General features: G+C 62.1%; 89 protein-coding genes, 8 tRNA genes and 1 other RNA gene (2 of these 98 only partly in view). 35 read left to right on the forward strand and 63 right to left on the reverse strand.

From position 1 onward, the window contains the following. The 6 genes in view from hisS to ndk are tightly spaced (at most 54 nt apart) and all read right to left on the reverse strand, a layout consistent with a single transcriptional unit that may run on beyond the window. Positions 1 to 640, reverse strand: partial view of a histidine--tRNA ligase gene (hisS, locus tag RMET_RS10540; RefSeq protein ID WP_011516818.1) — the start only. 704 nt of this gene lie to the left of the window's left edge; the window shows 640 of its 1344 coding nt (coding positions 1-640); the start codon lies at positions 638 to 640; its stop codon lies off the left edge, out of view. Between the two features lie 54 nt (positions 641 to 694). Beyond that, positions 695 to 1987: a flavodoxin-dependent (E)-4-hydroxy-3-methylbut-2-enyl-diphosphate synthase gene (ispG, locus tag RMET_RS10545; protein WP_011516819.1), complete on the reverse strand. Its 1293-nt coding sequence runs from the start codon at positions 1985 to 1987 to the stop codon at positions 695 to 697. A 48-nt stretch (positions 1988 to 2035) separates the two neighbouring features. After that, positions 2036 to 3091, reverse strand: a complete 1056-nt coding sequence (locus tag RMET_RS10550; protein WP_011516820.1) for a RodZ domain-containing protein — start codon at positions 3089 to 3091, stop codon at positions 2036 to 2038. Further along, positions 3084 to 3860 carry a type IV pilus biogenesis/stability protein PilW gene (pilW, locus tag RMET_RS10555; RefSeq protein ID WP_011516821.1) on the reverse strand — a complete coding sequence of 259 codons (777 nt, stop codon included), beginning with the start codon at positions 3858 to 3860 and terminating at the stop codon, positions 3084 to 3086. The genes RMET_RS10550 and pilW overlap by 8 nt, the downstream gene beginning before the upstream one ends. Next, a complete protein-coding gene (rlmN, locus tag RMET_RS10560) occupies positions 3857 to 5011 on the reverse strand; it encodes a 23S rRNA (adenine(2503)-C(2))-methyltransferase RlmN (protein WP_011516822.1) in 1155 nt (384 codons plus the stop codon). Before rlmN ends, pilW begins: the two co-directional genes overlap by 4 nt. Before the next feature lie 49 nt (positions 5012 to 5060). After that, positions 5061 to 5486: a nucleoside-diphosphate kinase gene (ndk, locus tag RMET_RS10565; protein WP_011516823.1), complete on the reverse strand. Its 426-nt coding sequence runs from the start codon at positions 5484 to 5486 to the stop codon at positions 5061 to 5063. 340 nt (positions 5487 to 5826) lie between these two features. On the opposite strand from ndk, the gene RMET_RS10570 reads away from it, so the two are divergent. Next, positions 5827 to 6534, forward strand: coding sequence for a Bax inhibitor-1/YccA family protein (locus tag RMET_RS10570; RefSeq protein ID WP_011516824.1), 708 nt, complete (start codon positions 5827 to 5829; stop codon positions 6532 to 6534). Positions 6535 to 6599: 65 nt separating this feature from the next. Here RMET_RS10570 and rlmD read toward each other — a convergent pair whose 3' ends face one another. Then, entirely contained in the window at positions 6600 to 8075 is a 1476-nt protein-coding gene (gene rlmD, locus RMET_RS10575) for a 23S rRNA (uracil(1939)-C(5))-methyltransferase RlmD (protein WP_011516825.1), read from the reverse strand. Positions 8076 to 8090: 15 nt separating this feature from the next. Between rlmD and RMET_RS10580 the strand changes: the two genes are divergently transcribed. After that, on the forward strand, positions 8091 to 8945 hold the full coding sequence (locus RMET_RS10580; protein ID WP_011516826.1) for an endonuclease/exonuclease/phosphatase family protein: 855 nt from the start codon (positions 8091 to 8093) through the stop codon (positions 8943 to 8945). A gap of 1 nt (position 8946) precedes the next feature. Here the strand turns inward: RMET_RS10580 and RMET_RS10585 are convergent, their stop codons facing one another. The 5 genes from RMET_RS10585 to surE all read right to left on the reverse strand — a co-directional run bounded on the left by RMET_RS10585 (position 8947) and on the right by surE (position 13592). Beyond that, entirely contained in the window at positions 8947 to 9783 is an 837-nt protein-coding gene (locus RMET_RS10585) for a 3'-5' exonuclease (RefSeq protein ID WP_011516827.1), read from the reverse strand. Beyond that, the gene (rpoS, locus tag RMET_RS10590) at positions 9780 to 10940 is read right to left on the reverse strand and encodes an RNA polymerase sigma factor RpoS (RefSeq protein ID WP_011516828.1); all 1161 of its coding nucleotides are present in this window, start codon (positions 10938 to 10940) and stop codon (positions 9780 to 9782) included. The genes RMET_RS10585 and rpoS overlap by 4 nt, the downstream gene beginning before the upstream one ends. A 6-nt stretch (positions 10941 to 10946) precedes the next feature. Next, positions 10947 to 11834: a peptidoglycan DD-metalloendopeptidase family protein gene (locus RMET_RS10595; RefSeq protein WP_011516829.1), complete on the reverse strand. Its 888-nt coding sequence runs from the start codon at positions 11832 to 11834 to the stop codon at positions 10947 to 10949. Positions 11835 to 11842: 8 nt separating this feature from the next. Continuing rightward, the gene (locus tag RMET_RS10600) at positions 11843 to 12751 is read right to left on the reverse strand and encodes a protein-L-isoaspartate(D-aspartate) O-methyltransferase (protein ID WP_011516830.1); all 909 of its coding nucleotides are present in this window, start codon (positions 12749 to 12751) and stop codon (positions 11843 to 11845) included. An 88-nt stretch (positions 12752 to 12839) separates the two neighbouring features. Further along, on the reverse strand, positions 12840 to 13592 hold the full coding sequence (gene surE, locus RMET_RS10605; protein ID WP_011516831.1) for a 5'/3'-nucleotidase SurE: 753 nt from the start codon (positions 13590 to 13592) through the stop codon (positions 12840 to 12842). Positions 13593 to 13770: 178 nt separating this feature from the next. Here surE and RMET_RS10610 point away from each other — a divergent pair, with 178 nt between their 5' ends. Further along, the gene (locus tag RMET_RS10610; RefSeq protein ID WP_029309763.1) at positions 13771 to 14745 is read left to right on the forward strand and encodes an NADPH:quinone oxidoreductase family protein; all 975 of its coding nucleotides are present in this window, start codon (positions 13771 to 13773) and stop codon (positions 14743 to 14745) included. Between the two features lie 68 nt (positions 14746 to 14813). Here the strand turns inward: RMET_RS10610 and RMET_RS10615 are convergent, their stop codons facing one another. The 11 genes from RMET_RS10615 to RMET_RS10665 form a co-directional block, all read right to left on the reverse strand. After that, complete coding sequence (locus RMET_RS10615) at positions 14814 to 15605, reverse strand: ABC transporter permease (RefSeq protein WP_011516833.1); 792 nt, start codon at positions 15603 to 15605, stop codon at positions 14814 to 14816. Positions 15606 to 15632: 27 nt separating this feature from the next. After that, on the reverse strand, positions 15633 to 16445 hold the full coding sequence (locus tag RMET_RS10620) for an ABC transporter ATP-binding protein (protein ID WP_011516834.1): 813 nt from the start codon (positions 16443 to 16445) through the stop codon (positions 15633 to 15635). Positions 16446 to 16547: 102 nt separating this feature from the next. Next, on the reverse strand, positions 16548 to 17591 hold the full coding sequence (locus RMET_RS10625; protein ID WP_011516835.1) for an ABC transporter substrate-binding protein: 1044 nt from the start codon (positions 17589 to 17591) through the stop codon (positions 16548 to 16550). Between the two features lie 171 nt (positions 17592 to 17762). Beyond that, positions 17763 to 18743: a Bug family tripartite tricarboxylate transporter substrate binding protein gene (locus RMET_RS10630; protein WP_011516836.1), complete on the reverse strand. Its 981-nt coding sequence runs from the start codon at positions 18741 to 18743 to the stop codon at positions 17763 to 17765. 58 nt (positions 18744 to 18801) lie between these two features. Then, on the reverse strand, positions 18802 to 19770 hold the full coding sequence (locus tag RMET_RS10635; protein WP_029309764.1) for a hydroxymethylglutaryl-CoA lyase: 969 nt from the start codon (positions 19768 to 19770) through the stop codon (positions 18802 to 18804). Positions 19771 to 19778: 8 nt separating this feature from the next. Beyond that, complete coding sequence (locus RMET_RS10640) at positions 19779 to 20975, reverse strand: CaiB/BaiF CoA transferase family protein (RefSeq protein ID WP_011516838.1); 1197 nt, start codon at positions 20973 to 20975, stop codon at positions 19779 to 19781. A 165-nt stretch (positions 20976 to 21140) separates the two neighbouring features. Further along, positions 21141 to 22046, reverse strand: a complete 906-nt coding sequence (locus RMET_RS10645; RefSeq protein WP_011516839.1) for a LysR family transcriptional regulator — start codon at positions 22044 to 22046, stop codon at positions 21141 to 21143. 6 nt (positions 22047 to 22052) lie between these two features. Then, positions 22053 to 22667 (reverse strand): recombination mediator RecR, encoded by a 615-nt coding sequence (gene recR / locus RMET_RS10650; protein ID WP_008647479.1) that lies wholly within the window; start codon positions 22665 to 22667, stop codon positions 22053 to 22055. Between the two features lie 28 nt (positions 22668 to 22695). After that, positions 22696 to 23022, reverse strand: a complete 327-nt coding sequence (locus RMET_RS10655) for a YbaB/EbfC family nucleoid-associated protein (protein WP_008647477.1) — start codon at positions 23020 to 23022, stop codon at positions 22696 to 22698. A gap of 80 nt (positions 23023 to 23102) precedes the next feature. Further along, entirely contained in the window at positions 23103 to 25490 is a 2388-nt protein-coding gene (locus RMET_RS10660) for a DNA polymerase III subunit gamma/tau (RefSeq protein ID WP_011516840.1), read from the reverse strand. Positions 25491 to 25586: 96 nt separating this feature from the next. Continuing rightward, positions 25587 to 28085, reverse strand: a complete 2499-nt coding sequence (locus RMET_RS10665; RefSeq protein ID WP_011516841.1) for an adenosylcobalamin-dependent ribonucleoside-diphosphate reductase — start codon at positions 28083 to 28085, stop codon at positions 25587 to 25589. A 164-nt stretch (positions 28086 to 28249) separates the two neighbouring features. Between RMET_RS10665 and ffs the strand changes: the two genes are divergently transcribed. Further along, positions 28250 to 28348: signal recognition particle sRNA small type (gene ffs, locus RMET_RS31800), an RNA gene on the forward strand. A gap of 127 nt (positions 28349 to 28475) precedes the next feature. On the opposite strand, the gene RMET_RS10670 is transcribed toward ffs, so the two are convergent. The 3 genes from RMET_RS10670 to RMET_RS10680 all read right to left on the reverse strand — a co-directional run bounded on the left by RMET_RS10670 (position 28476) and on the right by RMET_RS10680 (position 35303). Beyond that, complete coding sequence (locus RMET_RS10670; RefSeq protein WP_011516842.1) at positions 28476 to 32039, reverse strand: UvrD-helicase domain-containing protein; 3564 nt, start codon at positions 32037 to 32039, stop codon at positions 28476 to 28478. Next, positions 32036 to 34966 carry a PD-(D/E)XK nuclease family protein gene (locus RMET_RS10675; protein WP_011516843.1) on the reverse strand — a complete coding sequence of 977 codons (2931 nt, stop codon included), beginning with the start codon at positions 34964 to 34966 and terminating at the stop codon, positions 32036 to 32038. The genes RMET_RS10670 and RMET_RS10675 overlap by 4 nt, the downstream gene beginning before the upstream one ends. 61 nt (positions 34967 to 35027) lie before the next feature. Next, positions 35028 to 35303 carry a hypothetical protein gene (locus tag RMET_RS10680; protein WP_011516844.1) on the reverse strand — a complete coding sequence of 92 codons (276 nt, stop codon included), beginning with the start codon at positions 35301 to 35303 and terminating at the stop codon, positions 35028 to 35030. Between the two features lie 462 nt (positions 35304 to 35765). Between RMET_RS10680 and trxA the strand changes: the two genes are divergently transcribed. The 6 genes from trxA to RMET_RS10710 all read left to right on the forward strand — a co-directional run bounded on the left by trxA (position 35766) and on the right by RMET_RS10710 (position 42301). Further along, a complete protein-coding gene (trxA, locus tag RMET_RS10685) occupies positions 35766 to 36092 on the forward strand; it encodes a thioredoxin TrxA (RefSeq protein ID WP_008647939.1) in 327 nt (108 codons plus the stop codon). 181 nt (positions 36093 to 36273) lie between these two features. Then, positions 36274 to 37536 (forward strand): transcription termination factor Rho, encoded by a 1263-nt coding sequence (rho, locus tag RMET_RS10690; RefSeq protein ID WP_008647942.1) that lies wholly within the window; start codon positions 36274 to 36276, stop codon positions 37534 to 37536. An 82-nt stretch (positions 37537 to 37618) separates the two neighbouring features. Next, positions 37619 to 38509 (forward strand): M90 family metallopeptidase, encoded by an 891-nt coding sequence (locus RMET_RS10695; RefSeq protein WP_011516845.1) that lies wholly within the window; start codon positions 37619 to 37621, stop codon positions 38507 to 38509. Positions 38510 to 38676: 167 nt separating this feature from the next. Beyond that, positions 38677 to 38937: a type B 50S ribosomal protein L31 gene (locus RMET_RS10700; protein ID WP_008647952.1), complete on the forward strand. Its 261-nt coding sequence runs from the start codon at positions 38677 to 38679 to the stop codon at positions 38935 to 38937. A gap of 154 nt (positions 38938 to 39091) precedes the next feature. Then, a complete protein-coding gene (locus tag RMET_RS10705; protein WP_029307545.1) occupies positions 39092 to 40876 on the forward strand; it encodes an ArnT family glycosyltransferase in 1785 nt (594 codons plus the stop codon). 75 nt (positions 40877 to 40951) lie between these two features. Next, positions 40952 to 42301 carry an MATE family efflux transporter gene (locus RMET_RS10710; protein ID WP_011516847.1) on the forward strand — a complete coding sequence of 450 codons (1350 nt, stop codon included), beginning with the start codon at positions 40952 to 40954 and terminating at the stop codon, positions 42299 to 42301. A gap of 202 nt (positions 42302 to 42503) precedes the next feature. On the opposite strand, the gene RMET_RS10715 is transcribed toward RMET_RS10710, so the two are convergent. From RMET_RS10715 to gltX, 7 genes are all read right to left on the reverse strand, one after another. Next, positions 42504 to 42580: transfer RNA gene (locus tag RMET_RS10715), tRNA-Asp, on the reverse strand. Between the two features lie 66 nt (positions 42581 to 42646). After that, positions 42647 to 42722: transfer RNA gene (locus RMET_RS10720), tRNA-Glu, on the reverse strand. Between the two features lie 109 nt (positions 42723 to 42831). Beyond that, positions 42832 to 42907 (reverse strand) — tRNA-Ala (locus RMET_RS10725). Positions 42908 to 43057: 150 nt separating this feature from the next. Then, a tRNA-Asp gene (locus tag RMET_RS10730) sits at positions 43058 to 43134 on the reverse strand. Between the two features lie 66 nt (positions 43135 to 43200). Continuing rightward, a tRNA-Glu gene (locus RMET_RS10735) sits at positions 43201 to 43276 on the reverse strand. A gap of 7 nt (positions 43277 to 43283) precedes the next feature. Continuing rightward, positions 43284 to 43359 (reverse strand) — tRNA-Ala (locus RMET_RS10740). A 208-nt stretch (positions 43360 to 43567) separates the two neighbouring features. Beyond that, positions 43568 to 44965 carry a glutamate--tRNA ligase gene (gltX, locus tag RMET_RS10745; RefSeq protein ID WP_011516848.1) on the reverse strand — a complete coding sequence of 466 codons (1398 nt, stop codon included), beginning with the start codon at positions 44963 to 44965 and terminating at the stop codon, positions 43568 to 43570. Positions 44966 to 45160: 195 nt separating this feature from the next. On the opposite strand from gltX, the gene RMET_RS10750 reads away from it, so the two are divergent. Then, positions 45161 to 46111 carry a patatin-like phospholipase family protein gene (locus RMET_RS10750; RefSeq protein WP_011516849.1) on the forward strand — a complete coding sequence of 317 codons (951 nt, stop codon included), beginning with the start codon at positions 45161 to 45163 and terminating at the stop codon, positions 46109 to 46111. Positions 46112 to 46244: 133 nt separating this feature from the next. Here the strand turns inward: RMET_RS10750 and RMET_RS10755 are convergent, their stop codons facing one another. The 5 genes from RMET_RS10755 to RMET_RS10775 form a co-directional block, all read right to left on the reverse strand. Continuing rightward, on the reverse strand, positions 46245 to 46925 hold the full coding sequence (locus RMET_RS10755) for a C40 family peptidase (RefSeq protein ID WP_008641698.1): 681 nt from the start codon (positions 46923 to 46925) through the stop codon (positions 46245 to 46247). A gap of 357 nt (positions 46926 to 47282) precedes the next feature. Beyond that, positions 47283 to 48932, reverse strand: coding sequence for an ABC transporter ATP-binding protein (locus RMET_RS10760; RefSeq protein ID WP_011516850.1), 1650 nt, complete (start codon positions 48930 to 48932; stop codon positions 47283 to 47285). Beyond that, positions 48929 to 50059 carry an ABC transporter permease gene (locus tag RMET_RS10765; protein WP_011516851.1) on the reverse strand — a complete coding sequence of 377 codons (1131 nt, stop codon included), beginning with the start codon at positions 50057 to 50059 and terminating at the stop codon, positions 48929 to 48931. The genes RMET_RS10760 and RMET_RS10765 overlap by 4 nt, the downstream gene beginning before the upstream one ends. Continuing rightward, positions 50056 to 51105: a microcin C ABC transporter permease YejB gene (locus tag RMET_RS10770; protein WP_011516852.1), complete on the reverse strand. Its 1050-nt coding sequence runs from the start codon at positions 51103 to 51105 to the stop codon at positions 50056 to 50058. The genes RMET_RS10765 and RMET_RS10770 overlap by 4 nt, the downstream gene beginning before the upstream one ends. Positions 51106 to 51123: 18 nt before the next feature. Then, positions 51124 to 53010, reverse strand: coding sequence for an extracellular solute-binding protein (locus RMET_RS10775; protein WP_029310044.1), 1887 nt, complete (start codon positions 53008 to 53010; stop codon positions 51124 to 51126). Positions 53011 to 53219: 209 nt separating this feature from the next. Between RMET_RS10775 and fabI the strand changes: the two genes are divergently transcribed. Beyond that, a complete protein-coding gene (fabI, locus tag RMET_RS10780) occupies positions 53220 to 54002 on the forward strand; it encodes an enoyl-ACP reductase FabI (RefSeq protein WP_008641690.1) in 783 nt (260 codons plus the stop codon). Positions 54003 to 54063: 61 nt separating this feature from the next. On the opposite strand, the gene RMET_RS10785 is transcribed toward fabI, so the two are convergent. Next, positions 54064 to 54954: a LysR family transcriptional regulator gene (locus RMET_RS10785; protein ID WP_029310045.1), complete on the reverse strand. Its 891-nt coding sequence runs from the start codon at positions 54952 to 54954 to the stop codon at positions 54064 to 54066. 104 nt (positions 54955 to 55058) lie between these two features. Between RMET_RS10785 and RMET_RS10790 the strand changes: the two genes are divergently transcribed. From RMET_RS10790 to RMET_RS10820, 7 genes are all read left to right on the forward strand, one after another. Then, the gene (locus RMET_RS10790; protein ID WP_011516855.1) at positions 55059 to 57032 is read left to right on the forward strand and encodes an alkyl/aryl-sulfatase; all 1974 of its coding nucleotides are present in this window, start codon (positions 55059 to 55061) and stop codon (positions 57030 to 57032) included. Positions 57033 to 57171: 139 nt separating this feature from the next. Next, positions 57172 to 59061, forward strand: coding sequence for a flagellin N-terminal helical domain-containing protein (locus RMET_RS10795; protein WP_011516856.1), 1890 nt, complete (start codon positions 57172 to 57174; stop codon positions 59059 to 59061). A gap of 571 nt (positions 59062 to 59632) precedes the next feature. Next, a complete protein-coding gene (locus RMET_RS10800) occupies positions 59633 to 61378 on the forward strand; it encodes a peptidoglycan D,D-transpeptidase FtsI family protein (RefSeq protein ID WP_011516857.1) in 1746 nt (581 codons plus the stop codon). 127 nt (positions 61379 to 61505) lie between these two features. After that, the gene (locus RMET_RS10805; protein ID WP_011516858.1) at positions 61506 to 63827 is read left to right on the forward strand and encodes a penicillin-binding protein 1A; all 2322 of its coding nucleotides are present in this window, start codon (positions 61506 to 61508) and stop codon (positions 63825 to 63827) included. 66 nt (positions 63828 to 63893) lie between these two features. Then, positions 63894 to 64535, forward strand: a complete 642-nt coding sequence (locus tag RMET_RS10810) for a response regulator transcription factor (protein WP_011516859.1) — start codon at positions 63894 to 63896, stop codon at positions 64533 to 64535. 15 nt (positions 64536 to 64550) lie between these two features. Then, a complete protein-coding gene (locus tag RMET_RS10815; RefSeq protein ID WP_011516860.1) occupies positions 64551 to 66998 on the forward strand; it encodes an ATP-binding protein in 2448 nt (815 codons plus the stop codon). A 293-nt stretch (positions 66999 to 67291) separates the two neighbouring features. Next, positions 67292 to 69478, forward strand: coding sequence for a c-type cytochrome (locus RMET_RS10820; protein ID WP_011516862.1), 2187 nt, complete (start codon positions 67292 to 67294; stop codon positions 69476 to 69478). A gap of 708 nt (positions 69479 to 70186) precedes the next feature. On the opposite strand, the gene RMET_RS10825 is transcribed toward RMET_RS10820, so the two are convergent. Then, positions 70187 to 70534, reverse strand: a complete 348-nt coding sequence (locus RMET_RS10825; RefSeq protein ID WP_035821966.1) for a helix-turn-helix domain-containing protein — start codon at positions 70532 to 70534, stop codon at positions 70187 to 70189. A gap of 210 nt (positions 70535 to 70744) precedes the next feature. On the opposite strand from RMET_RS10825, the gene RMET_RS32230 reads away from it, so the two are divergent. The 4 genes from RMET_RS32230 (at position 70745) to RMET_RS10840 (ending at position 73280) form a co-directional block, all read left to right on the forward strand. After that, positions 70745 to 71074 carry a hypothetical protein gene (locus RMET_RS32230; RefSeq protein WP_011516865.1) on the forward strand — a complete coding sequence of 110 codons (330 nt, stop codon included), beginning with the start codon at positions 70745 to 70747 and terminating at the stop codon, positions 71072 to 71074. 44 nt (positions 71075 to 71118) lie between these two features. Further along, positions 71119 to 71688 (forward strand): hypothetical protein, encoded by a 570-nt coding sequence (locus RMET_RS10830; RefSeq protein ID WP_011516866.1) that lies wholly within the window; start codon positions 71119 to 71121, stop codon positions 71686 to 71688. Positions 71689 to 72083: 395 nt separating this feature from the next. Further along, complete coding sequence (locus RMET_RS10835; RefSeq protein WP_152560248.1) at positions 72084 to 72428, forward strand: helix-turn-helix domain-containing protein; 345 nt, start codon at positions 72084 to 72086, stop codon at positions 72426 to 72428. Positions 72429 to 72659: 231 nt separating this feature from the next. Beyond that, entirely contained in the window at positions 72660 to 73280 is a 621-nt protein-coding gene (locus tag RMET_RS10840; RefSeq protein ID WP_029310049.1) for a hypothetical protein, read from the forward strand. Positions 73281 to 73330: 50 nt separating this feature from the next. Here RMET_RS10840 and RMET_RS10845 read toward each other — a convergent pair whose 3' ends face one another. Beyond that, the gene (locus RMET_RS10845) at positions 73331 to 74782 is read right to left on the reverse strand and encodes an argonaute/piwi family protein (RefSeq protein ID WP_011516870.1); all 1452 of its coding nucleotides are present in this window, start codon (positions 74780 to 74782) and stop codon (positions 73331 to 73333) included. Further along, positions 74779 to 76098, reverse strand: coding sequence for a DUF4365 domain-containing protein (locus tag RMET_RS10850; RefSeq protein WP_011516871.1), 1320 nt, complete (start codon positions 76096 to 76098; stop codon positions 74779 to 74781). Before RMET_RS10850 ends, RMET_RS10845 begins: the two co-directional genes overlap by 4 nt. 621 nt (positions 76099 to 76719) lie before the next feature. Between RMET_RS10850 and RMET_RS10855 the strand changes: the two genes are divergently transcribed. The 5 genes from RMET_RS10855 (at position 76720) to qatD (ending at position 83711) form a co-directional block, all read left to right on the forward strand. Further along, positions 76720 to 78852, forward strand: a complete 2133-nt coding sequence (locus RMET_RS10855; RefSeq protein WP_011516872.1) for a helix-turn-helix domain-containing protein — start codon at positions 76720 to 76722, stop codon at positions 78850 to 78852. Positions 78853 to 78968: 116 nt separating this feature from the next. Beyond that, positions 78969 to 80837, forward strand: a complete 1869-nt coding sequence (locus RMET_RS10860; protein WP_011516873.1) for a KAP family P-loop NTPase fold protein — start codon at positions 78969 to 78971, stop codon at positions 80835 to 80837. Then, positions 80837 to 81709 (forward strand): Qat anti-phage system associated protein QatB, encoded by an 873-nt coding sequence (qatB, locus tag RMET_RS10865; RefSeq protein WP_011516874.1) that lies wholly within the window; start codon positions 80837 to 80839, stop codon positions 81707 to 81709. The genes RMET_RS10860 and qatB overlap by 1 nt, the downstream gene beginning before the upstream one ends. Further along, positions 81706 to 82965, forward strand: a complete 1260-nt coding sequence (gene qatC / locus RMET_RS10870) for a Qat anti-phage system QueC-like protein QatC (RefSeq protein WP_011516875.1) — start codon at positions 81706 to 81708, stop codon at positions 82963 to 82965. Before qatB ends, qatC begins: the two co-directional genes overlap by 4 nt. Further along, entirely contained in the window at positions 82962 to 83711 is a 750-nt protein-coding gene (gene qatD / locus RMET_RS10875; protein WP_011516876.1) for a Qat anti-phage system TatD family nuclease QatD, read from the forward strand. The genes qatC and qatD overlap by 4 nt, the downstream gene beginning before the upstream one ends. A 701-nt stretch (positions 83712 to 84412) precedes the next feature. On the opposite strand, the gene RMET_RS10880 is transcribed toward qatD, so the two are convergent. From RMET_RS10880 to RMET_RS10905, 6 genes are all read right to left on the reverse strand, one after another. Further along, positions 84413 to 85060 (reverse strand): hypothetical protein, encoded by a 648-nt coding sequence (locus tag RMET_RS10880; RefSeq protein ID WP_011516878.1) that lies wholly within the window; start codon positions 85058 to 85060, stop codon positions 84413 to 84415. Positions 85061 to 85349: 289 nt separating this feature from the next. Beyond that, the gene (locus tag RMET_RS10885) at positions 85350 to 86018 is read right to left on the reverse strand and encodes a hypothetical protein (protein WP_011516879.1); all 669 of its coding nucleotides are present in this window, start codon (positions 86016 to 86018) and stop codon (positions 85350 to 85352) included. Further along, on the reverse strand, positions 86018 to 89398 hold the full coding sequence (locus RMET_RS10890; RefSeq protein WP_029310051.1) for a hypothetical protein: 3381 nt from the start codon (positions 89396 to 89398) through the stop codon (positions 86018 to 86020). The genes RMET_RS10885 and RMET_RS10890 overlap by 1 nt, the downstream gene beginning before the upstream one ends. A 3-nt stretch (positions 89399 to 89401) precedes the next feature. Further along, the gene (locus tag RMET_RS10895) at positions 89402 to 90796 is read right to left on the reverse strand and encodes a tyrosine-type recombinase/integrase (RefSeq protein ID WP_011516881.1); all 1395 of its coding nucleotides are present in this window, start codon (positions 90794 to 90796) and stop codon (positions 89402 to 89404) included. 154 nt (positions 90797 to 90950) lie between these two features. Next, positions 90951 to 91024: transfer RNA gene (locus RMET_RS10900), tRNA-Arg, on the reverse strand. Between the two features lie 181 nt (positions 91025 to 91205). Further along, positions 91206 to 92456, reverse strand: a complete 1251-nt coding sequence (locus RMET_RS10905) for a GGDEF domain-containing protein (RefSeq protein ID WP_011516882.1) — start codon at positions 92454 to 92456, stop codon at positions 91206 to 91208. Between the two features lie 445 nt (positions 92457 to 92901). On the opposite strand from RMET_RS10905, the gene RMET_RS10910 reads away from it, so the two are divergent. The 5 genes from RMET_RS10910 (at position 92902) to RMET_RS10925 (ending at position 95721) form a co-directional block, all read left to right on the forward strand. Next, positions 92902 to 92978, forward strand: a tRNA-Pro gene (locus RMET_RS10910). Between the two features lie 202 nt (positions 92979 to 93180). Then, the gene (locus RMET_RS33960; protein ID WP_011516884.1) at positions 93181 to 93333 is read left to right on the forward strand and encodes a hypothetical protein; all 153 of its coding nucleotides are present in this window, start codon (positions 93181 to 93183) and stop codon (positions 93331 to 93333) included. Between the two features lie 429 nt (positions 93334 to 93762). Further along, positions 93763 to 93984, forward strand: coding sequence for a translation initiation factor IF-1 (gene infA, locus RMET_RS10915; RefSeq protein WP_008641674.1), 222 nt, complete (start codon positions 93763 to 93765; stop codon positions 93982 to 93984). A 162-nt stretch (positions 93985 to 94146) separates the two neighbouring features. Further along, the gene (locus tag RMET_RS10920; protein ID WP_011516885.1) at positions 94147 to 94623 is read left to right on the forward strand and encodes a SixA phosphatase family protein; all 477 of its coding nucleotides are present in this window, start codon (positions 94147 to 94149) and stop codon (positions 94621 to 94623) included. A gap of 246 nt (positions 94624 to 94869) precedes the next feature. Next, positions 94870 to 95721 (forward strand): GNAT family N-acetyltransferase, encoded by an 852-nt coding sequence (locus tag RMET_RS10925; protein WP_011516886.1) that lies wholly within the window; start codon positions 94870 to 94872, stop codon positions 95719 to 95721. A gap of 122 nt (positions 95722 to 95843) precedes the next feature. Here the strand turns inward: RMET_RS10925 and ppx are convergent, their stop codons facing one another. Next, positions 95844 to 97376, reverse strand: coding sequence for an exopolyphosphatase (gene ppx / locus RMET_RS10930; RefSeq protein WP_011516887.1), 1533 nt, complete (start codon positions 97374 to 97376; stop codon positions 95844 to 95846). A 110-nt stretch (positions 97377 to 97486) separates the two neighbouring features. Here ppx and ppk1 point away from each other — a divergent pair, with 110 nt between their 5' ends. After that, the gene (gene ppk1, locus RMET_RS10935) at positions 97487 to 99607 is read left to right on the forward strand and encodes a polyphosphate kinase 1 (protein ID WP_080710372.1); all 2121 of its coding nucleotides are present in this window, start codon (positions 97487 to 97489) and stop codon (positions 99605 to 99607) included. 88 nt (positions 99608 to 99695) lie between these two features. On the opposite strand, the gene phoR is transcribed toward ppk1, so the two are convergent. The 11 genes from phoR to RMET_RS10990 form a co-directional block, all read right to left on the reverse strand. Continuing rightward, a complete protein-coding gene (phoR, locus tag RMET_RS10940) occupies positions 99696 to 101048 on the reverse strand; it encodes a phosphate regulon sensor histidine kinase PhoR (protein WP_011516889.1) in 1353 nt (450 codons plus the stop codon). A 123-nt stretch (positions 101049 to 101171) separates the two neighbouring features. Next, positions 101172 to 101879, reverse strand: coding sequence for a phosphate regulon transcriptional regulator PhoB (gene phoB, locus RMET_RS10945; protein WP_008641662.1), 708 nt, complete (start codon positions 101877 to 101879; stop codon positions 101172 to 101174). A 36-nt stretch (positions 101880 to 101915) separates the two neighbouring features. Continuing rightward, complete coding sequence (gene phoU / locus RMET_RS10950) at positions 101916 to 102620, reverse strand: phosphate signaling complex protein PhoU (RefSeq protein ID WP_008641661.1); 705 nt, start codon at positions 102618 to 102620, stop codon at positions 101916 to 101918. A 70-nt stretch (positions 102621 to 102690) separates the two neighbouring features. Beyond that, positions 102691 to 103479, reverse strand: coding sequence for a phosphate ABC transporter ATP-binding protein PstB (pstB, locus tag RMET_RS10955; protein WP_008641660.1), 789 nt, complete (start codon positions 103477 to 103479; stop codon positions 102691 to 102693). A 21-nt stretch (positions 103480 to 103500) separates the two neighbouring features. After that, on the reverse strand, positions 103501 to 104403 hold the full coding sequence (gene pstA, locus RMET_RS10960) for a phosphate ABC transporter permease PstA (protein ID WP_011516890.1): 903 nt from the start codon (positions 104401 to 104403) through the stop codon (positions 103501 to 103503). Continuing rightward, the gene (gene pstC, locus RMET_RS10965; protein WP_011516891.1) at positions 104400 to 105365 is read right to left on the reverse strand and encodes a phosphate ABC transporter permease PstC; all 966 of its coding nucleotides are present in this window, start codon (positions 105363 to 105365) and stop codon (positions 104400 to 104402) included. The genes pstA and pstC overlap by 4 nt, the downstream gene beginning before the upstream one ends. Before the next feature lie 113 nt (positions 105366 to 105478). Next, a complete protein-coding gene (gene pstS / locus RMET_RS10970) occupies positions 105479 to 106510 on the reverse strand; it encodes a phosphate ABC transporter substrate-binding protein PstS (protein WP_011516892.1) in 1032 nt (343 codons plus the stop codon). 303 nt (positions 106511 to 106813) lie between these two features. After that, complete coding sequence (glmM, locus tag RMET_RS10975; protein ID WP_011516893.1) at positions 106814 to 108157, reverse strand: phosphoglucosamine mutase; 1344 nt, start codon at positions 108155 to 108157, stop codon at positions 106814 to 106816. 5 nt (positions 108158 to 108162) lie between these two features. After that, positions 108163 to 109032 (reverse strand): dihydropteroate synthase, encoded by an 870-nt coding sequence (folP, locus tag RMET_RS10980; protein WP_011516894.1) that lies wholly within the window; start codon positions 109030 to 109032, stop codon positions 108163 to 108165. A 112-nt stretch (positions 109033 to 109144) separates the two neighbouring features. Next, positions 109145 to 111046 carry an ATP-dependent zinc metalloprotease FtsH gene (ftsH, locus tag RMET_RS10985; protein WP_008641654.1) on the reverse strand — a complete coding sequence of 634 codons (1902 nt, stop codon included), beginning with the start codon at positions 111044 to 111046 and terminating at the stop codon, positions 109145 to 109147. A 201-nt stretch (positions 111047 to 111247) separates the two neighbouring features. Continuing rightward, entirely contained in the window at positions 111248 to 111913 is a 666-nt protein-coding gene (locus RMET_RS10990; protein WP_011516896.1) for an RlmE family RNA methyltransferase, read from the reverse strand. A gap of 156 nt (positions 111914 to 112069) precedes the next feature. Between RMET_RS10990 and RMET_RS10995 the strand changes: the two genes are divergently transcribed. Further along, complete coding sequence (locus RMET_RS10995) at positions 112070 to 112579, forward strand: YhbY family RNA-binding protein (RefSeq protein ID WP_011516897.1); 510 nt, start codon at positions 112070 to 112072, stop codon at positions 112577 to 112579. A gap of 65 nt (positions 112580 to 112644) precedes the next feature. Here the strand turns inward: RMET_RS10995 and RMET_RS11000 are convergent, their stop codons facing one another. From RMET_RS11000 to carB, 3 genes are all read right to left on the reverse strand, one after another. Next, positions 112645 to 113136, reverse strand: a complete 492-nt coding sequence (locus RMET_RS11000; RefSeq protein WP_011516898.1) for a DUF4149 domain-containing protein — start codon at positions 113134 to 113136, stop codon at positions 112645 to 112647. Between the two features lie 15 nt (positions 113137 to 113151). Continuing rightward, the gene (gene greA / locus RMET_RS11005) at positions 113152 to 113628 is read right to left on the reverse strand and encodes a transcription elongation factor GreA (protein ID WP_029310052.1); all 477 of its coding nucleotides are present in this window, start codon (positions 113626 to 113628) and stop codon (positions 113152 to 113154) included. 237 nt (positions 113629 to 113865) lie between these two features. After that, a protein-coding gene (carB, locus tag RMET_RS11010; protein WP_011516900.1) for a carbamoyl-phosphate synthase large subunit crosses the window boundary here: on the reverse strand, positions 113866 to 115343 show its 3' end. 1771 nt of this gene lie beyond the right edge of the window; 1478 of the gene's 3249 nt are visible here — the last part of the coding sequence; the start codon falls outside the window, past its right edge; the stop codon is at positions 113866 to 113868.

Raw genomic sequence — 115343 nt, forward strand, 5'->3', positions numbered from 1 at the left:
CCCGCAGCGGGTTCGTGTACAGACGACGCTTGCTGTCCTCATCGAGGATGTCCTGGAAGCCTTCCAGGTACTTGATGAGCTGCTCGCGATGCGCGGCGCGCTCATGCGCCTGGCCCAGCGAGTTCAGTTCGAGACGGACGTTGGTCAGCCCGAGGTCGTCCCACAGGCGCTGGCACATCAGGATGATTTCCGCGTCGACGTCCGGGCCGGCAAAGCCGAGCGCTTCCGCGCCGAGCTGGTGGAACTGACGATAGCGACCACGCTGCGGGCGTTCGTGACGGAACATCGGGCCGATGTACCAGAGGCGCTTGGGGCCGTCATACAGCAGGTTATGCTCGATCGTCGAACGCACGGCCGCAGCAGTGCCCTCCGGACGCAGCGTCAGATTCTCGCCGTTCAGGGAATCGGTGAAGGAGTACATCTCCTTCTCGACGATGTCGGTGACCTCGCCGATACCGCGCACGAACAGCTGGGTATGCTCGACGATCGGCGTGCGGATCTGCTGGTAGCCATAGGCGCGCAACATGCTGCGCGCCGCGCTTTCGAACATATCCCACAGCGGGGCGTCAGTGGGCAGCATGTCGTTCATGCCCTTCACGCCCTGCAGTGCCTTGACGGCCTTCGTCTTGTCTTCGCTCATGTCTGATTTGTTGTTACGGTGATGCCCGATCCTTGCGCGATGGCGCCGAATCGATCAGGCCACCGCTTCTTGTGAAGCCTGTTTCGCGTCCGGACCGTAGTGCGAACGTACATACTCGTCGACGATCGCCTGGAACTCCTGCGCGATGTTCTCGCCGCGCAGGGTCTTCACCTTGACGCCGTCCACGAACACCGGCGCCGCAGGCGATTCGCCCGAACCCGGCAGCGAAATACCGATGTTGGCGTGCTTGCTTTCGCCAGGGCCGTTGACGATGCAGCCCATCACTGCCACATCCATTTCTTCCACGCCCGGGTAGGCCGTCTTCCAGACCGGCATCTGCTCGCGCAGATACGACTGGATGCTTGCTGCCAGCTCCTGGAACGTTGTGCTGGTGGTGCGACCGCATCCCGGGCACGCGATCACCATCGGCGTGAAGTTGCGCAGCCCCATCGTCTGCAGGATTTCCTGGCCGACGTAGACTTCCTTCTCGCGCGGCGCGCCGGGTTCCGGCGTCAGCGAGATCCGGATCGTGTCGCCGATACCTTCCTGCAGCAGCACCGATAGCGCAGCCGTCGACGCAACGATACCCTTGCTGCCCATGCCGGCTTCAGTCAGACCCAGATGCAGCGCATAGTCGCAGCGGCGCGCCAGCTCGCGGTATACCGCGACCAGTTCCTGCACCTGCGATACCTTGCACGACAGAATGATCTGATTGGCCGGCAAACCGATCTCTTCAGCCTTCTGGGCCGACTCGATCGCCGACGTAATCAGCGCCTCTACCATCACGCTTTGCGCGGGCCACGGCTCGGCGCGCTGGGCGTTTTCGTCCATGATGCGTGCCAGCAAATCCTGATCCAGGCTGCCCCAGTTCACGCCGATACGCACCGGTTTGTTGTAGCGGCACGCCATCTCGATCATCTCGGCGAACTGCTTGTCGCGCTTGGCACCCTTGCCGACATTGCCGGGGTTGATCCGGTACTTCGAGAGCGCCTGCGCGCACTCGGGGTAGTCATGCAGCAGCGTATGGCCGTTGTAGTGGAAGTCGCCCACCAGCGGCACATCCACGCCCATACGGTCGAGTTGTTCGCGAATCGCCGGCACGGCCGCGGCGGCTTCCGGCGTATTCACCGTGATACGGACAATCTCCGAACCGGCGCGTGCCAGTTCCTTGATCTGGATTGCGGTGCCGATGGCATCCACCGTATCGGTGTTGGTCATCGACTGCACGCGCACTGGCGCGCCGCCGCCGATCGTCACGATGTTGTCGCCCCACACAACACTGGCCTGGCGCGAAACGCGACGCGGCAGCGGGCCCGGGATCACGGGCTGGAAAGCGTTCTGGTTCATTGCATTACCACCTTTTCTTGCATGGCTGGCCGCGCCACCCGCAGCGCATTACTGCAGGGTCAGGCGGGCCACATTATTCCGGTTGGACGCCTGGAAGTTCACTGCTGCACCATTGTGCGTCAGCGACTCAACGCCCTTCACATTCCCGAGAATGATCTTGTAGGGCCCACCCGCGCCACCACCCGACACGGTATCGCCAGCCTTGGCGGTACCGCCAAGAATGACCTTGCCGGTGCGGTCTCGTACTTCATACCAGCTATCGGCCGAGAAACGGATCTGCACAGCACCCGCACTGTCGCCCTGCGCAGCGGGAACCGTGGCAGGCGGCGTAGCGGCTGGCGTCTTTGCCGCCTCGGCGGGAGCCTCTCCACCCGTGACCATCGGCAAACCCGCCGACATGGTAGCCGGGGCCGGCGTGACGGCCACGGACTGCGCGGCCGATGCCGACGCAGTCTCGGACGGTGCTGGCGAGTCGTTGCCGGTCATCACCGGCGGCAACGCTGCGCTCACCGTGCCATCGTTATTGCTCTGCTCCTGGGCCCGCTCCTCGGCAACAGCCGGTTTGGGCGCCTCGGCCGCGGCCTTGCTGCGGGCCTCGACCCACGCCTTGGCATGATCAAAGCCGAAATATCCGCCAACGCCGATCAAGGCCAGCACGCAAACCAGCCAGACCCAGCGCCCACCGGCACCACCGCCAGTACCCTTCGAACCGAAGCGCTTGCGATCGTCGAAAGCCTGATTGAGTGCGCCCTCATGACGCTGCGTAATCCCGGTAACCGGCGTGGCCTGAGCCTGCGCGTGATAGCGCCCCAGCAACCCGTCGATATTCACCTGGAGCGTCCGCGCGTAAGCACGCATCACACCCTTCGCGAACGTCACATCGGGCAGGCTCGATACATTGCCCGACTCAATGGCGACGAGCTTCGACGCTGCCACCTTCAGTCGTGCACTGACATCTTCCAGAGAAAGCCGCTGCGCCTCGCGAGCGTCTTTCAATTTCGCCCCGATCTCGCGGGCAACAGCCTCGCGGTCGGAGTCTGTCGCGCCACCGCCGACGTGACCCGTCGTCGCGGCCTGGCTGTCGGCGCGCTCTTGTTCACTCATCCCAAGCTCCTCTCTCGTATGCGGTCAACTCGCGCGAGTCGGGGAACCGGCTGCGCAGTTGTGCCGTGAGTGCGTTCTGTGTTTCGGTATCGCCCTGTCGGCGGGCGATGCGCGCACCCAGCCAGAGGGATTGCGCGCTGGCAAAGCGGCTGCTGTTGACGCGGCCAACGTAGTCCTTGGCCTGCGGCATCTCCCCGCGTTGGAAACTGAGCTGCGCGAGGTTCGTCAGCAACGCCGGATCATTGCGGTCGTAGCCATAGGCCGTCTGGAGACTCTTCTGCGCCGAAATCAGGTCGCCATTGCGCATCTCGCAGGCGCCCAAGTTCGTCAGCGGCTTGACGGGGCCATTCATGGACGGCGCCTGCACCGCGCGCTGCAGCATGGCCTTCGCCTCTGCGTAGCGGTTGTTCTGGCACAGGAACCAGCCGTAGTTGTTCAACACGTCCGGGTCGCTGTCACGCATGCTCAGCGCGGTGCGGAAACTGTCTTCGGCCAGGGCGGTCTCGTTCATGCCCATGTAGACCAGCGCCCGAACGTGATAGGCGTCGACCAGCGTCGGATCGATATTGATGGCCTGCTTGACCTCGTCAAGCGCCACCGAATACTGGCGCGCCTCGAGGTACTGCGTGGCCAGGCGCAGCCTGATACTGGCGCGCTTGTCGGCCGGAGTCTGATCGGAAGCGGTCTTGATGTCCTGGGCGGGTGCAGGCGGCAACGAACAGGCGGACAGCATCAGCCCGAACAGGGCAGCAACGATCAGACGGGTCATGCAGGACGGGCCTCCCGGGGGGCGCCGGCGTCAGCCACCGGCACCAGTGGCGTGATCTTGCCGAACTTGCCGCGCTCGGCCAGACGGGTACGATCCATGACTTCGCCAGCAAGCTGGCCACACGCGGCGTCGATGTCGTCGCCACGTGTTTTGCGGATCGTCGTGACAATCCCCGCATCCATCAGTACCTGGGCGAAGCGGCGAATCTGCTCGTTGTTCGAGCGCTTCAGCCCCGATTCCGGGAACGGGTTGAACGGAATCAGGTTGAACTTGCAAGGCACGTCGGCCACAAGCTTCAGCAGTTCACGCGCATGTTCGACGCCATCGTTGACGCCATCGAGCATGCAGTATTCGAAAGTAATGAAGTCGCGCGGAGCGAATTCCAGGTAGCGGCGACAAGCCGCCATCAGCTCCGCCAGCGGGTACTTGCGGTTGAGCGGCACGAGCACGTCGCGCAGCGCATCGTTCGAGGCGTGCAGCGAAACCGCCAGCGCCACGGGCAAGTCCTTCGACAGACGGTCCATCATCGGCACTACGCCGGACGTGGACAACGTCACGCGCCGACGCGACAGGCCGTACGCATTATCATCGAGCATCAGCCGCATGGCCGGCACGACCGCGTCATAGTTGAGCAGCGGCTCGCCCATGCCCATCATCACCACATTGGAGATGACACGCTCGTCCTTGGGGCCGCGACCCAGCTGGGCACGCATCGCGAACTCGGCCATCCAGAGCTGGCCGATAATCTCGCCGGTGGAGAGATTGCGCGAAAAACCTTGCTTGCCGGTCGAACAGAATCGGCAATTGACGGCGCACCCCGCCTGCGACGACACACACAGCGTGCCGCGCGTGTCCTCGGGGATATACACCGTCTCCACCGCGTTGCCGGCCCCCACATCGAGCAGCCATTTGCGCGTGCCATCGGACGACGTATGGTCCGAAATGGCAGCGGGCGAGCGAATCTCGGCACGCGTCGCGAGCTTTTCGCGCAGCGATTTGGCGAGATCCGTCATGGCGTCGAAGTGGCTGGCTCCAAACTGGTGGATCCAGCGCTGCAACTGCCGCGCACGGAATGGCTTCTCGCCGAGCTCGCCGCAATAGGCAGTGAGCGCGTCCGCGTCGAGATCGAGCAGGTTGACGAGATTATTCATGACGGCAGTTCCAACTTGACTACAGGTTCAGTCGTGATGTCAGAGACAATCAGCGGCTGTAAACGTTCATGCCCGGGAAGAAGAAAGCCACTTCCACGGCAGCCGTTTCCGGAGCGTCCGAACCGTGCACGGCGTTAGCGTCGATGCTGTCGGCAAAATCGGCGCGGATCGTGCCCTTTTCAGCCTTCTTCGGGTCGGTGGCACCCATCAGGTCGCGGTTCTTGGCGATAGCGCTTTCGCCTTCCAGAGCCTGGATCATGACCGGGCCCGAAACCATGAAGTCCACCAGGTCCTTGAAGAACGGGCGCGCCTTGTGAACAGCGTAGAACTGCTCGGCTTCACCGCGCGACAGGTGAACCATCTTGGCTGCAACGACTTTCAGGCCAGCGGCCTCGAAACGGGCGTAGATCTGGCCGATAACGTTCTTGGCCACGGCATCCGGCTTGATAATCGACAGGGTGCGTTCGATCGCCATGAAAAACTCCGAAAAATGAAGGGGTTACAAATGGATTAAACGTGCAATTCTAGCACGACCGCATGACGGTTTCGAACATGCCTGCCAATGCATTTCCGGGCGCGCCCAACGCCGCAGACCGTCAAGCAAAAAGATATCTATAGGTAACTTATTGCCCAGGAATCACGGGAACGGAAGCGCGCGGACCCCGTCAAATGTTTGCGTTTTCGGAAAACAACTATTGAACGGGGATATTGTCCATACAAAGCCCCCTTGCAAATCCGCGGGCGCGATGCCACATTGGCGCTGTGCTGGCCGGGTTGCCCCGGCGCCTCACTGATATCTGATGACAGGAGTCACCATGAACAACAAGCTGAATACCTATGGGTTCGGCAATAGTGCTGCGAGCGTCACTGATGTAGCCGTCCGCAACCGGGTCCTTCGTAATACTTACTGGCTGCTGGCCATTTCGATGATTCCAACCGTGATCGGCGCCTGGATCGGCGTGGTCACTGGTTTCACCGCGATGATCGCTGGCAGCCCGATGATGTCGGCCGTGCTGTTCCTCGCGGTCGCCTTCGGCTTCATGTTCGCCATCGAGAAGACCAAGAACAGCGGCATGGGCGTGGTCCTGCTGCTGGCCTTCACCTTCTTCATGGGTCTGATGCTGGCACGCATCCTCAGCTTCACGCTGTCGTTCTCGAACGGCCCCGCGCTGATCATGTACGCCTTTGGCGGTACCGCAGCGGTTTTCGGCGTGATGGCCACCATTGCCAGCGTGAGCAAGCGTGATTTCTCCGGCTTGGCCAAGTTCCTGTTCGTCGGCGTGATCCTGCTGATCCTGGCCAGCCTGGCCAACATCTGGCTGCAACTGCCGGCGCTGATGATCACGCTGTCGGTGATCGCCATCGGCATCTTCTCGGCGTTCATCCTGGTGGACGTGCAGCGCGTGGTGAATGGCGGCGAAACCAACTACGTGACCGCCACGCTCGCGATCTACCTGGACGTGTACAACGTGTTCGTGAACCTGCTGGCCCTGCTCGGCATCGCAGGCGGCAGCCGCGACTGACCTGCATCTGCCAACGAAAAAAAGCCGCCCTCGGGCGGTTTTTTTCATGGGTGCGCCATGTGGATTCAGTCGCGCTCGAACACCGCGATCGACTCCACGTGCGACGTATGCGGGAACATATTGACCACGCCCGCGCCGGCCAGGCGGTAGCCGGCCTCGTGCACCAGCAAGCCCGCGTCACGCGCCAGCGTCGCCGGACTGCACGACACATAGACGATACGCTTCGGCAGCACGTCGCTACCGGCCTGACTCAGTTCAGCAAGCGCCTTGCAGACAGCCAGCGCACCCTCGCGCGGCGGGTCTACCAGCCAGCGGTCGAAGCGGCCCAGCGCTGCGATGTCCTCGGCGGTCACCTCGAACAGATTGCGGCAGGCGAAGGACGTCTTGGCTGCCAGCCCGTTGTACTCGGCATTGGCCAGCGCACGCGTGGTCAGCACCTCGCTTCCCTCGATCCCCATGACAGATGCACCCTGCGTCGCCAGCGGCAGCGTGAAATTGCCGATGCCGCAGAACAGGTCGAGCAGGCGGTCAGTCGGCTTCGCATCCAGCAGACGTAGCGCGCGACCAATCAGCACGCGATTGATCTGGTGATTGACCTGCGTGAAGTCGGTCGGCTTGAACGGCATCCGGATGCCGAACTCGGGCAGTGTATAGGCCAGCTCCTGCTCGGCCGGATAAAACGGATAGACCGTGTCCGGCCCCTTCGGCTGGAGCCAGAACTGCACCTGATGCTGATCGGCGAAGGCCCGCAGCAAGTCCTTGTCGGCGTCGTTGAGCGGCTCCAGGACGCGCAACACAAGTGCGGTCACCTCCGCACCAACGGCCAGTTCGATCTGCGGCATCCGATCATGGATCGACAGGCCGCCCACCAATTCGCGCAGCGGCACCAGCATTGCCGACACATGCGGCGGCAGGATCTCGCAGTGCGTCATGTCCGCCACATAGCTGCTCTTGCGCTCGTGGAAGCCCACCAGTACTCCACCCTTCTTGACAACGTGCCGCACCGTCAGACGGGCGCGGTAGCGATAGCCCCAATCCGGGCCCGCGATCGGGCGGAACACGACGTCGGGCTTCACCTTCGACAGGTGCCAGAGATTGTCTTCGAGCACACGCTGCTTGATTGCCAGTTGCGCGCGCGAGTCCAGGTGCTGCATCGAGCAGCCGCCGCACACGCCAAAATGCTGGCAACCCGGCTTCACCCGCATGACGGAGGCCTGCTTCACCTCGACGAGATGGGCCTGTTCGTAGCTAGGCTTGCGGCGATAGCTGCGATACGCAACCGTCTCGCCGGGCAGCGCGCCCTCGACGAAAATCACCTTGCCTGGCGTGCCGTCCTCGTTCTCCAGACGGCCGACGCCACGCGCCTCCATGTCGAGGCTGTCGATCTTGACGACGGGATCATTGGAAGCGGCGGAAGCGGCAGATGCCGCTTCCGGGTGGCTTGTCGGATTGGGCTGGGAAGACACGGCTTGAGACACCAGTGGGACCTGTCGTATTGTTTTGCAGAAGCGCGATTGTAGTCCAGTCGCGGCGCCCGACATCGAAGGGGGCAGGCTATGGAACTGATTTCGTGGAATATCCAGTGGGGCCGCGGGGCCGACGGCAAGGTCGATCTCGCCCGCATCGTCGACACCCTGCGTGGAATGGCCGATGCCGACGTGCTCTGCCTGCAGGAAATCACGCGCGGCTTCAGCGACCTTGCCGGCCACCCCGGCCCCGATCAGGTGGCCGAACTCTCCGCCCTGCTGCCGGACTACCAGGTAATCTTCGCCCCCGGCGTCGACCGCACCCACCGTGACGGCAGCCCGCGCCAATTCGGTAACGTAATCGCCACTCGCCTGCCAGTGCGCGAGATCTTCCGCCATGCCTTGCCCTGGCCCGCCGATCCCGATGTCGCGTCGATGCCCCGCGTGGCACTGGAAGTCACGGTGCAGGCCGGCAGTCGACTGCTGCGCATCATCTGCACGCACCTGGAGTATTACTCGACATCGCAGCGCGCGGCGCAGACCGAAGCGTTACGCGACTGGCATGTGCAGGCTTGCGACCACGCGCGCCACCCGGGTCGATCGGAAAACCGGCCGGGCCCGTTCACACCGGAACCCCGGCCGAGCGAGGCGATCCTGTGCGGCGACTTCAACAGCCGGCCGGAAGATGGGGCCTATCTGCGCATGGTCGAAACCTTTGGCGGCGTCACGCCGGATTGGCACGACGCATGGATCCACATGCATCCTGGACAACCGCACGCGCCCACCTGCGCGCTGTTCGACAAGGAACAATGGCCGGAGCCACCCTTCGCCTGTGACTTCGTATTCGTGACGGACGATCTGCTCGGGAATGTGCGCCGGTGCGAGGTCAACGACCGCACCGATGCATCGGACCATCAACCGATCCACCTGACGACGGATCTGTAGGTCAGTCGTCGTCCTCGCTCTCCGGGCTCATCGGCTGGAGTCGGAACGCCCGCAGGTATTCCATCCACTGTTCCCCGTGAAGCTCTGCCAGCGTCTCCTGGGTCAGTGCCACCTCCATATCGAACTCGCGCGGCGTCAGGCCACCGCGCATGAGTTGAAAGCGGCAGTACATCAGGTACGTGTTGACGACATCGGTCTCGCAGTAGTCGCGGATCTCTTTCAGCTTCCCCGCCTGATAGGCTTCCCAGACCTTGCTGCCGTCCATCCCCATCTTCCCGGGGAATCCACACAGCTTCGCCAGATCGTCGAGTGGCGCGCTCGCGCGCGGCTGGTACATCGCCAGCAGGTCCATCAGGTCGAGGTGCCGCATGTGATAGCGGCTAATGTAGTTGTTCCACTTGAAGTCGCGGCTATCGTCGTCGCGGCCCTCGCCCATTTCCCAATAGCGCGGCGCAGAGACGCCGTGAACCAGGCCACGGTAGTGCAGCACGGGCAGATCGAAGCCGCCACCATTCCAGGACACGAGTTGCGGGCTATAGCGCGCAATCAATTCGTAGAACTTCTGGATCAGCGTTGCCTCGCCATCCTCGAGCGTGCCCAGCGAGCCGACATGAAACACCGCCGATCCGTCGCGTTGCGTCCGGCGCAGCACGCACGAAATGGCGGCCACGCGTTGCAGGTAGTGCGGCAGGAAGTCGGAACCGGTCTTCTCCCGGCGGGCGGCAAACGCATGCTCGGCGACTTCGGCGTCGCTCATCGATGCGGGATGGTCATGCAAACGGCGCAGGCCGTCGACATCGGGAATTGTCTCGATGTCGAATACCAGCACAGGGGTCATAGAACGGCGTCCTTGCGTACACCTTGCGAAGCGAAATGCCGTTTGAGCTTGACCAGCGCTTCCTGCTGGATCTGACGCACGCGCTCGCGCGTGAGACCCATTTCCTCGGCCAGCTCCTCGAGCGTGGCCGGCTCGATGTGATTGAGGCCGAAACGGCGCTCCACCACATAGCGATGCTTCTCCGACAGGCGCGCCAGCCAGAGTTTCATCAGGTTTTCCAGCTCGCGGTGGGCCACTTCCTGATCGGGTGCGGCGTTATGCTCGTCGGAAAGGAAATCGAGCAGGCTGGAGCCCGGGTCGAGGTCGAACGGCGTGTCGAGCGAGGTGGTATGTTCATTGAGTGCCAGCACGTCCTGCACCTCGTCCGGCGTCTTGCCGAGCAGGTGAGCGATGTCCTCGAGGCTGGCGTCGCGGCCATCGGTGCCACCTTTTTCAAGATGGCGCTTGGCGCGCAGTACCTGGTTGAGTTCGCGAATCACGTGCACAGGCAAGCGCACGGTGCGTGCCTGGTTCATGATCGCGCGCTCGATGCTCTGGCGAATCCACCAGGTCGCATACGTCGAAAAGCGGAATCCGCGCGAAGGATCGAATTTCTCGATCGCGTGCATCAGGCCCAGGTTGCCTTCCTCGATCAAGTCAAGCAGCGGCACGCCCCGATTCAGATAGCCCTTGGCGATGCTGACCACGAGACGCAGATTGCGCTCGATCATCACCTGACGCGCGGAAAAGTCACCGCCCTTGGCCAGCGTGGAGAAATGGAGTTCCTCCGGCGCGGAGAGCAGCGGCTTGATGCTGATGCGATTGAGATAATGCTGGACCGTGTCGGCGGCGAGTTCCGTGTGCAACACGGTACGGAAGTCATCGGGCTCGGCAGTGGTCTCACTGCTGCCCTCTTCCTCATCCTCTTCGGATTCTTCCTCGTCGCCGTCATCGTGATCGGCGTCGTCCGCATTCAAGTCCGTGTTGCGCAGGCCGACGCGCGAAACTGGCGCGATCGGTTCGTCGGCGACGGGTACCAGTTCGGCGGCCGGATCGTCGCCGAACATTTCCGTGTCGATCCCGCCGTCAGGTCTTGCCACTCCAGCCTTTCCTTCCGGCTGCTTGGGACGACGGGTCCTGCTGACAACTCCGGATGAGACAGTTTTCTGGCGTGGCATGAAACCTCACTGTGGCGGCAGATACCGCATCGGATCGACCGGTTTCCCGTTTTTGCGGACCTCGAAGTGCAGCTTGACCCTGTCAGAATCACTGTTACCCATTTCGGCAATCTTTTGGCCCTTGCGGACCGTAGATTGCTCTGTGACCAGCACCTTGTCGTTGTGCCCGTAGGCCGTCAAGTACGTGTCATTGTGTTTGATGATGACAAGATTCCCGTAGCCGCGCAAGGGGCCAACGTGAATCACTCGCCCCTCATCGGCGGCCAGGACTGCATCGCCCTTTTTACCCGCAATATCAATGCCTTTGTTGCTCTTCTCGTCAAATTTACCGATCAATTGGCCGCTGGCCGGCCAAGCCAGGCGAATATCGGACGCCGGCGCGGAAGCCGATGCCGAAGGCGTTGCTGCCGGGGCTGCCGCGGCCGATGCAGGCGCCGCCGCTACAGCGGCTGGCGTGCTGGTCGTCGCGCCGACAGGCGCGCCTACCGGACGGGATGAATCGATCGGCTGGGACTGGACGACACCCGACGCCACCGGGGCGGTTGCCACGCCAGGCGCGGCGTTCACGTCGGCACCCGGCGGCACCACGCGCAACAGTTGGCCAACCTCTATCTGGTTCGCATTGGCCATATTGTTCCAGCTCGCCACATCCCGATACGACTGGCCATTTTCGAGCGCGATACGGTAAAGCGTATCGCCTCGCTTGACCCGATAGTATCCGGGCGGCGCCGGCTCGGTGGAGGCTGCCTGCTGGGCGCCGGCCGTGGAGGTGCGATCCACCACAGGGGCGGGCATGGGGGAGTTGGCGCAGGCGGCCAGGACGGCCGCGATCGCCACGACGCTTAAACGTTGTCCGACTCGCGCGAAAGAATCCGATTTCACGATGTTGTGCATAGTTCGACTCAGATGGTGCCCGATTTTAAGGGCACAAAGAAAACCGCTTCAAGCGCAGTTCTGTGAAAACGATGCCGGTTGAGGCGCTCGATCAGCAGCAACTGCTGCGTCACGGTCTGCCCGGGCGCGCCAGAGCTGGGCGCGACCACCGGGGCGATCAGCCGCCCGCCGATGGCCAGTTGTTCCAGCAACGCCTGCGGAACCTCCATGCCAGCGGCGGCCAGGATGATCGACGAAAACGGCGCGGCCTGCGGCAGGCCAAGCATCCCGTCGCCGTAATGCAACCGGATGTTTGGCACGCGTAACGGCCGCAGGTTCGCCTTGGCTTGTTCGTGCAGCGGACGAATCCGCTCTATGGAGAACACTTCCTGCGCCACCAGACTCAGCACGGCCGCCTGATAACCGCAGCCGGTGCCGATCTCCAGCACGCGCGCCAGCGCGTGATCGGATGGCATCCCTTCGCGCAGCAACTCAATCATGCGCGCCACCACGGACGGCTTCGAAATGGTTTGCTGATGTCCAATCGGCAACGCGGCGTCTTCGTACGCCTGGGAAGCCAGGCCCGGCTCCATGAACAGGTGGCGCGGCACCGTGGCAATGGCGCCAAGCACCCGCTCGTCGCGAATGCCGCCGGCGCGCAGGCGGGCTGCCAATGCCGCCCGAGCCCGATCCGATGCCATCCCACCCCCGCCAGCCACCGCTGCGGACGCCCGAGCTTCCACGGCACTGCCCGGCGGCGGCGGTGCAACCGGTGGAGCCGCCGGCTTGCGCGGCTTGACGGCCGTCGATGCCGGCGCCGGGGATGCCGCGCGCTTGCCGACCGCAGGCATTCCGGCGGTTCGTGCTGGCGCGGGCTTGCGCTCAACCACCGCATCGAGCGGAAGTGGAAAGCGGGATCGGCGCGGCGTGGAACTCATTTGAACTGGTACGGCAATCTGACGGATACGCGCAGGCAGGCGCGGGGATTCGGTGTGAACGACTGAAGGCAGCGTGGCGATGACACGCTCACCCCAGCCACTGTTCGATTTTTTCGAGCTGGCCGCGATGAGTCAGGTCCAGCTGCAACGGAGTCAGCGAGACGTAGCCATTGGCGGTCGCGTGAAAATCGGTGCCTTCGCTCGCGTCGCGCGCGTCGCCAGCCGGCCCGATCCAGTAATTGGTTTCCCCGCGCGGATTCACCTGCACCACCACCGGTTGTGACGGATGCCGCTTGCCGAGACGCGTGGCGCGGTGCCCGCGGATATGTTCGTACGGCAGGTTCGGGATATTGACGTTGAGCAGCAGCGGCTCCGTCGGCGGGCGGGCTATCACATGCTCGACGATCTCGCGCGCCACGCGCGCCGCGGCGTCCAGATGCTCCCAGCCGTGATTGACCTGCGAGAACGCGATCGACGGAATCCCGAACAGATAGCCCTCGATGGCTGCGGCCACCGTGCCCGAGTACAGGACGTCCTCGCCCATGTTCTGCCCCTGGTTGATCCCGGAGACCACCAGATCGGGCATATCATCGAGCAGGCCAGTCAGCGCCACGTGCACGCAATCGGTCGGCGTGCCATTGATGAAGCGAAAACCCTTCTGCACGCCCTCCCGCGCTTCGTAGACAGACAGCGGCCGCTGCAACGTCAGCGAATTCGATGCCCCGCTATGGTTCTGTTCGGGTGCGATCACGGTCACGCGCGCCAAGGGGGCGAGCGCGGCGTGGAGGACGGCGAGTCCCGGCGCGAGGTAGCCGTCATCGTTGGCGAGGAGGATATGCATGGCCGCGATTGTACCCGAGCAAAGCGGCGCGGGAGCGTCATCGTGCGCCCGGACATGCGGCGCCCGAATGGACGTCATGCAGCGATTTTTCGAACAGAACGACCGTGCTTTTCCTGCGCTACACTTGGCCGCAGCGCATGCGTACCCCCGCGCATGCCCCATTCCAACTGGAGACACAATGAAAGCCGTACTGTGCAAAGCCTGGGGCCCGCCCGACTCCCTGACCCTGGAAACGCTGCCCGATCTCGTGCCGGGCGACGGCGAGGTCGTCATCGACGTCAAGGCAGCCGGCGTCAACTTTCCCGATGTCCTGATCATTCAGAACAAGTACCAGGCCAAGCCGGAGCTGCCGTTCTCGCCGGGCTCCGAGCTGGCCGGCGTGGTCAATGCCGTTGGCGCGGGGGTCACGCACGTCAAGCCCCGCGACAAGGTCATCGCCTACCTCGGCAACGGCGCGTTCGCCAGCCAGGCCAAGGCGCCCGCCAAGGCCGTGGTGCCGATGCCTCCGGGCATCGACTTCGACGTGGCGGCGGCGTTCACGCTGACCTACGGCACATCCCACCATGCCGTGGTGGACCGTGGTGAGCTCAAGGCCGGTGAAACGATGCTGGTGCTGGGCGCGGCCGGTGGCGTGGGCCTGGCAGCCATCGAGATCGGCAAGGCCATCGGCGCGCGTGTGATCGCCGCGGCTTCCACCGATGAAAAGCTGGCAGTCTGCAAGGAACACGGCGCGGATGCGCTGATCAACTACAGCACCGAGGACCTGCGCGAGCGCGTCAAGGCGCTGACCGACGGCAAGGGCCCGGATGTCATCTATGACCCGGTGGGCGGCGTCTATGCAGAACCGGCGTTCCGCTCGATCGCCTGGCGCGGCCGCTATCTGGTGGTGGGTTTCGCCAACGGCGAAATCCCCAAGATACCGCTGAACCTGGCGCTGCTCAAGGGCGCGTCGCTGGTGGGCGTGTTCTGGGGTGAGTTCGCGCGCCGCGAACCGAAGGCCAACCAGGCCAACATGGCCCAGATGCTCGGCTGGATGAAGGAAGGCAAGATCCGCCCGCATATCTCGGCGCGGTATCCGCTGGAGCAGGCGCCGCAGGCGCTCAAGGACATGGAAGCCCGCAAGGTGACCGGGAAGATCGTCATCACGCCTTGAGTCGGACTTTTGTTTGCCCCCTCTCCCGCGAGCGGGAGAGGGGCGAAATCAGACCGCAGCTTCAAGCGTCAGAGCTTCTCCGTCTCCCCCGACTTCGGCTGCCACCGCATCAGGCGCTTCTCTCCCACCGTCACCATCCAGTCGAGCACCAGCGCGAACGCGGTCAGCACCACGATGCCCGCGAACACCGTGTTGATGTCGAAGGTGCCTTCAGCCTGCAGGATCAGGTAGCCAACGCCACGCGCCGACCCCAGGTATTCGCCCACCACCGCCCCGACAAACGCCAGGCCCACCGAGGTATGCAGCGAGGAGAACACCCAACTCGTGGCACTCGGCAGATAGACATGGCGCAGCAGTTGCCGCTTGTTGGCGCCGAGCATGCGCGCGTTGGCCAATACCACCGGGCTCACTTCCTTGACACCCTGATAGACGTTGAAAAAGACGATGAAGAACACCAACGTCACCGCCAGCGCCACCTTCGACCAGATGCCGAGACCGAACCAGACCGCGAAAATCGGCGCCAGGATCACGCGTGGCATCGAGTTGGCAGCCTTGACGTAGGGATCGAGCACCGCCGAAGTGAACGGGCTCAGCGCCAGCCACAGGCCCACGCCCAGCCCGGACACGGTACCAATGCCGAATGCCAGCACCGTTTCGAGCAGCGTGACGCCCAGGTGCAGGTAGATATCACGCTCGACGATGAACCAGCTCCAGATGCGCTGCGCCACAATCAGCGGTTCACCAAAGAAGAACGCCACTTGCTGGGAACGCGTGGCCATGTGCCACACGATCAGTACCACCGCAAGAAGCAGAAGCTGCCAGACGCGCAGCATACCTTTTGAGTCGGGACGAAAAGCCATGTTCGATTGTTGTCCGATCGGGAAAACTCAGGCCGCCTTGCGCTGCTGCGCGTAGCCCTTGAGCACTTCTTCGCGCAGCACGTCCCAGATGGCGGCGTGCAGTTCCACGAAGCGCGGATGGTTGCGGATCTCGGCCACATCGCGCGGCCGCGGCAGGTCGATGGAGAACTCGCCGATCGGGTGCGTGCCCGGCCCAGCGGACAGCACCACCACGCGGTCACTCATCGCGATGGCCTCGTCAAGGTCGTGCGTAATGAACAGCACGGCCTTGCGCTTGGCCGCCCACAGGTCGAGCACCTCGTTCTCCATGAGCTGACGCGTCTGGATGTCCAGCGCCGAGAACGGCTCGTCCATCAGGATGATGTCCGGGTCCATCACCAGCGTCTGCGCCAGGCTCACGCGCTTGCGCATGCCGCCAGATAGCTGGTGCGGATAGCGATCACCAAACCCGCCCAGCCCCACGCGCCGCAGCCATTCCTCGCCCTGCTTCACCGCTTCATCGCGCGGCACTCCGCGGAACTCCAGGCCGGCGATCACGTTGTCGAGCGCGCTGCGCCACGGCATCAGCGCTTCGGCCTGGAACATGTAGCCGGCACGCGCATTGATGCCCTTGAGCGGCTCGCCAAAGACGCGCACGGTCCCGGTCGAGGGTTCGAGCAGGCCGGCCGATACATTCAGCAGCGTTGATTTGCCGCAGCCGGTGGGGCCCACGACAGAGACAAACTCGCCGGGCTGGATGGATAGCGTGACGTCGCGCACAGCGGTATAGCGCTGCGCGCGGTCTTCGCGCGAGACGAAGGTACAGGTCACGTTTTCGAGGGAAAGTGCAGGCGTGCTCATGACGGCATGACTCTGGGAAGCTTTCGCCCGCCGGACGGCTGGCGCGCGGCGGGCGACTGGGAGTCGGCTCCTTGAAGGAGCCGGATCGGATACTGACTTGTCTTACTTGTACTTGGCGTTGGCCTTCTGCACGAAGTTGTTCGTGAACGTGTTCTCGAGCTTGATCGCCTTGCCCTTGAGCTCCGGATCGAACTGCTGCAGCGTGTTCAGTGCCGTGTGCGGGCCATCGGTCGGCATCATGCCGTCCGGCGAAATCGCTTCCTTGACCTTGTCCCACGCGGCCAGGTACAGCGCGCGGTCGCCCAGCAGGTAGCTTTCCGGCACGGTCTTGACGATGTCCGACGGGCCAGCCTTCTGCAGCCACTTCAGCGCGCGCACCATGGCGTTGGCCATTGCCTGGGTGGTATTCGGGTTCTGCTGGATGAACGACACCGACGCATAGAGGCATCCCGACGGCATATTGCCGCCGAACACGGTCTGCGTTTCCTTGATCGTGCGCGTGTCCGAGGCGATCTTGACCTCGTTCTTTTGCGTCAGCATCGAGATCACCGGATCGAGGTTGGCCATGGCGTCGATCTGGCCCGAACGCATCGCGGCTACCGCGCCGGCGCTGGCGCCCACACCGATGAACGACACGTCGGACGGCTTCAGCCCGGCCTTGGCCAGCACGAAGTTAGCCATCATGTTGGTCGACGAACCCGGCGCGGTCACACCGATCTTCTTGCCCTTCAGGTCGGCGATCGACTTGAAGTTCGGCATGGTCTTGTTCGACACCACCAGCACGATCTGCGGCGCGCGGCCCTGGAGCACGAACTCCTGGTACTGCTGGCCCTTGGCCTGCAGGTTGATCGTGTGTTCGTACGCGCCCGACACCACGTCGGCACTGCCGCCAACCACGGCCTGGAGCGCCTTGGCGCCACCGGCAAAGTCGACAATCTCGACATCGAGCCCTTCTTCCTTGAAGTAGCCCAGGCGCTCGGCGATCGTCAGCGGCAGGTAGTAGAACAGGTTCTTGCCCCCCACGGCGATGGTGACCTTGCTCTTCTCCGGCTTGCCCTGCGCCTGCGCGCTGCCGAATGTGAACCAGCCAGCCAGGAACAGCGCCAGCGCGATCAGCACCTGTTTCCAGAACTTCTTGTTGTACATATGGCTCTCCTGCCTTTTCTATTTCTGTTTGATCGAGGGGCGCGCCGCATGGCGGCTTGCTGCGATGCTAGCGGACGCAAGCGCCATGCGCATCGGGATCAATACCTAATCCCGGCAGACGCAGCGGCGGCCATGCTACACGCCGCCCCTTTCAGGCAGCTTGCCAACCCGTCATTCCGCGTGGATATCGGCGGCCTTGATCACCTTGGTCCAGCGCTGCAACTCGGCGCGCTGGTACTGGTCGAGCTGTTGCGGATTCATGTAGCGCGCCTCCGCGCCAAGCTCCTCGGCCTTCTTGCGGAACGCCTCCGACTTCATGATCTTCTCGATCTCGGTGGTCAGCCGGTCGATCACAGGCTTGGGCGTGCCCACGGGCGCGTACATCGCAAACCAGGACGAAACGTCGAGATCGGGATAACCGGCCTCCGGCGCCGACGGCACGTCCTTCAGGCTGGGCAGCCGGGTCTTGCTCGTGACCACGAGCGGGCGCAGCTTGCCGGCGGCGATATGGCCCATCAGCGGCGGCGGCGTGGTGATCGTCATGTCGACATTGCCGCCGAGCAGGTCGGTCATCGCTGGACCCGTGCCCTTATAGGGCACGTGCGTGATCTGGATACCCGCCATCTCGTTGAGCAATTCGGTCGAGACGTGCTGCAGCGACCCATTGCCCGACGATGCGTAGTTGAGCTTGTTCGGATTGGCCTTGGCGTAGGCCACCAGCTCCTTCAGCGACTTCACCGGCAGGCTGGAACGCACCACCAACACCTGCGGCGCCGACAGCAGGTTGGCCACCGGCGCGAAGTCCCTGACCGGGTCCCACGAAGTCTTGGTCAGCAACGGCGTGATCACGTGATAGCCCGAGTACTGCACCAGCAGCGTGTAGCCATCCGGCTTGGCCCGTTGCACAGCCTGCGCGGCAATCGTGCCATTGCCGCCCGGCTTGTTGTCCACCACCACCGATTGTCCGAGCGCCTTCGACAGCGGCTCTGAAATCATGCGGGCGGCCAGATCGGTCGTGCCACCGGCAGCGGCCGACACCACGAGCATGATCGGGCGATTGGGGTACGTGCCTTCCTGGGCGTGCGCGGTGGCGGACATGGCCAGACCGGCGGCAGCCAGCAGTGTGCCGGCACCAATCAGTGTGCGTTTCATGGTTGTCTCCGTATGTTTTATTGGGGGACTCAAAAAATCTGTCGGTTGATGCCTGCCATCAAGCCTTGGCGAAAAACTCTTCCATCCACGCAGGCGGCTGATGCGTGCGCAGGCGCGGGCCGGCGCGCAGGAGTTGGCTGGACACGTCGCGCTGCACCAGATCGGAGACGCCAGCGACCACGTCGAGCAGCGCGCCCAGTTCGACACCCGTATCCACGCCCATCGACGCGAACATGTGCACAAGTTCCTCGGTGCTGACGTTGCCGCTCGCGCCGGGCGCGTAGGGGCACCCACCCAACCCACCGGCCGCGGCGTCGAACCGCGTCACGCCGGTCTGCCACGCGGCGATCGCGTTCGCCAGGCCCATGCCTCGGGTGTTGTGCAGGTGAATCGTCAGGCCAGTCTTCGGCAAGGCGCGCTGGAACGTCTCGCAGAGCGCGGCCACCTGGTTGGGATAGGCCATGCCCGTGGTATCGCACAGGGTGATACCCGCCGCGCCGGCATCGGCAAACGCCTTCGCCAGGCGCATGACCTCAGCTTCGCTGACGTCGCCCTCGAACGGGCAGCCGAACACGGTCGACAGCGACACGTTGACAGGCACGCCGGCCTTGCCCGCTTCCGCGATCATCGCCAGCAACTGGGCCTGCGACTGCTCGCGCGTCATGCGCAGATTGGCGCGATTGTGCGTCTCGCTGGACGACATCACCAGATTGACCTCGTCGGGGCGACACGACAGTGCGCGCTCCAGCCCGCGCAGGTTCGGCACCAGCACGGTCAGCCCAACGCCGGCGACGCGCTCGACCTGATGCATCACGGCCTCCGCATCTGCCAGCGCGGGAATGGCGCGGGCCGACGTGAACGACGTAGCTTCGATACGCGCGAAACCGCAGCGGGCCAGCGCATTGACGAAAGCGACCTTGCCCTCGGTGGGAACGATGAACGGTTCGATCTGCAGCCCGTCGCGCGGGGCGACTTCGTTGATCTCGACCTTCGCCGGGCCTGACAGCGGATACGTAGCAGCACTCATCTTGGCACTCATGCAATCACTCCGCGATTACGCAGGTCGGCAATGGCCGCCGCGTCGAAGCCGGCATCGGCCAGCACGGAATCGGTATGCTCGCCCAGCGTCGGCGCGCGATCGTGGATGCCGCCGGGATTGCCCGACAGCTTCGGCATGATGCCTGGCACCTCCACCTGCAGGCCCTTCGCGGATGTCACCGTCTCGATTACGCCGCGCGCCCGGTAGTGCGGGTCTTCGGCAATGTCCTTGACGGTGTAGATGCGGCCAGACGGCACGTCGGCGGTACGCAGCACTTCCAGCGCGGAGGCCACGGTTTGTGTCTTCGTCCAGGCGGTAATCGCGGCATCGATCTCGTCGACACGCTTCACGCGGCCATCATTGCGTGCCAGCGCCGGGTCTTCGCCCAGGTCGTTGCGACCCATCGCGGCCATCAGGCGGCGGAAGATCGCGTCGCCGTTGGCGGCGATCAGCACATACTCGCCGCAGCCGCACAGGTAGGCATTCGACGGCGCGATTCCCGGCAAGGCACCCCCGGCCGGCTGGCGCACAGCGCCGAACGCGGAGTACTCGGGCAACAGGCTTTCGCTCAGATTGAACAGCGACTCATACAGCGCCACGTCGATGACCTGGCCTTTACCACCACGCGCATCGCGTTCGTACAGCGCCAGCAGCACGCCAAGCGCGCCATGCAGGCCGGCGATCGTGTCACCCAGCGACAAGCCCGCGCGCACGGGCGGGCGTCCAGGCTCGCCGGTCAGGTAGCGCAGCCCGCTCATCGCTTCGGCCACCGCCGCAAAGCCGGGCTCATCCCGCTTCGGGCCGCTCTGGCCGTAGCCCGAGACCCGCACCATGATCAGCTTTGGATTGTCGGCATGAAGCACATCCCAGCCGAGCCCCCATTTCTCCATGGTTCCCGGGCGGAAGTTCTCGATCAGGACGTCGGCCTCGCTGGCCAGCTTGCGTACCAGAGCCTGCCCCTCCGGCTGGCGCAGGTCGATGGCAATCGACTGCTTGTTGCGCGACTGGGCTTCCCACCAGACCGAGGTATCTTCGTGCAACATGCGCCACTTTCGCAGCGGATCGCCCTGCCCGGGCGGCTCCACCTTGACCACGTGTGCGCCGAAATCGGCAAGTGTCTTGGCGGCAAAGGGGCCTGCAATCAGCTGGCCCAGTTCGAGAACGCGGATGCCGTCGAGAATCTGTCGCGCCATGAGTGTCTCCGAGAAACTGACCCCGATTGGGGTGGATTGGCGTAGTTTCGACGGAGTGTGCCCCAGCGGCGGGGTGATGCGGAATCGGCATTCCGGAAAGCGGGCTTTCTCGGAATGCGAAAGATCAGGGAGAACCCTAGAGGGTTCAGAAGCGGGCTCGGGGACTCAGAATGGCGCGCGGTCGCCGCAGAGATGGCTGATCAACAGCCGCGCCGAGACCGTGAGCCCGGCCGGGTCTCGCATGCCGATCAGCAGCGATCGGCGCGCCCAGGCGTCCCGCAGACCGACCAGCGAGAGCCCCATCGACTTGACGTGCGGCTCCGCGGCGATCCGCGGCAGCACCCCCACGCCCAGACCGGCCATGACCATGCGACACATCGCGTCGAAGCTCCGCACCTGGATGCGCAGCCGAAACTGCCGCTCGAGCCGACTACTTTCTTCCAACAGCCGCGCCGCCAGCGAGGTCACCTGCGGCAAGCTGACGAAGTCGTATTCGAGCGCATCGGCATAGTGGACCGGACCGTTTTGCGCCAGTGGATGCCCCGGCGGCGTGATGATGACGAGTTCGTCCTGCCGATACTCGAGCGTCACCAGTCCCGCGCACGGCGTGCGGTCGGCGAAGATGCCCACATCGGCCCGGTTTTCCATGACAGCGGCAACGATGTCGCTGCTATTGTGTTCTTCGAGTTCGATGCGGATGGTGGGATGCTGGCGCATGAACTGCGCCAGATCATCGGGAAGAAACTGCGTGATGGCCGAGGTATTGGCACAGACTCGCACCTGCCCGCGCACACCCGAGGCGTAGTCGGACATCACCCCGGCCATGCGCTCCACGTCCTGCAGGATGGTCAGCGCGTGGTGGAAGCAGGCCTGCCCCGCCTCGGTAAGCTGCACGCCAGCGGCATGGCGGAAAAACAGCGGCGCCCCGACCGCGGTCTCCAGGTCGGAGATTCGCTTGCTGGCAGCCGCCACGGCCAGATGCGATTGCCGCGCGCCGGCCGAGATACTGCCCTGCCGTGCCACGGCCACAAACAGCCCCAGCGTGACGAGATCGAAGCGCGCCAGATTCATGGTCCGTTACAGGGTGCGACGGTCCATCACGGCGCGGGCGATGGTGCCCGCATCCACGTATTCCAGTTCGCCACCCACCGGCACGCCTCGCGCCAGACGCGAGACCTTCAGCCCGCGCGCCTTCAGCATTTCGCCGATGTAGTGCGCGGTGGCCTCGCCCTCACTGGTGAAGTTGGTGGCGACGATCACCTCGCTGGCCGGGCCGCCGAGTTCGGGGTCAGTAGCACGTGCCAGCAGGCGGTCGAGATGAATCTCCTTCGGACCGATGCCGTCGAGCGGCGAGAGCCGCCCCATCAGCACGAAATACTGGCCGCGATAGGTCAGCGTCTGCTCGATCATGACCTGATCGGCCGGCGTTTCGACCACGCAGAGCAGCGTCGCGTCACGCTCTGGATCGCTGCAGGTTCCGCAGATTTCGAGTTCGGTGAAGGTATTGCAGCGCGTGCAATGGCGGATGCCATCGACGGCCCCGCGCAGCGCGTCGCCAAGCTTGCGCGCGCCTTCGCGGTCGTGCTGCAGCAGGTGATACGCCATGCGTTGGGCCGACTTCGGTCCAACGCCGGGCAGCACCTTGAGCGCCTCGATCAGCGCCTGCAGCGAGGTGGGCGGCGCCGCTCTCATGACAGAGCCGCCTGGTCGGAACGTGTCATCAGAATGGCAGCTTGAAGCCCGGAGGCAGCGGCAGACCCGACGTCATCGAACCCATCTTTTCTTGCGTGGTGGCCTCGGCCTTGCGCACGGCGTCGTTGAACGCGGCGGCTACCAGGTCTTCCAGCAGGTCCTTGTCATCGGCCAGCAGGCTCGGATCGATCGTGACGCGCTTGACGTCGTTCTTGCAGGTCATCACCACCTTCACAAGGCCGGCGCCGGACTGGCCCTCGACCTCGATCTGGGCAAGCTGCTCCTGCATCTTCTTCATGTTTTCCTGCATCTGCTGGGCTTGCTTCATCAGCCCGGCCAGTTGACCTTTCATCATGGGATCACTCCTTGAATACGTGTGGATGGGGGCGGGCGGCGCGACCGTTGGTCAGGCGGCCGCCACTTGAAACTTGAAATTCAGGCTGCGCGCGGCTGGATCGACCCTGGCACGATCTGGCCACCGAACTCCCGCAACAGACCTTGTACAAACGGGTCGCGGTCGATCTCGGCTTCGGCTTCGCGCTGGCGTTCGGCACGCGCCGCGGCATCGACAGCCGCCGCGGTATGCGTCACGCCGCCAACGACGCATTGCACACGCACATCGACGCGGAAATGCTCGACCAGCGCTGCCTGAAGCCGCTCCGCGACGTTAGCCTCGGCAATCGCCGCAACCGGCACGCGCAGATGCAGCGTGCGGCCGACCACGCGATGCAACTCGCTTTGATGGGCAAGCTGCTGGGCCAGCCCCTTGAGCGGCAGGGTGGCGGCGAACTCGGGCCAGTCGCCTGTGAAAACCGGTGGCGTGCCATCCTCGCCTGCGCTTGGCGCCACTTGCGGGACGGCAGGTGCCAGTTGCGCTGCCGGTTCCGGCTCGGGCTTGCTGATCGGCTTGGCTGCCGATTGCGTCGGCGCGGGCTTACGAGCCGCGCGCGGCGCGCGATCGGCGCTGTCGGAATCAAAGCCGTTGTCGAAACCACCGAAGCTCGGGTCATAGCCCGGATCGCTGTCGTACGGACCGATCACAGGCAGATCGGGCGGCATCTCTTCCCACGGCGGCACGTCACTTGCACCCGCGGCTTCCCACGGCGGGACGGACTTGGCTTCGGGTTGCGGCGCAGGCTTGGCGACCGGTGCCGGGCGCGCGGCCGCGACAGGGGCGGCAGCAGCCTTGCTCGGAGCGACAGCCTGCGTCACTACCGGCGTCACTACCGGCGCAGCGGCAGGCGCAACTGCCGGAGCCGGAGCCGGCGCGGCAGTGGTAGCCGGCCGTGAGGCGGAAGGCGGACGCAGCGGCTGCGCAGCCGGGCGCGAACTGGCCGCGGCGGCGGCACCTGCGTTTGGCGCAGCCGACATCGGTCGGCCAGCACGACCGGCGGAAGCTTGACGCGCGGCGGCCAACGCCGCACGGGCTGGCGACATCGACGTATCCACGTCAGCCTGGGGCGGCGCGGGTTCGGCTGACTTCGCTGGCACAGCGGGCATGGCGGGTGCTGCGGATGCGGCCGGAGCAGCGGCCGTAATCGGCGCTGTCGGCGCTGCCGGCGCGACCACTGGCGCGACCTTGACCGGCTCGGCCGCCACAGGCTCGGCAACAGCCGATGCCATGGCCCGAGGCGACGGTGCGGCGCTCGTCGTGCCAGCCGGGCGCGGGCGTACCACCTGCTGTCCGCCACCGCCCTGTCCGCCGACCGACGAAGCGGGAGCAGTGGACGGCCGGAACGCCAGCATTCGCAGCAACGTCATCGTGAAGCCGGCGTATTCGTCCGGCGCCAGCGCCAGTTCGCTGCGGCCAAGGTTGGCAATCTGGTAGAAAAGCTGGGTTTCCTGCGCGTCGAACTGCCGGGCCAGGCGGCGCACGTCCTCGGCTTCGGGCCATTCGTCCTGCACGGAAGCCGGCACGGCCTGTGCCAGCGCGACCTTGTGCAGCAGCGAGCCAAGATCCTGCAGCGCCCCGGCAAACGACAGGCTGCGGTCGGCCATCGAATCGGCGATGCCGAGCATCGTGGCGCCGTCTTCGGCAGCCAGCGCATCGAGCAGTTGCACGAGGTAGCTCTGGTCGATTGCCCCCAACATGCCGCGCACTGCCTCTTCCGACACCTGGCCGGCACTGTAGGCAATGGCCTGGTCGGTCAGCGACAGCGCATCGCGCATCGACCCGTGGGCGGCCTGCGCCAGCAGGCGCAGCGCGCTACCGTCATGGCTGATCCCTTCCTGGGCCAGGATGTGGTCGAGGTGCGAGACGATGTGGCCCGGCGGCATCTGCTTCAGATTGAACTGCAGGCAGCGTGACAGCACGGTGACCGGAATCTTCTGCGGATCGGTCGTGGCCAGGATGAACTTGACGTGCTCGGGCGGCTCCTCCAGCGTCTTCAGCATGGCGTTGAAGGCGTGGTTGGTCAGCATGTGCACTTCGTCGATCATGTAGACCTTGAAGCGGCCGGCCGTCGGGGCGTAGATCGCCTTGTCGAGCAGCTGCGCCATCTCGTCGACGCCGCGGTTCGACGCCGCGTCCATCTCGATGTAGTCGACGAAACGCCCGCTGTCGATTTCCGTGCAGGCCTTGCACTGGCCGCAAGGCTGGGCGGTGATGCCGCCGTTGCCGTCAGGGCCGGTGCAATTGAGGGCCTTGGCCAGAATCCGGGACAGCGTGGTCTTGCCGACGCCGCGCGTGCCGGTGAACAGGTAGGCGTGATGCAGCCGCTGCTGTTCCAGCGCGTGCGTGAGCGCGCGGACCACGTGCTCCTGGCCGACCAGCGTGGTGAAATCCCTGGGGCGCCATTTGCGCGCTAGAACTTGATAACTCATGGCGGCGATTGTAGCAAAAGGCGGACCTGGGTCAGACCTGGATTTGGAGTTGCCAGATGCTATCGCACGCCGCCGCCATCCGTGAAGGGTCGCCGGCTAGCCACACTCGCCCACATAACCGCAATTGGCGCACTTGGCGCAGCCGTCCACCTTGTGCAGGGCGTGAGCGCCACACTCGGGGCACGGCTTGCCGGTGCCAATCCCGGCAGCCAGTTTGGCGGCGGGCGCCGCTTCGGCCGGCGAAGCCAGCGCCACAGCCGCCTCGCCGCCTTCGCGCCGGGCCAGACGGGCAGCCAGCGCCACCACCGGTACCTGGCTGCCCTCCTCGTCCAGGAAACCACGCTTGATCAGGATGCGTTGAATCGCGTAACTCAGCGCCGCCACCTCCGAATCATGGAAGCGCGGCACCTCGGTGCCGTCCTGGCGGGCCAGGGAGCCGTAGCGGACCGTGCCCTTGTCCCAGACCACGTTCCGCATATCGGCCAGCGCCTTGGCGATCGGTCCGCCCGAGCGGGCCACCATCGACAATAGCCGCATCGTCGACGTGATCCACTGCTGGCCCTCGGAACGCTGCCCCGCGGGCATGAAGAACTCGATTGGCCGCTCGATCGTCACCGGCTGGCCACCGATCGTGCCGGACACCTGCATGAAGTTGACGGTCAGGTAGACCGTCTTGTGACCCTCATAGGTCAAATACTCGACCTTCGACGTCACGCCTTCCAGATCGCCGAGTGGCCGGCTACCGAACGGCCGCGTCAGCGGATCGTCCTCGCTCGGCGTGGCGGGCGCCGGCGCCGTGGTGGCCGTGGCGGCCGGGGTGACCGACAGCACCGCGCCAAGCACCTGGTTCGGCCGATACGTGGCGAGCCCCTTGAGCCCGGCCTTCCACGCTTCGAGGTAGAGATTGCGGAAGGCTTCGTACGGATAGTCCTCCGGCACGTTCACAGTCTTGCTGATGCTCGTGTCGATATAGGGCTGGACCGCCTCCAGCATCCGCATATGGTCAATGGCAGACATCTGGAGCGCCGTGACGAAGCTCTCCGGCAACTGCTCGACGTCGCCGCCCATATGGCGATAGAGCCGCCATGCATGGTCGGCCACCTCGAACGTGCGATAGCTGTCGTCGGGCATCCGCTTGCGCCGGTTGTAGGTCCACGAGAAGGCCGGCTCGATCCCATTTGACGCGTTATCGGCAAAGGCAAGCGTGATCGTGCCAGTTGGCGCGATCGAAAGCAGGTGCGAGTTGCGCAGGCCGTGTTCGCGGATGGCATCGCGGATGGGCTCGGGCAGGCGGCTCACGAAGCCGCCACTCAGATAGGCGTCGGCATCGAACAACGGGAAGCGGCCCTTCTCCTCGGCGAGTTCGACCGATGCCAGATAGGCGTGATCGCGCATGGTCTCGGAGATCCGCCCCGCAAGCGCGCGCGCCGCATCGGTGTCATAGCGATGACCCAGCATCACCAGTGCGCTACCAAGCCCCAGGAACCCCAGGCCGATACGACGCTTGGCTTGCGCCTCGGCCTGCTGCTCGGGCAACGGCCAGTAGGTGATGTCGAGCACGTTGTCGAGCATCCGCGTCGAAACGCGCACGACCTCGGCAAACGCCTCGAAATCGAAGCTGGCCTGATCGGTAAACGGGCGGCGTACGAAGCGCGTCAGGTTGATCGAGCCCAGGCAGCAGCAGCCATACGACGGCAACGGCTGCTCGGCGCACGGGTTGGTGGCCTCGATCGTCTCGCAGTAATAGAGATTGTTGTCGGCGTTGATGCGCGACAGGAACAGGATGCCAGGCTCTGCGTGGTCATAGGTGGCCTGCATGACCTGGTCCCACAGCCGACGGGCCGGCACACGCCGATACACCCACTGGCCGTCGTCGCGGCGATAGGCGCCCGCCGCGATACCGTCCGCGCCAGGCTCGGCCTCGTGGATCAGTTCGATTTCCCCATCAGCCGCCACCGCTTGCATGAACTCGTCGGTGACGCCAATCGAGATATTGAAGTTGGTCAGGTCGCCACGGTCCTTGGCGTGGATAAAGCTCTCGATATCGGGGTGGTCGCAGCGCAGCACGCCCATCTGCGCGCCGCGCCGTGCGCCGGCCGATTCCACGGTGGCACACGATGCATCGAACACCTTCATGAACGACACCGGCCCCGATGCGCGCGAGTGCGTGGCACGCACCAGCGCGCCACCCGGCCTGATCGAGGAAAAGTCATAGCCGACACCGCCGCCGCGCCGCATCGTCTCCGCAGCCTGGGCCACGGCGGTATAGATGCTCGGCTTACCGCCACGCACCTGGGAAACCGAGTCGCCCACAGGCTGGACGAAGCAGTTGATCAGCGTAGCTTGAATGCCTGTGCCAGCCGCCGAGTTGATACGCCCGGCCGGCACGAAGCCGCCTTCCAGCGCCCAAAGAAAGCGCGAGGCCCAGGCCTCGCGTTTGTCGGCAGGTTCCACCTCCGCGAGCGCGCGCGCCACACGGCGACGCACATCGTCAATGGTCTGCTCCTCGCCCTTGGCGTATTTTTCCTGGAGTACTTCGATGGAGATGTCTTGCGGCGCAAGCGCGCCGCGGAGGATCTGGTCGTTTGCGTTCATGTCCCCAGCCTGTCAGTTGAGAGCTTTCCGGCCCGAATTTGCCGTCCGCCATGCTGCCAGCATGGCAGGACGCCAACCCCGCTTCAGATCAAACAACCAGCCAAAGTCCTTGGCAAGAATACAAAATTGGAAAGCCTCTCAAGGTTGCGTTACAATGCCGGTCGGACGGGCCTCCTCGCATGGCGGCGCGGTCAACCTGGTCAGGTCGGGAACGAAGCAGCCACAGCCGTTTTCCACCAGTGCCGAGGGTCAGGCTCGTCCCCCTAATTCCCCTTTCTGCTTTTATCTCCCGGCAATTCCCTGATTAATCTCTGGCGCCCGCCCGTTTTCGCGCGCCAGAAACATCCTATTGTGCGCCTGTTTTGCGAATCGGGCACAGGCCGGGTGCGCTCAGAACAATGACCCCTGCTGCGTCGTGGCGATAGGTACCGCCTGTGACGCCGAGGCACGCAGAAGCTCCACATCGATCCATTCTCCGGCCGCCGTGGCCACGCCAGCCTCGATCCGCTTGCCCGGAAACATCGGCGCCACCGCCGCTGCGTAGCGCAAGAGCTGCGTGCGATAGCCCGCATGTTCCTGCGGCAACAGCCTGAGCTTGTAGTCGATGATGACGACCCGCTCGTCGAATTCCACCAGCCGGTCGATTCGCAGCAACCGCCCGCGGCCGTCATAAAGCTCCACCTCATTGCGTGCCGACACGGCATCCACCGGGAACATCAGTTCGCGCAGTGCCGGGGCCTCAAGCATTGCGCGCAGGTCCGCGACGGCCGCCTCGGCCTGCTGCCGCCAGCGCTCACGCGCGTTCGGCGCACCCGCGCCAGTCAGCGGGAACCAGCGCAAGACCGTTTCCACGTCGGGCAAGCTGCCATGCGCATCGGGATAGCGCGAGACACGTTCGAGCAGCGCGTGCACCAGTTCGCCATGTGCAGCGGCATCGGCATCGAACACGATGCCCTCGGCCTCGTCGTCCGCATCGTCGATCGGCAAGCGGTCGTCAGCCGCATCGCGATAGCGCAGCCGGAAATCGGTATAGCGGATGCGCTCGCTGGCGGCGGTCAGGGTATCGACTGCCGCGACGTCGGTCTCGGGATAAGCCGTGATCTCGTCACCGACACCCGCCGCAGCCAGACGCACGTACCAGCTTCCGGCGATCTCCGCCCCTGGCGCATCTTCCTTCTCCGCCTTGCTCGCGCGCCCCTTGATGCCGCTAACCAGCAGGCCTTGCTGCGCGCGCGTCATCGCCACGTAGAGCAGATTCCAGTTTTCGCGATCGGCCAGCGCCGCTTCGGCGTCGAACAGCGGCGCGCGAGCCATGCCGCGCTCGTCACGCTTGCCGTAGGCGGAAAAATGCCGTGGCACCGCCGATGTCGGCGGCCAGTCGACCAGAATGCCACCACGATCCGCCGCCGGATCGCTGTGATTCGCATCGAGCAGAATCACGAACGGCGCCTCGAGGCCCTTTGCCGCGTGCACCGTCAGAATATGAACGGCATCGAGCTGATTGTCTGCGGCGTCGTCTGACTCCGCCTCGGTATCCTCGACACCTTCGCCCATGCCGCCCTCATCGGGGCTTTCATCCTCGTCACCACGCCGAATTTCCTGCAGCTCATCGATGAACTTGGGCAGGCTCGGATAGCGTCCGCCATCAAGGTCGAGCGACAGCTTCAGGAAGGCATCGAGATTGGCCAGCACCTGTTCGCGAATGGCGGCAGGCGCGGCTTCGGCATAACGGCGACGCACCTCTCCCTGGTGATAGATCTGGTCGACCAGATCATGCACGGGCTTGTGCGGCGCGAGCGCCAGCCAGCCGCGCAAGCGCGCGACACCCGTTCGCAGCGAATCGGAAACGCGCTCGGGCAGTCCCAGCGCCTCGATGCGTGCCCACCATCCACCTTCGCCCTCCATCATGGCCAGCAGCACCAGATCGTCGTCAGTCGCGCCCACGAGCGGGCTCTTGAGAACATGCGCGAGGTCGAGATCCGATTCCGGTGTCATCAGGAACGCCAGGAGCGCTGAGAGATCGAGTGCTTCCAGCGTCGTCAGCAAGCCGCCACGGCGCGGGCTCAGGCACGGGATGCCGGCCTCGCGCATCGCTCGTTCGTAATCAGCCAGAAAGGTCTTGCGTCGCACCAGCAGATGCATGTCGCGCCAGCCCGCCGGGCGAGTGCCATCGCCTTCCCTCACGGGCACCTGGTCGCGCAGATAGTGCAGCCAGGCTGCCACGCGGCGACCTTCCTCGTAACGCAGGGAGTCGCCTTTCTGCGTGCGTGGCTGGGTCAGCGTATCGCGATGGCCATCGCCCTCGGATGCTTCGTCATCCTCTGCTTCCTCTGGCTCGACGAGCGGCAGCAGCCAGACCGGTCCGGCCGGACCGCCGAGCGCCGTGGTTTGCGTTTCGTAGAGCGGATAGCGCCCTTCCGCGCGTGCGTGATCGAACACGGCGTTGACCCAGTCGAGCACCTCGGGGCGATTGCGGCGCGTGCGGTTGGTACGCAGCACGGTGGCGCCGAATCCGTCCTGAAGCATGACCCGCGCGGCATCGAACAGGCGCGCGTCCGCGCGACGGAAACGGTAGATCGACTGTTTGGGATCGCCAACCAGAAACACGGTGGGCTTCTCTCCCAGCCCCTGATAGCCGGCCAGCCAGCCCTGCAGGATGCGCCATTGGAGCGGGTTCGTGTCCTGGAACTCGTCAAGCAGCAGGTGACGATATCGCGCGTCGAGACGCACCTGCAGGTACGTGGCGGTTTCCTCGTCGGCCATCAGCTTCGCCGCCAGCCATTCGAGGTCCGCGAAGTCCATCGCACGCTGGTCGCCCTTGTGGCGCTGATAACGTTCGAGCAGTGCATCGCCCAGACGGTACAGCGCCAGGTTGATCGCGAGCACCATGGCCTCGCAGCGGCGCGCCGCGATCTCGTCCAGTCGTGCGCAGTGCTCTGCGTGCTGATCCAGCAATTCGTCAACGGCACCTTCGCTACCGCACACCTTGGCCAATGCCGTGGTACGACGCAGCGAGCGCGGCTTGCCCGCATCGGTGAAAAACGCGGCACGCAGCAACTGGAATGCGTTGGCGGCGGCCTCGCCCGGCGCGGCGCCCGCGTCGCGCCATGCGCGGATCGCGCGCAGTCCGTCGATGATCTTCGACGCGTGCCCCTGCTCGGTCTTCCCGCCACGACCGAGCAGCAGTGCCATCTGCGCGCATTCCTCGAGCCAGTCGTCGTCGCAGAGCGCGTCCACCAAAATGTCGGAGGTGGCATCGTCACCAAGATCCTGCGCCAGCTTCGTGGCGGGATCGCCCGACTCCTTGAACGCAAACCACTCGTTGCGTGCGTGGAACATCCGATCAAGCAGACCCCGTGCCTGGAAGTCACCGATCGCATCGACCAGCGCTTCATAGGCTTCGCGCAGATCAGCGTATTGCGGCTGCGCCAGCGCGCGCCAGAACGGCGCCCAGGCCTCGCGCTTCATGCGCAAGGCATCCTCGCGGAGCGACGCGCCGGGCACGATGCCCGACGACAGCGGCGCCCCGCGCAACAACGTGCCGAACCAGCCGTGGAACGTGTCGATCGCCATGCGGCCCGGTGACGCCAGCACTTGTGCATGTAGCGTCCGCGCGCGGGGCAATGCCGCGCGCGCGGCGTCTGGAGACAGCCCGCGCATTTCCAGCTGCGTCAACACCGCCTCATCAGTTCCGCCGGCAAGCTGCGACAGCACTTCGAGCAGGCGCTCGCGCATTTCCTCGGCGGCCTTGCGCGTAAAGGTGATAGCCAGGATCTCATGCGGCGCGGCGCCGGCCAGCAGCAGACGGACCAGACGCGCCACCAGCAGCCACGTCTTGCCGCTGCCCGCGCAGGCCTCCACCACCACGGAGCGGCCGGGGTCGCAGGCGGCGCGCGTAAAATCGGCCTCGCCCACGGATTGGCCATCGCGCAAATAGGCGTGAACTTCGGTCATGACTGCAGATCCGGCAACGCGGTGGACTCCCAGAAGCCCTTGCGGCACAGGCCGCGGGCATCGCAATAAGTACAGGCGGCGGCATCGCCGATCGCGGGCAGCTTCGCGCCTTGCCGCAAACGCACGACGTCATGCCGCAACTGGCGCTCGAGCCAAGTCACCGCCGCCTGAAATTCCGGCAGATCGACTTCCCGCTGGGCACCGGGCGAACTATCGCGGCCGCCCTGCTTCACACCTTCCAGCGCCACCCAGCTTCCCGCCACGGCATCGGCCCGAAGCAGACCGTAGAACGCCAACTGGCAGTCTTCCTCGGCATCACCGGCCTTGCGCCGCAGGCGGCTGGCTGGCTGGGTCTTGTAATCGAGCACCGCATGTGCGCCATCCGGTCCCTTGTCGAGCCGGTCGATCCGGCCGGCCAGCCGCAGCGGTACGCCATCGGGCATCGCCACATCCACGCCGGCATCGAATTCGCCACCGCGCCAGTGCCAGCCCGCTTCCTCACGCTCAGCCTGCCATGCCACGTACGACGGCAGGACTTCCATCCAGCGGCGGTAATAGCTGATGGCATTGCCGTCCTCGGCAATCTGCTTGCCGAACGAGGTATCCGAGATTTCCCGCAGACGCGCCAGACGCCGGTCGCTGTCACGCTCGCCAGAGGCATGGATCTCCTCGTGGTATTGCAGCAGCACGCGATGCAGCAGGTTGCCGATATCGCGCTTCTCGAGGTCGTCGCTGAGCGTGTCGAGCCCGGAAAGGCCCAGCATCCGGCTGGCGAAGAACTGATAGGGGCAACGGCGCAACGTGTTGTACGCCTGCGCGCTCCAGCGCTCTGGCACGCGCTCGGGCGCCACCGGCGCAGGCATTCCGGCGGGCTGCGCGAAGGTATCGTGCAGAGCGGGCGTGGCGCTGGCTTCGATCGGCGTGCCCGCTCGCGCGCAACATGCGGATAACCGCTCGATCCAGCCGGAGACATGATGCGGCTCGCCCCGGCTGCCGATGCGTTGCCACGTCAGCACGACGTCGCTGTTGTTGAGCAGCACTTCGGCCAGATCCCGGGCCTGCTGGGCAAAGCGGGCCTCGCGGTCTTCGAGCCCAAGCTCGCGTCGCATCTGGTTCGAGAAGAACATCAACTCAGCCGCGCTGGACGGCAACTGCGCGTCATCGCAGCCGACTACCACCACGCCGTCGAACCGTCGCATCCGGGCGCCGTTGAGCGGCAGGATCGTGATGCGCGACTGGCTCTGCGCCGAGGGCTCCTTGTAAGCCACCGATTCGAGCAATGCCGACAGCATCGCACGAAACTCCTGTTGGTTCAGCGTGGCGTGGCTGCCGGTCTCGTCGTCGGGCAAGTCGCCCAGCTTCGCCAGCGCATCCAGCAGTTGCCGCCCGGCATCGTCGGCAGCCAGCGCGACACGCATATCGAGCGTGTCAAGCATGGCGTCGAGGCGGCCCAGCCAGACATGGAGCGGCTGTTGCGCGAGGCCCCGTGGCCACTGCGCGGCCTCGTCGGCCAGCGTGGCAATCAGCGTGCGAGCCGCAGCGCGAATCTGCAGTTCGGCATCGCTGGCCTCCATCGTCTCCGCGTCGACCAGCGCGCCTGCCGCTCGCTCACGCTCTGCAAACAGATGCGCCAGTCTGGCCCAGCCTCCGGTAACTACAGCGCGACGGATGCGGCGCTCCATCAGCGCGATCGCCGCGCCGCGATGCTCGAATGCAGGCAGGCAAAACGGGCTCTTGAGCAGGTCGAGCAGTGCCGCGCTATCGCCATCGCGCGCCAGCACGTCAAACCAGCGCATCAGCGCGGCGGCTGCGCGCGTGGTCGACAACTTCCAGCCGGTTTCATCGCGGACAGGCGCTCCGGCACGCGCCAGCAACGCGCGGGCGCGGCGGGCCACCACGCGGTCGTGGGCCACGAGCGCCACATGCCTGCGGCCTTCGTTGAGCCATTGCACGAGCTGGTCCGCTGCTGCGGCGGCTTCATCCTCGAAGCGCGCGCTGCCGATAACGCGGACACGCGGACGTTCGGCCGGCAATTCGGCCGACAACGCAGCGGGCAAGGCCGGCGGTGCCGCGAACGGTTCGCTGTCGGCACTACTGTCCCCGTCGCGCCGGGCCTCGGGCCACAGCGCAAGCAGCGTCCGATACCAGTCGGACTCTCCCCCCGCTTCCGATGCGCCGGTCCAGTCGTAGCCGACCTCGAGCGTCGGCACGAGTTCGCCGGCCTGCTCGAGGAATCTGGCTTCAACCGGTTCCGGCGATGTCGGGCCAATCCAGACCACCGGCCCTGCAACCTGCTGCGCCATGCGCTGTAGCGCCCGGCGTCGTGCCGGAAGCGGGTCGTCCGGCCCCGACAGCATTTGCCAGAAGGCAAGCACGATCTGCGCCTCCTGCCCGAGAAAGCGCTCGGACAGGTGCGCATAAGTACGTTGCAGCGCGCCTTGCAGGAGCGCCGCCCGCTCGTCGCTATCGTCGCCCTCGAGATCATCGTCTCCGCGGATCGCCGCGTCCTCCAGCCAGCGCGCACTCAGTTCGTCACTGATCGATAGCAGCGTCTGCGCCAGTCCCCATGCCGCCCCCTCTGTCTGGGCGCCAAAGGCGGTCCGCAGCCAATCCTGTGAGCGAATCGCCTGTTGCACCGCCAATAGGCGCGCGGCATGGCCACGCGTGGGTGTCGGGTCGGCAGCAAGATCGGGGGGAAGGTCCAGCAGCCAGTGCCCGAGCGTCAGCACACGCGGTAGCAAACGGGGCTGCCCGGCGGCGCGCGCAGCGGCATCCAGCGCCTGGCGCACGCCAGGAATCTGCGCGGCCGTCGGCACGACGATATGCGCGCCAGTGGCAGCCGGGCCGCAGTGATCCAGGAAATACCAAGTCGCCGTGGCAGCCTGATCGAGAAAGGACGGCCCGGGAGGAAACGAGAGTCGGGTCATGGATAACGGGGACGGAGTCGAGGCCGAAGGCAACCCGTGACCCTCGGAACAGACATCTTGATTAGTTGTCGTCGCCTGCGCTGCCGCCCTCCAGACGGGCGCGCAGTTCGCGCGCCGTCTCCAGCAGGCCTTCATAGCCCGAGCGGGCGTGCTCGGGCAAATCGGGGTCGCCGATCAGCGTGCCGAGCGTTTCCATCACACTGTAGACCAGCCCCTTGGCGGCGCCGGTGGCGATGCTCTCGGACTCGACGGCGCTGCTGAGATGCTGCAGCGCATCGCTCAGGTGGTCCGCCTGGCTTTCATCGGACGGAGTGGGCTTGCGGGAGTCTGGCGTCATGATCAATAGCGTTGTGAATCGGTTTGTGCGTCACATGCGCACGATTCCATTCTACTCGCGTGTCACGTCTGTCTGAATGGATTACGCGTGGATTGCGCGGATACGCGAAGTGCATTCTAGATCATGCCGACGAGCAGGCCTCGCATGGCGCCTCCGCGAAGGCGCGGCAGATTAACTCAAATAAGGGATGCCAATAGCGGGAAACTCTTGCGGCGATTGACACTATCATCGGCAAAACGATTCACAACACGGCACAATATCCACTGTTGCCGCCCCCGGCTAAATCCCGATTCTGGCGAGGACTTGATTTTCGCCAAGCTGGTAACATATCGGCATCAGCGGCGCATACTGCCGCGCGCCGCCGCGCTGCGAGTCCGCGCAATGTCGTGTAAGGTAGCGGATCGCGCCGACAGCCGTTGTCCGCCTTCAACATAAACTGAGCGATACCTGAGGTTCCCCGCCATGAGCGAACAAATCAAATATGTGAGCGACGCTTCGTTCGATGCCGACGTGCTCAAGTCCGACAAGCCCGTGCTGCTCGACTTCTGGGCCGAATGGTGCGGTCCTTGCAAGATGATCGCCCCGATCCTGGACGAAGTCGCGAAGGACTACGGCGACAAGGTGCAGGTCGCCAAAATCAACGTGGATGAAAACCAGCAAGTGCCGGCCAAGTTCGGCATTCGCGGCATCCCGACGCTGATCCTGTTCAAGAACGGCCAAGTGGCCGCGCAGAAGGTTGGCGCGCTGTCGAAGTCGCAGCTGACCGCGTTCCTGGACAGCCAGCTGTAATCTGTACCCGCCCGGGGCCGAACGGCTCCGGGAATGCACTACCCGGTCATGCGTGCGTCAGCTCTGGCGCACCGGCCGGATTGTGCTATGATGCCACCCAACAACTTCCCCGAGCGTTCGCTCATTCTTTTCCCCCTTCTCCTTGTTCTTGCCCGTCCGGGCACTTCTGTACCCCTCGTCTATGCACCTGACAGAACTCAAATCGCTTCACGTGTCTGCGCTTCTCGAAATGGCGGCAACGCTCGAGATCGACAATGCACAGCGGATGCGCAAACAGGAACTGATGTTTGCGATCCTCAAGAAGCGCGCCAAGATGGGCGAAACCATCTACGGAGACGGCACGCTGGAAGTTCTGCCCGATGGCTTCGGTTTCCTGCGCTCGCCGGAAACTTCCTACTTGGCCAGCACGGACGACATCTACATCAGCCCTTCGCAGATCCGCCGTTTCAACCTGCACACCGGTGACTCGATCGAAGGCGAAGTGCGTACGCCGAAGGACGGCGAGCGCTATTTCGCGCTGGTGAAGGTGGACAAGGTCAACGGGCAGCCTCCCGAAGCGGTGAAGAACCGCATCATGTTCGAGAACCTGACGCCGCTGCATCCGAACCGGCCGCTCACGCTCGAACGCGATATCCGCGCCGAGGAAAACATCACCGGCCGCATCGTCGACATCATCGCGCCGATCGGCCGCGGCCAGCGCGCGCTGCTGGTGGCATCGCCGAAGTCCGGCAAGACCGTGATGCTGCAGCACATCGCCCACGCGATTGCGAACAACCATCCGGAAGCCGACCTGTTCGTGCTGCTAATCGATGAGCGCCCGGAAGAAGTGACCGAAATGCAGCGCTCGGTGCGCGGCGAAGTGGTGGCGTCGACGTTCGACGAACCTGCGATCCGTCACGTGCAGGTGGCCGAAATGGTCATCGAGAAAGCCAAGCGGCTGGTGGAACTGAAGCGCGACGTGGTGATCCTGCTGGACTCGATCACGCGTCTGGCCCGCGCCTACAACACCGTGGTGCCGGCATCGGGCAAGGTACTGACCGGTGGTGTGGATGCCAACGCGCTGCAGCGTCCGAAGCGTTTCTTCGGCGCCGCGCGTAACCTGGAGGAAGGCGGTTCGCTGACCATTATCGCCACGGCGCTGATCGAAACCGGCAGCCGCATGGACGACGTGATCTACGAAGAGTTCAAGGGCACCGGCAACATGGAAGTGCACCTCGAGCGCCGCCTGGCCGAGAAGCGCGTCTACCCAGCCATCAACCTGAACAAGTCGGGCACACGCCGCGAGGAACTGCTGATCAAGCCGGACATCCTCCAGAAGATCTGGATCCTGCGCAAGTTCATCTCCGACATGGACGAAGTGCAGGCGATGGAATTCATCCTGGACAAGATGAAGCCGACGAAGAACAACGCGGAATTCTTCGACCTGATGCGCCGCGGCGGCTGATGCCACGCTGGTAGTCCATCCTGATAAAAAGGCGTACCCTTGGGTGCGCCTTTTTTCTTTCGCCCCCCCCCTCGCGAGAACCATGCTCGGAAAGCTGACCAGTTTCCTGCGCGCCCGCTCGAAAGCGCGCAAGCTCGCCCATTACGCGATTCCCGACGATCTCTGGGCGCAAACCGTGGCTGCCCTGCCCTTCGTGCAGCGCTACGACGAAGCTGACCTGACCGCATTGCGCGAGCTGGCCACACTGTTCATCGCCAACAAGGAATACTCGACCGCGCACGACATGGAGCTGACCGATGAAATGGTGGTCAGCGTGGCGGCGCAGGCTTGCGTGCCCATCCTCAAGCTCGGCATCGAGTGGTATCGCGGCTGGCACGGCATCGTGCTCTACCCGGGCGAGTTCGTGATCCGCAAGACCATCCAGGAGGACGTCGGCTTCGAGGACATCGGTCTCGTACATGGCGTCGAGGAAGAGGCCAGTGGCGAGGCATGGGAACACGGCCCGGTGATCCTGTCATGGCCGGATGTGGCCTCGCCCGGCGCCGGGCTGGACGCCCACCACGGCGAACACGAACTACCGGTAGACACGTACAACGTCGTCATCCACGAATTCGCCCACAAGCTCGACATGCTCAATGGCGAGGCCGACGGTGTGCCGCCGTTCTCGCGCGTTCTACACCCGGGTGTCGACGCCGAGCAGTGGGCGGAGACCTTCCTGAGCGAATACGATACGTTCGCAGAAGCCTGTGACGCCTTGCCCGACCATATCTGGGACGACCCCGATCGACTCCCTCCCCGCCTGCAGGTGATCGATCCGTATGGCTGCGAGGCGCCGAGCGAGTTCTTTGCAGTGGCGTCCGAAGCATTTTTTGTAGAACCCATTGGCTTGCGACGGCAGTGGCCTACTCTTTATGACGCATTGACCCTGTTTTATCGGCAGAATCCAGCCGGGAATGCGGCAAGCGACACTTAAGACATCGCCAGTTGCCCAGCTACGACGCCATTTCGTTTGTTGCACCTGCACTTGATTTTCTGCCATAATCCCGGTTTGCCCGTTATCGGCAAGTGGTTCGCTCGCCGCAAGCTTTCTGACCTGCGGCACGACGAGCGGACTGGCTACCCAACCTGAAAGGAAGCACCATGAAAGAAGGCATTCACCCGAATTACCGTGAAGTCCTGTTCCACGACGTGTCGAACGACTTCAAGTTCGTGACCCGCTCGACGATCCAGACCAAGGACACGATCGAACACGAAGGCAAGACCTACCCGCTGGCCAAGATCGAAGTGTCGTCGGAATCGCACCCGTTCTACACCGGCACGCAAAAGATCATGGACACGGCCGGCCGCGTCGAGAAGTTCCGCCAGAAGTTCGGCAGCAAGCTGGGCGCCGCCAAGAAGTAATTGCCCCGCTTTATGCGAGCAAGCGCCGCGCCCAGAGGACAGATGCTCCCGCGGCGCGCGACCTGACAAAGAGGCAGCATCGGCTGCCTCTTTGCATTTGTGCCCCCACAAGACGATTTTCATGCGCCGGGGTCACATGCCTTACCATCTGCCGATGAGCCAAGCCAAGACTTCTCCCGTCCATCTGACTGCCGCTGCTACCGGTGCCCTCCCGCGTGCACTGCTGCTGGCGATCTGCATCATCTATGGACTGGCTGGCCTGTTCGGCCGCGACCCCTGGAAAAACGAGGATGCCGCCGGATTCGGCGTGATGTGGCAACTCGGCAGCGGCGGCCTGCAGGACTGGCTCATGCCGAACATCGTCGGCCGCCCCTACAGCGACGACGGCCCACTCGTATTCTGGATCGGCGGCGGCATGATCCGCCTGCTTGGCGGCTGGCTCGGCGCGCCGGATGCGGCAAGACTCGCCACCGCGCTGTTCTACTTCGCCACCTGCGCGCTGATCTGGTACTCGACCTACCTGCTGGGCCGCCGCGACGAGGTGCAGCCCTTCGCCTTTGCCTTCGGCGGTCAGCCTGACGCGCGGTCCTACGGACGCGCGCTCGCCGATGGGGCCCTGCTGATCTTCCTGGCCTGCGTTGGCCTGGCGTTGCGCGGCCACGAAACCACCGCGCAGGTCGGCCAGGTCTGCTTCATCGCCTTCACCTTGTACGGCCTCGTGCGCAGCCTTGACAAGCCGGTACAGGGCAGCCTCTGGTTCGGCGTCGGGCTTGGTGCCCTGTGCCTGGCCAGCGGGCCGATCCTGCCGCTGGTATTGCTTGCCGCAACACTCATTGCCGGATTGATCTGCCGACCGCTGCCGCTGATGCGGCTGCTGACGATCGGGGCGCCGCTTGGCGTTCTCATCATTGCCGTATGGATGGCCACGGTATATTTCGGTGCCACCGTCACGGACGATGCCGTGACCTATATTCGCGAGTGGGCTCGCTACGACCGCCACACCTACGGCCCGCCTTCGCTGGCAGCCGCCGGCTTCATCGCACGCAACTTCTTCCTGTTCTCGTGGCCGGTCTGGCCGATTGCCGCCTTTGCGTGGCTGTCGTGGCGCGGCATGCGCCGGGCACCCCACGTGACGCTGCCGCTGTCGTTCCTGGCCGTGCTGTTCGTGCTGCTGGTGCTGCTGCGCAGTCCGGGGGACGTGCAGTTCATCCTGCTGCTGCCGCCGATGGCCGTTCTGGCTGCCTTCGCGCTTCCGACGCTGCCGCGCGCGGCGATCAACGCGATCGACTGGTTCTCGCTACTGTTCTTCACGATTCTGGGCGGCACGATCTGGTTCCTCTGGGTCGCGAAGACGACAGGTTGGCCGCCACGCATCGCCAGCAACGTATTCCGTCAGTTGCCCGGATTCCAGCATACGTTCACGATCAGCGCCGTCATCATCGCGCTGGCGGTGACGGTGGCATGGGTGCTGATCGTGCGCTGGCGCCTGTCGCGCGCGCCGAAACAGATCTGGCGACCTGTGGTCATTTCTGCCGCCGGCACGACGCTGATGTGGGTCATGGCGATGACGCTGTGGCTGCCTTCCATCAACTACGGCAAGACCTATCGAGACGTGGCACAGGCCGCCCAACTGGCGCTGCCGTCCACCTATACCTGCGTGCAGCCCATCCGCATGGGCGATGCGCAGCTTGCCTCGTTTGCCTATTTCGGTCATATCCGTTTCGGCGGCCCCGATGACGGCTGCGACATACTGCTGCGGCATGATGCCGTGGACTACGGCGCCCCGAGCAGCATCTCCCATTTCGAATGGCGCCTGATCTGGGAAGGTCGCCGACCCGCCGACCGTGACGAGCGCTTCCGCATGTACCGGCTCGTCGATCTGTCGCACACCGCCCCGCCACGGCCGACAATTCAGCGCCGGCTGCCGCGTCAGCCCTGAGCATCCGCCGCCCGGTAGCGTCCGGACGGCGTTGCCACCCGCTGGCACGCAGCCGGCCCCTACCCTAGAAGAACGATGAGCAGCGCGCTGCAGGATATTCGTCGCATTACCCATCTGGCCGCCCCCGTGCTGGTTGGACAACTGGCGGTCATCGCCTTCGGTGTCATCGACACCATCATGTCCGGCCGCGCCTCGGCCACCGACCTTGCCGCTGTTGGCTTGGGCGGATCGATCTATGTCACGGTCTACGTCAGCCTGATGGGCGTGCTGCAAGCGCTCGCGCCTGTCGCGGGACAGTTGTACGGCGCCAACCGATCCGCGGAGATCGGCGCCGAGGTACGGCAGGCAGCATGGCTCGGTGTGGCGCTGGCTATCCCCGGCATGCTGTTGCTGCTGTTTCCCGCACCGTTGCTGGAATTCGCCAAAGCACCACCCGAGTTGGTCGAAAAAGCATCGCACTATCTGCATATCGGTGCATACGGCCTACCCGCAGCGCTGGGTTTTCGCATCTACATGGCGCTGAACAATGCGCTATCTCGCCCCGTCATGGTGACGGTGCTGCAGATTGCTGGCCTGGCACTCAAGATTCCACTCAATGCCTGGTTCATCGAAGGCGGTTATGGCCTCGCCCCGATGGGCGGGCCAGGCTGCGCGCTGGCATCCACGCTGATCAGCTGGATATGGTTTCTGTCCGGACTGGCGATCCTGCTGCGCGGTGCGGCGTACCGGTCCCTGGAGATCTTCACGCGTTGGGAGTGGCCACGCTGGGACCGGATTCAGCCTCTTCTGCGCCTGGGGCTGCCGATGGGACTCACCTACCTGATCGAGATCACGTCATTCACCCTAATGTCGATCTTCATCACACGCATGGGCACCGATACCCTTGCGGGGCATCAGATCATCGCCAACCTCAGCGCCGTGGCGTACATGATGCCGCTCTCGCTATCCATCGCGACCTCGACGCTCGTCGCGCAGTCCATAGGCGCACGCGATATGGCTGCCGCACGGCGTATCGGCTGGCGTGGCATTCGCTTGGGCGCCGGACTCGCGCTACTGACCGGCACGCTGCTCTGGCTGCTACGCGAGCCGCTGCTGCATGCCTATGTCAGCGACCCGGCCGTGATTGCCAAAGCATTGCCGCTGATGCTGTTTGTCGCGTTCTATCAAGCCTTTGATGCTGTACAGGTCATGAGCGCATTCATCCTGCGCGCGTACAAGATCGCGCTGATCCCGACGCTGATCTACGCCGGCTCACTCTGGGGCGTGGGGCTCGGTGGCGGCTATGTGATGGGTTTCGGCCTGATCGATGCGTTGCCCGCCTTCACGCGCGGCGCATCGGGCTTCTGGTTGGCCAACAGCATCAGCCTGGCAATTGCCGGAACGCTGCTGGTTCGATACTTCATGCGCGTGAGTCGCGTTGGATAACCTGAATCAATGGCGCACAGAAAAAATGCCCGCGTATGCGGGCATTTCTAATTTGGCGAAGCGGACGGGACTCGGCTACATCCCACAGGCTGCGGATTCGCTTGCAAGCGAATCTCTGCGAGTCCGGCCAGGAGCCGCGCAGATGGCTCGCTCCGTTCCGTACAGACGAAAAAAATGCCCGCTTGCGCGGGCATTTCTAATTTGGCGGAGCGGACGGGACTCGAACCCGCGACCCCCGGCGTGACAGGCCGGTATTCTAACCAACTGAACTACCGCTCCTTTTTCGGTTGCTATCCGAAGCTTCGCTCCGAACAGCCAACTGGACGTTTGATTACGTCCAACATCTGGCGTCCCCTAGGGGATTCGAACCCCTGTACTCACCGTGAAAGGGTGATGTCCTAGGCCTCTAGACGAAGGGGACAGAAACTATTTGCAAGCAACGTTTCCGTCTACTGCTGCGAAGTCCGCCATTTTAGCAGAGATTTCGCAATCTGAGGCACTTTTTTACTGCATCCGTGCCTCGGAAATTCTGGTGGAGCTAAGCGGGATCGAACCGCTGACCTCTTGCATGCCATGCAAGCGCTCTCCCAGCTGAGCTATAGCCCCAAATTATAATCGCAGCCCATTACTGCAGCACGATCATCTTTGATTTTTTGAGGCTGAAAATTTGCCTCGGGTAAATCGAAAGGTGATTATCAGATAATCACCTCTCACCCAAATAAAAACCCGCTTGGTTTCACCCAAGCGGGCTCAGTCTGGCGGAGCGGACGGGACTCGAACCCGCGACCCCCGGCGTGACAGGCCGGTATTCTAACCGACTGAACTACCGCTCCTTTGTCGGTTGCTGTCCGAAGCTTCGCTCCGGACAGCCAACTGGACGTTTGATTACGTCCAACATCTGGCGTCCCCTAGGGGATTCGAACCCCTGTACTCACCGTGAAAGGGTGATGTCCTAGGCCTCTAGACGAAGGGGACAGAAACTTGGTGGAGCTAAGCGGGATCGAACCGCTGACCTCTTGCATGCCATGCAAGCGCTCTCCCAGCTGAGCTATAGCCCCATAGTTACTGCCATTTACTGCAATCTTGCTCACCAGATTTACTGCGTTTCTGGCGAAGCGGCGATTATAAAGCATTCTCACCGTTTTGCAAGCCCCGTTCGGTTTTTCAACCGCTCTGCTTGACTCGCGTCGTGCAGCAGGGAGAACGAGATTATGCTGAAGTCTCGACCAGAGCGCAAGCCCCAGCCGAGACTTTTTCAGCAGTTTTTTACGCTGCAGCCAAACGGCGCAGCACCGTGTCGCGACCGAACAGTTCAAGCACCGCGTCGATGCTCGGCGTCTGCAACTGTCCCGCCACCAGCAGGCGCACCGGCATCGCCAGCTTCGGCATCTTCAGACCGAACTCCGCCAGCACTGCCTTGAACGCGGCACTGATCGCTTCGCGCTTCCACTCCGGCAGCGCCGCGAGTTGCGTGGCCAGCGCCTGCAGTGCGGGGCGAATCTCGTCCGTCAGGTGTTCGGCCTTCAGCGCCGCATCGGCCTGCGGCTCGCCGCGATAAAACAGCATCGCGGTCTGCGCCACTTCCTTCAGCGTGTTCGCGCGATCCTTGACCAGCGCGATCACGTCCACCAGGTTCGCGCCTTCGACCTTGCCGCCGAGCGCCTCGATGAACGGACGCGTCAGGTCTGCCAGGCGCGTGTTGTCACCAACCTTGATGTAATGGTTGTTGAGCCACGCCAGCTTTTCCGGGTTGTATTGCGCCGGGGACTTGCCCAAGTGCTCCAGATCGAACCATTCGACGAACTGTTCGCGCGAGAAGATCTCGGCATCGCCATGCGCCCAGCCCAGTCGCGCCAGATAGTTCAGGACCGCCTCCGGCAGATAGCCCTCATCCCGATATCCCGTGACGGGCAACGCGCCATGACGCTTACTCATCTTCTCACCCTGCTCGTTGAGCACGGTGGGCAGGTGGGCGTAGACCGGCACCTCGCCACCCAGGGCGCGGATGATGTTGATCTGCCGCGGCGTGTTATTGACGTGGTCATCGCCCCGGATCACGTGGGTGATCTTCATGTCGAGGTCATCCACCACCACGCAGAAGTTGTAGGTCGGCGTGCCATCGGGGCGGGCAATGACGAGATCGTCGAGTTCATCATTCGAGATCTCGATGCGGCCCTTCACGGCGTCGTCCCACACCACGCTACCGCCGATCGGGTTTTTGAAGCGCACCACGGGCTGCACGCCAGCCGGCGGCTCGGGCAGCACCTTGCCCGGCTCCGGACGCCAGAAACCGTTGTACCGCGGCTTTTCGCCAGCAGCACGCTGCGCTTCGCGCAAGGCGTCAAGCTCCTCGGTACTCATATAGCAGTGGTAAGCCAGCTCGTTGTCGAGCATCTGCTGTACCACCTCGCGATACCGGTCCATCCGCTGCATCTGATAGAAGGGGCCTTCGTCGATGTCCAGATCGAGCCAGGCCATGCTTTCCAGGATGACGTCGACGGCGACATCGGTCGAACGCTCGACGTCGGTATCCTCGATACGCAGGATGAAGTCGCCCTTCATGCGGCGGGCAAACGCCCACGGATAAAACGCGGAGCGAATATTGCCGAGGTGAATGAAGCCGGTCGGACTCGGTGCGAAGCGGGTGCGGACGCGTTGTGTCATGGTTCGGGGAAACAAAAAGGCCCGCGCACGGATGCGCGCAGGCCGGATGTCAGGGAATGCTGCATTATACGCGCTGCCCGACACGATCTCCGCCCTGGAATCATTTATGCTGCCGCCAGTCTGACATTCGGCCATACGCGATGCGAGGCCCCATGGGGCCTCCAGCATCACATCCAGCAAGATCTCCTTCCCTCGATGCAACGACGAAACTTCCTGGGCGCTTCGGCAGCGATGCTGCTGGCAGCCTGCTCCTTCGGCCCCAAGCCGGACGCGACAAACCCCGGCACCACTGCCGCCGTGCCACCCGTGGCGACCAACCCGCCCCGGCCAATCCGCATCGGCCTGGCGCTCGGCGGCGGAGCGGCGCGTGGCTTCGCGCACATTGGCGTGATCAAGGCGCTCGAAGCCCAGGGAATTCGCCCGGATATCGTCACGGGCACCAGCGCGGGCTCAGTGGTAGCGGCACTCTACGCGTCGGGCATGGATGGCTTTACGTTGAACAAGCTCGCGCTGACGATGGACGAAGCGACCATCGCCGACTGGGCCCTGCCCTTCGGCACACGCTTCGGCGGCTGGCTCAAGGGCGAGGCGCTGCAGAACTACGTCAACCGCCTGGTCAAGAATCGTCCGATCGAGTCGATGAAGCTGCCGCTCGGCATCGTTGCCACGGATCTCAAGACCGGTGAGCGGATTCTGTTCCGGCGTGGGAATACCGGCCAGGCCGTACGCGCATCGAGCAGCGTCCCGGGCGTATTCCAGCCGGTGGCGATCGGCGGCCACGACTACGTCGATGGTGGCCTGGTGGAGCCGGTACCAGTGGATGCCGCCCGCGAGATGGGCGCCGATTTCGTGATCGCGGTGAATATCTCTGCCGATCCGGCGAGTCAGAAAAATGGCGGGCAGAGTGGTGTCCTGCTGCAGACGACGGCCATCATGGGGCAGTCGATCAACAAGATGGCGCTGGCGCGCGCCGACGTTGTGATCCGGCCCGACCTGCCGGATATGGGCGGCAGCGATTTTACGTCGCGCAATCGGGCGATCCTGGCTGGCGAGCAGGCCACATCTGCGGTACTAGCGGCATTGCGTGAAAAGCTGGCCGCCGCGCGCAATCGTCCGGCGACGGGCGGAACCGTCGCGACACAATAAGCAGCGACACGCCGCGCCCGAACATCGCTCTCCCCCAAACAACACACAACAAAAAAGGACTGCCTGAGCAGTCCTTTTTTGTTTTGCCTTCGGGATTTGCCGCTTCAGCAGCCGCAAATCCTAGGCACCGTACTTAGCCACCGTAAAGCGAGCGGCCCTGGGCATTCGGATCGTAACGCTTGAGCGTCTCGATCATGTTGCTGGTGTTCTCGACCGAGCCACGCGCCGAATCGTCGATACGGCGGGCACCGTTGTAGCGCGTCACCCAGTAGGCGGCACGCATGTCATCGACACGGATCTTGCTGCCGGTGGACGGCGCGTGCACGAACTTGTTGTCGCCAATATAGATGCCGACGTGCGAGAACGTGTGGCGCATGGTGTTAAAGAACACCAGATCGCCGGGCCGCAGATCGTTCGCCGCAACCGTGGCGCCAACCTGGCTCATTTCGACGGAGCGACGGGGCAACATGAAGCCGAAGGTGTCGTTGAACACGTAGCGGACGAAGCCGCTGCAGTCCAGACCCGACTCGGGGCTGTTACCGCCGAAGCGATAACGAACACCGATCAGACCCAGCGCGTTCATGACCAGGTCGCCAGCTTTCGTGGCGACATTGCTGGTGGAGTTCATCATCGACGACAGCAAGCCACGCTTGCCTTCCGGATGCGCGTCCGTGACATCCGCACGGGCATCGATCCGGGCGTCGGTATCCTTGAACACCGTATCCGCCAGCACTCCATTCGACACAGTCGCACCGCAGACAATGGCAATTCCAACGGCGGCGCGCGCCAGGGAATGAAGTACCGTTCGCTGCATTGGTTCTCCTGATGATCGGACAAATCTGACCGGCGAGTAAGACAACACCGGACAGCGTGAAAACATCAGGGCGGATCGGACGCAAGAAGTACGCCAGTAGAAAAGCTCCCGTCTCGCACCAACCGCGTGCACTGCTGGTCTTCCCCAAGACCTCACGCGGCGGACGAACCACCCCCAAAAAACTTATCGGGCGATCTTAAAGTAGCCGCCCTTGACATGTCAAAGATGGTTACAAATTTCCCTCAAATCGCCTGCAAATCAACGAACTAGCGCAAAAAACGCATCCAGTTTCTTGGTTTTCGCATAAACAGCGCATGTTACGCCGGCGTGTCAATGCATGATGCGACGCACATCAAATCAAGCCGAACCTAGCTGGGCCGCCGCCATCAGCTTGCGTGTATACGAATGTTGCGGTGCGCCGAGCACCGTTTCGGTCTCGCCCGACTCCACGACCTCGCCGTTCTTCATCACCACGACCCGGTGCGCCATGGCGCGAATCACCGCCAAGTCGTGACTGATAAAGAGATAGCTGAGGTTGTACTTGTGCTGGAGCTGTGACAGCAGAGCCAGCACCTGCTGCTGAATCGACACGTCAAGTGCAGAAGTCGGCTCATCCAGCACCAGCACCTGCGGTTTCAGGATCAGCACACGGGCAATGGCGATACGTTGCCGCTGGCCACCCGAGAACTCGTGCGGGTAGCGCCCCAGCGCCGTGCGGTCGAGCCCCACTTCGCGCAGTGCCTCGATCACGCGCTCACGCGTTGCCTCGCGCGACAGGCCCGGCTGGTGCAGCGCGAGCCCCTCCTCCACGATCTGCTCGATCGTCATCCGGGGAGACAGCGACCCGAACGGGTCCTGAAATACCACCTGCATCCGTGAGCGTAACGCGCTGCGCTCCTTGCCCGTGCAGGTATCGAAGCTCCGGCCCAGGAACTGGATCGAGCCGCTACTCTTGCGCTGGAGCGCGAGCACGGCGTGAGCCAGCGTCGTCTTGCCTGAGCCCGACTCACCTACGATCCCGACCGTTTCCCCTTCGCGCAACTGCAGGTTCACCTCCTTCACAGCCGGGAATGCTTCCTTGAGGAACCAGCCCGCCATGCCAGGACGCTTCTTCATGTAGTTGACGCACAGCGCATCGGTCTCCAGCAGCACCGGGGCCAGCGGCACCAGCGGCAACACCTCGCGCCGGGGCCGACTGTCGATCAGCTTGCGTGTGTAGGGATGGTGCGGATTGGAGAAGACCTCGGCGGTCTCGCCCGTCTCGACCAGGACGCCCTTTTCCATCACGCCCACGCGCTGGGCGAACGCCCTGACCATGTTCAGATCGTGCGTGATCAGCATCACCGCCATGCCGAACTCGGCCTGCAGGTCGCGCAACAGATCCAGGATCTGGGCCCGGATGGTCACGTCCAGCGCTGTGGTCGGCTCGTCGGCCAGCAACAGCTTGGGGCGGCACGCGAGCGCCATGGCGATCATCGCGCGCTGACGCTGGCCACCCGACAACTGGTGCGGGAAGCTATTGAAACGGTTGGGCGCGTCGGTGATGCCGGTGCGCTCGAGCAGCGCAATCGCGCGATCGCGGGCAGCCCGGCGGTCCAGCCCTTCGTGCAGCGCCAGCGTCTCCACGATCTGGTTACCAATCGTGTAGAGCGGGTTAAGCGCCGTCATGGGCTCCTGGAAGATCATGGCGATTTCCGACCCGCGAATGCGGCGCATCTCGCGATCGGACACCTGCAGCAGATCTTCGCCCTCGAAACGGATCGAGCCCTGATAGTGCGCATCCTCGACCAGTCGAAGCATCGCCAGCGCGGTCACGGTCTTGCCCGAGCCCGATTCGCCGACCAGCGCGTAGCGCTCGCCGGCCCGAAGGTCGAAACTCACTTCGCGCACCGCGCGCGTGGCGTGCTCGCCCTCCCCGAAGGTGACCGACAGGCGGTCCACGCACATTAGCTTGGTACCCGGCGCTGGCACTGCCGCCGGTTCGGTAAAGGTCATGGCCGTGCTCATCGGACGGCCTCCGCTGCCCCGCCACGTGCCGGCACCTTCGGCGCCACGCGGCCGCGCATCTGGGCCAGGCCCATGCGCGTGTCGAACGCATCGCGCAGCGCGTCTCCCATGAACGTCAGCAGCAGCAGTGTCAGCACCAGCACCGCGAAGGTCGACAGGGAAATCCACCACGCATCGAGATTTGCCTTGCCCTGCGCCAGCAGCTCGCCCAGGCTAGGCGTGGTCGGCGGCACGCCAAGACCGAGGAAATCCAGACTCGTGAGCGCCAGAATCGCCGCGCTCATCCGGAACGGCAGGAACGTGATCACCGGCGTCAGGCTGTTCGGCAGGATATGCCGCCACATGATCTGCACATTCGACAAACCCAGCGCGCGGGCCGACTTGACGTAGTCGAGCGAGCGATTGCGGTAGAACTCGGCGCGCACGTAGTCGGACAGCCCCATCCAGCCAAACAGCGACAGCAGGATGATCAGCAGCGCCAGACTCGGCTCGAAGATCGAGGCAAAGATGATCAGCAGGTACAGCTCGGGCATCGAGCCCCATATCTCGATCGCGCGTTGCGACATGAGGTCGAACCGGCCGCCGAAGAACCCCATCAGCGCGCCCGTCAGCGTGCCGACCAGCACGCCGATGACGGTCAGTGCCAGCCCAAACAGCACGGATACGCGGAATCCATATAGCAAGCGAGCCAGCACATCGCGGCCACGGTCATCGGTGCCAAGCCAGTTTTCCGCCGAGGGCGGCGCCGGATTCGGCTCCTTGGCGAAGTAGTTGATCGAATCGTACGAATAGCGGTTTAGCGGAAAAATCGCGAAATTGCCATGCGTCGTAATTCGCTCGAGGATGAACGGATCAAGATAGTCGGTGCGCGTTGGGAAATCGCCGTCGAACGTGGTTTCCGGGTAGACCTTGGCGATCGGCAGGTAGTACTCGCCCTTGTAGCGGACCAACAGCGGCCGGTCGCTCGACAGCACCTCGGCGCACAGGCTCAGCACGAACAGCGCCACGAACAGGATCAGGCTCCAGTAGCCAAGCCGGTTGCGACGGAACCGTTGCCAGGCGCGCTGACGCGGAGACAGCGAGTGCGGCAGCCCGTTCTGGATTGGGGCGCGTTTGAAGGGATTCATCGATGCATCCCCTCGAAGTGAATACGAGGATCGACCATCACGTAGCAAATGTCCGAAATCAGGCGCGTCACCAGACCGATCAGCGTGAACAGGTACAGCGTGCCGAGCACCACGGGGTAGTCACGACGCAGCACCGCCTCATAGGACAGCAGACCCAGCCCGTCGAGCGAAAACAGTGTTTCGATCAGCAGCGAGCCGGTGAAGAACGCGCCGATAAACGCCGCCGGGAACCCCGTCACGAGCGGAATCAGCGCGTTACGGAACACATGCTTCCAGAGCACGCGGTGCTCGGACAGGCCCTTGGCCCGCGCGGTCAGCACGTACTGCTTGCGGATTTCCTCCAGGAACGCATTCTTGGTCAGCATGGTGACCACGGCGAAGCTGCCCACGACCGATGCCGTGATCGGCAGCACCAGGTGCCAGAGGTAATCCATCACCTTGCCCATGAGCGACAACTGGTCCCAGTCATCGGAGGTCAGGCCGCGCAGCGGGAACCACTGCACGAACGTGCCGCCGCCAAACAGCACCAGCAGCAGCACGCCGAGCACGAAGCCGGGGATCGCATACCCCACCAGCACGATCATGCTGCTGATCACGTCGAAGCGGCTGCCGGCCCGGATTGCCTTGGAGATGCCCAGCGGCACCGATATCAGATAGGTCAGGAAGAATGTCCAGAGCCCCAGGCTGATCGACACAGGCATCTTCGACTTCACCAGTTCCCAGACGCTGCGGTGCTGGAAGTAGCTCTGGCCGAGGTCGAACTTTGCAAAGCGCTTGAGCATCAGGAAATAGCGCTCGATCGGCGGCTTGTCGAAACCGTACAGCGCCTGGATCTCCTTGATCTTGTCCGGGTCCACGCCGCGACGGCCGCGATACTCGGCACCGCCGCCGCTGGCCTCGGCAGCACCGCCCCGCCCTTTCATCTCAAGCATCATCTGCTCGACTGGGCCACCGGGCACGAACTGGATCACGACGAACGTAAGCGTAATGACGCCGATCAACGTCGGAATCATCAGCAGAATGCGCTTCAACAGATAGGCAAGCATGGCCGTCCGGGTTCGGGATTACTGGGTCTTTGGCACCAGGTCATTGCGCCACCAGTTGGAGAGGATCCAGCCTTCCGCCGTGTAGAAGTACGGCAGACGCGTCGGGTACGCCATCTCCTTGCGATATGCCACACGATGGAACGCACTGTACCAGTTTGGCACGATGTAGTAGCCATGCATCAGCACACGGTCGAGCGCGCGGCCGGCGGTAATCAGTTCATCGCGCGATCGGGCGTGCAGCAACGTGTCGACAAGCTTGTCGACCGCCGGCGATTTCAGGCCGAACAGGTTGTCGGAACCGGGCGTGCCCGCCGCTTCAGCCGTGAAGCGGTCGCGCAGTTCGTTGCCGGGGCTCTGGGAATCCGGGAAACGGATCGACACCATGTCGAAATCGAAATCCTCGAGCCGCTTCTGGTACAGCGCGAAGTCCGTGGTGCGCTGGTTCACCTCGATGCCGAGCTTCTCCAGGTTACGGATGTACGCCGTGATAACCCGACTCATGGCGCCGCCGTCATCCAGGAATTCGAACACCATCGGCTCGCCCTTGGCATTGCGCAGCGCACCATCTGAATAGGTCCACCCCGCCTGCGCCAGCAACCGGCGCGCATCGCGCAGGTTGTCGCGCAGGGAGCGCGGCGGGTTCGTCGTGGGCTGCACGACATCCGCGCCGAACACTCCGGCCGGCAACTCGGCGCGCAGCGGCTCCAGCAACGCCAGTTCACCCGGCCCCGGCTTGCCATCGAAGGTGGTGCTGGCGGCCAGTTCGCTGTTCGAGAACCAGCTGTCAAGCCGCTTGTAGGCCCCGTAGAACAGTTGCCGGTTCAGCCACTCGAAATCTAGCGCGAGGATCAGCGCCTGGCGCACCCGCACATCCTGGAACATCGGCTTGCGCATGTTCATCACGAAGCCCTGCATCCCGGCGCCATTGCGGTGCGGGAACTCGGTCTTGATCAGCTCCCCTTCCTTGAAACGCGTGCCGACGTAGCTCTTGGCCCAGTTTTTTGACCGATATTCGACGATCGCATCGAACTCGCCGGCCTTGAATGCCTCGAGTTTGGCCGTTTCGTCCTTGTAGAGACGGTAGACCACCCGGCCGAAATTGAACGTGCCGCGGCGTACCGCCAGATCCTTGCCCCAGTATTTCGGGTCGCGCGCGAACACGATGCCACGCCCGGCGTCGTAGCGTTCGATCTTGTACGGTCCGCTGGTGATCGGCTCCTCGAAGGTCAGCTTGTCGAACGATACCTTCTCGGTCCACTTCTTCGAGAACACCGGGAGCGAGCCGACAATCAGCGGCAGTTCGGGATTGCGTTGCTTGAAGTCAAATCGCACCGTGCGTTCGCCGGTCACCACCACGGCTTTCACATCGGTGCACATGCTGCGATAGCCCGGGCTCGCGAACTTGCTCATCAGCATGTCGTACGAATACTTGACGTCCGACGCCAGCACGGGGTCGCCGTTGACAAAGCGTGCCTCGCGGCGAATTTGGAACGTCACCGACAACTCGTCCGGCGCCACCGTGACATCGTCGGCCAGCAGGCCATAGGAGCTGGCGGTCTCGTCGGCGCTGCTGATCAGCAGCGACTCGAACATCAGGGCGTTGAGCCCCGGCGCGGACGTGCCCTTCAGAGTGAACGGGTTGAACTTGTCGAAACTGGTGCGGCGGTCCGGGTTGGCCAGGGTCAGCGTGCCCCCCTGCGGGGCATCGGCATTGACGTAGTCGAAATGCTTGAAGTCCGGCGGATACTTGAGGTCGCCGTGGAGCGCAAAGCCGTGGGCTGCGAAAGCAGATAAGGGAAAACCCGAAGCCAGCACGATCGACAGCGCCGCCCACCCTTGCACTACCGCGCGTCGACAGAAGCACTGCCCTGCCGCCCGAAGCGGCCAACGTGCACGAATCAGCATCCGGTTGCAGACCTCCACAATGCCCAGGACAGCCCGGCGGCTTGTGGCCGGGCGAAGTTGTGCGACAATTTTACATGCGTTCGGGTGGCCAACAGCCATCCGGACATTCCCTCTACGCGGTGCAACAAAAGCGGGAAAGTTTGCTTATTGTGCATCGGCCATGGGCCATCGCATAAAATACGCCCGCCCCACACATATTTGGAGAATCTATGGGATTTCTGGCAGGTAAGCGGATCCTGATTACCGGTTTGCTTTCGAACCGTTCGATCGCCTACGGCATTGCAGCAGCGTGCAAGCGTGAAGGCGCGGAACTGGCGTTCACTTATGTCGGCGAACGATTCAAGGACCGCATCACGGACTTCGCCAAGGAATTCGGCTCCGACATGATCTATGAGTGCGACGTAGGTAGCGATGAACAGATCGACGCCACGTTTGCCGCACTGGGGCAGCGCTGGGAAAAATTCGACGGTCTGGTGCACTCGATCGGCTTCGCGCCGCGCGAAGCCATCGCCGGCAACTTCCTGGACGGGCTGTCGCGTGAAGGCTTCCGGATCGCACACGATATCTCGGCCTACAGCTTCCCGGCACTGGCCAAGGCCGCGATGCCGCTGCTCAATGACAAGGCATCGCTGCTGACGCTGACCTACCTGGGCGCCGAGCGTGTGGTACCGAACTACAACACGATGGGCCTGGCCAAGGCTTCGCTCGAAGCCAGCGTGCGCTACCTGGCGTCGGCGGTCGGCCCGCGCGGGATGCGTGCCAACGGCATTTCGGCCGGTCCGATCAAGACCCTGGCCGCCTCGGGCATCAAGGACTTCAGCCGCCTGCTCAAGCATTTCGAAGACGTGGCACCGATCCGTCGCAACGTGACGATCGAAGAAGTCGGCAACGTCGCGGCCTTCCTGCTGTCGGATCTGGCCAGCGGCGTGACCGGCGAGATCACGTATGTCGACGGCGGCTACAACATCGTGGGCACGGCCGTCGAGGACTGATCCCGGCTTCGCACCGCCCCTGCGATCCAGGCGCCCCAACACGGGGCGCCTTTTTGTTTCTTCAGGCCACCGCCTCGATCGCCGCCACGGCCCGCCCGGCGGCCGGCGAGAGCGTCCGCTGCGCAAGCCGCACGACCGCGAACTGCATCGTCATGGCGGGCAGACCCGGAACGTCGAGCGGCACCAGACTCCCCGCCGCCGTCTCATCGCGGACGGCACGCGCTGGCGCCAGCAACACCGCATCGGTATGTTTGGCGAGATAGGTCAAGGCCCGGAAATCGTTGCTTTCCACCTGAAACGGCAGTGCCTCCCCCGGCTTGCAGCGCAACACCTTGCGCAGCCGCTCGTGCGTTTCGGGCGGGAACACCACCGATACCAGCGCTGCCTCCCTTAGCGCCGGCAGCAACACGGGCCGCCTCGCCAGCGGATGCCCCTGCCGCACGAACAGGCCAGCCGACTCCTCCGGCAGCCGCTGCACTTCCAGCTCGGCCAGGGTCGGCACTGTGCTCTGCTCGATCACGACGAAATCCAACCGCTCGGCGCGCAACGCGTCAAGCAGCGCGCGAGGATCACTAACCTCGGTCGCAATCTGCAGCCCGGGCCACTCCCGGTGCAGCAGGCAAAGCACCTCCGGCAGCAGCATCGCTGCCGGAAAGGCGCCGAGTCCGATCTGGACGCTGCCGATCTCGTGCTGCCGCACCAGCGTCAGGTCGCGGGTCAGGCAGTGCGTCTCGAACAGGATGCGCCGGGCGCGCTCGGTGACCATGCGCCCGACAGCGGTCAGCGTCACGCCGCGTGTGCCGCGATCGAACAGCACCGCGCCGGCTTCCTCTTCCAGTGTCTGGATGCTTCGCGTCAACGCCGGCTGACTCAGATGGACCCGCCGCGCCGCCGCTGCCAGGGAGCCCTCCTCCGCCACCGCGACCAGATGTTCAAGCCGTTTGAGATTCATATATGCGTAGATTGCATTGCTGCGATACGAAATTTGCACTTGAATTATAGGTCCGCACCGCATCCAATGACTCTTTTCCCGACTCAGCCCTGTAGAGCCTACCCATGCGCATTGCCCGCTTGACCGCCCTTGCTTCCGCCGCGCTGACGATGTCCGTCGCACTCGCCGGCCCGAATCCCGCTACTCCGCTGACCGAGCAATCGAACGCCGCATGGCTGCGCAAGCTGCCGTTCGCCGACCGTGCCGACTTCGAAGATGCCAAGCGCGGGCTCGTGGCGCGCTTCCCCGAGCCGACGATCAAGAGCGCCGACGGCAAGACAGCGTGGGACTTCGGCGCGTATGCCTTCGAATCGGCGGCGGACGCCCCGCCCACCGTTAACCCGAGCCTCTGGCGACTGGCGCAACTGAATAACGAAGCTGGCCTGTTCAAGGTGGCTGACCGCGTCTATCAGGTGCGCGGCGCCGACCTGGCAAACATGAACATCGTCGAAGGCGACACCGGCCTGATCATCATCGATACCTTGCTCACGGCGGAAACCGCCCGGGCCGCGCTCGACCTTTATTACGCGCACCGTCCGCGCAAACCCGTGCTGGCCGTGATCTATACGCACAGCCACGCCGATCATTTCGGCGGGGTACGTGGCATCGTCAGCGAGGACGACGTGAAATCCGGCAAGGTCGAGATCCTGGCGCCGAATGGCTTCATGGACGAAGCCGTCAGCGAAAATGTGCTGGCAGGCGGCGCGATGGGCCGACGGGCGCAGTACATGTACGGCACCAACCTGCCGAAGAACGCCACGGGCCAGGTCGATACCGGCCTGGGCAAAGCCACTGCGCGCGGCACCATCACGCTGCTGGCGCCCACGTCGTCGATCACCAAGCCGATCGAGACGCGCCGGATCGACGGCATCGACTTCGAATTCCAGCTCACCCCGGGCACCGAGGCGCCGGCGGAGATGAACATCTATCTGCCGCAGTTCCGCACGCTTTGCATCGCCGAAAACGCGGTGCGCACCCAGCACAACCTGCTGACGCTGCGCGGCGCGCAGGTGCGCGACGCCAAGGCATGGTCTTACTTCCTGAGCCAATCGCTATTGCGCTACGGCGATCGGACCGATGTGCTGATCGGCCAGCATCACTGGCCCACCTGGGGCCACGCACGCATCGTCGAGATGCTGTCCGACCAGCGCGACATGTACGCCTACCTGAACGACCAGACCCTGCGGCTGCTGAACCAGGGCCTGACCCCGCTCGAGATCGCCGACACGCTCAAAACGCTGCCCGAGCCACTGGCCAGCAAGTGGTATGCACGGGACTACTACGGATCGGTCAGCCATAACGTACGCGCGGTCTACCAGCGCTACCTGGGCTTCTACGATGGCAACCCGGCGCACCTGAACCCGCTGCCGCCCGAGCAAACGGCCAGGAAGACCATCGAATGGATGGGCGGCGCCGATGCCGTGCTGGCCAAGGCCCGCGAGGCCTATGCACATGGCGACTACCGCTGGGTGGCGCAGATCGGCAATGACCTGGTCTTCGCCGATCCATCGAACGCCGCGGCGCGCGCGCTGCAGGCCGATGCGCTGGAACAGCTTGGCTACCAGAGCGAGAACGCCACGTGGCGCAACATCTACCTGACCGGCGCTCAGGAACTTCGCGATGGCGTGCCCAAGCTGCAGGGCAGCTCGCTCGGCTCGGCCGATCTCGTGCGCGCGCTGACGGTGCCGAACTTCTTCGACTATCTGGCCGTGCGCCTGAACGCGGACAAGGCCGCCGGCAAGGCCATGACGCTGAACTGGCAGTTCACGGACCTGAACCAGCGCTACGCGATGACGCTGCGCAACAGCGCGCTGACCTACGTGGCCGATGCCCAGCACGCGCAGCCGACCGCCACGGTCACGCTGACCAAGGCCACGCTCGACAAGATCAGCCTGAAGCAGCTCACCCTGCCGCAGGCCATGCAGTCGGGCGCGATCCGCATCGATGGCAACCCGCAGGCCGTGGCGGGCCTGTTCGCCATGCTCGACACGTTCGACCCGGCCTTCAATATCGTCACGCCGCACGGATACCAGAAGTAACCGCGCGGTTCGCCACGCCGGCTCCAGCTCGAGCCGGCGGCTCGCATCCCCCGCTTTGGTGTGGGAACGCTACATTCAAGCCAAACGTCAAATGTGTCGATAACCGTGCTAAATGTCATAACAATAACCAGCACGAGTCATGGCCCTTACCATCGCCAGCAATGTCCTGGCGCTCAGCGCATCCCTGCAAGCGGGGAAAGCGGGCAACGCAGTGGGCGACACCATTCGACGCCTGTCTTCCGGGCTGCGGATCAACTCCGCGCGGGACGACGCAGCGGGCCTGGCCATTGCCAGCCGAATGCGGGTGCAAGTCAGTGGGCTGAACCAGGCACGACGGAATGCGGGCGACGGCCAATCCATGCTGGAGACCGCCAGCGGTGCCCTTGACTCCCTGAGCGCACGCCTGCAGCGCATCCGCGACCTGAGCGTTCAAGGCCTTAACGGCACACTTTCGCTCACGGATACGGATGCGGTCCAGGCCGAAATCAATGCGAACCTGAAGGAAATCGACCGCCTCACGCAGCAGTCCACGTTCAACGGCTTGCGGCTGCTGGACGGCAGCGCTGGCATGGTCAACCTGCAGGTCGGCGCGAACGATTCGGACAAGCTGTCCGTGAACCTCGGTGGTTCCGGCTTTGGCGTCAACGCCCTGGGCCTGAAGGACTTCACGATCGCCGGGCTGCCCGGCACCGTCAGCGGCCTTAGCGTGCTCCAGGGCCGCAGTACCAACGTCATGATCGACAGCCCGACCACCACCGTCCACTGGCCGGCGGGCAGCACGAGCCCCAACCTCGTGCGGGACGTCAGCGGCACCATCTATGTGCAGGACGTGGACGGCGCCGGCAAGCCAACCTATCAGCAAGTGGGGTACCGGCCGACGACCGATACGGTAACGGGACTCAGCGACGTCGCGCTCTCTCCGTCAGGCCCGCCAGTGTTCCAAAGCCCGGCGGCGGTGGCATCGCGCGCCATCGGCGTGCCGAGCCTGCTTGACAACACGAATGCGCCGATCGCCGGCGCTTCACTGGTCCAGGCCGACGATGGCCGCTATTTCATCCTGAAGGCCGGCAACTACTATCAGGCCAGCCTAGGTTTCGGCACCTCGGGAACGGTCACCGCAAAGGCCGCCGACATGACGTCGCCGCTGACCGCGGCGGACTTCTCCACGCTGCCGGCAACCGTCACGCAAACGCCGCCCGTGGATCCCGCTGCCGACACCGTCGCGTTCCAGGACGCCAGCGGCGTCAGCCTCAGCGCATCCGCCTCGCGCCTGCTTCAACGCAACAACGGCACCTATGTGATCGAGGTGGATACGGGCGGCGGCAATTTCCGCTATTACGATGCAGCGCTCACGATGAGCGACGACGGCACCACGCGGACCATGACAGCCAGGGCGGTGAGCACCACCTACCAGTCGTTCACGGACTTGCCGTCGGTCAGCGGCGATTCGACGGTGACCATCGACCCGGCAAAGGTCTCGGTCAACTACACCGATCGAAACGGGGTGACCTATGGCAACGTGCTCGGGCTCGACGCCAGCGGCAACTACGTGTTCAACCTCCCGCAGTCGGCCAAGACCGGCACGCTGGTGACCGCGCAGGACGGTTCGCAGTACATCCGCACCGTCAACGGCAGCGAAGACGTGCTGATCTTCTACCCACTGACGTTCACCGCGCTGACCGACGCCTCCACCAACACGACGGTGCTCAATGTGGTGGAAGCCGGCGAAGGCATCCGTCTTAAGCAGCCGCTCGATCCGCTGGCAACGCTTGATCGGGCGCTCGCTGCCGTCGACGCCCAGCGCAGCCTGCTGGGTGCGGCGCAGAATCGGCTCGATTCGATCACCAATGCCCAACAGACGACCGCCACCAACCTTGATACAGCGCGTTCACGGATCGAGGACGCCGACTACGCGGCCGAGGTCTCGAAGATGACTGCCGCCCAGATCGTCAGCCAGGCCGCCACGGCCATGCTGGCACAGGCCAACCAGCAGTCTCAGTCGGTGCTTTCGCTGCTGGGCCGGAACTGATTGCGGCCGACGTCAGCGGCATGGCACAGGCCCCGCCGCTGACGTCGCGGAATCGATCGCGGGCCGGCCTAATGGCAATCAGGAGAGCCAACCGGCGCTAGCGCCCCCGCCGTTCACCCGGCCGATCACAATCCCCATGCATCGCACAGTACCTTTCCAGCAGCACTGATTCCCGATCGCTCAGTACGATTCTTCCGGGCTTGTCCGGCGACGGCTCACCAGGCGCCCAATAGTGTCGATGAGACGCGAAGTCGCGCCATACCGCCCAGACTGACAGCCCCACCATCGCTACGACGTAGATGGCGACATAGACGTTGTTTCTACTCACAGATCCCTTCCGCATACGGCTCGGCGTTTGCCTGAAGCTGCAACGCTAAGCCGCCCACGCCACCGCTTTGCCCGGACTGGTCTCGTTTCCGGCCACGTTTCTGACCACGTTTCATCGCGCGACCACCGCAAGCCGGAAAAGCCATCAATTCCAGACTAGTCCGGCCCGCCGGTCGGCCGCGCATCAGTACCCTGTTCGATCCTGATTTGTGGGCGCGAGCCGCACGTATGTGTCCGGCGTTCAATGCGCCCGATTGCTTGCAACCGCCGCAACTTTGCCAACAGGCTGACGATGCCCAGCAAGCGCTACATTGCCCATTCCCAGAGCTTCGCGAACACCATCGGGAGTTTTCACCCCGGTCGCTCCCGGTTTCTTGTGTTCCTGATCACGCTCTGCTTCCTGGGGCTCGCTATCCGCGCCATCTGGATCGCCGGACCTGGCAACGCGTTCTACCAGCAGCAAGGCGATTTACGCGTCAGGCGACAGCTCGATGTTCCGCCGACGCGCGGGCGAATTCTTGATCGCAACGGCCATACGCTCGCACAGAGCCTCCCGGCCGGCGCCATCTACTTAAGCCCCCGTCAGATGGTCTCCAGTGACAAATACACGGGGCTTGCGGAGGCACTCGGTATGCCCCTGACAGAGATCGAGGCGGCATCGGCATCGGACCGGGGCTTTGTGTACCTCAGGCGCCAGACCGACGCGGCAACGCTGGAACTGGTCAAGACGCTTGCGTTGCCAGGCGTGGGAACGGTACGCGAGTTCAAGCGTGTCTATCCATCCGGCCCGCCCTTCGACGCCCTTCTCGGGCTGGTCAATCTTGACGGCATCGGTATCGAGGGACTGGAACTCGCACTCAATGACCGGCTGAAAGGCGCGCGCGGGCGGAGCGTCGTCGAGAAGGACCGCCTTGGCAACATCCTCTCCCAGCTGGTGATTGCCGAGGCCGAGGACGGCGGCGATATCCATCTGTCGATCGATGAGCGGCTGCAAACCGCCACATACCAGGCACTGCAGCAGGCATCGGAAACGGTGAAGGCTCGATCCAGCCTTGCCGTGGTCACTGACGTCAAGACCGGCGAGATCCTCGCCGCCGCAAGCTGGCACGCCGATAGCAGCAAACGTCGCGCTGCGGCGCTGATCGACGCCTTCGAGCCAGGCAGCATCATCAAGCCGCTGATCGTCGCGGGTGCGCTGGAACTGAAGCGCGTTGCACCAGACACGTTGATCGAGACGAACGGCAGATTCGATTTTGCCGGCGCGAAGATCACAGACGTCCGGAACTTCGGCCAGCTATCGGTCGCGGGCGTTATCGAGAAATCGAGCAACATCGGCATGGTGAAAATCGTCTCCCGCCTCTCGCCGGACGAACTGTGGACGCACATGCACGCGCTCGGCTTTGGGCGAAAGGCTGACTCCTTCCCATTTCCCGGCCTGGGTAGTGGTCGCATGCATAGCGCGCGGGGGATGACGCCGATTACCCAGGCGACCATGGCATATGGATACGGGCTGACCGCCTCCGCGCTACAGATCGCGCAGGCATATGCGGCGATCGGCAATCGCGGCCAGCTTATCCCCCTTACCCTCGAACGGCGGCCAGCAGGAAGCGAGACGCGCGGCACGCAGGTCCTGACGCCAGCAACCGCGGAGGCCGTGCTGGCCATGCTCGAACGCGTGACCGGTGCCGGAGGGTCAGGCCGACAAGCCCGCGTGAACGAGTACCGCGTCGGCGGCAAAACGGGCACGGCCTACCTGCACGTCCCGGGACGTGGATACGACAAGAAGCGCTACCGCGCGTCGTTTGCCGGCGTGGCACCCCTGTCCGCGCCCGAGATCGCCGTCGTGGTCAGCGTCGAGGATCCCAGCGAAGGCAGCCACTTCGGCGGCAAAGTCGCAGCGCCAATCTTCGCGCAAATCGTCTCGCGTGCCATGCAATTGCGGCATGTGGTTCCAGATGCCCCACCGGCCGAGGCCAACATCGCACGTTGAGTCTCAGTTCGGGCCAATTCCAGACCAGTCTTGTATGCAGTCCGGAAACCGTCCGACAGACTGATGGTCACAGCCACCCTCAGGATATACCGGCGCGCGGCGATCCACGCGTGCCCAGCCTTCAGCGATGCCAACAGAGTCAAAGCCGGAAACCACCAACACTCCCGGACGGGCCCGGATTGCAACCTGCCTGGGCGCGCTTGCCGGTCTCCTTATCGCGCTGGGAATGGCCTTTGGCGCCTGGCACGTCTATCAGGCATGGCTGTCGCTCCCGGACGTCAATAGCCTTGCCGCGTTCAAGCCAGACAGGCCGCTGCGCATTTATTCTCAGGATGGCATCCTCCTGGCCGAGTATGGCGACGAGCGCCGGGAGATCGTCCCGCTTTCCAGAATTCCGATCGTCGTGCAGCAGAGCCTGCTGGCGATCGAAGATGCGCGGTTCTACGAACACGGTGGCGTGGACTTCTCGGGATTGTTCCGCGCTGCATGGGCCAACTTCGCATCGGGCCGGCACGCGCAGGGGGCCAGCACCATCACCATGCAGGTAGCGCGCCGCCTGTACCTGTCCAGCGAGAAGACTTACGACCGGAAGCTGCGCGAAGTTCTTCTGGCCTTCAAGCTGGAGCAGCAGTTCAGCAAGCAACGGCTGCTTGAGGTCTATATGAACCAGATCTATCTGGGCGAGCGCGCATACGGATTTGCTGCCGCGGCGAGCATCTATTTCGACAAGTCACTCGACCAGTTGACCCCAGCGGAAGCCGCCCTGCTCGCGGGCCTCCCCAAAGCACCGTCCGCATTCAACCCGACGGTCAACCCGGAGCGTGCCCGCGTACGCCAGCGGTACATCCTCGCGCGCATGCACGAGCTTGGATATCTGGGCGACGAACAGTACGCATCCGCATTGGATGAACCGCTTCGGCTGAAGCCACGTAGCTATGCCATCGACCCGGCATTTGCCTTTCCGGTGGAGCGCGCACGCCAACTGGTCGTGGACCAGTACGGTGAACGCGCCTATCGCGATGGCCTGGACGTGACGCTAACCATTCAAACCGCCACGCAGGCAGCCGCTTACGATGCCCTGCATGACGGCCTGCTTCGCGCCCAGCAAAGACGACGCTATATCCCGCTGGGACGGGTGGCCATCGACGGCAATGCGCCAGCATCGGGGCTTGACGACTATCCGGATCGGGACGGCCTCACCACGGCCGTCGTCACCGCCACGGCCGATCGCAGCGGCCGCCTGACGGTCAAGACGCGCGATGGCACGACCCTTCGTGCGCAAGCACCCGCGTATGCCGCGACGCCGCTGACGCGCGGCACGGTTGTCACCATGGCAAGCCTGGGTGGCAAATGGGAGATCGGGCAAGCGCCCGACATGGAGGGCGCGCTGGTTTCCATCGATTCCGTCAGCGGCGATGTCGTGGCGTGGGTGGGTGGCTATGACTTCCATCGCGGCAAGTTTGATCACGCCGTGCAGGCGTTGCGCCAGCCGGGCTCCTGCTTCAAACCCTTTGTCTACTCCGCCTCTCTCGAAAAAGGCTACTTTCCGGGAACCATGGTGGACGACAGTCAGCGGGTACTGGACTCGACCGTCACCGGTGCCCGGCCCTGGCGGCCCAAGAACTACGGCGGCCGCTACGACGGCTTCATCACGGCACGCGAGGGGCTTGTCCGCTCCAAGAACCTGGTGACGGTGGGGCTGACGCAGGCTTCCGGTATCGATTACGTGCGGGATTTCGCGCTGCGATTCGGCTTCGCGCCAGACCTGAATCCCGGCAGTTTCCCCCTGGCGCTGGGCGCCGGCAGCGTGACGCCGATGCAATTGACGCAGGCGTACGCCGTCTTCTCCAACGGCGGCTATCTCGTGCAGCCGCGCCTGATCGCCCGGATCGTGCAGCGCGGTGACCAGGAGCTCTACACATCGGCCGGAGACATCGAGCGCAAACAGATCATCTCCCCACGCAACGCGTTCATCATGGACTCGCTGCTTCGCGATGTGGTTCGGAAAGGCACCGGTCGCGCGGCGGCCCATATCGACAAGGCCGACGCTGCCGGCAAGACGGGGACCTCGAACGATGCCAGGGACGCATGGTTCGCCGGATACGCGACGGGGCTGGCGACCACCGTATGGGTAGGCCATGACCAGTTCCGCAGCCTCGGGGCGGTCACGGGTGGGACGCTTGCACTGCCGATCTGGACGGACTTCATGCGCCACGCCACGGCTGACCGCGCCCCGATCAGCAGAGCGTTGCCGGACGATGTTGTCGAGGAAAACGGCGACTACATCTACCGCGAGTATCGTTCGTCCGCCTGCGTGAGCGATTCCCACGCATTCATCCGGACGGGATACCGCTGCGCATCCGAGCCCGCGCCTGTCCCGACACGCGAGCAGCAACGCGAGCACGAGCAGATTCTGGAGTGGTTCCGGCAAGACGCCGATAACGTGTGACGCCTCGGGCGCGATTGCTGCAAGGCTTATAATTCAGCGCCTGCGATACGTCTTGGAAACCGCAAAATGCCCATTTCGATCATGGTCCTGGATGACCACGAAATTGTTCATCAGGGTATCGTCCGGGTACTGCAGCAGAACTCTGCATTCGCAATTCTCGGGACATTCACCCGCAGCAGGGATTTCGTGCAGGCGCTCAGGAACAAGGCGCCCGATCTGGTGATCATCGACTATGCGCTAGAGCCTTCGGATGCGGACGGCATCGGCGTTATCCGGATGATCCGGCGACAGTATCCGGGCATCAAGATCCTCGTTCTATCCGCCCACGACAGCCCCGTCACTATCGCCCTGGCAATGAAGGCGGGGGCCGATGGGTACTGCATCAAGAACGGCTCGATTGCCGATATTACGGCGGCTATCGCCAAGATTCTCCGGGGGGCAAGCCACATCCCAGCCCAGGTTGCCTCGCTTTCCGTGTTCGGCAAGGAACAGGGGGAAGGCGCGCCGGGCTCGGGGGGCCTCACCGCCGCGCTGACCGAAAAGGAACGCGAGGTGCTCAGGTGCTTTCTGGACGGGATGACGGTCAACGAAATCGCCGCGAAATTCTCGCGCAGCAAGAAGACGGTGAGCGGCCACAAGCAGTCGGCGCTCCGCAAGCTGGGGATCCGCTCCGACAACGAACTGTTCAAGGTGCGCCACCTTATCTGACCTACGCCCAGCGACTTGCCCGCAACCCAGGACGAAGATATCGATGTCGGCACCGAATCCCCACGCATCATGAAACGGGCACTGCTTCTGATCCTGGCTGTCCTGGCCGGCTTCATTCCGTACGCCCGCGCCATGGCGCAAGGTTCCTGGGGAGCGACGGAGGAAGCATGGCTGAAGGAGCACCACGTCCTGCGTATCGCGGTGGACCCCTACTGGCAACCGCTCGAATATGTCGAGAAAGGAACCGCTCACGGGCTCAGCATCGCCTATATCCATGCCATTGCCGATCGGCTTGGCCTGACGGTGCAACTGGTGCCCACGAAGTCATGGTCGGAATCCGTGCGCAAGCTTCTGGACGGCGAGGTGGACGTGCTGCCCGCCGTGCCCGACTTCCAGTTGCCCAAGTCCGCCGGAACACGGATTGCACTGACACGTCCCTACTACGTCGGCACGACACTGGTTGTCGCAAAGGCGCGGGACAACAACTACTTCGATCTATCGAGCTTGGGCTGCATTACCGTAGCGGTCAAGGAAGGCGGCGCCTATCACCAATGGTTCGAAGGGCACCCGTTGCCTTGCACGCGGCTACTCCCGGAGCCGAGCGACAGCATGGCATTGGCGGCAGTTCGTGACGGCAAGGCTGCCGCCGCTGTCGGGCCGAGCGCGGTACTTCATCCGCTCATCCGGCTGCAGTACGACAAGACGCTTCATATCGCGGGGACCATCGCCGAGCTGCCGCTGGTGCTGCGCATGGCTGTCCGCCAGGATTCCGCGCCGCTGCTCTCCCTGATGAATCAGGCGCTGGCATCGCTCAGCGCCGGGGAAACCGACCAGCTCTATCAGAACTGGCTGGAGGGCGCGGATTACCTTCAGCCATCGCTCAAGGCACTCTGGCACTACTACGGCGCCACGATTGTGCTTTTCCTGATCGTCCTGATATCACTGGGCGTTTCCGTCTACCAGGCGATGCGTGCCCGCGCCAATGCCTTGAAGAGCGAGAAGGTGAAATCCGAGTTCCTGGCCATCATGAGCCATGAGATACGGACGCCCATTAGTGCGGTCGTGGGCGCGCTGGAGTTACTCGATCGGGAAGACAACAACACGCCAAGACGAGAACTTCTTCATCGGGCTCGAGAAAGCGCCGACTCGTTGCTCGCGGTACTCAATAACGTCCTGGACTATTCAAGCATCAGTACCGGGAAGATCCTCGTGAAGCCCTCGGCGCTGCGTGTGAACGACCTCGTCCGCTCGGTGCTCGATGGCTTCGAAGCCATCGCCGATCGCAAGGGCATTGCGCTCCAGCTGAACGACCAGTCTGGCGGTCACACCATCAACCTGGACGGTAATCGCATACGCCAGGTGCTGGGCAATCTCGTGGCAAATGCGATCAAGTTCACCGAGCAGGGTACCGTCACGGTCGACGTCCGGTTGTCCCGGTCAGAGCGATCGTCGGAACGCGTCACGCTGGCGATCCGCGTAAGCGACACGGGCATCGGCATCGCGCCAGAGGATCAACCAAGGCTGTTTCAGCCCTTCAGCCAGGTGGGGAACGCCCGTCAACGCCAAACGGGTAGCAGTGGCCTTGGCCTCTCCATCTGCAAGAAGCTCGTGGAAGCCATGGGGGGAAGCATCTCGATCTGGAGCACCCTCGGGCAGGGTACGACGGTCGAGTTCTCGCTGGAATCGACGATTGCCGACACACACGAAACCGCCTTGCCCCCCTCGCCACAGGTGGCAGCAAGCGTCTCCGGGGAGATTCTGGTCGTTGAAGACACGCCGGCCAACCAGTTGGTGCTCATGGAGCAGTTGCGCGCGCTTGGGTATGACCCGGTGCTTGCGGAAGCCGGCGCCCAGGCCATCGACCTGTTCTCGACTCGATCGTTTGCCGCCATTCTGCTGGACCTTCACTTGCCGGACGTCGACGGCTTCACAGTCGCAAAGCAAATGCGCGCCCGGGAGGACTCGACGCATTCGCAACCCACACCAATCATCGCCGTGACGGCCGAAGCCGGGCCGGAACAGGCATTGCGTTCGCTGGATGCGGGCATCGATTGCGTTCTAGCCAAACCGATCAATCTGCAGGGATTGCAGGAAACATTGCACCTGTGGATTCCGGATTGCCACGCGACTGGCGCGATCGGGGCGACTGCTACCGACGCACTCAACGCACTCGACGCCAGCCATTCCAGCCATTTGGAACGTACCAAGTCCATGGCGGAATACGCGCTGCTCGAACTTGCGGCCCTCGATGTCGCCGCGCGGGCGCGAGACCCTGTCATGGCCGGACATCATCTCCATCGCCTAAAGGGGACACTGCTCCAGTCCTCGCAGCTCACAAACCTGGCTGAGAGCATCCCGTCCATCGAGGCCAGCCTCGACAAGGACGTCGACTGGGATGGCATTGTCCTGAGCCTTCAATACCTTCGACCCGAGATTCTCAGGCGGTCAGCAGATGACGCTTGATGCTGGCGAGCGCGGCAGATCGCCCTCTTCCGGACTCCACCTCGACACCCGGCAAGCGCGACGCGCTTGCGCACACCGAACTATCCAGATCGCACAGACAACGACTGCGAGCGATTGCCCGCCGATGGGATCGGTAAGCGCACCGAGAGTTACTTCCACATCACTAAATGATTGATCTACGTCAACTCCATGTGCGGGGTGTTGGCGCGACCATGCACTGACAAAACCCTTTGGACATCAAGGGCATAAAACACGCGGAACCTCATGGGGTTCCGTTCCTACCGCACACAATAATGAGAATTCCCGCGATCACCATTCGAAAGGCCCTGCAAGGCGGATTGGCCTTGCTGACGGCCATCGGGGCGACATATGCCCTGGCACAAACCGAGCCCGCACCTTCGCCAAATGCGACCCATCCCCAGGTCATCGACGACTTGCCGGCGAACTACGCTGCCAGCCTGGATGCAGCGACTCGGAAGCAAGTCGAACGGGGCCGATACGTAGCGCGGCTAGGCGATTGTGTCGCCTGTCACACCGGCACCGACAAGTCCAGACCGATGGCAGGCGGGCTTGCGCTGGAGACGCCATTCGGCACGCTGCATTCGACCAACATCACACCCGACCCCGAAACCGGGATCGGGCGATACAGCTTCGCGCAGTTCGACCGTGCGATGCGCAAGGGCGTGGCCGCCGACGGCCACAACCTGTATCCGGCCATGCCGTATCCCTCCTATGCCAAGCTCACGCAGGAGGACATGCAGGCGCTGTACGCATACCTGATGCACGGCGTGAAGCCAGTCCGCCAAGCCAATCAGCCGTTGGGGATGTCATTCCCCTTCAACCAGCGCTGGGGATTGGCAGTCTGGAATTGGCTGTTCCTGGACGCAAAGCCCTTCCAGCCCAATGCAAAGCAGGACGCGGAATGGAACCGCGGCGCCTATATCGTGCAAGGGCTCGGACACTGCGGCGCATGCCATACGCCTCGCGGCATTGGCTTCCAGGAGAAGACCATGTCCGATGCTGGCAGCACGGGCAAATTTTTCCTCGCGGGAGAGACCGTGGAGGGATGGCGCGCACTGAGCCTGCGCAGCCTGTGGACGCCTGAGGACACCGCCGAGATTCTGAAGACCGGGCGCAACCAGCATGGCACGGTGTCCGGAAACATGGTCGACGTGGTGCAGCACAGTACCCAGTACATGACGGATGGCGATCTGAAAGCCATCGGCGTCTATCTCAAGTCGCTACCGGCTGCGGGGCATGACAAGCCGATGCAGGTCGCACAGGGGCCCGCGCCCTCCATCGCGCCGCGCGCGTCAAAGGCCGAATCGGACGTTGTACCGGCCACCGCATCTGGAGCGCCCGCCGACCTCTATACCTCGCGCGGTGGATTGGGATACCTGCAGTTCTGCACCGACTGCCATCGCTCGGATGGTGCCGGGGTATCAGGCGTGTTCCCGGCGCTTGCGGGCAACCCGGTACTGATGTCCGACGACCCCTCGACGCTCGTTCATATCACGCTGACGGGCTGGCGTTCCGCCCAGACTGCCGACAATGCCCGCGTCCTGAGCATGCCGGCATTCGCCCGCCTGAGCGACCAGGAAATTGCCGAGATCCTGAACTTCACCCGCAGAAGCTGGGGCAACGCCACAGCCAAGCCGATCGCGGCAGCCACGGTGCGGAGCATGCGCAAGCAACTCGACGTCCGTAAGCTTGACGACAGCAAGTTCGAGACCCCGCGCATCGCCAACATCTTGAAGGAGTCCAACGCCACACAGCTGGTTCTTGGTGCCCGGCTGAACATCAACACGCACGAGATGCTGCCCAGGAATGTGGGCAATGCGCTGAACTGCGCGAGTTGCCACCTGAATGCCGGGACCGTCGCGGATGGCTCGCCGTATGTTGGTGTGTCCGCGTTCTTCCCGAGCTACGCGCCGCGGGCCGGCCGGGTCATCACGCTGGCAGACCGTATCAACGGTTGCTTCCTGCGATCGATGAACGGCAAGCCGCTGCCGCTCGACTCCGAGGAACTCAAGGCGATGGTCGCTTACTTCGACTGGATGAAACGCGAGACCAAGCCAGAGGACAAGGTCGAAGGCCGCGGTGTCGGCAAGATCGACCGCCGCCTGGTACCGAACGTGGAAAACGGCAAGAAAATCTACGCAGTCCAGTGCGCGCTATGCCACGGTGACGGCGGCGAAGGCATCAAGAATGCCAACGGCAAGTGGGTCTATCCGCCGCTGTGGGGCGACGAGTCCTTCAACATCGGTGCGGGTATGGCGCGAACCTATACGGCAGCGGCCTTCGTCAAGCGCAACATGCCCATCGCTTTCCATAACGGGTTCCCCTTGGGCCAGGGCGGGTTGACCGATCAGGAAGCAGTGGATGTCGCCGAGTACTTCACCCACATGCCCCGGCCAGACTTCGCGGCCAAGGTCAAGGATTGGCCCAACGACAAGAAGCCGGCCGACGCACGTTACTAACGCTTCTTGGCTGGCGCGGCCCCGACGTCAAAACGTTGGGGCCGCCGACGCCAAATGTCGGATGTCGGAAACACACGCTACCTGGAGGGATAGGACGTCGGCACAGTGCGCAGCATCGCGTGCGCGGCGTGTCATCAGGTGCATGGAAGCTCCAGGGACGCCAGAGAGGCTGTAGAACTGCAGGCCTTGGCTGACGATCCGCTCTCCATCGAACGGCCTCCAAACCTGGAATTCTTGGCCCGCCCTAGAGGATTCGAACCCTTATATTAGGTCACATAGCCCCTCCACAAACGCCCTCTTCCCCACCAGCCGCGCGCAGCTTGGGTTTCATGCTTGGAGCCAAATACGCACCTGGGTGCATATTTGAATCTTGTTCATAGGAGAACTCTGGCGCCTGCCGTAGCTAGCTACGGTGAAACATCTGACCTACAAGGTCTGTGGATAACCTGTTGATATGCTGTGCATATCCATGCACCGCCCTCATGCGACGGTGCAGCAAGAGGATGATTCCGAGGCCATCCGTTGCGGGCCGAGTACGCAGATTCCCTGGCAACATCAGGCAATAAGTTTCCCGCAAACTGGCCTAGCGCCTTTCATGCGGCAAAAATTGGCCTGAAATTGTGAAGCGATTTGGGGTAGCTGGCCGCCATCGTCGCTTAGTCGCACCTAGTGTCCGGAGGGAGCACGATGCTACGGCCGCACTCTCAGTCAGGACTGTTTCCCGAGAAGCCCCTTCGAGAACAGCCTGTTCTCGACAATGCGCTCAATCTCCTTCCTGTCGGCCTTAATCAGGTACGGCCAGGAGAGGAGAAATTCCGCGAGCTCGTCGTTGTCGCAATAAAGGTATGCCGTCGGAACCTTGAGCACCTTCGCCAGCTTCTGAGCGATTTCAACAGCGGGCTGGTGAACTCCACTCTCGTATCGGCTGATGCGTGCGCTGGCAATAGTTTCGTCCAGGCCGATTTCCACGCCGAGCTTATCTTGGGGAATGCCGGCACGCCGCCTTGCCTGCCGCAAGCGACGTCCAAAAACAGTAACCGGCTCCTTTTTTCCCATTCTTCGAATATCGTAGATTTCGCATTGCGTTTCCCTACGAAATTCGTAGAATCAGGAACAAACTACGAACAGCCAAATGCACTTGACAAACCGCCATTTCATGGTTCGTTTGTCGCTATAGGCGTCATAAACAACCACTGGAGCTGACGCTCTCGCTCGCACGAGGGAACACTCCTGACGTACCCGCCACAAACTGCTGGAGCCCAAGAAATGAACCTCAACGATGTACCTGACGACTTCCCACGGCCCACGCTTCCAGCCGTGGTTCTTGGCGGGCAGCCAAAAGTGGGCGCCACCTTGTCATGGAACGTCTACGTTGCAGGCTTGACTCCAGAAGAGAGATACGAGCGCTGGTTCATATGCGAGGACATAGCCAAGCAATTGCTTCCCGTCGCTCAAGAGGATGCAGCGAAGTTTCCCCACCATTCGCCAAACGAGACGCTTAGACGCGTTCGCGTGTCAGTCGCACGCAAAGGTTGGGTATCGGCTGCAGAACTGGATTGGCTCATTCAACGACTGAAGACCCCGCTGCAATGGTAGGAGCCGAGGTTCTGGCGTGGAACCATGTATCTGGAGAGCGCAATATGTCATGCCGCGATGACGAAAGCGAAGCTGCGTCTTCTCGCTACGCGCCTAAGCCCGCCCTTCACCTCGGACGCATCGTCCAGGACATTCCGCCGGTGGTTCACGCCTTGGGAAAGGCAACGTGCCGCACCCCGGACGAGCTCCTGGCCAGCCGAACGCGCTTTGGCTATCCCACCTATGCAATCGAAGACCCCGACGATAGTGTGACCTGGTACTTCTCAAACGACTTGCAGGAGGCAGTTGCCCTCGGGCTGAAGTGGCTCGAGAAGGACTGCGCTCTAATACAGATTCCCGAAGACCAAAATGGTGAGGTTGTCTATGCCTACGTAGCGCGAGGTCTCGAACATGACCCAGACCTCGAGTGCCTTTTATATCGTGAAGGCTTCTGGCGCGCTGCGGGCGGGGACATGAATGAAGCAGCGACACCGGAAATCATGACTCGGTTGCGTATTGAACTCTTCAAGCTCCTAGCCCGATTGGGGGGAGGACAATTCCTCTTGCTCGACTTCTCAAATCCGGCTTCTGTTACAAGGCACCTAGAGAACTGGGAGAATGACCTTGAGCCGTAGCACAAATCGGCTGCTGGCCATCTTGCGCAGGTTAGAGCCATGACCAAGCGGCTTTCGGGAGCTGTAGCTGCGCTCTACCGGCAACCAGACGATGACCTCCGCCAGGTGTACGGCCAGTTGCTAACGGAGGCGGAAAGGCTCCCATGCCTTTCCTCGGTTGCCGTCATCTCCATCACTTTGCCTGGACGCCAGCCAGCAGGCGTGGATGGATTCGAGCACGTACTACGAGTGAGCTTCGCAGACGTCAACTTGCTCACCCCGACGCTCTCTCACAGGGATACGAACTCCCACGCCCCGAGTTCGCTAGAACTGAATGGAGTGGAGCGGCGGATTTGTCCATGGGTCGCTGGAGCCCTGTACAAGTGATGACACGCAGCCACCTTACACTAGACGAAATGGAGGCTGAGATAGGAGGCTATCTAAGGACCTACCGCATCCATCGCAACATCGACCAGGCTACCCTCTCAATGCGAGCTGGCATCAGCGTGCGGGCTCTACGGAATCTCGAGACAGGCAACGGTTCGTCATTGCGCACCCTCTGCACGGTGCTTAGAGCCTTGGGCCGCGAAGGATGGCTCGACATGATTGCGCCTGTTCCCACCATCAACCCGTTGATGCTTACAAGGCAAGCAAAGCCACGACAGCGGGCAAGCAAGCCCAGGAAAAAGAAGACCACATTCAAGGAGGCTTTGGCGGCGATACCAAACGTCGGTGAAGATGACTCCGACTCACGGAAATAGTCAGAGGAAGTGAAACCCGATTTCCAAATTGCCGTTGGGGACCGACCGGTCCTTCTTGCTTCTGTGAGGGCCGATTCACGCACGTACACGTGTCCGCGGGCTGACGGAAAAAAACAAGCAGCGAACTACGACATTTCACTGATTGTTGGCTAAAGTGCTGGCCGGTGCCTGACTGCGTCCAACCAGTCCCGCATATTTTCATCCACTAGGAGAACTGAATTGGCGAGGGAAATGTATCACGGAAGTTTGTCCGAAAGCATCACTGTCTTCGATGACTTCACCCATTTTGGAACCAGAGATGCAGCCATTGCCGCTGCGGCCGCCAAAGCCTACGCCCAACCGGGCAGCATACGTCCTACGGCGTATCTTTACTGCGTTCAAATCCAGGTCAGTGATTCCCAGATTCATAAAGTGGAAACGGGGGACTGGGGCGACCCTACCCTGTATTCGACATGCCGCACACTATTGAACACTCAGAGATTCCCGGAGCTCAAGGACATTGAGTTACAAGCAAGAAAAATTAGAGAAGGCCGAAGCCGTCAGAGCAAAATCGATGCGGAAAAATACCTTATCCGCGCAATGGCGGATGCATTGCAGGACAGGGTCGGCGCCTTTGAATACACCAACAAGGTTGAGGACGAACGCAGTCAGAGCCTTCTTGTGGTTCGTGGAGCGAATGTCGTCAGACACGGTAAGGTTGAGAAGATTGAGCAATCTCAGCTAGAAGCAGCGCGGGTGCACAACCCGCTTCACCACGCCAATTCTCCGGCGAATCAGTTCCAAGAGGTTGCACCCCATATTCAGGCGAGGGATGAATTCAGAAATCAGCGCCCCTCATCCAGTCGGACGTAGGGTGATTCGACCGTCCAGCCTAGCAGCTAGTTTGACTGGACGGAGGAGAGCTACATATAGAAGCTATAGCGCGGCTGCACCACATCACCCTCCGGCACGTACTTGAGAACCTTTCCAACCTGTTGGGCTACACGCATCGTAATGGGCTCTGCGCCATCAAACTGGGTGTTGTTCCAGTTGAGCTTCGTGAGGGCAAGAATCTCTTCGGCTAGTTTGCGCGGGCTTGTGTCCGCCTGGGCAATCTGAAACTTCAATGGTCGGGGTACATACATCCCTGGATACGTGGCGTAATACGGCACGCTCCCTCTCGTATAGAGGAGGTGATTTGCCTCGTCCAAGCTCAGCATTGTCCCTCGCAGCGGCGGATAAGTACCTTCTCGAAACAGGCGGGTGAACGACTTCGTGACCACCATAAAATCGGCAGTCTCCAACCCCTGGTCGTCGACCGCACCATTGAATCCCTCGAGTTCGTCTTTGCTGTACTTCGAGCTCTTATGCACAACCACACGTGCCGGCAAATGCCTATGTTCGCGCCTGTACTCCTTCAGTGCAGTCGTGAGCAGGAGATACGCATCATTGCGAGAGAGGTGCGGTTGCCTGTCGTCCTTCAAGAGCTCAACAGCCTTGCCGCGTACGATTACTCCTTCGCCACGTTCGTCATAGACCTGCGCCATGCTGGTCACCAGAGTTGCTTGGTCCAGTGAGCGATAAAAACTGATGCCGACAAAGCAGGCTTGGAACTCTGACGGGTCGCGTACGATACGCCAAGGACGATAGTTTGCCTTGTAGTAAAGTGCAGTGTGGAAGTTCCACGCCCTGGTAGCCTCATCCTGCAGTGCACGCTTCTCCCCCTTCTTGCTCTTCTTTCCTTTCGCCGTCTCATCGTAAGTCTGCGGCAGAACGAGTTGAATAGGTTGGTTCATTCGCATGACCTTCGCTTTCAGCATATTACGAAGGTCAAACGTGCTGCCGTACTCGAGGGCGTCCTGCTTGGGGTTGAATTCAGCGGTTGCTTCGTTGGCATCGTTATCTTCCAGCGCCACCAGTTCCTGCGGAACGCCCACGATGACGACATCCGGCCGCCCGGACTCACTAATGGCCTGAACTTCGTCCGCCAGCATTGACTGCCCATCAGCGACAGCCATCAGTTCGGACTGAGCAGTAATGCGGCTTAGCTCTCGGCTCGACAGAGTCCGCACTGAGCTCGCGTCGATATTGAAGTCGGCACGAAACGGCGAGTCAGCGCCAAAGCCCGGAAAATCCGGGAATAAGTGAGGCTGTCGGCTGGCTTTAGCCTTTATTCCAGCCTTGCTACGCTCGAGCCACTGGAGGATGCCGTCTACTGTTTGTTGGGTGCCGACCACTCCAAGACGAATGCGGCGAGGTTGCCCTTCAATACTATCGAGCGGGCCGAACAGAGCGATTCCTTGGCGCATATCGACATGCCTGTGATGTCCGCCAAACTCCAGCTCTGGCTCTTTCAGAAAGTCAAGTTTCATCATCCGAGCTCAAACAGTGGTGCAGAGGAGGTCTCGCCTTGCTGTTTGTCTATATTATCCGATGAGGCCCATGCGCTGTCATCGATACCTCGGTCGATACCAAACGTGACCGGAACACCGAAGTCGAGAAACGGATAGCCCTCGTCAAACAGGCCTGGAGGATTGCGCAGCAGGTCGGCCCACATCATCAACTGCCCGCGAATCGCGCCATTTTTCTCGAGTTCCTTGATGCCCTTGAGCCAGTCTTCATGCCATTTGCTTTGCTCAGTACCGTTCCTGGTGAAGAAGTATGTCGGCGTAACCTCGAGATACCAGTCGCTGCCGAACCGGTAGAACTGGGCCTTCATTGCTGAATGCCTATAGCCCATCAAGTGCTTCTTCTGCTTGTTGCGAAGCTCTTTGAATACCTCTCGCGCTGTCGACTTCTTGTCCCCACGATAGGCATAGTCATACGGCGTGTTGCTTTCAGACGGCGGGAAGAAGAAGCATCTCATAGCTTTGTCAAAGCGAAGTGCCTCGGGCATTGACCGCAGCTTCTCTCGCAGACAGCTGTTCATGAGGCTCACAAAGTCGCGCTGTCTGTCAGGGTCAGGTGATGCGGCCCACTCCTTGATACCGAAGTCTTCCACGGTGCCTCGGTCGCACAAGTTGTGATAGCGCGGCTCAGTTAGGTCGCGAACCGTAAGTATTCGTTCGTTCTTCAGAATGAACTCGAGCCGCAGATTGGCCTCACGTAATGCCGCACCGAGGTCCTTGGCCGTCCGATAAGGAGTTTCCGCCAGGTAAAGTCGCTCCGGCAGCTTCGTGACCGGCAGTAGGTTGCTGACAAGCGTTTCGCGCCTTACCAGCGCAGGCGCAACGCCACGGGGTGAAGCCGCCTGGGCGACCTCAATGAGTCTGGCCTTGCTGCTTTCGTTTAGAACATCTCTGGCTTTAACGAATCGAAGCCGCTTCTCGCCCCCTTCCGTGGGAGGCTTGATGACTTGCCAGTAGCACTCGTTTGTACTTGGTCTCGAAACGATGAGGATTACGGGGACACTATGTCCGAGCCAGTAGTCCATATCCCTGGAATCCGGCCAATAGTCGAAGCCGGCATTAGTCTCATTCTTGAACTCCGAGACCGCTTTGCTCTGTACCTTGAGCAGCATGCCAGTCATCCGACCATTGGCCGCGTCGCGAATTTCGATTTCGCCGTCGATGCCGGCGTCGTGTTGCGCCGTCGGTCTCCAGACCAGTCCCATCCGAGAGACCGTTAGTTCAATCAGGCCCGTTCCCTGGGTGCCCAACAATTGGCTGTCGGTCAGCTTCTTCTCGCTCATTTCTTATCCAATAGACCTGCTTCTGAGGTTGTCCGGCTAGCCAGAGACGAGGTGCGGACTTTCGATACATGGACTTGAGACATCGACCATTGTAAATGCTGGCAAATGCACAAGGGAGCCTGCCGCAGAGACCGGGGGCTGACATGAGTTCTCCGCAACACTCTTGGGCACCATGGCGCCCAAGATTATGTCTCCGCAATCTGTCAAAGGTCCTACGGACATCTCCAGCGACGTCGCCCGAATCCACGGTGAAGCGCCACATGGCCACCATCGCATGCAGCCCAGCAAGACCGACAACCCTTCTGGCGGCGGTCGCGGCAACAACCCTCTACAGGACAAATGACGGCCTACGGGCCTCCGGCACCAACCTGGCCGCCGGGGTTCCTCGATTTGGTCGGCATCGACAGCAAGCCGAGCCACCCTCGTGATTTGCTCGGAGACTCCCATCCTCGCGTCCTCCCACTAGCCGCCCAAGCTTCTCCGACCAAAAAATGCCGCATACTGCATATTTTGAGATATACGAAATCGTCCACAGAAACATTTCAGCAACGTTTCTGCATCGTTGTTGCAACGAATTCAAAATGTGCTATCCTGCAAGCTAAACATCACACGAGGCGCAGTATGAGCACGCAAACACCGATGGCAATTGGTCACTACCTTACTCAACTGCGGGAGCACGCCGGGCTTAAGCAGGCAGAGCTTGCCCGGAAGGTAACTTGGAGTCCTGCTGTACTCTCGAGGGTTGAAAGCGGCGAGCGTGAGTTGAATCCGGAGGAGCTTGGCGAAGTTCTGCGCGCAATCGGGACCGACGATGCGCTGAAGCTCGGCGAACGACTCCAGCGTTCGTGGGAAGTTCTGGTTGCTCCGCCGCTAACCCACCCAGAGCAGGATTTGCTGTGGGAAGCCGAACTTGCGTCGAAACAATTGCGAGCCCTGTCGGCCGCGGACGATGTGTCAGCGGCTTTCCAGCGTCGAATCGACGAATATCTCGAAGAATTGCAATACCTTGCAAGCCTCGTCCTAAAGCGCGACCACACAGTCGCGTTCATTGGCAGTATTGGGATTGGTAAATCAACTGCGATTTGCCGCATGACTGGCCTCGAAGTAGCCGACGACGGCGCTCCTGTTCAACCGGTCTTGGAAGCAGGCGCAGGCGGTATCACGGTATGCGAAGTTCATCTTTACACGGGACCGCAGTACGGCATAGTCGTGGAACCGTGCTCGGATGAGGAAATTCGCCAGCATACGACTGACTTCGTCGAACATATCAGCCGCACTGGAAATCCAGCCAGTAATGATGATGCCGAACCGTTGGAAAATGAGGGTCAGGGCATTTCGCGTGAAATTGAGCGCGCCATTCGCAATATGTCTGGATTGCGAGTACGGAAGGAAAAAGTCGACGGTAAGACCACCCGGCGAGATGACGCAAAGCAACTAGCGCTTTCTCATGCATCTGCAAGAGAGTTGCTAGTCGAAGTGCTTGCTCGTATGGAACTGCACAAGCGTGATGCCAGGCACATCTGGTACGACGCTTCCACGGGCAAGCCTCCGCTCGTATGGCTCAAGGAGACATTTGAGGCCATCAATAATGGACGGCTTCCCGAATTCACGTTGCCGAAGCGCATCGAGGTAGTTGCTCCGGTGGGCCTGTTGAAAGGAGTCGATTTGTCAGTTCGGCTAGTGGACACAAAGGGTATCGACCGAACCGCTGCGCGCGCCGACCTCGAGGTCCACCTCGAAGACCCCCATACCCTCGCTGTTCTCTGCTCCGGATTCAACAATGCTCCTGGCGCTGAAGCACGCCTGTTGCTCAATCGAGCGCGAGATGCCGGCATCCGAAACCTTGGCCTTAACGCTGCAATTGTGGCTCTGCCGCGACCAGAAGAAGCGCTCGCGGTAAAGGACGACGCAGGCGACCGTGTTGAAACTGTTGAAGAAGGTTATGAACTGAAAGGAGACCAAGTAGCGACAGCTCTGGAGCCTCTAGGTCTGGCGGAGTTGCCTGTCGGCTTCTTCAACGCGCGCGAGGATGCCCCTAGCAAGCTACAGGAATTCGTTGCTTTCCAATTGCGTCGCATCCGAGATGATTTTGCAAAGCGGCTCGCGCAGGCAACCGCCAATGTGCAGGAGGTAATCCAGAATAGAGAGGAAGAACAGAACCAAGCCATCATTCGCGAAGCCGCAGCGCAACTGAAGCACTGGCTAACTCAGAACACCGACAGCCCGCCGCTAAAACAGCAGATACATGCAAGCCTCATCAATGAACTCGCCAAGGCACACGCTAGCACCGTGCATGCTGCTGTGAGACGAGGTGGGGACTGGCCGAACCTCAACTACAGTCACCAACTGGGTCATGGCGCACGAGTCCTGGCTACTGGTTCGCTGGGGCGCAAGATAAAGGATTTCCACGCTATTGCTGAAAATCTGCGCACGAATCCCGAGTACGCAAAGGCCGTATCGTTGATTGGGCAGGCAGAAAGCGTCTTGCTCGTAGCATTTGACGGGGTGCTCACCAGAATGAGGCTGCTTGGGGAGACGCTATTCGAGGATGAGATGAGGAGGGACGCGATGTTCTGGCGGGATTGCGAGAACGAGTGGGGCCAGGGTAAGGGCTACCGTGAACGAGTGGCGGAACGCAGCAAGCAGTGGTTTGATGACGAGCGCAAGGACGAGTTGAATCAAGCAATCCAAAGTCTGCTATCCACAGAGTGGGGCGAAAGCGTGGCGCGCGTTTCGGCTCTTCTGGAAGCCTAAGCTTGATTCTGAGGGTTGAAACGCTCCGCTCTCGCCCTCCCCCGAGAACGGCGAACACCTGTCCGTAGGCGTATGGCTAAGGCGAATGCTGGAAACACTAACCCCTGGAGCTGTTGATGTGGCATGACAATGAGACTACGGTGGACTATGTCAACTTTAAACTGGTGGCGAAGGTCTGCGCGGACCTAATCAGAAACTCCGGTGGGGACCCAATCTCGATTGGTGTCTCAGGTGGCTGGGGTACTGGTAAGTCCTCACTCGTCCGCATGATTGAAGCCGAACTGATTTCTGCCAGGAAATCAACTGCGTCATCCCGGGACAATAGTGAACCTTACGTAGTCGTGACCTTCAACCCTTGGCTGTACCAAGGATTTGAGGACGCCCGCACCGCTTTGCTGCAAACAGTCGGTGACGCCGTTCTCAAACAGGCAGAGGGCTCGCAGACGCTCACCGATAAGGCGAAAGCGTTTGTGAAGCGAATTAACCTGCTGAGGCTGGCCCAGCTTGGTGGCGAAGTGGCGGCGACGCTGGTCACGGGTGTTCCCGTCGGCTTGCTCAGCAAGGCATTTGACCTTGGTATCGGCGCTTTTCAGAAGGGCTCAGCGTCGGAGGTCGTGGACGCAATGAAGGGAGTACCAGAGGCGACGAAGGGCTTGATTGACGACGCAAAGCCACGGTCGCTACCCAAGGAAATCCAAGGCTTTCGGGATGACCTTGAAGAACTACTGAGTGAATTGGGTGTAACCCTTGTTGTGTTTGTGGACGATTTGGACCGTTGTTTGCCAAAAACCGCAATCGCGACTCTGGAAGCCATCCGTTTGCTGCTGTTCCTCAAGGGCAGCGCATTCGTAGTAGCCGCAGACGATGTCTTTATTCGAGGGGCGGTGCGAGTGCATTTCACCGGCACAGGCCTGGCCGACGATGTCGTCACCAACTATTTCGATAAGCTCATACAGGTCCCGCTACGGGTACCGCGCCTGGGTCCGAATGAAACTAAAGCATACGCCGCCCTGCTATTCCTTGAGCGTGCCCATCGAGAGAAGAGTATTGACGACACTCATTTCGAACTGGCCAAGAAGCGCGTGGAGGAGCGCCTTCGCGAAACTTGGAAGGGTAAGCGGGTAGACCTCAGCTTCTTGGAAAGCCTCGCGCCTCAGGCAGACGCCGAGTTGCAGTCGCTTATGGGACTAGCCGAACGCCTTTCACCTCTGCTGCTCAACGCGCGCGCGGTCCAGTCGAATCCCCGCCTGGTCAAGCGATTTCTGAACACGGTTTTTCTCCGTCAGGCGATGGCTAAGCCGCAGGGCATCGAAGTTGACCTTCCGGTGTTGGCAAAATGGCATCTACTCGAGCGTTGCGAAGAGGGGCTCGCAAATGCGCTAGCTGAACTCGTTTCCGCCGATAGCGATGGGAAGGTTGCAGCAATTCGCCAGGGGGAAGAAGCGGCAAAGGATGCCGACCGGGCGCTTCCCGAGGTGTTCGGCGAAAAGCCCTTCGCTCGCGAGTGGCTGCACCTGCAACCATCGTTGGCAGACATCGACTTGCGGCCGGTGTTGCATTTGAGCCGAGACGGCACCGTGCGCGACTTTGGCCATGATGCGCTCACCAGTGAAGGGAAGGTACTGCAGGAGGCGCTGGTGGCCACTCGCACCAAGAGCAAGCAACTCGCCGACGATATTCGTGCAGCAGGGGAAACACAGGCCATTCTCGCCATGACCCGCGCATGGGAAGCCCGCCGTGCCTCGCGTGACTGGAGCAAGTCTGAGGAAGTGCTGATGCTGACGGAAGTCTGTGAAGTCTTCCCTGCAGCAGGTCCGCGCGCCGCAGCGCAACTTGTGGAAGCGCCCGTCACTCAGATTAGCCCTGGTCTAGTCCAACGGCTTGTGTCCGCTCCCTGGGCCCGCGAATTGGTGAATCGTTGGGAAGCTGATAGCCAGACGAGCGAAGCGGTCAAACGCGCAATACGCGCGGCAAGGAAGACGTAATGGGAACCTCAACTTCTAGTGCTGGGGCGCCAGGTGGCAGCCCATTTGACCCACCTTGGCTGACAGATGTCGAACAAGGCATCGACACTTCGCAATCAGATGCACCGCTGGCGCCTGTTCCGCCCGCCCCTCAGCCCGACGGTGGGGCCGACGATACCGAAACTGGCGCAGACGCGGATGCCGTGCAAACCGTTGGGCCCAATATTGCACCTCCTGGGCGATACGGTGAAGCACGACGAGCGCTGTCATCGTTTGTAAAAGGCGGCGGCAGCGCTGATTTGCGAAAGGGTATCAACCGCCTGGTGAACAAGGGCATGGGCGGTTCGAAGCGGGCGGCCTCGCGCATGCAGTCAACAGTGACAGCAGCGGCTGCACTAGGTGGCCTACTTTCGGCAGCGCGAGCGGGTGGGGACCCTGGCATTGACGCCTGGGTGGCTTCGGTCAAGCAACGTGGCCTTTCCGCGACAGACATCGCCCTTGAAGTCGCAGAGCGCCTCCTGCCAAATGGCGGCAGCATAGACGAGGAGTCAGCAAAACACGCCATGGACCAAGCCATCATCAAGCTCTACGACACGGACCCAAACGCGGACATATTCAATCTGACAGACGACCAGATTGCTGATGTGATGACCTACACAATTGCCTACGATGTGTACAACCGAGTTCAACTCGAATTGGGACGGGTATTTGAGAAGCTTAAGTACTCCGCTAAGGTGGTCCATGAACGACTTGGACAGGTTCTTGACTATGTTACTGGTGTGGTCGCTGATGCGATGAAGGGTGCCCGCGAGGGTAAGAAGCCACGGTCGATGCGCGAGGTATCTGCCAAGGCAATGGATGATGCGATGTTCGTATTTGGGACAGCAGAATGAAGGTCATTTGCACAAGCTTCGACGCAAGACCTCGAGCCATCTCCGCTGGGACTCGCGCCTTCACATTCTTTCAGAGTTCAGACGTCGCGGGCAGCGAGCGAATCGCGAACGGCTGGCTGCAGGAACTGGAGCGTGCCGGCTATGCCCCTTCGATTCCGATTTGGGATTTCGTGCTGTTTGGGTTCGCTGTATGCGCTGCGGACCTTGCAGTGCCGCGCAACAAGAGCGCCGATGGCTGGACCCGGGAACTCGAGTTATCGGTCACCGTCGTCGACCCGACTCCGTGGAACGCCCAGCGGCCATTGGTCGAGGGGATGCTACGCATACTGACTGGTGATTTTTGGTCGGTGACGTTTTTGTCCGACGGGCCACAGCCGCCGCGCGGACAACGGAGGATTTGCGACCGCGATTGCGTGGCCTTGCTTTCTGGTGGGCTGGACAGTCTAATCGGCGGCATAGATGCAGTCGCAAAAATGCGGCGCCCCATCTTCGTATCGCAGCTCGCCTACGAGGACTCCGAGCGCCAACGCCAGTATGCGGCGGCGCTCGGTGGAGCCGCATGGCACCAACAATGGAGTCACCGAATCGACCCGGCTGCGCCGAGGGAGCCTTCGACGCGAGCACGGTCCATGGGATTCTATGCACTGGCTGTGCTGGCAACTTCCCTACTGACGACCACAGGCCCTGCCGAGATTCTGGTTCCTGAGAATGGATTCATTAGTGTAAATCCACCATTACTTCCTGGACGGATGGCAAGCCTCAGCACTCGGACGACGCATCCGCTCTTCATGAAGCAGCTCCAAGGCCTTCTCAAGGCAGTGGGGATTCCAGCCAATCTGTCTATGCCTTATCGGTTCAAAACGAAGGGCGAGATGATGATGGAGTGTCTTGACCAGAAGCTGCTCGCGCACTTTGCATCGGACTCCACAAGCTGTGGTCGATACCGGACCTATAATCGGACGCACTGCGGACGGTGCGTGCCCTGCATGGTCCGACGGGCGGCGTTCCTGCGCTGGGGACAGGCTGACGACACGCGCTACAAGTTTCCCAACCTTCGGCTCTCTGAAAAGTCGGCGGCCGACGACCCGATGGCGGTAGCGTGCGCAGTTCTCGCGACGGAGGCCAATGGAATTGATGCATTCCTTGGCGCGACCTTATCGTTTGCGACGCAAAATGAAAGGGTCCACTATCGAGATGTCGCGGAACGCGCACTGTTGGAGCTTTCGACATTGCTGAAGCAGGACGGTGTTCTATGATGGATTTTCACTGTCATCTCGACCTGTATCCATCTGCTCGCACCGTTCACACCGAGGCCGCTCGTCGCTGTGAATTTGTGTGGTTGGTCACCACCAGCCCGAGAGCCTTCATTGCCACATCGCGCATACTGCAGCCTGCCCCGACCATCATCATCTCGCCTGGCCTTCATCCCGAGGTGGCACACCAGCGGCACAATGAGTTACCTCTGCTGCTTGAGGAGATTGGGCGCGCATCGGCGGTCGGCGAAGTTGGCCTAGACGGCTCAGCGCGCTATCGCGAGCACTTCTCAGTCCAGAAAGCAATCTTCGAAGCAACAGTAGAGCGATGCAGTGAGTTGGGTGGCAGGGTCCTGAGTATTCATTCTCGCTCTGCCGCCAAAGAGGTTCTTGACACGCTCGAGCGACACAGCGCACATGGCACAGCTGTTTTGCATTGGTTTAGCGACTCGCCGACACAACTGAGACGTGCTATTGAGCTCGGCTGCTGGTTTAGCATAGGCCCTGCTATGTTGCGTAGTGCCAATGGGTTGCGTCTGGCTGCGTCGCTGCCTTCGGAGCGCGTCGTACCGGAGAGCGATGGCCCCTTCGCAAAGCTGGACAGTCGGCCCATCATGCCGTGGCAGGCCATGGACATCGTAGGGCCCTTGGCCAACGTCTGGGGCCTGACGGAGGACAAGGTGCGGGCACAGTTGACCGAAAATGGGCGAGAGCTACGCCATATGATGACAGCAGAGAACTCGCAGTGAATTGGCCGTGGGGACTAAGAACATGGCTGCAGCCGGCGTTCCGTTCCACACGCGAGGAGCGCTGAGAAGGCGGCGTCGATATTGCCCTTCGCGCATCTTCTTTCTTTCGAACCGTGACCATGGGATTACCTCCGCGCACTCGCACGCCATGCTCCCAGAACCTGCGAATTGCCGATTGTGCGGCTCGGCCTCAGAGCGGATACGGTCGTCCAAGCTACGCGGGTTCAGGTACACCTGCCCGTCGTGCGGCTCCTTCGGCATCGAGTCCGCTGCGTTGGCGGGCTTGGGCGCCAACGCGTCAATTCAGCAAGACCTCGCACATTTGCGTGCGTATGGACTTCTACCGCTCATCCACCGCGATAAGCAGGGTGTCAGCGTTGGCCCCGGCCGGGTGTAGATACAATGTCGTGCAGTCGCGCTAAGGAGAGTCGTCGGCACTCAGTTGCCACAGCGCCCCTGCCGGCCGAGGCAGCGCCGACTGAGGAATCGCATCATGGGTAATAGGTACCTGGCATCGAAGTGCCATCCTCAAGGAGACAGTCCCAACGTCCCAGTGCCTGGGGCGGCAATTGAGCGGTTGCGGTGATACTGCGAGGCCAGATGGCTATCGTGCGTACACAGGAAGGTCCTCGCTCATTCCTCGGACCTGGCCAGAGGGCAGCCGTTCTTTGCGGCATCTCGATGGTTGGTATCACGAAGTTTCATCGGTTTTGAAACTTCTCAAAACTAACAATACTGCTTGACTCTTTAGCCTTCGCCATCCCGCTTCGCGGTAAGCAACCAATGGCGGAGGCAAATTGATTCGCTGTGGGGTGGCGGTCGTCGAGCACCCCGTCTCTGACTAGCCTTCGATGCTCCCCTTCAGCGGCCCAGGAGCATGCCGGCCCGGTCATGAAAGGTCGGAAGCGTTCTGCCATCTGCTGCCCGGCGTTGGCACTGATATGGACACCGAAGAGAAGCGCTAGTGATGTAGCCGGCAATTCGCCGCTCAATCGTTGCCCGACGTGGAGGTGCGCGCCGTACTTTGATACCAGGTCCAAGTATTGGCTTGATAACAGTTCGGCCTCCTCAACCTGAGCGGCGAAATCGTCCAGCGTCAGGTCGATTGATTTGTCCACTCGATTGGGCGACATGTCCCAATCGAGCGGCACAAAAACAAGCAACAGGGTCGCGTCACAGACGCCTTCCTGATTCGGTGTGCAAATGCTTCCCCGGTAAGCCCCACCGGCCGTGAGCATAGTCGTTGCGAAACCCGCGCATACAGAACTGATAGGCTGCAATAGCGGCATGACTTCATCAGGACCGCAGTCGATAAAGCCCACGCCGCTGTGCTTACCTTCGAAAGGCACGAAGGTTGGGCTTGCTGGGCTTCCAGCGAGACCGGGTTGGCAGCCCTACCCGCACCCTCAACTGAAACTGCATCTATACCTCGCCGGGACTCCGTATTGGGCGCGTGTAGACTCTCCACCATGGAACGGACTGCTGGGTTCTGATACAAGGAACTCTTTGGAATTCCAGTCATCCGTGCCAACTCAGTCAAATTCACCGTGCCGTCGCACCCCCAAGGCAAAGCGGTGCCGGATTGCAGAAAGGCCTTCAACTACCCAGATGTTCTCGGCCCAATGTCTCTGCCGTTTTTCACTTTACCTCCTCTGAGACGCTGGCAAGCCATTCGATAAAGGGTCCGGCAATTTCGTTGTCAACAATAACGTTGTTTCGTCGCTTCGACCTGTCGAGAATCCGCTGGGCCTTCGTGTCCACCTCCAGCACAAGATTCATGTGGCTCACGAGCGCTCTCAAAGCTTGGCAGGTGCGGACGAACTTGAACTCGTAATCCGAAATTCGGTGCGCACCCGATTCTGCTTTATGAGCAACCAGCTCAGACAAGCGCTGTCGCCCTTGCTGCTGGTATTGCTCCAGTTGTTCTTCAAGCGAATTGATGTAGATATTGAGCCTTCCCACCTCCCGCTTCAAATTGCCCGCCTCGAGCTTCGCAATGGTCACCAGCGCATTGGTGCTTGGGTCAGTAACCCCGCGTGGACGCAGCGAACGCGAACCGGACTCCGAGTGCTCCGCCTGGTAGGTCAAAATCTTGGCCTTGTAGCGGAAATTGCGCATTAGGGTGGACTTGTTGCACGGACCATCCTCCACTTGTGCAATATGCCTGGCAACGAGGTCGGCAAGGTCAGTCGGGTTGCGAACTCGAACCCGCGTCTTACCAAGGTACTGAAGGTAATCTTCAATTATGGCCTCCCTTCGCACTTGATTTGCCTCTTGCCAAGCCGCGAAACTGCTGGGCTTCTTCATCACGCCTCCTCGTCTTGGCCAAGCAATCGCAATGGAGTCCGCGGTAGGTGCGACATGTGCTTATCCTGGTCCAGCATTTCAGCCAACTGCGCCGCATCCAGTCCCGTTGAGGCAATCACCGACTTCAGCAGTCCAGCGCATTCCGAAACTGGGTCAACCGGCATGTCCGAGGCGAAGGCAGCTCGAAGGTTTCCGGCGCGAGCAAGAAGCTCGCGCCTCAGAAGGTCAAAACGGGCACGAATTTGAGGGCTCTCCAGGGTCGGGTAAGCAAGACACTCACCTAAGCGCGCCAGTAGGTACTCCGTCAGCGATGTTGGGGCGATGACCCGCTGCAGGTCTCGCTCGATAATCTCCGGCTTCTGCACTATCCACGTCCGGGTAACCTGACCCAAGGCAATTCTCTGTCTCGTGAGCTCTAGCAACTCCTCGTTGAGAATCCAACCCGTCAGTTCTTCGCAAAGCCTGGCGCGCTCCTCTTCCAGGCGGTCGAGCTCTTCGGGCGTGTATTTCGCATTGAGTGTCTTCGCGTCTGTCGACAGCAAATTCTCCAACTCGTCCACCATCTCCGCCACCTGCCGCTTCTTGGCGATGACCGCGGGGAGGTGGTCGACGTTCCGAACTGCGTAGTGACACAGGCCGCATCGACGTATCCCTCTCAAGTCCTTTACGACCTCGGGTGGGCAATCGTTGCCATACGGGCAGATTTCAGTCTTGTTCGCAGCGGCATTAGCTCCGCGCGTCTCACGAAGAACGTCTACCCCTCGCACTGACCTCTCGCCGAACGATATGCTTATACAGCCATAGGAAACCAGAGTCTCGTCGAGATTCTCCCGCATGCTTTGAGCAAGATTCGAGTTGACGCTATCAGCATGGATAAAGGCTGGAGATGCATGTTGTCCGCTCAGGACGGGCTCGAAAGCATTTCTCAGTGCAGCTTCCCTTAGCCGCGCGGCTTGATGGACTTGCTCTGCCTCGACCGTCTCTCGGTCGAGGTGCACGTAGTAGGAAACAACCCCGGGCTTCTGGCCAGTGATGTGCTTACCAATGAGGTCCGTGGGCAGGAACGTGATGTACTGTGAAACCACCGCGACGCGAGCACTGTGTGGGCTGATAGCAGTCATCACGTTCAAAGGACAACTCTCGCCTGCACCAAAGCGTGCACCAAAGTCCACCAGCTTCTTTTTGAGCTCTGGCTCGCCCACTTTATGCCCCGGCGGCAAGAGTGTCAGAAGCTGACGCATTCGCCCGTACTCGGAGAGCTCTGGCATGAGCCCCTGCAGGCCACAAAGCATGCTTTTCCATACATCGCTGTATTTTCCGTCCCCATGTGGCTTACCGTCCTTCGTGTATGCGAAGAGCGGTTTGAACTTCGGCCACTTCGTCGACGGATTGTCATTGTAAAAGTGGCTTACATGGAAACCGTCTTCGCCTATTTGCTCAGCCCAATTGCGCTGTGCGCGAAGCAGTTCAATAACCCTCATACTGACATGCGGAGTCCACGGCTCCTTTTTTTGCTTATCAGTATTGACAAACAGCAAGGCGAATTCCGCTTCTTCCTCGTCAACGAGCGAATCGAATCGCTCCCCGTCCAGCCATTGGATGTGGTTGTGTCGTACCCCAGTATGGAGCGCAACGAGATTCTGGTGAAGCGCATGCGGATGAGGCAGGAACACCATCCGTCCGTCCTTCAGTTTCCTCCACCCTAGGGCGAGAACATTGGGAATGAACTGCAGCGGGATGGTCTTGCTCCTAGTGAACAAGATAGGCACAAATCCAACGTCTTGGGCACTGGCGTACGTGTCGATTACCCACCCGTTTTGCGCCAGGCTCTCCAGCCGCTCCGTACCGAGCTCCCCCGACAGGACGCGACTCGTTACGACATTGTGGTGCGCAAGGATGGCTTCGTGATAGTCGAGATAGACGCCAAAAAAGCGCCGGGGTACTGGCTGCTTCCTGGTTGCCTTGGTGCGGGATGTTAGCGGGAAGTCGTGAGGTGCCAGAGGTTGAGTGAAACCCTCGCATCCCGGAATCTCGTCAGAGTATCGCTCGATAAATTCGAAGAACCCCTGCAATTGCAGGAGACTTCCATAGTAGCCGTTGTTCTTCCACCCCCGGCGCTCACGGTGAGAGTCCATGAATTCGAGGAACGTAAGTGGCGTCTCTTCTGCTACGGGTAGCAAGCGACTGACAAACACGCTCTTGAGGAGCAGCGAGGGCGAACTGGGATAGGACAGGATGGTATTTGGATTCCGTGCGAACCAATATGGCAGGTAATAGAAAAGATAGATATTCCACCAACCTATGATTCCCTGAATTTGTTTGTAGGACTCCCTAGCCGTCTTTTGAACGTAGAGCTCCTCCAGATTCAGCCACAAGTCGCTTATGACCTTGATGTCCACGTCCAGGCCGGGCAGGCGCATTAGGGTCCTTATTCGCTCGGGTCTGCCCCAAGACGGCTCGACGTGCAGGAGTTCTTGCACGAGGTCGTAGTCACTTCTTGGCTGCTGAAACGTCCTGTCACCCACACCGCCCGTGCCCCGTGCCCGACGACCAATTTGTATCCGTAACGCCGATGACCAGTCCTCTGCCGTCACCCGGACTCTGTCGCCGAACGCCAGCTTGAAGACATCAAGGAGCGGTTTGTACGCAAGTGGAAGAGTGTCCTTTGGGCTGATGACTTGCTCCGCGGCCTTGATAGCCAGGAGGTCTTCAATATTGACATCCTCGGCTCTGTGCCATCCGGTGGCTAGCAACAACTTGGTTCCGTAGGTGAGAAACCATTCCCTACGCTTGCGGTCTCCGCCAACTGCCTCAAAAGCGGAGTGCGGAAGCGATTCTGATTGCGAATTCAGCCTTCGAATGAGTCCAAGAAGCTCTGAGGAAACTAGCATACCCACTTCACGCCGCCTTCCTGACCCACCATCGGGCTTCTCACCTCGCACCGAAGGCCACGAAAAAGATGCGGGTAGGGTTATTGCGCCGCTGCAGTGGAGGGCAACCAAGAACAATCCCACGCCCGGCCGGATACTGTTCGCGTAACTGCTTTTGAACGCCAACGAGCCGCTTTCATCGGGAAACATCAGAGCTGTGAAGTGTGCCTTCGTCAAGTGGCCCGTCTTCTGGCGATACGCATCGAGCGCTTCATTGGCATAGGCTTGTCCGAAGACCCGTTTCGTGTCGGCGAAAACGCGGAGACGGACAAACTTCGCGAAGACCGCTTGAAGGTGTTTTTTTGTGGTCACTGCCTCCAGGTCCACCTGCTCGAGGCCATGAATAGATAATGATGTGTCGGCAGCAAGCTGGAGCGCGGCGCGGATGTCAGCGTTAAGGGCTTCATCGATTCGGTTGAATACGATGCTATCCGGGGTCAGGTTAACCATGCGTCAGGGTCTCTGTGAGAGCTGCGACTGCACTTTAGCCATTTGTGCGCGAAGCGCTTCGAGCTTAAGCTCCATAAGCTTTTTCGGCGTGCCATGGCTGAAGAGGACCCGATTAGCATTTTGAACTTCGAGCTTGAAAAGGTCCTTGTCGAACTTTGCGTACTTCAGCGTGCTATTGATGTCAGCGTGCCCGAGAAGTTGCTGCACCATCGGTACGGGTAACCCATAGTCGCCATTGGCACGGGGAAAGTAGTTCAGCACATAAGTCCCATACATATGTCTGAGCGAGTGCGGGCCGGTACCAGGTGGAAGCATCACGCCAATGTGCTTCTGCACCCGGTGGAACAACTCCAATCGGGTCCCAGGAGCACTCAGGAAGTATGGCTGGCCACGCTCAAGGCCCTTTAGATACTGGAAGAGGAAACCATGCTTGCCATGTGCGAGATGCTCTTGCTCCAGATACCCTTGAAGCGAGTCGAAGAACGATGTCGCAAAGGGCTCGATGAGGAGGGTTAGGTCCGACGTTCTCCCCTTCCACGCAAGCAGTTCTCGCTGGGAGGGCGTGAGAGAGCGGTAACTCGAATGCCCGGACCTGCTTTTAGGGTCAACGAGACGGACCGTTCCTTCATCCACGTCGATGTCGTCATTTAGCAAAACCTGCAGCGCTTCATGTGTACGACACCCGCTTGCAGCAAGCAGTGCATAGAAGGCCTTGTCACGGTATGTGGGCATCGCGTCGATAAGGTCCATGACCTTGTCATACGGAAAGGCCCGTTGCTCGTCGTACGGCGCATCTGCCGCCCCGTCACCGAGAACAACACATTCGACAAATTTTGGGCCGCCGGCGACAACACCTGCAATCATTGAGTGGGCTTGCATCGCCCTGACCTCACCCAGTTGCAGTGGACGCTTTTGTCCTAGTTCGGGAAGGAGCGGAGTATCCGCAATTACGCCTCGGCTGTCGTATAGGCGTGCCAGCTCTGCCATCTCCTTCCTGACATCCTCAGACAGCTTCAGAAAGCGTCGAAGAGCCGCCTTCTTCGGCACCACGCTACTCGCCTGGTTTACACCAGGCGGCAACGATGAAGCAACCGCTTGTGCGATGGGTCGAGAAGCGTCTATCCCGAGAAGCAGGTAGTCCCCGTAGGCTTCCAGAGTCTCGGTCAGCTCCAACTTGGTAAGCTGCCGCCCTTGACCGATGAGTGCAGCGGCCTCGATGAGGTAGTCGAAGAACTCGGCGAGGTGGCGACAGTATGAGTCGCGCGTGTTCGCCGGCGCGTTGCGCAGTGACTCGGCGAACGCGGTGAACGCATCGATGGGGCGACCGTCTGGCCCGAGCAGCAGCCAGGAGGTTCTTCCGCTCAACTGCCGCCTGCGCAGGCTCACGTGCTTGTACATACCGCCCCCAAGTATGCAACTGGGGCCAGCTTAGCATCAGTGACTAGTACGCACGAAGCTTTCCGACGTGCAATGACGCGCAGCGCCAAGCCCCGGACCCGCGGGAAGCGTCGTTAAACTCTTGATATTAAAGGAAAAATTTGAAGAACGTATGTCCGCCCTACACGACTCGAACGTGTGACCGCTCGCTTAGAAGGCGAGTGCTCTATCCAGCTGAGCTAAGGGCGGCCTGAAGAAAAACCAATTTTACAATACGCAACTACGGCGACCCGCTATAAGAACCTCTGACCGCTCGCTTAGAAGGCGAGTGCTCTATCCAACTGAGCTAAGGGCGGCGCGGCCTTGCCATTGCGGCAAGGCGTGCATTCTACCGCAGCACGAATGCCGCGCACAGGACACATCGTCTGCTTTACGAAGGTTCGCGTTCGCGCACGCGTGGGCGACGCGGCATTCCGGTGAACTCCTCCGCATCGTGCGAGGAAACGCAGTTCCGGCCCATCTGTTTGGCGTCATAGAGCGCGCGATCCGAACGACGCATGACCGCGTCGGCGTTTTCGCCCAACTGCCATTCCGCCATCCCGATGCTGACCGTGTAGGCGATTGGGTCTGGCTCGGACGGGCACGGTGTCGCCCGCACCAGTGCGCTGAGTCGGACGCTGATGGCGCGGCCCGTCTCCAGTCCGGTGGCAGGCATCACGATCGCGAATTCCTCGCCGCCGAGACGGCCGATCACCGAGTCCGGCGCCGCCACCTTGCGCAGCAGTCCCGCGAAATGGCGCAGCACGCTGTCTCCAGCCAGGTGTCCATAGAGATCGTTGATGGCCTTGAAGTGGTCCAGGTCCATGAACGCCACGGTAAGTGGCTTGCGCGAGCGCTCCGCCTGCTTGCAGGCAAGTTCGAGTTCTTCCCAGAATGCGCCACGAGATAGCACATCGGTTAGGTCGTCGTGCCGCGCGCGACGTTCGATGATCTGGCGCAGACGGTCATGGGCCATCAGCGCGAAGCTGACGGCCAGCCCCATCACGCCGAACACGAACCAGACAGTCATGCTTTCGTGACGATCAACCAGCGGCTGCACGTGGCCGTCCATGAGCGCGGCGAACATCGGCCAGGCCTCCGCGCCAGCCAGTACTGCGCAACCAAGGGACAGGACAGATAACGAGAGTGCTGCCAGCCGACCCGTGCCGCGCTTGAGCGGCACCAGGGCAACCGTGATCCGGGCAATTTCCAGTAGCAGCAGGGTCTGGATCGACGCCGTGGCGAGCCCGAGCCAGGCGAGTGTGCCGGTCGGCACACGCCCCAGGCCCATTTCGGCAAGCCCGCCGACCGCATAAATCGTCAGCGCGGCCAACCCGGGGAGGTTCAGCACACCAAGCACCACGCCACGACCACGCTTGCCCGCGAAATGCCGTGTGCCGTAGACCATCATCGACAGTCCCGCGGTCAGGGCGAACTCAGGGAGCACCGCCAGCGGCCACTCTGGCCGGTATGCGTGCGCGGCCTGAAGGACCACGGCCAGGGTCACCAACAGATCGCCGAGCGCCCACGACGTGAGCCCGCTACGCTCCATACCCGCAGAGCGCCGCAACACGGCACAGACGATCGCCATCTGCAGCGCTATCAAGCCTGCGATCAGCACCACCACCTGCGACTGAAACATCTCAATTCCCGTTCCAAAGGTGTCGTCATGCTCCGCACGGCAATGGCGCACCTTCTGATTCCGGCCCGCGACAAGCCGTCATATTTTGTTTTCCGCAGGTCCGGCTGCCCAGGCGCCGTGGCACAGCGTGCCGGGCCGGGCATGGCTCAGGCGTGCCCCAGCCCAACCGCATCGCTCGCGGGGCTGTCTCGCCATAGTTGTGATAGTCGGGACCAGGTCCGTGTGAATACTGCAATGCCGGGCGCGAAGCGCCAGGTCGGACCGTTACGGTGTGCGGATTATGTCAGCGCGCCGCACCAAGTCAAGCCAAAACCGAACCCGCCTGAAGCAGGGTGCGTGGCCAGAGAATCAACCGGCACATCGGGCAACCGACGACGCGCCGATTAGAATATCTTTCACGGCACAATTGACCTGGCGGCCAACACCGCGATAGAATCGCCGGCTCCGGAGCGTAGCGCAGCCTGGTAGCGCATCTGATTTGGGATCAGAGGGTCGTAGGTTCGAATCCTATCGCTCCGACCATATTTGCAGGCAGTTTAGGCAGAAGATTGAACGGCTTACGCCTCACGGCGTAGGCCGTTTTTTCTTGCCTGTCTCTAGCCTGTCATAAGGCTCCCCATATCGTTGATGTCGTGTCCGAGCACGCGCAGCGCCGTACGGACGCTGCTGCATTGCTCCTGCCCGCGCAGTACCATACGCAGGAACCAACCCAATAAAGTGCACCATGCGTTACGTAAAGGCCATCGTCTCGGTACTGATCTGCGTTGCTCTGGTCGGCCTGCTGGCCCGACAACTGCCGCAATACGAGGAGGCCATCATCATGGTCGGCTTTGCTGCCGCGGTCGTGCTGGCACGCTGGCTGGTCCGGAAGCCGTAGTACGTTGCGCGTCAGAAGACGCAAAAGCAGCGACTCAAAATGGAACCTGCATTGCACAATCAGCTGCTTGCAGCGCTTCGGTCATTTGATACGCCGATGTCGCGCCGCAACACGATCCCAGGTAGCTGACGACGTACGATCCTCCGCGTCCGATGCTGCGCCTGCGATCGTGCTATAATCCCGCGTCAGTTTGGGGTATCTGAGCATGCCCTGTAACCGGGTCGGCGCCGCCAGGCGCACTGGAACATTTGGCCTCCACACCCCACATCGGGGGAGTTGGGACCGGTCAGACCCGGAAACACATTGCCCGCCTTTCCCCGTGACGCACACGGTCGCGCCGTTGTGGCACGCCCGCGGGTGAACGTCCTCAGGGTCCCCTCGATCCCTTTAACTCATGCAGCCTAGGGTGCTGCCGCAAAGGAAAACAGATTGGCTAAGGAAGAACTCATTGAATTTGGCGGCGTGGTGTCGGAAGCCCTGCCCGACAACCGTTATCGCGTCACGCTGGAAAACGGCGTGGAAATCTGGGCATACGCCTCCGGCAAGATGCAGAAGCACCGCATCCGTATCCTGGCAGGCGACCGCGTGACCCTGGAAATGTCGCCCTACGACCTGACCAAGGGCCGCATCAATTTCCGCCACAAATCCTGAGTTCGATCCTGTCACGCGGCTGACACGGCCGCTACGGACACTGACGGGCTATCCGGGGGCAATCCCGCCGGATAGCCCGTTTTTGTTTTCGGCGACCTCCGCCTTGATGGCGGCAGCCCGTTTCACCATACTCAAGGCTCGTACGAAGCCCCTGCCCCGAACATGAACCTGATTCTGTGGCGCCACGCCGAGGCGGAAGACCTGCCCGACGTACTGAGCATCTCACGCTCGGCCGACCTTCAGCGACCATTGACCCGCCGCGGACGCAAGCAGGCCGAATCATCGGCCGCGTGGCTGCGCGCCCGTCTGCCGGCCGACTATCGGGTTGTCTGCAGTCCGGCGCTGCGTACCCGGGAAACGGCGGCCGCACTGACGGGCAAGGCCGAGATCCTCGATGAGCTCGCCCCAGGGGCGGATGTCGGCGCCGTGCTTGCGGCGATCGATTGGCCCCAGGGGCACGAATACACCGTCGTCGTGGGACACCAGCCCTGGATCGGCCAACTAGCCAGCCTGCTGCTGGCCGGGCAGGAGATCAACTGGAGCGTCAAGAAGAGCGGCATCTGGTGGCTGACTGCCCGCACCCGCGAAAGCGAAGCGCAGGTCGTGTTGCGCGCGGTGATCCCGCCCGATCTCCTCTAGCACCCACTCCAATTCCGACACCCGCAACTGAACAGTTGCTTGTCACGTCTTCCATCTGGACGCTCACATTTCGGATATCGGCGATAGCCGCGAAACGGCTCCTCACCTAAGGTTGGGGCCTCAGCAATCAATGTACCGCGCGCAGGCGCGTGGCCGTCACTGAAGCGTCACCATCAATTCACGGCGCTGTCACCCGGCATCTCTACATTGTTTCAAAGCCGTTTCGTCACCGAAAGGACACACCTGATGCGAGACCTTCCGACGCCTACCCAGCCGCTCTTCGACTCCTTGCCCACTGGCCTGACCGGCCAGTCGGCGCGGAGGCGTCTTCCTCGTCAGCCAGCACAACGCCAAACCGAAGCACAAGTTGCAACGCCTGCTTTCAGCGTGGCGTGGGCGCGTCACCAGGACGAAGTAGCCGAAGCCCAGCGCCTACGCTACAAGGTCTTTGCCGAGGAAATGGGCGCGCGACTGCAATCGTCGGCCACTGAAACCGATGTCGACATGTTCGACGCCTACTGCGACCACCTGATCGTTCGTGATCAGGAGACGCTGAGGGTGGTGGGCACCTATCGCGTGCTGCCACCGCATCAGGCCAAGCGCATCGGCTGCCTGTATGCCGAATCGGAGTTCGATCTGGTTCGTCTCTCGCACCTGCGCCCCAAGATGCTCGAACTGGGCCGCTCCTGCGTGCACCGCGACTATCGCTCGGGCAGCGTCATCATGGCGCTGTGGGGCGGGCTCGGCGAGTACCTGCAACGCTACAACCTCGAAACCATGCTGGGCTGCGCCAGCGTGCCGATGAGCGATGGCGGCCACTACGCTGCGAGCCTCTATCGCCTGTTCGCGGAAAAATCGCTGGCGCCGATCGAGTACCACGCCTTCCCGCGGGTACCGCTGCCGGTGGAAGACCTGAACCAGACGCTGGACGTCGAACCGCCAGCGCTGATCAAGGGTTACCTGCGCCTGGGCGCGAAGATCTGTGGCCTGCCCGCCTGGGATCCCGATTTCAACGTGGCCGATTTCCTGACGCTGTTGCGCGTGCGCGACATGAATCCGCGTTATGCACGCCATTTCCTGGGCCTGAATCGCGACTGATCCCAGGTCGGCTCGGCAGATCCTCTGACCTGGCAAACAAAACGGCGACTCCCTGGAGTCGCCGTTTTGCATCGCAGGCCACGTCAATCTGAGGCCCGAGATGGCTCCCAGTCAGACGCACCTTAGACGTAGACCACCTTGTACCGCTTGCCGATGCGCTCCCACTCATCCGCCTCCTGCGCCAGGCTGTATTCGACGAGCGGATTCATGTCGATCCACGACTTCGGCAATCGTACTTCAAACCCTTCGTCGAGTTCGTCGGAGCGCTGGCCAACCTGAATCTCGGGCAGCTTCACATCGGCACGCCGACGGCACAACACGAAAGCGAGTCGAAGGCTGAACAGCATGCGCCAGTCGAGAAACTTTCCGCTGCCCGAGAGCTTGCTGAGCTTGCTCGCGTGTCCGAGCAGCAGCGTGGCAAGACGCGCCTGATCGGTCTTCGAGAACCCCGGCATGTCAGCATGCGTCGCGATGTAGGCCGAGTGCTTGTGATAGCCGCTGTGCGAGATCGTCATGCCGATCTCGTGCAGGCTTGCAGCCCAGCCCAGCAGTGCCAGGTTATCGGAGCGGCGTTCGTTGGGCGGATCGGGAAACTGCGAAAGCAGGTCTCGTGCGGCCACCCCTACCCGGCCCGCTTGCGCGCGATCGACACCGTAGCGGCGCATGAACTGATCCACGGTGACCGTGCGCATATCCTCGTGATGACTGCGGCCGAGCAGGTCGTACAACACACCGAGCCGCAACGCGCCATCGGTCACGTCCATGCGGTCGAGATCGAGCTCCGCGAACACGCCAAGCATGATCGACAATCCGCCAGGTAGCACGGGAATACGGTCTGCCTTGAGGCCGGCGAGCTTCACGCGGTTGGCGTTCTCGGCCTTAACCAGCGCGCGCTTTAGCCGCTCCAGACCTTCACGCGTGATGCCATGCTCGGACGCACTGTCGTTCATGCCGTTCAGCTCGATCAGCTCGGCCAACGCCCGCGCCGTGCCTGACGAGCCCACCGCCTGCTGCCAGCCTGCGGCCCGATACTGGCGGACCAGCACCTGGATCTCGCGACGCGCGGCAAGCTCGGCCTGCTTCATTGCGTATTCATCGACGTTGCCGCTTGGAAAGAACTGGCGGCTGTGAGACACGCAACCGATGTAGAGACTTTCCATCAACTTCGACTGGTAGCCGCTACCGATGATGAACTCGGTGGAGCCGCCGCCGATATCGACGACGAGCCGGTTGCCCTGGCAGGCGGGTGCGTCGTGCGAGGCGCCCAGGTAGATCAGTCGCGCCTCTTCCCGGCCGGCAATGACTTCGATGGGGAACCCAAGCGCCGCCTCGGCCTCGATCAGGAATTCAGAGGCATTCTTGGCCACGCGCAGCGTATTCGTCGCCACGGCGCGTACCTGGTCGGGAGAGAAGTCACGCAGGCGGTCACCGAAGCGTCGCAGGGCCTCGATACCGCGGCGGCGGGCCGGCTGATCCAGATACTTGTCGGGGGTCAGGCCGGCGGCCAGGCGAACCGGCTCACGGAGTGCGTCGACCTGGAAGATCTGGCTGGCGGGGCCGGAAGCCGTGGGGGTTTCATCCACCCGCCCAATCATCAGGCGGAAGCTGTTGGAGCCCATGTCGACGGCGGCCAGCAAGCGGGGAGTCTGTGTCATTGCGTCTGTCAAGCGCGAGCTAGGCTCTGGTGAGCCAAACTCGTAAGATTATGTCGTAGCCATGTCCGCATCATGACAAAATCAAAGTGTCATTAAACTGACACGATTCTATGAAAAAGTCGCCACATCGCCAAAATAAGGTCATAGACATGTCGACGACGCCGCCCGGCACGCTTCTCAATCGCGAGTTGGGCATTCTGGAGTTCAATGCGCGCGTACTCGCGCAGGCCGCCGACCCTAATGTTCCCCTGCTGGAAAGGCTGAAGTTCATCTGTATCGTATCCAGCAACCTGGACGAATTCTTTGAGATCCGGATGGCGGGTCTGAAGGAACAGATGCGGGAAAACGCATCGGGCCTCACGCCCGACGGTCTCTCATTCCTGCAAACCTACCAGCTTGTCACCGAGCGCACCCAGCGACTGGTTGCCTCGCAGTATGACATGCTGCAGAACGTGATTTTCCCCGCGCTGGAGCAGGAAGGTGTGTTCTTCCACCTGACCAGCACCTGGACCGAGCAGCAGCGCGCCTGGGCGCGCGATTTCTTCGTGCGCGAGCTGGGCCCGGTGCTCACGCCCATCGCGCTCGACCCTGCCCACCCGTTCCCGCGCGTGCTCAACAAGAGCTTGAATTTCGTGATCGAACTGTCCGGCAAGGACGCGTTCGGACGTGATGCCGATCTCGCCATCGTGCAGGCCCCGCGCGCGCTGCCGCGCGTGGTGCGCATGCCCGAGCAGCTTTCGGGATACCCGTACGGGTTCGTGATGCTGTCGTCGTTCATGCAGGCATTTGTGCATGAGCTGTTCCCCGCAATCGAGGTAGAAGGCTGCTATCAGTTCCGCGTAACGCGTAATTCGGACCTGTTCGTGTCCGAAGACGACATTACCGATCTGCGCGAAGCCCTCCAGGGCGAACTGCCGACACGTCACTTCGGCGATATGGTCCGCCTCGAAGTGTCGTCCGACACGCCGCCCGCGCTGACGCGCCGGCTGCTGCTCGAGTCTGGCCTGACCGAACAGGATCTGTACCGCGTGAGCGGTCCGGTAAACCTTGCGCGGTTGATGCAGATTCCCGACATGGTGGACCGCCCTACCCTCAAGTACCCGCCCCATGTCCCGGCAGCGGTCAAGGCACTTCCAGCGGGTTCCAACATGTTCGACGTGATCCGTCAGCGCGATGTGCTGCTGCATCATCCGTACGAGAGCTTCTCGTCTGTGCTCGACCTGCTGCAGCTTGCCGCCAACGACCCAAACGTCGTGGCGATCAAGCAGACTGTCTACCGGACCGGAAACGAATCTGCGGTGATGGAAGCGCTCATGACCGCCGCCCGCAATGGCAAGGAAGTGACGGTGGTGGTGGAACTGCTGGCGCGGTTCGACGAGGAAACCAACATCAACTGGGCCGAACGGCTGGAGTCGGTTGGCGCCCACGTCGTGTATGGCGTGGTCGGCCACAAGTGCCATGCCAAGATGCTGCTGATCGTGCGCCGCGAGCCGGCCACGCCCAAGGCGAAGCACTTCATGCTGCGCCGCTACGTCCACCTTGGCACCGGCAACTATCATCCGCGCACGGCCCGGCTGTACACCGACTTCGGGCTGCTGACGGCCGAGGAAAAGATCTGCGAAGACGCGCATCACGTGTTCCAGCTTCTGACGGGCACCGCCGGCACGATCCGCCTGAATCACCTGTGGCAGTCGCCGTTCACGATGCACAGCAATCTCGTCGAGCACATCCGTGCCGAGGCCCGCAACGCACGCGCGGGCAAGCGGGCGCGCATCATCGCGAAGATGAACGCGCTGCTGGAGCCGACGATCATCGAAGAGCTGTACAAGGCATCGCGTTCCGGCGTGAAGATCGACCTGATCGTGCGCGGCGTTTGCGCGCTTCGCCCAGGAGTGCCAGGGATGTCCGAGAACATTTCGGTACGTTCGATTGTTGGCCGCTTCCTCGAACACCATCGCGTCTACTACTTCCATGCCGGTGGTGATGACGTGCTGTATCTGTCGAGCGCTGACTGGATGGACCGCAACCTGTTCCGCCGCGTGGAGGTGGCCTTCCCGATACTGGATCGCACGCTCAAGGCACGCGTGATCAAGGAAGGCCTGCAGGTGCATCTGCGCGACAACGCCTCGGCGTGGATCATGCAATCGGACGGCGAGTATGTGCGCAAGCCATCGCGCGCCAAGGAGCAGCGCGTAAGCCAGGTGGAGTTGCTGGCGCGGTTCGGTACCTGAACGGCGCACCTTGCAAGCAAAAAGGCCGCTTCTCCGATAGGAAGCGGCCTTTTTGTATTGGATTCGCTGAAGCAGCGTGCGGTTGATGTCAGGCGGCGTGGCGCGGGGCATCGCCCAGTTGCGGCATCGGCTGTGCCGATTCAGGTTCATACCCGCTGCGATCCACCGGGAACACGATGCGGAACGTGCTGCCCCGCCCCACTTCACTGGTCACTCGCAGATCCGCGTGGTGACGCGACAGGACGTGCTTGACGATAGCCAAGCCCAGCCCCGTGCCGCCGGTATCCCGTGAGCGGCTGCGATCAACGCGATAGAAGCGCTCGGTCAGGCGCGGGATATGCTCGGGCGCAATCCCCAGCCCCGTATCGCTCACTGAGAACACCGAATGTCCGTCCGTGTACGTCATACGGATGGCAATGCGCCCGCCGTCCGGGGTATAGCGCACCGCGTTCGACACCAGATTGCCAAGCGCCGACAGCAGCTCGCCTTCCGAGCCGCGCAGCACCACGGCAGTATCGATCTCCGCATGGATGTCGTGGCGCCCTTGGGACAACGCCTCGGCATCATGTACGAGGTGTGCGGCGAGCCCGCCGACGTCCACTGGGTCGAGCGTCGGCGGCTGGACATCCGATTCCAGCTTGGCCAGCGCCAGAAGATCCTCCACGATATGCTGCATCCGCATCGACTGCACCAGCATCATGTCGATGTAGCGCTTGCGATCTTCCTCCGACACCGGCAGGTCGCGAACGGTCTCGAGGAATCCGGTCAGCACGGTCAGCGGCGTCTTCAACTCGTGGGAGACATTGGCGACGAAGTCCCGCCGCATCGCCTCGGTGTTCTCGACCTTGGTGATGTCCTGCGTCAGCACGAGCTTGCGATTCTCGCCGTAGGGAAGAATCTGTACCGAGGTACTGCTGCGTTTGTGTTCGCCCATATCGCGCATGATCAGGGGCTCGTCATAGCGTTCGCGCGTCAGGTAGTGCACGAACTCCGGGCGCCGAATCAAGTGCGTGATGCGCTGACGCACGTCGCGCTTCGCGTTAAGGCCGAAATGCTGCTCGGCCACGTCGTTGCACCATTCAATCTGGTCGGCGTCGTCGAGCATCAGCACGCCATAGGGTGATGCCTGGATGGCCTGGATAAAGCGGGTATGCTGCTGCTCCACCTGCAACACCTGGGTGCGCCAGCGCTTCACCAGGCGGTGCAGGCGATAGTAGACCTCGCCCCACAGACCCAGTGCGCTGGGAATCTCGCCGTATGCGGGCGCATCAAGCACCTTCCAGAGCCGGTTGATCTGGAACAGGTAGTAGCCGAGCAGCAGAAACAGCGCAATGCAGAGGAACAGCAGACCGGAGACAGGGCCGGCAAAGACGTACAGTCCGGTGGCGACGACCGTCAGGCTGACGAGAATGGCCACGGAACGGGCCCAGATGACATTCATGCGAGGGTAGGAAGTTCGAGCGGCGGTCGCATTGCGACGGAGTTTGCCACGAAACAGCCGTGGCCGGCATGGTCCTGTTCGACCGGACGGGGCCCTCGTCGCACCGCCGCCGGCCGGTTACGCTCAGTGGCTTGGCGATCGCGCCAGGCGATAGCCGCTGCCGCGCACGGTTTCGATCATGTTGCTGTATCCACCCGGGGTCAGCGCGGCGCGCAGGCGCTTGATGTGTACGTCCACGGTCCGTTCTTCCACGAAAACGTGGTCGCCCCAAACCTGATCCAGCAACTGTGAACGACTATGCACACGCTCCGGATGCGTCATCAAGAAGTGCAGCAAACGGAACTCCGTCGGTCCCAGATCCAGCTTGATCGGACCACCATCATCCTGGCCGGTAACGCGGTGCGTGGCCGGGTCAAGACGCAGGCCGTTGATCGCCACCACGTCGTCGGTCAGCTGCGGCGCACGGCGGCGCAATACCGCCTTGATCCGGGCCAGCAGTTCCTTGGGCGAAAAAGGCTTGGTCACATAGTCGTCCGCGCCAGCTTCCAGGCCCATCACCTTGTCCTGCTCCTCGCTGCGCGCAGTGAGCATGATGATCGGGATCTGCTTGGTGCGATCGTTGTTGCGCAGCTCCTTGGCGAAGGTGGCACCCGATTTGCCCGGGAGCATCCAGTCCAGCAGCACGAGATCCGGCAGCACGTCACTCATCAGCGACAGCGCCTGCTCGGCGTTGTATGCGCGGATGGGATAGTGCCCGGCGTGCTGCAGATTGACGGCAATCAACTCGGCGATTGCCGGTTCGTCTTCGACAACGAGAATACTGCTTGGCATGTAATTGTTCTCCGCAAACTCAGTCCGGGCGCGTTATCAGCTTAGCGCTTCGCGCTCCATGTCCTCGCGCGAGGCATGACGCACGTCCGTGCCCTTTACGATGTAGATGATGAATTCTGCAATATTCTTCGCGTGGTCACCGATACGCTCGACGGCCTTGGCGATGAACAGGAAATCCAGCGCCACCGAGATCGTGCGCGGGTCTTCCATCATGTAGGTGATCAACTTGCGCACGAAGGCCCGGAATTCCTCGTCGATGGCCTTGTCGTCCTTCACGATGCGCGCGGCGGCCACGGTATCCAGCCGCGCGAAGGCATCCAGTGCCTGGCGCAGCAGCGTGATGGCCATCTCGCCGGACAGCTTCACCTCGGCGTAGTTGATCGTGTGGGCCGCGGCATCTTCCATGATGTGCTTGGTCCGCTTGGCGATCTTCTCGGCCTCGTCACCCGCGCGCTCGAGATTGGTGATCGTCTTCGAGATCGCCATCACCAGACGCAGGTCACGCGCGGTGGGCTGGCGGCGCGCGATGATGTTGCCGCAATCGGCATCGATCTCGACTTCGAGCGCGTTGAGCTGCTGCTCGCGGGTGATGACCTGATCAGCGAGATCGCCGTCGAAGTCGGCCAGCGCGCGCATGGCGAGCTCGATCTGGGACTCGACCAGACCACCCATCTGCAGCAATTTGGTGTTGATCGCGTTGAGGTCTGCGTCGAACTGGGTCGACAGGTGCTTATCAGTCATGGTGTTCTCCTGGCCGCTAATCGTATGCTAAGCGTGGATGTTCGAGTCCTGCAATTCAGTCCGGCTTCGATCAACCGAAGCGGCCGGTAATGTAGTCTTCGGTTTCCTTGCGATGCGGCTTGATGAAGATCTTCTCGGTCTCGCCGAACTCGATCAGCTCGCCCAGATACATGTAGGCGGTGTAGTCCGAGCAGCGTGCAGCCTGCTGCATGTTGTGCGTCACGATCACGACCGTGTACTCGTCCTTGAGCTCGGCGATCAGTTCTTCGATGCGGCCCGTCGAAATCGGGTCCAGCGCCGAGCACGGCTCGTCCAGCAGCAGCACCTCCGGGCGGATCGCAATACCACGCGCAATGCACAGACGTTGCTGCTGGCCACCGGACAGGCCGTATCCGGACTGGTGCAGCTTGTCCTTGGCCTCGTTCCAGAGCGCTGCCTTGGAGAGCGCCCACTCGACGCGATCATCCATCTCCGAGCGCGATAACTTCTCGAATAAGCGCACGCCAAAGGCGATATTGTCGTAGATCGACATCGGGAACGGCGTCGGCTTCTGGAACACCATGCCGACCTTGGCGCGCAGCAGCGAAATGTCCTGCTTGCTCGTCAGCAGATTCTCGCCATCCATGCTGATCTCGCCCTCGGCGCGTTGCTCGGGGTACAGCGCGTACATCTTATTGAACGTACGCAGCAGCGTCGACTTGCCGCAACCGGACGGACCGATGAAGGCGGTCACCTTCCGATCCGGGATCGACATGTTGATGTTCTTGAGCGCGTGGAACTGGTTGTAATAGAAGTTCAGGTTCCGAACGTCGATCTTGGCGCGCACGGTATCGGGAATATCGATGACGGTAGAGGTCATGCTGATGTCTCGCTTGTATTGTTACTTCTTGAAAAGCATGCGCGCGATGATGTTCAGCGCAAGCACACCAATCGTAATCAGGAACACGCCGGCCCATGCCAGTTGCTGCCATTCGGTGAACGGGCTCATGGCAAAGCGGAAGATCGTCACCGGCAGGTTGGCCATCGGCTTGTTCAGGTCGGCGCTCCAGAACTGGTTGGACAGCGCGGTGAACAGTAGCGGCGCGGTTTCGCCAGCGATACGGGCCACGGCCAGCAGCACACCGGTCACGATGCCCGCGTACGACGACTTGATCGTGATCGACATCACCATCTTCCACTTGGGCGTGCCAAGCGCAACGGCTGCTTCACGCAGTGCGTTCGGCACCAGGTTCAGCATGTTCTCGGTGGTACGGACCACGATCGGCACCTGCAGCAGTGCCAGCGCGCAGACACCGGCCCAGCCCGAGAAATGGCCCATGCGGGTCACCACGATGGCATAGACGAACAGGCCGATCACGATCGACGGGGCCGACAGCAGGATGTCGTTGATGAAGCGGATCAAACTGGCCAGCGGCGACTTCTTGCCATATTCGGCCAGGTAGATGCCGGCCAGGATACCCAGCGGCGTGCCGACCAGCGTGGCCATGCCCACCAGCACGAAGCTGCCGAAGATGGCGTTGGCCAGACCGCCGCCGGCGGTGTTCGGGGCCGGCGTCATCTGCGTGAACAGGTCGAGCGACAGACCACCGACGCCCAGCGAGATGGTGGTCCAGAGAATCCATGCCAGCCAGAACAGGCCGAAACCCATCGCGGCCAGCGACGCGGTCAGCGCGTACATGTTCATGCGTCGGCGCGAGCCCTGCAGGCGCGTGCGCACGGCGTCCGAGTCGGGACGTACGGCGGGGATGGACGAAGTTGACACGGCTTGACTGGCTTGGTTCATTTTCCACCCTCATTCTTGGCCAGACGCAGCAGCAGGAGCTTGGACAGTGCGAGCACCACGAACGTAATGAAGAACAGGATCAGGCCCAGTTCCATCAGCGCGGCGGTATGCAGGCCAGCACCGGCTTCGGCGAACTCGTTCGCCAGCGCCGAGGTAATGCTGTTGCCCGGCGAAAACAGCGACACGTTGTCGAGGATATTGGTGTTGCCGATCACGAACGTGACCGCCATCGTTTCGCCCAGCGCGCGGCCCAGGCCAAGCATGACGCCACCGATGACGCCGGCACGCGTATAGGGCAGCACCACGCGCCACATCACTTCCCAGGTAGTGCAGCCAATGCCGTAGGCCGATTCCTTCAGCAGCACCGGGGTGACTTCGAACACGTCGCGCATCACCGAGGCGATGTACGGGATGATCATGATCGCCAGAATCACACCCGCGCAGAGCAGACCGATGCCGAGCGGAGCGCCCTGGAACAGCTTGCCGATCACGGGTACCTGACCGATGGTGTTGGCCAGCGGCTTCTGGAAGTACTCGCCGAAGATCGGCGAGAACACGAGCAGACCCCACATGCCGTAGACGATCGACGGCACTGCGGCGAGCAGCTCAATGGCGGTGCCGAGCGGCCGGCGCAACCAGGCGGGCGACAGCTCGGTAAGAAACAGTGCGATGCCGAAGCTGACCGGCACGGCGATGATGAGCGCGATCAGCGACGTGACGATCGTGCCATAGACGGGAACAAGCGCGCCATAGACATCGGCGGGCGGATCCCATTCCGAGTTCCAGAGGAACGAAATGCCGAACTTGCTGATCGAGGGCCAGGCGCTGATGGCCAGAGACACGATGATGCCGCCAAGCAGCAACAGCGTCACGATGGCGGCGCCGCGGGTCAGGCCGCCGAACAGGATGTCGCCAAGACGGCTGGGAGGCCGGACGACGGGAAGATCGGACGAGGTCGCCATGATGAAAAGATCGATGGGTGAATCGGAGCCGCGGCGGCATATCAGCCGCCGCGGCACCCGTCACGCAACGCCGGGGCGCGACCCCGGACTACGTGACCGGACAGACTTCGGGATTAGTACAGTGCCTTACCCGAACCGTCCTTGACGCTGCTCTTCCAGGTCGAGCGAATCTGGTTCACGACCGATTCCGGCAGCGGTACGTAGTCCAGCTCAGCAGCCATCGTGCCACCGCTCTTGTAGGCCCAGTCGAAGAACTTCATGACTTCCTGGCCTTGTGCCGCCTTATCCTGCGTCTTGTGCAGCAGGATGAAGGTGGCGCCAGCGATCGGCCATGCGGTCTTGCCCGGCTCGTTCGTCAGGATCTGGTAGAACGACTTGCTCCAGTCAGCGCCGGCAGCGGCCGCTTTGAAGGCTTCGTCGCTAGGCTTGACGATCTCGCCGGCCGAGTTCTTCATCGTCAGGTACGTCATCTTGTTCTGCTTGGCATAGGCATACTCGACGTAGCCGATGGCGCCATTCAGACGCTGCACGAAGGCGGCAACGCCTTCGTTACCCTTGCCGCCCGTGCCACCGCCCGGCCAGTTCACCGTGGTGCCTTCGCCCACCGAGTTCTTCCAGTCAGGACTGACCTTCGAGAGGTAGTTCGTGAAGATGAACGTCGTGCCCGAGCCGTCGGCACGACGCACCGGCAGGATGTCCTGGCTCGGCAGGTGGACCTTCGGGTTCAGGGCCTTGATCGCGGGATCGTCCCACTTCTTGATCTTGCCCAGGTAGATGTTGGCCAGCACGTCACCCGTGATGATGAGCTCGCCCGGCTTCACGCCTTGCAGGTTAATCACCGGCACCACGCCACCGATCACGGTCGGGAACTGGATCAGGTTGCCCTTTGCCAGCTCGTCGTCCTTCAGCGGAGCGTCCGAAGCGCCGAAATCGACGGTCTTGGCGCCAATCTGCTTGATACCACCCGACGAGCCGATAGATTGATAGTTGACCTTGTTGCCCGTTGCTTTTTGGTAGGCATCAGCCCACTTGGAATACACAGGCGCCGGGAAGGAAGCGCCAGCACCGGTAATTTCCGCCGCGAACGCAGTACCCGCCACCACAATCGACACGATGCCTGCTACGGCAGTCTTGACTAGCTTCATATGTCCTCCAGAGAACATGGGTTGGGAATGACAAATTTTTGACAAGGCGAACTGTATGCTCTCCATATGACAGTTCCATGACATCGCCAAATCTTCTTCAAACGCCACCTGAAGGCCCCGATATTCAAGGGCTTGTCAATGCGCCGGCATACATTTGTGCGCCAATCACCACCCAGACATTGATAGCAATTTCTCTATCGATGGTGGCGGATGATGGCGGTTAATTGCTTTATTTGCGAAAAAGAAAAGGCCACGACACAGTGCCGTGGCCTTCCGACAGCGTTGGGCTGCCCAGAAGAACGCTCAGGCGCGCAATGCGGCGGCAAGCTCCTGCGCGGCACGCTCAGCGGTTTCCACCTGCTCGGCCTCCACCATCACACGGACCACGGGCTCCGTTCCCGAGGCGCGGATCAGCACCCGTCCCCGTCCTTCCAGCTCGGGCTCCACGCGGTCCCGGACAGCCTTGAGTCCAGCGTGGTTCTGCCAGTCAAAACCCTTCTCGACGCGCACATTGATAAGCGTCTGCGGGAACAGGCTCACGCCATCCAGCAGTTGCGGCAGAGTCTTGCCACTGCGGCGTAGCGCGGCCAGCACCTGCAGCGCGGACACGATGCCATCGCCCGTGGTATGCCGGTCCAGGCACAGCAGATGCCCGGAGCCCTCGCCACCGAGTTGCCAGTGGTGCCGATTGAGTTCCTCGAGCACGTAACGGTCGCCAACCTTGGCGCGCACGAACGACACGCCAAGGCGCTTGAGCGCCAGTTCGACCGCCATGTTCGTCATCAGCGTGCCGACCGCGCCTTCTACCCGCTGGCCAGACGCCTGACGATCGCGCACGATCAGATAGAGCAACTCATCGCCGTTGTACAACCGGCCATCGGCGTCCACCACCTGCAGGCGGTCGGCATCGCCGTCGAATGCCAGGCCAAGATCCGCGCCGTTAGCCTTCACTGCTTCGATCAGCTTCTCGGGGGCGGTGGCACCATATCCGGCGTTGATGTTGCGGCCATTGGGCTGGTTGCCGATCGAGATCACCTCGGCGCCCAACTCGTGGAACACATGCGGGGCAATGTGATAAGCGGCACCATTAGCGCAATCGACTACGATCTTCAGACCATGCAGGTCATGCTCATACGGGAACGTGCTCTTGCAGAACTCGATGTAGCGACCCGCAGCGTCGTCGATCCGGCGGGCGCGGCCGAGTTCATCCGAGTGCACGCAGGTCATCGGCTCTTCGACCATCGCCTCGATCTGCGATTCCACGTCATCGGGCAGCTTGTCACCCGATGCCGAAAAGAACTTGATACCGTTGTCGTAGTACGGGTTGTGGCTTGCGGAAATCACCACGCCCGCCGCCAACCGGAGCGTTCGCGTGAGATAGGCAATGCCCGGCGTGGGCAACGGGCCAGTCAGCAGCACATTGACGCCCGCCGCTGTAAAGCCGGCCTCAAGTGCCGCTTCCAGCATATAGCCCGAGATCCGCGTATCCTTGCCGATCAGGACGGTGGGCTTGCCCTGCGAAGTCTTCTGCCCCAGCGCCAGCACCTTGCCGGCCGCATGGCCAAGTCGCATCACAAAATCCGGCGTGATCGGCGCGTCGCCGACCCGACCCCGCACGCCGTCTGTCCCGAAATACTTGCGTGTCATGTTTCTCATTCTCCGTGTTGCCCATCGGGGGCAACTGATTCTTGGCGGACGGCCCACCACACCTTGAGGGCGTCCACTGTTTGTTCAACATCATGTACCCGGACGATATATGCGCCGCGCTCAGCTGCGCACACGGCTGCCGCCACACTGGCAGCTACGCGCGCCTGTGGAGGTTTGCCGCCGATGATTGCACCCAGCGTCGATTTGCGCGACAGACCCACCAGGATCGGCAGGCCATCAACAGCAAGGCTAGGTAATTGTCCGAGCAACCTCAGATTATGATCTGGAGTCTTGCCAAATCCAAAACCTGGATCAAGGGAAATACGTGCCGTGTCGATGCCCGCCGCACGCAGGGTTGACACCCGTTCTTCCAGGAAAGATGCCACCTCGGCAACCACATCGGTGTAGTGCGGATCTTCCTGCATCGTCTGGGGATCACGCTGCATATGCATGACGCATAGTCCGAACTGCCCTGCGGCAACTGCCTCAACCGCACCCGGCATTCGGAAGCCCCAGATATCATTGATCAGATCTGCTCCGCCCGCCAGCGCTGCACGCATAACCTCCGGCTTGTAGGTGTCGATCGAAAGCGGCTTACCGCAATCGGCCAGCGACTCGACGATCGGCATCACGCGATCTAGTTCCTGATCGAGCGGCAGCGCGGCCGACCCAGGTCGGCTGGACTCCCCACCGATATCGATGATGTCGACACCCTCCGCAATCAATTGCTCCGCATGGCGCAGCGCGGCGTCACGGGTGGCGTGCTGCCCGCCATCTGAGAACGAATCAGGGGTCACATTGAGAATACCCATCACGAGTGGGCGGCGGCGGCGGGAAAAACGATAGCGCCCGCACTGGAAGAACTCAGTCGACAAGATTCGCGTCCTGAAAACAAAAAAGCCGGCGCGCAAGGCACCGGCCTGAGAGGCTATCAGAAACCAGCCCTTGCGAGCTGGTCTCTGCGTGTCACCTCATGTCACATCCGTATCAAACCGTTTCGTCGGCACGTGCCGTTGCGGGTGCATTGGTCGGTGCCACCGGGGAGCCGCCAGGAGGCGTATTGCCACCGCTGTTCGGACCCTGCGCGCCACGCGGCGGACGCGGCGGACGGCCCGCCATGATGTCGTTCACCTGTTCGGCGTCGATCGTTTCCCACTCCATCAGCGCGTTGGTCATCGCTTCGACCTTGTCGCGGTTCTCTTCGAGCAAGCGCTTGGCCAGCGCGTATTGATCGTCAATGATGCGGCGGATCTCTGCGTCAACCTTCTGCTGCGTCGCTTCGGACACGGTCTTCGACGACAGCTTGCCGAACATGCCGTCCTGCTCTGTGTCCACGTAGACCATCGCGCCGAGCGAATCGCTCATGCCAAAGCGGGTCACCATATCGCGGGCGATCTTGGTGGCACGCTCGAAGTCGTTCGAAGCACCGGTGCTCATGGCATTGAGGAACACCTCTTCGGCAGCGCGGCCGCCGAACAGGATGGCAATTTCCTCAAGCATGTTGTCCTTGTACTTTGAGTACTTGTCATGCTCCGGCAACTGCCAGGTTACGCCCAGCGCCCAACCACGCGGCATGATCGTGACCTTGTGGACCGGATCGGCCTTCGGCAGCAGCTTGGCAACCACGGCATGGCCAGACTCGTGGTAAGCCGTGGCCTTGCGCTCTTCCTCGCGCATGACCGTCGACTTGCGCTCCGGACCCATATAAATCTTGTCCTTGGCGTCCTCGAAGTCCTGCATGTCCACCACGCGCTTGCTGCGGCGGGCGGCGAACAGCGCAGCCTCGTTGACCAGGTTGGCCAAGTCCGCACCCGAGAAGCCAGGCGTACCACGAGCGATGATCGATGCATCCACGTCGTTGCCGATCGGCACCTTGCGCATATGGACCTTCAGGATCTGCTCGCGGCCGCGGATGTCCGGCAGGCCCACATAGACCTGACGGTCGAAACGGCCCGGACGCAGCAGTGCCTTGTCCAGCACGTCGGCACGGTTGGTCGCGGCGATCACGATCACGCCAGAGTTGGCCTCGAAGCCATCCATCTCGACCAGCATCTGGTTCAGGGTCTGCTCGCGCTCGTCGTTACCGCCGCCCATGCCGGCGCCACGATGGCGGCCGACCGCGTCGATTTCGTCGATGAACACGATGCAGGGGGCCTGCTTCTTGGCGTTCTCGAACATGTCGCGCACACGAGCCGCACCCACGCCGACGAACATTTCCACAAAGTCCGAACCCGAGATGCTGAAGAACGGCACCTTGGCCTCACCGGCGATGGCACGCGCCAGCAGCGTCTTGCCGGTACCCGGAGGCCCGACCAGCAGCACGCCGCGCGGAATACGTCCGCCCAGCTTCTGGAATTTCTGCGGGTCCTTCAGGAAGTCGACCAGTTCGACCACTTCTTCCTTCGACTCGTCGCAACCCGCGACGTCAGCGAAGGTAACGGCGTTCTGGTTCTCGTCGATCAGGCGCGCGCGGGATTTACCGAAGGAGAAGGCTCCGCCTTTCCCCCCGCCCTGCATCTGCCGCATCATGTAGAACCAGAAAACGATGATCAGGAGCGTCGGCCCGAGGTAGTACAGCGCCTGGACCAGCACGTTGGGCTCATCGTCAGCCTTGCCGGTCACCTGGACGCCATACTTCATCAGGTCGCCGACCATCCAGATATCGCCCGGCGAAATGATCGTGTACTTGGAGCCTTCCTTGGGCGAAACCACGAGGTTGCGGCCCTGCACGTCGACACGCGACACCTTGCCGTTCTTGGCGTCATCCATGAACTGCGAATAGGTGACACTGTCCTGGGCACGCGGTTTGTCGAACTGCTTGAAGACGGTGAACAATACCAGCGCGATTACGAGCCAGATTGCCGCCTTTTGAAACAGGTTGTTATTCAAGGCCGAACTCCTTTCCAATTGCCTTGCCAACGGGTAGCTGCATTGCATTGTAATGCAGCCCCCGCCCCCGCAGGGAAATCTGAATCTATGGACCTGATAGTGCCTGATACGGCCCATTCAGGGCAAGTCGCGCGCCGCCCGGGCGTACCCTGCCCCCGTTTGGGAGCACTGGGAGCGCCTGCGGCATGTTTTGGGCCCGCGTCAGTCCACCGACTTCAGGTAGCGCCCAAGAATAAATGTTTCCGAAGACTTGTCACGCGACGCCTTGGGCTTGCGGCTCGCGACGACCTTGAACTGCCGCTTGAACTTTTCCACGATCTGGCTGTAGCCCGAGCCGTGAAAGCACTTGACCAGCAAGGAACCTTCCGGCTTCAGGTGGGCCTGGGCAAAGTCCAGCGCCAGATCGCACAGATACTCGATCCGCGCGGCATCGGCCGAGGCCACGCCAGACAAGTTGGGGGCCATATCGGAGATAACAAGGTCGATTCGGGAGCCGCCAGACGCATCCAGCACCACCTGTTCGAGCTGACGGAACACTTCTTCTTCCCGGAAGTCGCCCTGGATAAAGGTTACGTCGGCCACCGGCTCCATCGGCAGGATGTCGATCGCCACCACGGCGCCGTCGATCCGGCCGTCTTTCGCGCGGGGCGACGCGGCCAGCTTGTTCCGGGCGTACTGGCTCCAGCTGCCCGGCGCGGCGCCCAGATCCACGATGACCTGGCCCGGCTGGATCAGCTTGTCCTGATCGTCGATCTCTTTGAGCTTGTAGGCCGCGCGGGCGCGATAGCCCTCGCGCTGGGCCATCTTTACGTACGGATCGTTGATGTGGTCGTGCAGCCACGACTGATTGAATTTGTTCTTGGCCATTGATGAGACTTGCCTACTTGCTACTTACCGGTTTGGCGGGATTGGCACCGCAAGTCGAACGACCGTGCGGAGCTTTTTCTCCCGATTTGGAGATCTTTACCGCCTGCCGGCGATATTTTGGCGGATAATACGCGCCAAATCGCTATTTGCCCTCTCATGCCAGCCCTACAACTGATTTCCGCCCAACGCTCCGACCTGCGCTCGCGCGCCCACAGCCTCAATCCCGTGGTCATGATCGGTGCGGAAGGCCTGACCCCTGCGGTCCTGGCCGAGATCGACCGGAGCCTGGCGGCTCACGATCTGATCAAGATTCGCGTCCTCGGTGACGAACGCGACGCACGCATCGCCATTTACGACGCCATTTGTGACGAACTCAGCGCCGCGCCGATCCAGCACATCGGCAAGTTGCTCGTGATCTGGCGTCCGGGCCCTGCCCTCCTGAAGGAGAACCAGCCGGAGGAACTGGGCGCCGCAGCGCGTCGCCGTGCTACCGGCACAGGCGCCGCGCCACGTACCGTCGTGGTCCGCAAGCCGAGCACCTCCGGTCAACGCCGCCCTAAGAGCACGGCAGTCACCGTACTGGGCAACGAACGTGTGACCCAGGGTGGTAACGTCAAGCGTTCCCGCGCCCGCCCGGCCAGCCAGAAGAAGAAAGCACTGGGTTGACCAGTGGCCGAATCGGCCAGTTCCACCAAAAAGGCGGCCGAGGCCGCCTTTTTTCACACCTTTGCTCAGCGTGGCGCGCTAGCCCGCCACACCAGCACGAGTGCCAGCACACTCTGAACCAGATAGATCACGCTGGACACCCCGTGCAACATGCCGAATTCGGCCTTGTACGGTGATTCGGACACGCCCAGATTCAGCGCCTGAGCCTTGACCTTGAGTCCTTCCATGAACGGCTGCACGCCGAAATAGCCGGCCAGCACGCATACCAGCATGGTCAGGACGATCCAGCGCAACGAGCGATAACGCTCGGCGCCACGGCGGATCAGCACATTGCAGAGCACGAGCTGAAGCACGCCCACGGTCATGCCGAGGATCGCCTCATAGCGGAACAGATGCCCGGCGATCATGCCGGCCGTTTCGCGGCTCGGCAGCACCGAGAACAGCGTCGGTGCCACCAGATAGCCGATCGTCCACAGGCTGCCGGCCCAGATCACGGTCAGCAGCAGGAACAGACGATGCGGCAATGGCGGCAGATTCGAGTAAGACGAGGAGAACACGCCTGTCCCGCGCCGTCAGATGTAGCGAACCGTGATGACTTCGTACTCGCGCTCGCCGCCCGGGGCCAGCACGACTGCTACGTCGCCTTCGAACTTGCCGATCAGCGCGCGAGCGATCGGCGAGCTCACGGAGATCTTGCCGGTATCGAGATCCGCCTCGTCGTCACCGACGATCTGGTAGCTCACGGGGTTACCGGATTCCAGTTCTTCCAGATCCACGGTGGCGCCGAAAACGATGCGACCGTCCGTGTCCAGCTGGGTGGGATCGATCACCTGGGCGGCGGAAAGCTTCGCTTCCACTTCCAGGATGCGGCCTTCGATAAACGCCTGCTTTTCCTTGGCGGCGTCGTATTCGGCATTTTCCGACAGGTCGCCCTGGGCACGCGCCTCGGAAATGGCGTTGATCACCGCAGGACGCTCGACGGCCTTGAGGCGCTGCAGCTCTTCCTTCAGGAGTTCGGCGCCACGCTTGGTAATCGGAATGGTGCTCATTGTCTTGTTCAACAAAAAAATGAGCCGCAGCGGAGCTGGAACCATGCGCCGGCAGTCACCTGCCAGGCAGCACTTCCGCTCAACCGCGGCTTTCAGATGGGATCACACAGCGGCCAGCAAGGCCGGTGCAATCGGCGAATTCGACGTAGTGTAGGCCAGAACCGCCGCCGGTATCAACCCGACGGGCGGACTACTGCGGTACGGGATCACATTCCCCGCACCGCAGCATCAGGCATATCAGGCCAGCTGCTTGTGCAGGCCCTGCAGGTCGTAGACCTCCAGGTTCTGCATGTGCTTGAGGCCTTCCACCGCGGCGTTGGCGCCGGCGATGGTGGTGTAGTACGGCACGCGGGCGGCCAGCGCGGCGATACGGATCGAACGCGAATCGGCGATGGCCGTGCGCGTTTCGTCGACCGTCGTGAAGACCAGCGCCAGTTCACCGTTCTTGATCATGTCCACGATGTGCGGACGGCCGTCCTTCACCTTGTTGACAACCCGGACCGGGATGCCGGCAGCTTCAATGGCCGATGCCGTGCCACGCGTGGCGACGATCGGGTAACCGAGGTCGTGCAGCATGCGGGCCACGGTCACGGCGCGAGGCTTGTCGCTGTCCTTGACGGTGATCAGCACGGTGCCCTTCTCGGGCAGGCGCGAACCCGCGGCCAGCTGGCTCTTGAACAGCGCTTCGCCGAACACCTTGCCCACGCCCATCACTTCGCCGGTCGAACGCATTTCAGGTCCGAGGACCGGATCCACGCCCGGGAACTTGTTGAACGGGAACACGGCTTCCTTGACGCTGTAGTACGGCGGCACCACCTCTTCGCCGATACCTTGCGAATCGAGCGACTGACCGGCCATGCAACGCGCGGCGATCTTGGCCAGCGACAGGCCGGTGGCCTTCGACACGTACGGCACCGTACGCGACGCGCGCGGATTCACTTCCAGCACGTAGACGATATCCTCGCCATTCCGCTGCTGGATCGCGAACTGCACGTTCATCAGACCCACCACGTTCAGCGCCTTGGCCATCGCGGCGGTCTGGCGCTTCAGTTCGTCGACGGTTGCCTGCGACAGCGAGTACGGTGGCAGCGAGCAGGCCGAGTCGCCCGAGTGGACGCCAGCCTGTTCGATGTGCTCCATCACGCCGCCGATGAACACGCGAGTGCCGTCGCACAGGGCGTCGACGTCGCACTCGATGGCGTCGTTCAGGAAGCGGTCCAGCAGCACCGGCGAGTCGTTCGACACCTTCACGGCCTCGCGCATGTAGCGCTCGAGGTCGCGCGGCTCGTGCACGATTTCCATCGCGCGGCCACCCAGCACGTACGACGGACGCACCACCAGCGGATAACCGATTTCCTCGGCCAGGCGCAGTGCCTCGTCTTCAGCGCGCGCGGTACGGTTCGGCGGCTGGCGCAGGCCCAGGTCCTGCAGCAGCTTCTGGAAACGCTCGCGGTCTTCCGCGGCATCGATCATGTCCGGGCTCGTACCGATGATGGGTACGCCGTTGGCCTCCAGATCCAGCGCCAGCTTCAGCGGGGTCTGGCCGCCGTACTGGACGATCACGCCAACCGGCTTTTCCTTGTCGACGATTTCCAGCACGTCTTCCAGCGTCAGCGGCTCGAAGTACAGGCGGTCAGAGGTGTCGTAGTCGGTCGACACGGTTTCGGGGTTGCAGTTGACCATGATGGTCTCGTACCCGTCTTCGCGCAGCGCCA

Source organism: Cupriavidus metallidurans CH34 (genome assembly GCF_000196015.1).
Lineage (GTDB): Bacteria > Pseudomonadota > Gammaproteobacteria > Burkholderiales > Burkholderiaceae > Cupriavidus > Cupriavidus metallidurans.

Coding starts and splice junctions, on each gene's coding strand:
- ispG (WP_011516819.1), bottom strand. CDS start 1,987: ATGAACCAGAACGCTTTCCAGCCCGTGATCCCGGGCCCGCTGCCGCGT.
- RMET_RS10550 (WP_011516820.1), bottom strand. CDS start 3,091: ATGAGTGAACAAGAGCGCGCCGACAGCCAGGCCGCGACGACGGGTCAC.
- pilW (WP_011516821.1), bottom strand. CDS start 3,860: ATGACCCGTCTGATCGTTGCTGCCCTGTTCGGGCTGATGCTGTCCGCC.
- rlmN (WP_011516822.1), bottom strand. CDS start 5,011: ATGAATAATCTCGTCAACCTGCTCGATCTCGACGCGGACGCGCTCACT.
- ndk (WP_011516823.1), bottom strand. CDS start 5,486: ATGGCGATCGAACGCACCCTGTCGATTATCAAGCCGGATGCCGTGGCC.
- RMET_RS10570 (WP_011516824.1), top strand. CDS start 5,827: ATGAACAACAAGCTGAATACCTATGGGTTCGGCAATAGTGCTGCGAGC.
- rlmD (WP_011516825.1), bottom strand. CDS start 8,075: ATGTCGGGCGCCGCGACTGGACTACAATCGCGCTTCTGCAAAACAATA.
- RMET_RS10580 (WP_011516826.1), top strand. CDS start 8,091: ATGGAACTGATTTCGTGGAATATCCAGTGGGGCCGCGGGGCCGACGGC.
- RMET_RS10585 (WP_011516827.1), bottom strand. CDS start 9,783: ATGACCCCTGTGCTGGTATTCGACATCGAGACAATTCCCGATGTCGAC.
- rpoS (WP_011516828.1), bottom strand. CDS start 10,940: ATGCCACGCCAGAAAACTGTCTCATCCGGAGTTGTCAGCAGGACCCGT.
- RMET_RS10595 (WP_011516829.1), bottom strand. CDS start 11,834: ATGCACAACATCGTGAAATCGGATTCTTTCGCGCGAGTCGGACAACGT.
- RMET_RS10600 (WP_011516830.1), bottom strand. CDS start 12,751: ATGAGTTCCACGCCGCGCCGATCCCGCTTTCCACTTCCGCTCGATGCG.
- surE (WP_011516831.1), bottom strand. CDS start 13,592: ATGCATATCCTCCTCGCCAACGATGACGGCTACCTCGCGCCGGGACTC.
- RMET_RS10610 (WP_029309763.1), top strand. CDS start 13,771: ATGAAAGCCGTACTGTGCAAAGCCTGGGGCCCGCCCGACTCCCTGACC.
- RMET_RS10615 (WP_011516833.1), bottom strand. CDS start 15,605: ATGGCTTTTCGTCCCGACTCAAAAGGTATGCTGCGCGTCTGGCAGCTT.
- RMET_RS10620 (WP_011516834.1), bottom strand. CDS start 16,445: ATGAGCACGCCTGCACTTTCCCTCGAAAACGTGACCTGTACCTTCGTC.
- RMET_RS10625 (WP_011516835.1), bottom strand. CDS start 17,591: ATGTACAACAAGAAGTTCTGGAAACAGGTGCTGATCGCGCTGGCGCTG.
- RMET_RS10630 (WP_011516836.1), bottom strand. CDS start 18,743: ATGAAACGCACACTGATTGGTGCCGGCACACTGCTGGCTGCCGCCGGT.
- RMET_RS10635 (WP_029309764.1), bottom strand. CDS start 19,770: ATGAGTGCTGCTACGTATCCGCTGTCAGGCCCGGCGAAGGTCGAGATC.
- RMET_RS10640 (WP_011516838.1), bottom strand. CDS start 20,975: ATGGCGCGACAGATTCTCGACGGCATCCGCGTTCTCGAACTGGGCCAG.
- RMET_RS10645 (WP_011516839.1), bottom strand. CDS start 22,046: ATGAATCTGGCGCGCTTCGATCTCGTCACGCTGGGGCTGTTTGTGGCC.
- recR (WP_008647479.1), bottom strand. CDS start 22,667: ATGAGAGCGGCGCCGCCCACCTCGCTGCAGGCGCTGATCGAGGCGCTC.
- RMET_RS10655 (WP_008647477.1), bottom strand. CDS start 23,022: ATGATGAAAGGTCAACTGGCCGGGCTGATGAAGCAAGCCCAGCAGATG.
- RMET_RS10660 (WP_011516840.1), bottom strand. CDS start 25,490: ATGAGTTATCAAGTTCTAGCGCGCAAATGGCGCCCCAGGGATTTCACC.
- RMET_RS10665 (WP_011516841.1), bottom strand. CDS start 28,085: ATGAACGCAAACGACCAGATCCTCCGCGGCGCGCTTGCGCCGCAAGAC.
- RMET_RS10670 (WP_011516842.1), bottom strand. CDS start 32,039: ATGACCGAAGTTCACGCCTATTTGCGCGATGGCCAATCCGTGGGCGAG.
- RMET_RS10675 (WP_011516843.1), bottom strand. CDS start 34,966: ATGACCCGACTCTCGTTTCCTCCCGGGCCGTCCTTTCTCGATCAGGCT.
- RMET_RS10680 (WP_011516844.1), bottom strand. CDS start 35,303: ATGACGCCAGACTCCCGCAAGCCCACTCCGTCCGATGAAAGCCAGGCG.
- trxA (WP_008647939.1), top strand. CDS start 35,766: ATGAGCGAACAAATCAAATATGTGAGCGACGCTTCGTTCGATGCCGAC.
- rho (WP_008647942.1), top strand. CDS start 36,274: ATGCACCTGACAGAACTCAAATCGCTTCACGTGTCTGCGCTTCTCGAA.
- RMET_RS10695 (WP_011516845.1), top strand. CDS start 37,619: ATGCTCGGAAAGCTGACCAGTTTCCTGCGCGCCCGCTCGAAAGCGCGC.
- RMET_RS10700 (WP_008647952.1), top strand. CDS start 38,677: ATGAAAGAAGGCATTCACCCGAATTACCGTGAAGTCCTGTTCCACGAC.
- RMET_RS10705 (WP_029307545.1), top strand. CDS start 39,092: ATGAGCCAAGCCAAGACTTCTCCCGTCCATCTGACTGCCGCTGCTACC.
- RMET_RS10710 (WP_011516847.1), top strand. CDS start 40,952: ATGAGCAGCGCGCTGCAGGATATTCGTCGCATTACCCATCTGGCCGCC.
- gltX (WP_011516848.1), bottom strand. CDS start 44,965: ATGACACAACGCGTCCGCACCCGCTTCGCACCGAGTCCGACCGGCTTC.
- RMET_RS10750 (WP_011516849.1), top strand. CDS start 45,161: ATGCAACGACGAAACTTCCTGGGCGCTTCGGCAGCGATGCTGCTGGCA.
- RMET_RS10755 (WP_008641698.1), bottom strand. CDS start 46,925: ATGCAGCGAACGGTACTTCATTCCCTGGCGCGCGCCGCCGTTGGAATT.
- RMET_RS10760 (WP_011516850.1), bottom strand. CDS start 48,932: ATGAGCACGGCCATGACCTTTACCGAACCGGCGGCAGTGCCAGCGCCG.
- RMET_RS10765 (WP_011516851.1), bottom strand. CDS start 50,059: ATGAATCCCTTCAAACGCGCCCCAATCCAGAACGGGCTGCCGCACTCG.
- RMET_RS10770 (WP_011516852.1), bottom strand. CDS start 51,105: ATGCTTGCCTATCTGTTGAAGCGCATTCTGCTGATGATTCCGACGTTG.
- RMET_RS10775 (WP_029310044.1), bottom strand. CDS start 53,010: ATGCTGATTCGTGCACGTTGGCCGCTTCGGGCGGCAGGGCAGTGCTTC.
- fabI (WP_008641690.1), top strand. CDS start 53,220: ATGGGATTTCTGGCAGGTAAGCGGATCCTGATTACCGGTTTGCTTTCG.
- RMET_RS10785 (WP_029310045.1), bottom strand. CDS start 54,954: ATGAATCTCAAACGGCTTGAACATCTGGTCGCGGTGGCGGAGGAGGGC.
- RMET_RS10790 (WP_011516855.1), top strand. CDS start 55,059: ATGCGCATTGCCCGCTTGACCGCCCTTGCTTCCGCCGCGCTGACGATG.
- RMET_RS10795 (WP_011516856.1), top strand. CDS start 57,172: ATGGCCCTTACCATCGCCAGCAATGTCCTGGCGCTCAGCGCATCCCTG.
- RMET_RS10800 (WP_011516857.1), top strand. CDS start 59,633: ATGCGCCCGATTGCTTGCAACCGCCGCAACTTTGCCAACAGGCTGACG.
- RMET_RS10805 (WP_011516858.1), top strand. CDS start 61,506: ATGCCAACAGAGTCAAAGCCGGAAACCACCAACACTCCCGGACGGGCC.
- RMET_RS10810 (WP_011516859.1), top strand. CDS start 63,894: ATGCCCATTTCGATCATGGTCCTGGATGACCACGAAATTGTTCATCAG.
- RMET_RS10820 (WP_011516862.1), top strand. CDS start 67,292: ATGAGAATTCCCGCGATCACCATTCGAAAGGCCCTGCAAGGCGGATTG.
- RMET_RS10825 (WP_035821966.1), bottom strand. CDS start 70,534: ATGGGAAAAAAGGAGCCGGTTACTGTTTTTGGACGTCGCTTGCGGCAG.
- RMET_RS32230 (WP_011516865.1), top strand. CDS start 70,745: ATGAACCTCAACGATGTACCTGACGACTTCCCACGGCCCACGCTTCCA.
- RMET_RS10830 (WP_011516866.1), top strand. CDS start 71,119: ATGTCATGCCGCGATGACGAAAGCGAAGCTGCGTCTTCTCGCTACGCG.
- RMET_RS10835 (WP_152560248.1), top strand. CDS start 72,084: ATGGAGGCTGAGATAGGAGGCTATCTAAGGACCTACCGCATCCATCGC.
- RMET_RS10840 (WP_029310049.1), top strand. CDS start 72,660: ATGTATCACGGAAGTTTGTCCGAAAGCATCACTGTCTTCGATGACTTC.
- RMET_RS10845 (WP_011516870.1), bottom strand. CDS start 74,782: ATGATGAAACTTGACTTTCTGAAAGAGCCAGAGCTGGAGTTTGGCGGA.
- RMET_RS10850 (WP_011516871.1), bottom strand. CDS start 76,098: ATGAGCGAGAAGAAGCTGACCGACAGCCAATTGTTGGGCACCCAGGGA.
- RMET_RS10855 (WP_011516872.1), top strand. CDS start 76,720: ATGAGCACGCAAACACCGATGGCAATTGGTCACTACCTTACTCAACTG.
- RMET_RS10860 (WP_011516873.1), top strand. CDS start 78,969: ATGTGGCATGACAATGAGACTACGGTGGACTATGTCAACTTTAAACTG.
- qatB (WP_011516874.1), top strand. CDS start 80,837: ATGGGAACCTCAACTTCTAGTGCTGGGGCGCCAGGTGGCAGCCCATTT.
- qatC (WP_011516875.1), top strand. CDS start 81,706: ATGAAGGTCATTTGCACAAGCTTCGACGCAAGACCTCGAGCCATCTCC.
- qatD (WP_011516876.1), top strand. CDS start 82,962: ATGATGGATTTTCACTGTCATCTCGACCTGTATCCATCTGCTCGCACC.
- RMET_RS10885 (WP_011516879.1), bottom strand. CDS start 86,018: ATGAAGAAGCCCAGCAGTTTCGCGGCTTGGCAAGAGGCAAATCAAGTG.
- RMET_RS10890 (WP_029310051.1), bottom strand. CDS start 89,398: ATGGTTAACCTGACCCCGGATAGCATCGTATTCAACCGAATCGATGAA.
- RMET_RS10895 (WP_011516881.1), bottom strand. CDS start 90,796: ATGTACAAGCACGTGAGCCTGCGCAGGCGGCAGTTGAGCGGAAGAACC.
- RMET_RS10905 (WP_011516882.1), bottom strand. CDS start 92,456: ATGTTTCAGTCGCAGGTGGTGGTGCTGATCGCAGGCTTGATAGCGCTG.
- RMET_RS33960 (WP_011516884.1), top strand. CDS start 93,181: ATGCGTTACGTAAAGGCCATCGTCTCGGTACTGATCTGCGTTGCTCTG.
- RMET_RS10920 (WP_011516885.1), top strand. CDS start 94,147: ATGAACCTGATTCTGTGGCGCCACGCCGAGGCGGAAGACCTGCCCGAC.
- RMET_RS10925 (WP_011516886.1), top strand. CDS start 94,870: ATGCGAGACCTTCCGACGCCTACCCAGCCGCTCTTCGACTCCTTGCCC.
- ppx (WP_011516887.1), bottom strand. CDS start 97,376: ATGACACAGACTCCCCGCTTGCTGGCCGCCGTCGACATGGGCTCCAAC.
- ppk1 (WP_080710372.1), top strand. CDS start 97,487: ATGAAAAAGTCGCCACATCGCCAAAATAAGGTCATAGACATGTCGACG.
- phoR (WP_011516889.1), bottom strand. CDS start 101,048: ATGAATGTCATCTGGGCCCGTTCCGTGGCCATTCTCGTCAGCCTGACG.
- phoB (WP_008641662.1), bottom strand. CDS start 101,879: ATGCCAAGCAGTATTCTCGTTGTCGAAGACGAACCGGCAATCGCCGAG.
- phoU (WP_008641661.1), bottom strand. CDS start 102,620: ATGACTGATAAGCACCTGTCGACCCAGTTCGACGCAGACCTCAACGCG.
- pstB (WP_008641660.1), bottom strand. CDS start 103,479: ATGACCTCTACCGTCATCGATATTCCCGATACCGTGCGCGCCAAGATC.
- pstA (WP_011516890.1), bottom strand. CDS start 104,403: ATGAACCAAGCCAGTCAAGCCGTGTCAACTTCGTCCATCCCCGCCGTA.
- pstC (WP_011516891.1), bottom strand. CDS start 105,365: ATGGCGACCTCGTCCGATCTTCCCGTCGTCCGGCCTCCCAGCCGTCTT.
- pstS (WP_011516892.1), bottom strand. CDS start 106,510: ATGAAGCTAGTCAAGACTGCCGTAGCAGGCATCGTGTCGATTGTGGTG.
- glmM (WP_011516893.1), bottom strand. CDS start 108,157: ATGACACGCAAGTATTTCGGGACAGACGGCGTGCGGGGTCGGGTCGGC.
- RMET_RS10990 (WP_011516896.1), bottom strand. CDS start 111,913: ATGGCCAAGAACAAATTCAATCAGTCGTGGCTGCACGACCACATCAAC.
- RMET_RS10995 (WP_011516897.1), top strand. CDS start 112,070: ATGCCAGCCCTACAACTGATTTCCGCCCAACGCTCCGACCTGCGCTCG.
- greA (WP_029310052.1), bottom strand. CDS start 113,628: ATGAGCACCATTCCGATTACCAAGCGTGGCGCCGAACTCCTGAAGGAA.